At 70.6% G+C, this 110,806-nt stretch carries 110 protein-coding genes and 1 pseudogene (2 of these 111 only partly in view); 78 read left to right on the forward strand and 33 right to left on the reverse strand.

Annotated features, from left to right (window positions below; all coding sequences use genetic code 11):
- Positions 1 to 1,308 carry the 5' portion of an HNH endonuclease signature motif containing protein gene (locus DEA06_RS09210; protein ID WP_116647702.1) on the reverse strand. The gene continues 117 nt to the left of window position 1, outside the view, so the window shows 1,308 of its 1,425 coding nt (coding positions 1–1,308); the start codon lies at positions 1,306 to 1,308; the stop codon falls past the left edge of the window.
- 393 nt (positions 1,309 to 1,701) lie between these two features.
- Between DEA06_RS09210 and DEA06_RS09215 the strand changes: the two genes are divergently transcribed.
- The 4 genes from DEA06_RS09215 (at position 1,702) to DEA06_RS09230 (ending at position 5,544) form a co-directional block, all read left to right on the forward strand.
- Positions 1,702 to 3,084 carry a potassium transporter TrkG gene (locus tag DEA06_RS09215; RefSeq protein ID WP_346427031.1) on the forward strand — a complete coding sequence of 461 codons (1,383 nt, stop codon included), beginning with the start codon at positions 1,702 to 1,704 and terminating at the stop codon, positions 3,082 to 3,084.
- Positions 3,077 to 3,775 carry a TrkA family potassium uptake protein gene (locus tag DEA06_RS09220; RefSeq protein WP_205781251.1) on the forward strand — a complete coding sequence of 233 codons (699 nt, stop codon included), beginning with the start codon at positions 3,077 to 3,079 and terminating at the stop codon, positions 3,773 to 3,775. Before DEA06_RS09215 ends, DEA06_RS09220 begins: the two co-directional genes overlap by 8 nt.
- Positions 3,776 to 3,838: 63 nt before the next feature.
- Entirely contained in the window at positions 3,839 to 4,192 is a 354-nt protein-coding gene (locus tag DEA06_RS09225; RefSeq protein ID WP_116647704.1) for a helix-turn-helix transcriptional regulator, read from the forward strand.
- Positions 4,189 to 5,544: a hypothetical protein gene (locus DEA06_RS09230; RefSeq protein ID WP_116647705.1), complete on the forward strand. Its 1,356-nt coding sequence runs from the start codon at positions 4,189 to 4,191 to the stop codon at positions 5,542 to 5,544. Before DEA06_RS09225 ends, DEA06_RS09230 begins: the two co-directional genes overlap by 4 nt.
- Positions 5,545 to 5,614: 70 nt before the next feature.
- Here DEA06_RS09230 and DEA06_RS16820 read toward each other — a convergent pair whose 3' ends face one another.
- Entirely contained in the window at positions 5,615 to 5,884 is a 270-nt protein-coding gene (locus DEA06_RS16820; protein ID WP_240606889.1) for a hypothetical protein, read from the reverse strand.
- A gap of 68 nt (positions 5,885 to 5,952) precedes the next feature.
- On the opposite strand from DEA06_RS16820, the gene DEA06_RS16550 reads away from it, so the two are divergent.
- Positions 5,953 to 6,162, forward strand: a complete 210-nt coding sequence (locus DEA06_RS16550; RefSeq protein WP_165817958.1) for a hypothetical protein — start codon at positions 5,953 to 5,955, stop codon at positions 6,160 to 6,162.
- A 32-nt stretch (positions 6,163 to 6,194) separates the two neighbouring features.
- Here DEA06_RS16550 and DEA06_RS09240 read toward each other — a convergent pair whose 3' ends face one another.
- Positions 6,195 to 6,515, reverse strand: a complete 321-nt coding sequence (locus DEA06_RS09240) for a hypothetical protein (RefSeq protein WP_116647936.1) — start codon at positions 6,513 to 6,515, stop codon at positions 6,195 to 6,197.
- A 157-nt stretch (positions 6,516 to 6,672) separates the two neighbouring features.
- Here DEA06_RS09240 and DEA06_RS09245 point away from each other — a divergent pair, with 157 nt between their 5' ends.
- Both DEA06_RS09245 and DEA06_RS09250 read left to right on the forward strand, forming a co-directional pair.
- The gene (locus DEA06_RS09245) at positions 6,673 to 7,614 is read left to right on the forward strand and encodes a DMT family transporter (RefSeq protein ID WP_116647937.1); all 942 of its coding nucleotides are present in this window, start codon (positions 6,673 to 6,675) and stop codon (positions 7,612 to 7,614) included.
- 9 nt (positions 7,615 to 7,623) lie between these two features.
- Entirely contained in the window at positions 7,624 to 8,067 is a 444-nt protein-coding gene (locus DEA06_RS09250) for a GNAT family N-acetyltransferase (RefSeq protein WP_240606890.1), read from the forward strand.
- Between the two features lie 5 nt (positions 8,068 to 8,072).
- Here the strand turns inward: DEA06_RS09250 and DEA06_RS09255 are convergent, their stop codons facing one another.
- From DEA06_RS09255 to DEA06_RS09265, 3 genes are all read right to left on the reverse strand, one after another.
- Positions 8,073 to 8,294, reverse strand: coding sequence for a hypothetical protein (locus DEA06_RS09255; RefSeq protein WP_116647706.1), 222 nt, complete (start codon positions 8,292 to 8,294; stop codon positions 8,073 to 8,075).
- 101 nt (positions 8,295 to 8,395) lie between these two features.
- On the reverse strand, positions 8,396 to 9,370 hold the full coding sequence (locus tag DEA06_RS09260; RefSeq protein ID WP_116647707.1) for a DNA-3-methyladenine glycosylase 2 family protein: 975 nt from the start codon (positions 9,368 to 9,370) through the stop codon (positions 8,396 to 8,398).
- A 9-nt stretch (positions 9,371 to 9,379) separates the two neighbouring features.
- Positions 9,380 to 9,946, reverse strand: a complete 567-nt coding sequence (locus tag DEA06_RS09265) for a TetR/AcrR family transcriptional regulator (RefSeq protein WP_116647708.1) — start codon at positions 9,944 to 9,946, stop codon at positions 9,380 to 9,382.
- Between the two features lie 53 nt (positions 9,947 to 9,999).
- Between DEA06_RS09265 and DEA06_RS09270 the strand changes: the two genes are divergently transcribed.
- Positions 10,000 to 10,719, forward strand: coding sequence for an MBL fold metallo-hydrolase (locus DEA06_RS09270; RefSeq protein ID WP_116647709.1), 720 nt, complete (start codon positions 10,000 to 10,002; stop codon positions 10,717 to 10,719).
- A 37-nt stretch (positions 10,720 to 10,756) separates the two neighbouring features.
- On the opposite strand, the gene DEA06_RS09275 is transcribed toward DEA06_RS09270, so the two are convergent.
- Positions 10,757 to 11,476, reverse strand: a complete 720-nt coding sequence (locus DEA06_RS09275; RefSeq protein ID WP_116647710.1) for a winged helix-turn-helix domain-containing protein — start codon at positions 11,474 to 11,476, stop codon at positions 10,757 to 10,759.
- 476 nt (positions 11,477 to 11,952) lie between these two features.
- Between DEA06_RS09275 and DEA06_RS09280 the strand changes: the two genes are divergently transcribed.
- The 10 genes from DEA06_RS09280 (at position 11,953) to DEA06_RS09325 (ending at position 21,504) form a co-directional block, all read left to right on the forward strand.
- A complete protein-coding gene (locus DEA06_RS09280; RefSeq protein WP_116647711.1) occupies positions 11,953 to 12,963 on the forward strand; it encodes a LacI family DNA-binding transcriptional regulator in 1,011 nt (336 codons plus the stop codon).
- 116 nt (positions 12,964 to 13,079) lie between these two features.
- Positions 13,080 to 14,393 (forward strand): extracellular solute-binding protein, encoded by a 1,314-nt coding sequence (locus tag DEA06_RS09285; protein ID WP_116647712.1) that lies wholly within the window; start codon positions 13,080 to 13,082, stop codon positions 14,391 to 14,393.
- Between the two features lie 115 nt (positions 14,394 to 14,508).
- Positions 14,509 to 15,483, forward strand: a complete 975-nt coding sequence (locus DEA06_RS09290) for a sugar ABC transporter permease (RefSeq protein WP_116647713.1) — start codon at positions 14,509 to 14,511, stop codon at positions 15,481 to 15,483.
- A complete protein-coding gene (locus DEA06_RS09295) occupies positions 15,483 to 16,397 on the forward strand; it encodes a carbohydrate ABC transporter permease (protein ID WP_116647714.1) in 915 nt (304 codons plus the stop codon). Before DEA06_RS09290 ends, DEA06_RS09295 begins: the two co-directional genes overlap by 1 nt.
- The gene (yicI, locus tag DEA06_RS09300) at positions 16,397 to 18,628 is read left to right on the forward strand and encodes an alpha-xylosidase (RefSeq protein ID WP_116647715.1); all 2,232 of its coding nucleotides are present in this window, start codon (positions 16,397 to 16,399) and stop codon (positions 18,626 to 18,628) included. Before DEA06_RS09295 ends, yicI begins: the two co-directional genes overlap by 1 nt.
- On the forward strand, positions 18,625 to 20,055 hold the full coding sequence (locus tag DEA06_RS09305; RefSeq protein WP_116647716.1) for a GH1 family beta-glucosidase: 1,431 nt from the start codon (positions 18,625 to 18,627) through the stop codon (positions 20,053 to 20,055). The genes yicI and DEA06_RS09305 overlap by 4 nt, the downstream gene beginning before the upstream one ends.
- Before the next feature lie 48 nt (positions 20,056 to 20,103).
- Positions 20,104 to 20,403 carry a GNAT family N-acetyltransferase gene (locus tag DEA06_RS09310; protein ID WP_116647717.1) on the forward strand — a complete coding sequence of 100 codons (300 nt, stop codon included), beginning with the start codon at positions 20,104 to 20,106 and terminating at the stop codon, positions 20,401 to 20,403.
- 32 nt (positions 20,404 to 20,435) lie between these two features.
- Positions 20,436 to 20,846, forward strand: coding sequence for a DUF1622 domain-containing protein (locus DEA06_RS09315; protein WP_116647718.1), 411 nt, complete (start codon positions 20,436 to 20,438; stop codon positions 20,844 to 20,846).
- A 78-nt stretch (positions 20,847 to 20,924) separates the two neighbouring features.
- Positions 20,925 to 21,161 carry a hypothetical protein gene (locus DEA06_RS09320; RefSeq protein WP_240606891.1) on the forward strand — a complete coding sequence of 79 codons (237 nt, stop codon included), beginning with the start codon at positions 20,925 to 20,927 and terminating at the stop codon, positions 21,159 to 21,161.
- A 1-nt stretch (position 21,162) separates the two neighbouring features.
- Positions 21,163 to 21,504 (forward strand): hypothetical protein, encoded by a 342-nt coding sequence (locus DEA06_RS09325; RefSeq protein ID WP_116647720.1) that lies wholly within the window; start codon positions 21,163 to 21,165, stop codon positions 21,502 to 21,504.
- Between the two features lie 78 nt (positions 21,505 to 21,582).
- On the opposite strand, the gene DEA06_RS09330 is transcribed toward DEA06_RS09325, so the two are convergent.
- Positions 21,583 to 22,113 (reverse strand): hypothetical protein, encoded by a 531-nt coding sequence (locus DEA06_RS09330; protein WP_116647721.1) that lies wholly within the window; start codon positions 22,111 to 22,113, stop codon positions 21,583 to 21,585.
- Positions 22,114 to 22,182: 69 nt separating this feature from the next.
- On the opposite strand from DEA06_RS09330, the gene DEA06_RS09335 reads away from it, so the two are divergent.
- The 5 genes from DEA06_RS09335 (at position 22,183) to DEA06_RS09355 (ending at position 28,584) form a co-directional block, all read left to right on the forward strand.
- A complete protein-coding gene (locus DEA06_RS09335) occupies positions 22,183 to 22,497 on the forward strand; it encodes a DUF2277 domain-containing protein (RefSeq protein ID WP_116647722.1) in 315 nt (104 codons plus the stop codon).
- Between the two features lie 118 nt (positions 22,498 to 22,615).
- Complete coding sequence (locus DEA06_RS09340; protein ID WP_116647723.1) at positions 22,616 to 23,770, forward strand: exonuclease SbcCD subunit D; 1,155 nt, start codon at positions 22,616 to 22,618, stop codon at positions 23,768 to 23,770.
- Positions 23,767 to 26,814: an SMC family ATPase gene (locus DEA06_RS09345; RefSeq protein ID WP_116647724.1), complete on the forward strand. Its 3,048-nt coding sequence runs from the start codon at positions 23,767 to 23,769 to the stop codon at positions 26,812 to 26,814. Before DEA06_RS09340 ends, DEA06_RS09345 begins: the two co-directional genes overlap by 4 nt.
- A gap of 22 nt (positions 26,815 to 26,836) precedes the next feature.
- Complete coding sequence (locus DEA06_RS09350; RefSeq protein WP_116647725.1) at positions 26,837 to 27,019, forward strand: hypothetical protein; 183 nt, start codon at positions 26,837 to 26,839, stop codon at positions 27,017 to 27,019.
- A gap of 59 nt (positions 27,020 to 27,078) precedes the next feature.
- Entirely contained in the window at positions 27,079 to 28,584 is a 1,506-nt protein-coding gene (locus DEA06_RS09355) for an MFS transporter (RefSeq protein ID WP_116647726.1), read from the forward strand.
- Here DEA06_RS09355 and DEA06_RS09360 read toward each other — a convergent pair.
- The 3 genes from DEA06_RS09360 to DEA06_RS09365 are packed head-to-tail and all read right to left on the reverse strand — an operon-like array spanning position 28,572 to position 29,474.
- The gene (locus tag DEA06_RS09360; RefSeq protein ID WP_116647727.1) at positions 28,572 to 29,129 is read right to left on the reverse strand and encodes a nucleoside phosphorylase; all 558 of its coding nucleotides are present in this window, start codon (positions 29,127 to 29,129) and stop codon (positions 28,572 to 28,574) included. The two genes, DEA06_RS09355 and DEA06_RS09360, sit on opposite strands and share 13 nt — an antisense overlap.
- A gap of 12 nt (positions 29,130 to 29,141) precedes the next feature.
- Entirely contained in the window at positions 29,142 to 29,273 is a 132-nt protein-coding gene (locus DEA06_RS16910; protein ID WP_259460095.1) for a hypothetical protein, read from the reverse strand.
- A gap of 6 nt (positions 29,274 to 29,279) precedes the next feature.
- Positions 29,280 to 29,474: a hypothetical protein gene (locus tag DEA06_RS09365; protein WP_116647728.1), complete on the reverse strand. Its 195-nt coding sequence runs from the start codon at positions 29,472 to 29,474 to the stop codon at positions 29,280 to 29,282.
- Between the two features lie 87 nt (positions 29,475 to 29,561).
- On the opposite strand from DEA06_RS09365, the gene DEA06_RS09370 reads away from it, so the two are divergent.
- The gene (locus tag DEA06_RS09370; protein WP_116647729.1) at positions 29,562 to 30,056 is read left to right on the forward strand and encodes a DUF427 domain-containing protein; all 495 of its coding nucleotides are present in this window, start codon (positions 29,562 to 29,564) and stop codon (positions 30,054 to 30,056) included.
- A gap of 19 nt (positions 30,057 to 30,075) precedes the next feature.
- Here DEA06_RS09370 and DEA06_RS09375 read toward each other — a convergent pair whose 3' ends face one another.
- Positions 30,076 to 30,708 (reverse strand): LysE family translocator, encoded by a 633-nt coding sequence (locus DEA06_RS09375; protein ID WP_116647730.1) that lies wholly within the window; start codon positions 30,706 to 30,708, stop codon positions 30,076 to 30,078.
- Between the two features lie 46 nt (positions 30,709 to 30,754).
- Positions 30,755 to 32,809, reverse strand: a complete 2,055-nt coding sequence (locus DEA06_RS09380; RefSeq protein WP_116647731.1) for an NAD(+) synthase — start codon at positions 32,807 to 32,809, stop codon at positions 30,755 to 30,757.
- A 98-nt stretch (positions 32,810 to 32,907) separates the two neighbouring features.
- Here DEA06_RS09380 and DEA06_RS09385 point away from each other — a divergent pair, with 98 nt between their 5' ends.
- Positions 32,908 to 36,450, forward strand: a complete 3,543-nt coding sequence (locus DEA06_RS09385) for a bifunctional RecB family nuclease/DEAD/DEAH box helicase (RefSeq protein ID WP_116647732.1) — start codon at positions 32,908 to 32,910, stop codon at positions 36,448 to 36,450.
- 37 nt (positions 36,451 to 36,487) lie between these two features.
- On the opposite strand, the gene upp is transcribed toward DEA06_RS09385, so the two are convergent.
- Positions 36,488 to 37,120 (reverse strand): uracil phosphoribosyltransferase, encoded by a 633-nt coding sequence (upp, locus tag DEA06_RS09390; RefSeq protein WP_116647733.1) that lies wholly within the window; start codon positions 37,118 to 37,120, stop codon positions 36,488 to 36,490.
- Between the two features lie 42 nt (positions 37,121 to 37,162).
- Between upp and tadA the strand changes: the two genes are divergently transcribed.
- Positions 37,163 to 37,627, forward strand: coding sequence for a tRNA adenosine(34) deaminase TadA (gene tadA, locus DEA06_RS09395; RefSeq protein ID WP_240606892.1), 465 nt, complete (start codon positions 37,163 to 37,165; stop codon positions 37,625 to 37,627).
- A 13-nt stretch (positions 37,628 to 37,640) separates the two neighbouring features.
- On the opposite strand, the gene DEA06_RS09400 is transcribed toward tadA, so the two are convergent.
- From DEA06_RS09400 to DEA06_RS09410, 3 genes are read right to left on the reverse strand one after another with little or no spacing between them, the layout of a single operon-like run.
- Positions 37,641 to 38,573 carry an LLM class F420-dependent oxidoreductase gene (locus DEA06_RS09400; RefSeq protein ID WP_116647734.1) on the reverse strand — a complete coding sequence of 311 codons (933 nt, stop codon included), beginning with the start codon at positions 38,571 to 38,573 and terminating at the stop codon, positions 37,641 to 37,643.
- A 4-nt stretch (positions 38,574 to 38,577) separates the two neighbouring features.
- Positions 38,578 to 39,513, reverse strand: a complete 936-nt coding sequence (locus DEA06_RS09405) for a cation diffusion facilitator family transporter (protein WP_116647735.1) — start codon at positions 39,511 to 39,513, stop codon at positions 38,578 to 38,580.
- A gap of 22 nt (positions 39,514 to 39,535) precedes the next feature.
- Complete coding sequence (locus DEA06_RS09410) at positions 39,536 to 40,648, reverse strand: alpha/beta hydrolase (protein WP_116647736.1); 1,113 nt, start codon at positions 40,646 to 40,648, stop codon at positions 39,536 to 39,538.
- A gap of 134 nt (positions 40,649 to 40,782) precedes the next feature.
- Here DEA06_RS09410 and proC point away from each other — a divergent pair, with 134 nt between their 5' ends.
- Positions 40,783 to 41,628, forward strand: coding sequence for a pyrroline-5-carboxylate reductase (gene proC / locus DEA06_RS09415; protein ID WP_116647737.1), 846 nt, complete (start codon positions 40,783 to 40,785; stop codon positions 41,626 to 41,628).
- Positions 41,629 to 41,631: 3 nt separating this feature from the next.
- Here the strand turns inward: proC and DEA06_RS09420 are convergent, their stop codons facing one another.
- Positions 41,632 to 42,303 (reverse strand): TrkA family potassium uptake protein, encoded by a 672-nt coding sequence (locus DEA06_RS09420; protein WP_116647738.1) that lies wholly within the window; start codon positions 42,301 to 42,303, stop codon positions 41,632 to 41,634.
- A complete protein-coding gene (locus tag DEA06_RS09425) occupies positions 42,296 to 43,738 on the reverse strand; it encodes a potassium transporter TrkG (RefSeq protein ID WP_116647739.1) in 1,443 nt (480 codons plus the stop codon). Before DEA06_RS09425 ends, DEA06_RS09420 begins: the two co-directional genes overlap by 8 nt.
- 67 nt (positions 43,739 to 43,805) lie before the next feature.
- Between DEA06_RS09425 and DEA06_RS09430 the strand changes: the two genes are divergently transcribed.
- The 6 genes from DEA06_RS09430 (at position 43,806) to DEA06_RS09455 (ending at position 45,680) form a co-directional block, all read left to right on the forward strand.
- Positions 43,806 to 44,198 carry a metalloregulator ArsR/SmtB family transcription factor gene (locus tag DEA06_RS09430; protein ID WP_116647740.1) on the forward strand — a complete coding sequence of 131 codons (393 nt, stop codon included), beginning with the start codon at positions 43,806 to 43,808 and terminating at the stop codon, positions 44,196 to 44,198.
- 122 nt (positions 44,199 to 44,320) lie between these two features.
- Positions 44,321 to 44,512, forward strand: a complete 192-nt coding sequence (locus DEA06_RS09435; protein ID WP_116647741.1) for a helix-turn-helix domain-containing protein — start codon at positions 44,321 to 44,323, stop codon at positions 44,510 to 44,512.
- 83 nt (positions 44,513 to 44,595) lie between these two features.
- Positions 44,596 to 44,694, forward strand: coding sequence for an AURKAIP1/COX24 domain-containing protein (locus DEA06_RS09440; RefSeq protein ID WP_003792170.1), 99 nt, complete (start codon positions 44,596 to 44,598; stop codon positions 44,692 to 44,694).
- A 76-nt stretch (positions 44,695 to 44,770) separates the two neighbouring features.
- Entirely contained in the window at positions 44,771 to 45,064 is a 294-nt protein-coding gene (locus DEA06_RS09445; protein WP_116647742.1) for a rhodanese-like domain-containing protein, read from the forward strand.
- 38 nt (positions 45,065 to 45,102) lie between these two features.
- Positions 45,103 to 45,381 (forward strand): glutaredoxin family protein, encoded by a 279-nt coding sequence (locus tag DEA06_RS09450; RefSeq protein ID WP_116647743.1) that lies wholly within the window; start codon positions 45,103 to 45,105, stop codon positions 45,379 to 45,381.
- Positions 45,378 to 45,680 carry a Dabb family protein gene (locus DEA06_RS09455; protein WP_116647744.1) on the forward strand — a complete coding sequence of 101 codons (303 nt, stop codon included), beginning with the start codon at positions 45,378 to 45,380 and terminating at the stop codon, positions 45,678 to 45,680. The genes DEA06_RS09450 and DEA06_RS09455 overlap by 4 nt, the downstream gene beginning before the upstream one ends.
- Here the strand turns inward: DEA06_RS09455 and DEA06_RS09460 are convergent.
- Positions 45,668 to 46,858, reverse strand: a complete 1,191-nt coding sequence (locus DEA06_RS09460; protein ID WP_116647745.1) for a mechanosensitive ion channel family protein — start codon at positions 46,856 to 46,858, stop codon at positions 45,668 to 45,670. The genes DEA06_RS09455 and DEA06_RS09460 overlap by 13 nt on opposite strands.
- Before the next feature lie 159 nt (positions 46,859 to 47,017).
- On the opposite strand from DEA06_RS09460, the gene DEA06_RS09465 reads away from it, so the two are divergent.
- Positions 47,018 to 47,422, forward strand: a complete 405-nt coding sequence (locus tag DEA06_RS09465; protein WP_116647746.1) for a Rho termination factor N-terminal domain-containing protein — start codon at positions 47,018 to 47,020, stop codon at positions 47,420 to 47,422.
- Positions 47,419 to 48,171, forward strand: a complete 753-nt coding sequence (locus DEA06_RS09470; protein ID WP_116647747.1) for an AAA family ATPase — start codon at positions 47,419 to 47,421, stop codon at positions 48,169 to 48,171. The genes DEA06_RS09465 and DEA06_RS09470 overlap by 4 nt, the downstream gene beginning before the upstream one ends.
- Positions 48,172 to 48,238: 67 nt before the next feature.
- Here DEA06_RS09470 and aspS read toward each other — a convergent pair whose 3' ends face one another.
- Entirely contained in the window at positions 48,239 to 49,582 is a 1,344-nt protein-coding gene (aspS, locus tag DEA06_RS09475; protein ID WP_116647748.1) for an aspartate--tRNA(Asn) ligase, read from the reverse strand.
- A gap of 128 nt (positions 49,583 to 49,710) precedes the next feature.
- Between aspS and DEA06_RS09480 the strand changes: the two are divergent.
- The 7 genes and pseudogenes from DEA06_RS09480 to ccsB form a co-directional block, all read left to right on the forward strand.
- A pseudogene (locus DEA06_RS09480) lies at positions 49,711 to 50,163 on the forward strand (DUF6264 family protein); the annotation flags it as partial.
- A gap of 123 nt (positions 50,164 to 50,286) precedes the next feature.
- A complete protein-coding gene (locus DEA06_RS09485; protein WP_116647750.1) occupies positions 50,287 to 50,982 on the forward strand; it encodes a DedA family protein in 696 nt (231 codons plus the stop codon).
- A 71-nt stretch (positions 50,983 to 51,053) separates the two neighbouring features.
- Positions 51,054 to 51,698 (forward strand): histidine phosphatase family protein, encoded by a 645-nt coding sequence (locus DEA06_RS09490; protein WP_116647751.1) that lies wholly within the window; start codon positions 51,054 to 51,056, stop codon positions 51,696 to 51,698.
- Entirely contained in the window at positions 51,698 to 52,288 is a 591-nt protein-coding gene (locus tag DEA06_RS09495; RefSeq protein WP_116647752.1) for a TlpA disulfide reductase family protein, read from the forward strand. Before DEA06_RS09490 ends, DEA06_RS09495 begins: the two co-directional genes overlap by 1 nt.
- Positions 52,285 to 53,037 (forward strand): cytochrome c biogenesis protein CcdA, encoded by a 753-nt coding sequence (locus DEA06_RS09500; RefSeq protein ID WP_116647753.1) that lies wholly within the window; start codon positions 52,285 to 52,287, stop codon positions 53,035 to 53,037. The genes DEA06_RS09495 and DEA06_RS09500 overlap by 4 nt, the downstream gene beginning before the upstream one ends.
- Positions 53,018 to 54,754 carry a cytochrome c biogenesis protein ResB gene (locus tag DEA06_RS09505; protein ID WP_116647754.1) on the forward strand — a complete coding sequence of 579 codons (1,737 nt, stop codon included), beginning with the start codon at positions 53,018 to 53,020 and terminating at the stop codon, positions 54,752 to 54,754. The genes DEA06_RS09500 and DEA06_RS09505 overlap by 20 nt, the downstream gene beginning before the upstream one ends.
- Complete coding sequence (gene ccsB, locus DEA06_RS09510) at positions 54,751 to 55,788, forward strand: c-type cytochrome biogenesis protein CcsB (protein ID WP_116647755.1); 1,038 nt, start codon at positions 54,751 to 54,753, stop codon at positions 55,786 to 55,788. The genes DEA06_RS09505 and ccsB overlap by 4 nt, the downstream gene beginning before the upstream one ends.
- Positions 55,789 to 55,871: 83 nt before the next feature.
- Here the strand turns inward: ccsB and DEA06_RS09515 are convergent, their stop codons facing one another.
- The 3 genes from DEA06_RS09515 to DEA06_RS09525 all read right to left on the reverse strand — a co-directional run bounded on the left by DEA06_RS09515 (position 55,872) and on the right by DEA06_RS09525 (position 61,668).
- Positions 55,872 to 56,774, reverse strand: a complete 903-nt coding sequence (locus DEA06_RS09515; protein WP_165817961.1) for a DUF559 domain-containing protein — start codon at positions 56,772 to 56,774, stop codon at positions 55,872 to 55,874.
- Between the two features lie 158 nt (positions 56,775 to 56,932).
- Positions 56,933 to 58,900: a YhgE/Pip family protein gene (locus tag DEA06_RS09520; protein WP_116647757.1), complete on the reverse strand. Its 1,968-nt coding sequence runs from the start codon at positions 58,898 to 58,900 to the stop codon at positions 56,933 to 56,935.
- The gene (locus DEA06_RS09525; protein ID WP_116647758.1) at positions 58,897 to 61,668 is read right to left on the reverse strand and encodes an MMPL family transporter; all 2,772 of its coding nucleotides are present in this window, start codon (positions 61,666 to 61,668) and stop codon (positions 58,897 to 58,899) included. The genes DEA06_RS09520 and DEA06_RS09525 overlap by 4 nt, the downstream gene beginning before the upstream one ends.
- A gap of 117 nt (positions 61,669 to 61,785) precedes the next feature.
- On the opposite strand from DEA06_RS09525, the gene DEA06_RS09530 reads away from it, so the two are divergent.
- Positions 61,786 to 62,424, forward strand: coding sequence for a TetR family transcriptional regulator (locus DEA06_RS09530; protein ID WP_116647759.1), 639 nt, complete (start codon positions 61,786 to 61,788; stop codon positions 62,422 to 62,424).
- Here DEA06_RS09530 and DEA06_RS09535 read toward each other — a convergent pair.
- Positions 62,405 to 63,400 (reverse strand): o-succinylbenzoate synthase, encoded by a 996-nt coding sequence (locus DEA06_RS09535; protein ID WP_116647760.1) that lies wholly within the window; start codon positions 63,398 to 63,400, stop codon positions 62,405 to 62,407. The genes DEA06_RS09530 and DEA06_RS09535 overlap by 20 nt on opposite strands.
- Positions 63,401 to 63,433: 33 nt before the next feature.
- Between DEA06_RS09535 and DEA06_RS09540 the strand changes: the two genes are divergently transcribed.
- Positions 63,434 to 64,234 carry an LLM class F420-dependent oxidoreductase gene (locus DEA06_RS09540; protein WP_116647761.1) on the forward strand — a complete coding sequence of 267 codons (801 nt, stop codon included), beginning with the start codon at positions 63,434 to 63,436 and terminating at the stop codon, positions 64,232 to 64,234.
- A gap of 9 nt (positions 64,235 to 64,243) precedes the next feature.
- Here the strand turns inward: DEA06_RS09540 and DEA06_RS09545 are convergent, their stop codons facing one another.
- Positions 64,244 to 64,858: a Fic family protein gene (locus tag DEA06_RS09545; RefSeq protein ID WP_116647762.1), complete on the reverse strand. Its 615-nt coding sequence runs from the start codon at positions 64,856 to 64,858 to the stop codon at positions 64,244 to 64,246.
- 168 nt (positions 64,859 to 65,026) lie between these two features.
- Between DEA06_RS09545 and DEA06_RS09550 the strand changes: the two genes are divergently transcribed.
- The 3 genes from DEA06_RS09550 (at position 65,027) to DEA06_RS09560 (ending at position 68,192) form a co-directional block, all read left to right on the forward strand.
- On the forward strand, positions 65,027 to 65,929 hold the full coding sequence (locus DEA06_RS09550) for a 1,4-dihydroxy-2-naphthoyl-CoA synthase (RefSeq protein WP_116647763.1): 903 nt from the start codon (positions 65,027 to 65,029) through the stop codon (positions 65,927 to 65,929).
- A gap of 64 nt (positions 65,930 to 65,993) precedes the next feature.
- Positions 65,994 to 67,142: an AMP-binding protein gene (locus DEA06_RS09555; RefSeq protein WP_116647764.1), complete on the forward strand. Its 1,149-nt coding sequence runs from the start codon at positions 65,994 to 65,996 to the stop codon at positions 67,140 to 67,142.
- A 78-nt stretch (positions 67,143 to 67,220) separates the two neighbouring features.
- Positions 67,221 to 68,192: a 1,4-dihydroxy-2-naphthoate polyprenyltransferase gene (locus tag DEA06_RS09560; RefSeq protein ID WP_116647765.1), complete on the forward strand. Its 972-nt coding sequence runs from the start codon at positions 67,221 to 67,223 to the stop codon at positions 68,190 to 68,192.
- A 38-nt stretch (positions 68,193 to 68,230) separates the two neighbouring features.
- Here the strand turns inward: DEA06_RS09560 and DEA06_RS09565 are convergent, their stop codons facing one another.
- Positions 68,231 to 68,524, reverse strand: a complete 294-nt coding sequence (locus tag DEA06_RS09565; protein ID WP_116647766.1) for a DUF4229 domain-containing protein — start codon at positions 68,522 to 68,524, stop codon at positions 68,231 to 68,233.
- 64 nt (positions 68,525 to 68,588) lie between these two features.
- Here DEA06_RS09565 and DEA06_RS09570 point away from each other — a divergent pair, with 64 nt between their 5' ends.
- From DEA06_RS09570 to DEA06_RS09595, 6 genes are all read left to right on the forward strand, one after another.
- Positions 68,589 to 69,008 (forward strand): PLD nuclease N-terminal domain-containing protein, encoded by a 420-nt coding sequence (locus DEA06_RS09570; RefSeq protein ID WP_116647767.1) that lies wholly within the window; start codon positions 68,589 to 68,591, stop codon positions 69,006 to 69,008.
- Between the two features lies 1 nt (position 69,009).
- Positions 69,010 to 70,782 (forward strand): 2-succinyl-5-enolpyruvyl-6-hydroxy-3-cyclohexene-1-carboxylic-acid synthase, encoded by a 1,773-nt coding sequence (gene menD, locus DEA06_RS09575; protein WP_116647768.1) that lies wholly within the window; start codon positions 69,010 to 69,012, stop codon positions 70,780 to 70,782.
- A 112-nt stretch (positions 70,783 to 70,894) separates the two neighbouring features.
- Positions 70,895 to 71,932 (forward strand): hypothetical protein, encoded by a 1,038-nt coding sequence (locus DEA06_RS09580; protein WP_133241738.1) that lies wholly within the window; start codon positions 70,895 to 70,897, stop codon positions 71,930 to 71,932.
- A complete protein-coding gene (locus tag DEA06_RS09585) occupies positions 71,929 to 72,675 on the forward strand; it encodes an ABC transporter ATP-binding protein (RefSeq protein ID WP_116647770.1) in 747 nt (248 codons plus the stop codon). Before DEA06_RS09580 ends, DEA06_RS09585 begins: the two co-directional genes overlap by 4 nt.
- Complete coding sequence (locus tag DEA06_RS09590; protein WP_116647771.1) at positions 72,672 to 73,925, forward strand: ABC transporter permease; 1,254 nt, start codon at positions 72,672 to 72,674, stop codon at positions 73,923 to 73,925. The genes DEA06_RS09585 and DEA06_RS09590 overlap by 4 nt, the downstream gene beginning before the upstream one ends.
- A gap of 58 nt (positions 73,926 to 73,983) precedes the next feature.
- Positions 73,984 to 74,838: a PPK2 family polyphosphate kinase gene (locus DEA06_RS09595; protein ID WP_116647772.1), complete on the forward strand. Its 855-nt coding sequence runs from the start codon at positions 73,984 to 73,986 to the stop codon at positions 74,836 to 74,838.
- Between the two features lie 9 nt (positions 74,839 to 74,847).
- On the opposite strand, the gene DEA06_RS09600 is transcribed toward DEA06_RS09595, so the two are convergent.
- The gene (locus DEA06_RS09600) at positions 74,848 to 76,131 is read right to left on the reverse strand and encodes an isochorismate synthase (protein ID WP_116647773.1); all 1,284 of its coding nucleotides are present in this window, start codon (positions 76,129 to 76,131) and stop codon (positions 74,848 to 74,850) included.
- Positions 76,132 to 76,233: 102 nt separating this feature from the next.
- Between DEA06_RS09600 and DEA06_RS09605 the strand changes: the two genes are divergently transcribed.
- From DEA06_RS09605 to DEA06_RS09630, 6 genes are all read left to right on the forward strand, one after another.
- Positions 76,234 to 76,797: a DUF402 domain-containing protein gene (locus DEA06_RS09605; protein ID WP_116647774.1), complete on the forward strand. Its 564-nt coding sequence runs from the start codon at positions 76,234 to 76,236 to the stop codon at positions 76,795 to 76,797.
- Between the two features lie 22 nt (positions 76,798 to 76,819).
- Entirely contained in the window at positions 76,820 to 77,536 is a 717-nt protein-coding gene (locus DEA06_RS09610; protein ID WP_116647775.1) for a class I SAM-dependent methyltransferase, read from the forward strand.
- A 33-nt stretch (positions 77,537 to 77,569) separates the two neighbouring features.
- Positions 77,570 to 78,634 carry a polyprenyl synthetase family protein gene (locus tag DEA06_RS09615; protein WP_116647776.1) on the forward strand — a complete coding sequence of 355 codons (1,065 nt, stop codon included), beginning with the start codon at positions 77,570 to 77,572 and terminating at the stop codon, positions 78,632 to 78,634.
- 60 nt (positions 78,635 to 78,694) lie between these two features.
- Positions 78,695 to 80,068, forward strand: coding sequence for an FAD-dependent oxidoreductase (locus tag DEA06_RS09620; RefSeq protein ID WP_116647777.1), 1,374 nt, complete (start codon positions 78,695 to 78,697; stop codon positions 80,066 to 80,068).
- Positions 80,069 to 80,270: 202 nt separating this feature from the next.
- A complete protein-coding gene (locus DEA06_RS09625) occupies positions 80,271 to 81,098 on the forward strand; it encodes a DUF559 domain-containing protein (protein ID WP_116647778.1) in 828 nt (275 codons plus the stop codon).
- 127 nt (positions 81,099 to 81,225) lie between these two features.
- The gene (locus tag DEA06_RS09630; protein ID WP_116647779.1) at positions 81,226 to 82,203 is read left to right on the forward strand and encodes an alpha/beta hydrolase; all 978 of its coding nucleotides are present in this window, start codon (positions 81,226 to 81,228) and stop codon (positions 82,201 to 82,203) included.
- Between the two features lie 10 nt (positions 82,204 to 82,213).
- Here DEA06_RS09630 and DEA06_RS09635 read toward each other — a convergent pair whose 3' ends face one another.
- Complete coding sequence (locus tag DEA06_RS09635) at positions 82,214 to 82,849, reverse strand: NAD(P)-binding domain-containing protein (protein WP_116647780.1); 636 nt, start codon at positions 82,847 to 82,849, stop codon at positions 82,214 to 82,216.
- Between the two features lie 342 nt (positions 82,850 to 83,191).
- Between DEA06_RS09635 and DEA06_RS09640 the strand changes: the two genes are divergently transcribed.
- The 4 genes from DEA06_RS09640 to DEA06_RS09655 are packed head-to-tail and all read left to right on the forward strand — an operon-like array spanning position 83,192 to position 86,035.
- Positions 83,192 to 83,989, forward strand: a complete 798-nt coding sequence (locus DEA06_RS09640) for a sulfite exporter TauE/SafE family protein (protein WP_116647940.1) — start codon at positions 83,192 to 83,194, stop codon at positions 83,987 to 83,989.
- A 56-nt stretch (positions 83,990 to 84,045) separates the two neighbouring features.
- Positions 84,046 to 84,495 carry a MaoC family dehydratase N-terminal domain-containing protein gene (locus DEA06_RS09645; protein ID WP_116647781.1) on the forward strand — a complete coding sequence of 150 codons (450 nt, stop codon included), beginning with the start codon at positions 84,046 to 84,048 and terminating at the stop codon, positions 84,493 to 84,495.
- The gene (locus tag DEA06_RS09650) at positions 84,492 to 84,896 is read left to right on the forward strand and encodes a MaoC/PaaZ C-terminal domain-containing protein (protein WP_116647782.1); all 405 of its coding nucleotides are present in this window, start codon (positions 84,492 to 84,494) and stop codon (positions 84,894 to 84,896) included. The genes DEA06_RS09645 and DEA06_RS09650 overlap by 4 nt, the downstream gene beginning before the upstream one ends.
- Before the next feature lie 2 nt (positions 84,897 to 84,898).
- Complete coding sequence (locus DEA06_RS09655) at positions 84,899 to 86,035, forward strand: UDP-N-acetylmuramate dehydrogenase (protein ID WP_116647783.1); 1,137 nt, start codon at positions 84,899 to 84,901, stop codon at positions 86,033 to 86,035.
- Positions 86,036 to 86,113: 78 nt separating this feature from the next.
- On the opposite strand, the gene DEA06_RS09660 is transcribed toward DEA06_RS09655, so the two are convergent.
- Entirely contained in the window at positions 86,114 to 87,331 is a 1,218-nt protein-coding gene (locus tag DEA06_RS09660; RefSeq protein ID WP_116647784.1) for a pyridoxal phosphate-dependent aminotransferase, read from the reverse strand.
- A gap of 147 nt (positions 87,332 to 87,478) precedes the next feature.
- Between DEA06_RS09660 and glsA the strand changes: the two genes are divergently transcribed.
- The 4 genes from glsA to DEA06_RS09680 all read left to right on the forward strand — a co-directional run bounded on the left by glsA (position 87,479) and on the right by DEA06_RS09680 (position 91,291).
- Positions 87,479 to 88,417 carry a glutaminase A gene (gene glsA, locus DEA06_RS09665; RefSeq protein ID WP_116647785.1) on the forward strand — a complete coding sequence of 313 codons (939 nt, stop codon included), beginning with the start codon at positions 87,479 to 87,481 and terminating at the stop codon, positions 88,415 to 88,417.
- 77 nt (positions 88,418 to 88,494) lie between these two features.
- A complete protein-coding gene (locus DEA06_RS09670) occupies positions 88,495 to 89,514 on the forward strand; it encodes a hypothetical protein (RefSeq protein ID WP_133241739.1) in 1,020 nt (339 codons plus the stop codon).
- A 50-nt stretch (positions 89,515 to 89,564) separates the two neighbouring features.
- Entirely contained in the window at positions 89,565 to 90,143 is a 579-nt protein-coding gene (locus DEA06_RS09675) for a WHG domain-containing protein (protein WP_116647787.1), read from the forward strand.
- Positions 90,140 to 91,291 carry a GDSL-type esterase/lipase family protein gene (locus DEA06_RS09680; RefSeq protein WP_116647788.1) on the forward strand — a complete coding sequence of 384 codons (1,152 nt, stop codon included), beginning with the start codon at positions 90,140 to 90,142 and terminating at the stop codon, positions 91,289 to 91,291. Before DEA06_RS09675 ends, DEA06_RS09680 begins: the two co-directional genes overlap by 4 nt.
- A 71-nt stretch (positions 91,292 to 91,362) precedes the next feature.
- Here DEA06_RS09680 and aceB read toward each other — a convergent pair whose 3' ends face one another.
- Positions 91,363 to 92,994 (reverse strand): malate synthase A, encoded by a 1,632-nt coding sequence (gene aceB / locus DEA06_RS09685; protein WP_116647789.1) that lies wholly within the window; start codon positions 92,992 to 92,994, stop codon positions 91,363 to 91,365.
- 87 nt (positions 92,995 to 93,081) lie between these two features.
- Entirely contained in the window at positions 93,082 to 94,398 is a 1,317-nt protein-coding gene (gene aceA / locus DEA06_RS09690) for an isocitrate lyase (RefSeq protein WP_116647790.1), read from the reverse strand.
- Between the two features lie 138 nt (positions 94,399 to 94,536).
- Between aceA and DEA06_RS09695 the strand changes: the two genes are divergently transcribed.
- The 6 genes from DEA06_RS09695 (at position 94,537) to DEA06_RS09720 (ending at position 102,400) form a co-directional block, all read left to right on the forward strand.
- Complete coding sequence (locus DEA06_RS09695) at positions 94,537 to 96,015, forward strand: XRE family transcriptional regulator (RefSeq protein ID WP_116647791.1); 1,479 nt, start codon at positions 94,537 to 94,539, stop codon at positions 96,013 to 96,015.
- Positions 96,016 to 96,229: 214 nt separating this feature from the next.
- Positions 96,230 to 97,492 carry an extracellular solute-binding protein gene (locus tag DEA06_RS09700; RefSeq protein WP_116647941.1) on the forward strand — a complete coding sequence of 421 codons (1,263 nt, stop codon included), beginning with the start codon at positions 96,230 to 96,232 and terminating at the stop codon, positions 97,490 to 97,492.
- Positions 97,493 to 97,496: 4 nt separating this feature from the next.
- Positions 97,497 to 98,438: a sugar ABC transporter permease gene (locus tag DEA06_RS09705; RefSeq protein WP_116647792.1), complete on the forward strand. Its 942-nt coding sequence runs from the start codon at positions 97,497 to 97,499 to the stop codon at positions 98,436 to 98,438.
- Positions 98,439 to 98,451: 13 nt separating this feature from the next.
- On the forward strand, positions 98,452 to 99,348 hold the full coding sequence (locus DEA06_RS09710) for a carbohydrate ABC transporter permease (RefSeq protein ID WP_116647793.1): 897 nt from the start codon (positions 98,452 to 98,454) through the stop codon (positions 99,346 to 99,348).
- Positions 99,349 to 99,377: 29 nt separating this feature from the next.
- Complete coding sequence (locus tag DEA06_RS09715; RefSeq protein WP_116647942.1) at positions 99,378 to 101,261, forward strand: glycoside hydrolase family 3 N-terminal domain-containing protein; 1,884 nt, start codon at positions 99,378 to 99,380, stop codon at positions 101,259 to 101,261.
- Positions 101,261 to 102,400, forward strand: coding sequence for a LacI family DNA-binding transcriptional regulator (locus DEA06_RS09720; protein ID WP_116647794.1), 1,140 nt, complete (start codon positions 101,261 to 101,263; stop codon positions 102,398 to 102,400). Before DEA06_RS09715 ends, DEA06_RS09720 begins: the two co-directional genes overlap by 1 nt.
- 79 nt (positions 102,401 to 102,479) lie before the next feature.
- Here the strand turns inward: DEA06_RS09720 and DEA06_RS09725 are convergent, their stop codons facing one another.
- The gene (locus tag DEA06_RS09725; RefSeq protein ID WP_116647795.1) at positions 102,480 to 104,018 is read right to left on the reverse strand and encodes a PucR family transcriptional regulator; all 1,539 of its coding nucleotides are present in this window, start codon (positions 104,016 to 104,018) and stop codon (positions 102,480 to 102,482) included.
- A gap of 134 nt (positions 104,019 to 104,152) precedes the next feature.
- Between DEA06_RS09725 and gabT the strand changes: the two genes are divergently transcribed.
- The 5 genes from gabT to DEA06_RS09750 all read left to right on the forward strand — a co-directional run.
- Positions 104,153 to 105,505, forward strand: a complete 1,353-nt coding sequence (gene gabT, locus DEA06_RS09730; protein ID WP_116647796.1) for a 4-aminobutyrate--2-oxoglutarate transaminase — start codon at positions 104,153 to 104,155, stop codon at positions 105,503 to 105,505.
- A gap of 111 nt (positions 105,506 to 105,616) precedes the next feature.
- The gene (locus DEA06_RS09735; RefSeq protein WP_116647797.1) at positions 105,617 to 107,020 is read left to right on the forward strand and encodes an NAD(P)/FAD-dependent oxidoreductase; all 1,404 of its coding nucleotides are present in this window, start codon (positions 105,617 to 105,619) and stop codon (positions 107,018 to 107,020) included.
- Positions 107,017 to 107,904, forward strand: coding sequence for a universal stress protein (locus DEA06_RS09740; protein WP_116647798.1), 888 nt, complete (start codon positions 107,017 to 107,019; stop codon positions 107,902 to 107,904). The genes DEA06_RS09735 and DEA06_RS09740 overlap by 4 nt, the downstream gene beginning before the upstream one ends.
- Positions 107,901 to 109,484 (forward strand): APC family permease, encoded by a 1,584-nt coding sequence (locus DEA06_RS09745; protein ID WP_116647799.1) that lies wholly within the window; start codon positions 107,901 to 107,903, stop codon positions 109,482 to 109,484. Before DEA06_RS09740 ends, DEA06_RS09745 begins: the two co-directional genes overlap by 4 nt.
- Positions 109,481 to 110,806, forward strand: partial view of an NAD-dependent succinate-semialdehyde dehydrogenase gene (locus tag DEA06_RS09750; protein WP_116647800.1) — the 5' portion only. The gene runs 36 nt beyond the window's last position; the window shows 1,326 of its 1,362 coding nt (coding positions 1–1,326); it begins with the start codon at positions 109,481 to 109,483; its stop codon lies off the right edge, out of view. The genes DEA06_RS09745 and DEA06_RS09750 overlap by 4 nt, the downstream gene beginning before the upstream one ends.

Genomic DNA, 110,806 nt, shown 5'->3' on the forward strand with positions numbered 1-110,806 from the left:
GCGCACCATCCGGATCTCCCACCCGGCGGTCTCGATCGTCCGATGATGGTGCCAACACAGCAGGACGCCGTTGTCGGTATGGGTCGGGCCGCCCTGCGCGGCAGGTCGCACGTGATGCACCTCGCACCACGCGGCGGGAACGTGGCATCCGGGAATGATGCACTCCCCGTCTCGCACTCCGATGGCGCGCCGCGTGTGAGCGGGGAAGATGCGCTGCGGCGACCCGAGCTCGACGATGCGCCCGTCGGGTGCGATCACGAGGCGTTGCACCGCTCCGGCGCACCCGATGTGGCGGGCGACGGAGATCGGCACGGCGCCGGCGTCGCGCGCTCCCGAGACGAAGGCGACGCCGTCGTCGCGGGCGAGCTGTTCTTCTGACGCGGTCACGACGAGAGTCGGGGCGGCGCCGCCCAGGAGCGGCGCGTCTTTCGCTCCCGCGGCGACGTGAAGCACCCCCGACAGAGCGTCGTGGCGCCGCTGGGCCTGCGTGCGCGGGTCGATCAACGGGTCGTCGCTGTCGAACTCCGCGTCGTCGGGGACGAAGGTCGGGCCGGCCGTCACGCGAGGGTTGAGGTAGGCGCCGATCATGCGCTGGAGCTGCGCGGCGACCTCGGGCAAGAGGTCGCCCCGCATCGGAACGATCCCGTCGCGCTCGCGGCCGATCGAGAGGGATCGACGACGTTCTGCGCGATCGCGGTCGGGCAGGGCGCCGTCGGGGTCGAGGTGGAGCGCCCAGACCTTGGCCATGATCGAGACCTCGTCGGCAGAGACTGCCGGTGATGCGATCGTGCCCGCCGCCGCGTCGACGAGGGCCTGCTCGGCGGCATCGATCTCGTCTGCGGCGACACCGCGATCACGAAGCGGGATGAGCGCGTCGGCGATCGCGGCTGCTGCGTCGGTGCCGATCTCACCCGAGAGCACAGCGGCGCGCACATGGTCGAGAGGCGCCGGCAGGCCCTCGCCCGTCAGCGACGTTCGGCGGCGCAGGGGAGGCGCGGCCTTCAGGCGTCGTCGTGCCGTTGCGCTCGAAACGAGCGTCACTCTCTCGATCAATTCGGACGCCGACCTGCATCCGCGAACCCGGGAGAGGATCTCGTCACCGCGTTCAGGCCGCGATCGGTGGCCGATCTCGCCCGCGATATCGATCCGCAGCGCATCGATGAGTCGTCCGAGAGATTCGGCATCGGCGGCCAGGTCGAGCAGGCGGTCGTCGTCGGCCCCACGGATGCCGTCGCCCTCGAGCATCGGCGCGAGCGCGATGCGGAGCGCATCGAGGGCCTCGCCGATCTCGGTTCGCCGGTGTGTCATGCATACATTCTGGCGGGGGCCTCCGACATCGTCAGGCCCAGATCAGAGGCACAATCACTCCTGTGGAAAACGCGGCGCACGGGCGGTCTGGGGAGGAGAGGAAGACACGTCGCCGGGAACAAGTAAGGGCCGGTCGGAGAGGCTTCCGACCGGCCCTTGTCCCTTGCACCAAGAGTGTCCTGCAATCACATGTTCGGTAGCTGCCACAGCAAAACAACTACCGTTCCTGAACTCTATAACGGAGAGGTAACGGAAGGGAAGGGCTGCCGTTATGTTTCTGTGATTATTTCGAGATGATGCTCGTGACGTCGGGTTGCGGGCGCCACGGTGCGCGCCAGGTGCGTGATGCGTCGGTCGCAGAGGGTCAGACGTGAGATCGTTGGCTGTGCGTGGATGGCAATGGCCGAAGGGGTCGCGGTAGCGCGGATGGCGGTCACTCGATTTTCCACGGCGCTGTCCCGGATCCGGCCCGGTCAGGCGATCACCATCGCGTTCGGCGCGGTTCTCGCCGTCGGAACGGCGCTTCTTCTGATGCCGATCTCGGTGCAGGGGCGCGGGGCGACCTTCATCGAGGCGCTCTTCACCGCCACCAGCGCGCTGTGCGTCACCGGACACATCATCGTGGATACGCCGCTTTTCTGGTCGCCGTTCGGGCAGGTCGTGATCCTCGCCCTCATCCAGATCGGTGGCTTCGGGGTGATGTCGCTCGCGACTCTTCTGGGGCTCCTCGTCGCGCGGCGGCTCGGGCTGCGAACACGGCTCACCGCCGTCAGCGAGACGCATACCGTCGCTGTCGGCGACGTTCGCCGCGTGCTCAGCGGTGTTGCGCTCATCACCCTCACCACCGAGGTCGTCGTCGCGCTCGTACTGACGCTGCGGTTCTGGGGCGGCTACGGCGAAGAGCCGGGGCGGGCGATCTGGCTGGGCGTCTTCCACGCCGTGTCGTCGTTCAACAACGCCGGGTTCGCACTCTTCAGCGACAACCTCATGGGGTTCGTAGCTGATCCGTGGATCTGTCTGCCGATCTGCGCCGCGGTCATCCTGGGCGGGCTCGGCTTCCCGGTCATCATGGAGCTGCGCAAGCGGCTGGTCATGCCGCGAAAGTGGACGCTGAACACCATCACCGTCGTCATCGGCACGCTCGTGCTCCTGGTGGCCGGAGCCATCGCCCTGACGGCGCTGGAATGGGCGAACCCCGCCACTCTCGGTGCACTCGACCCGGCAGGCCGCGTGCTCGCCGGTTTCACAGCATCCGTCATGCCGCGAACCGCCGGATTCAATTCGATCGACGTCTCGCAGATGCGCGACGAGAGCTGGTTCGTCACCGACATCCTCATGTTCATCGGCGGGGGGCCGGCGGGAACGGCGGGAGGGCTGAAGATCACCACGTTCGCGGTGCTGTTCTTCATCGTGATCGCCGAACTGCGCGGCGACACCGCCGTCAACATGTTCGGCAAACGCCTCCCGCGCTCCACCCACCGCGAGGCGTTGACCGTCGCGCTCCTGTCTCTCGCCCTCGTGGTCGCGTCGACCCTCGCGATCATGCTGATGAGCCCCTACGGATTCGATCGCGTCGTGTTCGAGGTCATCTCGGCCTTCGCGACGGTGGGCCTGTCGACCGGGATCACCGCGAGTCTTCCGCCCGCCGCGCAGCTCATCCTCATCGTGCTGATGTTCATCGGCAGGCTCGGGCCTGTTCTGCTGGGCTCGGCCTTGGCACTGTCCATTCAGAAGCGTCAGTACGAACTCCCGAAGGAGCGTCCGATCATTGGATAAGTCGACCCACCTCTTCACGCGACGCCGCGGGCGCCCCGGCTCTGCGTCCTCCGTGGTCGTGATCGGCCTCGGACGCTTCGGCGGTGCCCTGGCCACTGAATTGGCGCGGTCCGGCACCGAGGTGCTGGGCATCGACGCCGACGAAGACATCGTGCAGTCGCTCAATGGCGTGCTGACCCACGTCGTCCGCGCCGACTCCACGCGGCAGGTGGCGCTCGACCAGCTCGGTGTCGCCGACTTCGATCGAGTCGTGGTCGGTATCGGCTCCGACATCGAGGCGAGCATCCTCACCGCGTCGCTCCTCAAGCGCATGGGAGTCCGCTCCATCTGGGCGAAGGCCATCAGCGAGCAGCACGGCCTCATTCTGGAACAGCTGGGTATCGAGCACGTCATCTTCCCCGAGGCCGACATGGGCCGTCGCGTGGCGCACCTGGTGCGCGGCTCGATGCTCGACTACGTCGAGTTCGACAACGACCTCGTCGTCGCCAAGACGATCGCCCCGCAGGAGATGGTCGGGCAGACCCTCGAGCAGTCCGCCGTCCGTCGGCGCCACGGCATCACCGTCGTCAAGATCAAGTCGTCGGATGGGCAGTGGCATGCCGCGGGTGCGTCGTCGCTCGTGTCTGAGGGTGACACCCTCATCGTGATCGGGCCCGTGGAGCGCACCGAGCGTTTCGCGTCGCTCGTCTGAGCCGTCTCATCCCGCCGAAGCCTCGGATGGCAATACTCCTCCCCATGGAGTATGGTCGCTGGCATGAGCGCACCCCTGACCCCGCCGGTCTTCTGGATCCTCACCTCGTTGGCGTCTCAGCGGCGCCACGGCTACGACATTCTTCGTGCGACCGAGGAAGCGTCGGGCGGTGACGTCTCCCTGCGGGTCACGTCGTTGTACGCCGCGCTGGAGCGCATGGAACGCGAAGGTCTGATCGTCGTCGACGGCGAGGAGGTCGTCAACGGGCGCACTCGGCGATATTTCCGAATCTCGCCGACCGGCTCTTCGCGACTCGACGCGGAAGTCACGCGCATGGAGAGCGCGGCGAGAGCGGCGCGAGCGAGCATGGCGACACGCGCGCCGGCCTGGGGTGCCTCGATGGTGATGCCCACATGACCCCGTCGACGGAAGATCGATACCGGAGCCTGCTGCGCTGGTACCCGAAAGCCTGGCGGGCAGAGAACGAAGACGTCGTGGTGGGAACGCTGCTCGATGTGGCCGATAGCCGTGGGGGCGACCGACCGTCTGCGCGCGAACGAGGGTCGGTGATCGCGCACGGTCTCGGCACGCGTATGGACGTCCGTTCCGCGCTCGGCGCCGCGCTGGCCGGGCTCCTCCTCGCGGCGGTCGCCGGCGGCCTCGCGGTCTGGGGCACGGAGCCCCTCACGGAGTCGGGTCTGTCGTGGCTTCTCCCACTCCTCACCGTGGCCGCGATCCCCCTCCTCGCCGCGTTCGGGTTGATCGCGATCGTGCGTCAGCGCGGGCTGGTCTCTCCGCCCCGCGCGATCATCGCCCTCGGCCTGGCGTTCGTCGCGTTCTCGCTCGCGTTCGTCGCGTACATCGCGTGGAGTCTCGCGTTCGACTTCGCCGACGCGGGAGAGCCCACCACGGGTCTCGCGGCCGTCTTCGTGCCGATCTTCACCGCTGCCTGGCTGGCCGGTGCGGCGGCCGTCGCCGCGCTCTTCGGCGCGATCCTCGCACGGGCCGGGATGCGGCCGGGGGTCGCTCTTCTCGTCGCCGCGGCCTGCGGCGTGGTCACCGCGCCTGCCCTGGGGGTGTCCCTCGTCTCGCCCACGGTCCCGACGATCGCGGCAGCAGGAGTCGCGATCGCGTCTCTCGCTCTCCTCCGTCCCCGACGTGGCGCCGCTCGTGCGCGACAGGCGACGTCACCGGTGCCCGTGAGGACTCTCCGACTCGCCCGAGGTCTCGCGGTCATCAGCCTCGCGGGAAGCCTTCTCGGCATCGCCTACGCGGTGACCGGTGCGTCGTGGTCGCCCGGCGCGGCCGATGGCACGGAGGCGATGGGCCACGGAATCACGATCTCGGTCTTGTCGGGCATCCCCCTGCTCGCCGCGTTCGTCGTGATCGCCTCCGCGCGTCGGGGCAACGCTCCGGCCACCTGGGGCCCGCTGGCGCTGCTCGCAGCCTCGCTCTGCGCGATCGCCGCGGCCTATGTGCACGCGCCGTCGTGGAACGCGATGGCGCCGGCGCTCGCCGTGTCGGCCGCGCTCGGAGGGGCCGCGGTCGCGTGGTGGCTCGCCGCCCGCCTGCGCGGCCCTCTGGCCGCACGGATCGTCACCGCCGCGCTGCTCGGACTCGGGTACGCCTCGTTCCTCGGCACGATACTCGCGCCGGCGTTGGCGTTCTTCGTGCCGATCGCGGCGTTCGTCTCCGCGATCTGGGTGACGCGCACAGCGGCGCCGCGCCTCTCCGCGCCCGGTGCCGCCGAAGGCCCGATCCAAGCCTGACCCGCTGCCGCGCAGCTCCGGCAGCGGCGCGACGGGTGGCTCGAGGAGCCAGAGGTGGCGGATGGCGACGTCAGGAGCTTCCCGACTCCAGCAGTTCGCGGGCGCGGGCCAGGCCCGCGGCGAGTGTCGACGACGCGGTCTGCGCCACGATGGGCTCGACCAGCCGCAGCATGCCCGCCGGGCTGGCCTCGATCGTCGCCGTCACGCGGCACCCGTCTTCATGCTCGGCGAAGCTGAATCGAAGCGAGGTCGGCATCGTGCCGGACGTGCTCGTCGCGGCCATGGTCTGCGGCGGATGGAACGCCGTCACACGCCAGTCGAAGGTGAGGGGCCGACCCATCACGTTCATCCGCGTGCGGATGGGCGCTCCCCACCGTCACGGGTGGTGGTGTCAGCAGCTCCTCGGAGATGACCGAGGCATCCCACCGCGCCCGGTTCGCGGGGTCGGTGAGGAAGGCGAAGACCTCGCCGCGCTCGCGACCGATGTCGATGTGCTCGGTGATGGTGAACATGCGCCCCTCCCGTGATCTCAGCCTGGCAGAGATCGATACGGGCGGGGTCACCGCGTCGCAGGCCGGCCCAGCATCGGCGCGCGGCGGGTACCGCCGGTCGTCGTGATGCGTGCCGCGGGGATCGCGACCCGACCGCTCTCAGTCGGCCGTCGGCCCGTCGATGATCTCGCGCATGGTCTGCAGCGAGATGGCCTCGGGCTGTCCGTCGGTCAGCTCGTGGATCTCGGTGGCGAGCCCGAGCTGCTCGAGCAGCGTGATCGTCTTCTCCAGGCGCGGCACGACGTCGATGTGGTCGGGGCCGAACAGCTCCGCGACGAACACCGGCTCTGCGACGGCGATCGCGCGGCGCAGCTCGACGGTCGAACGGCCCGTGGTGCGGTAGAGCGCCGTGAGGGCCTCGCCCGGCAGGTCGGGCGTGCCGACGACGGAGACGGACAGGGCGGTCGAGGGCTCGTTCACCCGTCCATCCCACCACGCGCGGCGGGTCGCGATGCACAGACGCCTCGCCGCAGGAGTGGGGCGCGCGCCGGGTTCGATGGCGACGAAGGCCACGGGGGCACGAGTGGCCACCTCCGTCGACGCGGTCGGCATCGCCCGCATCCGGCACACTCGGACGATGTCATCCCCACGCCCCGCATCGTCCGCGACCCTCGCGCGGGGCCTGGGGTGGGGGATGCTGGGTGTGACCGCCTTCTCGTTCACGGTGCCGCTCACGCACATCGCCGTCGAGGCGCTGCCGCCCGTATTCGTCGGTGCGGGGCGAGCGGTGGTTGCAGCGGTCCTCGCCGTCATCGCCTTGGTCGTCACACGGCAGCGTCGGCCCTCGGCCCGGCAAGGGGCCCGGCTCGCCGTGGTCGCGGCGGGCGTGGTCGTCGGCTTCCCGATGCTGACCTCCCTCGCGCTGACCTCGGCATCGGCCAGCCACGGCGCGGTCGTCATCGCCGTGCTGCCGGCGGCGACCGCCGTCGCCGCGGTCGTGCGCGGACGCGAGCGCCCCTCCCGATCGTTCTGGATCGCGGCGGCTCTGGGCGCGGTCGCCGCCATCGCGTTCGCGGCGCTCAACGGAGGGGCGTTCGCTCCTCTGCAGGGATCCGACCTGCTGCTGCTCGCCGCGGTGGTCGCCGCGGCGATCGGATACGCCGAGGGAGGGATGCTGGCGCGCGAGCTCGGATCGTGGCAGACCGTGTCGTGGGCGCTGGTGCTCGCCTCCCCGCTCATGATCGTGCTCACGGCGGGATCGGCGTGGGCCGCCGCGCCCGTCTCCGCGCCGCCGGAGGCGTGGCTGTCGCTCGCCTACCTGTCGGTGGTGAGCATGTTCCTCGGTTTCTTCGCCTGGTACCGCGGGCTCGCGATCGGTCCGATGGCGCAGGTCAGTCAGGTGCAGCTCGTGCAGCCCGTGCTCACCCTGGCGTGGGCGGCGCTCATTCTGCACGAGCACATCACGGCGCTCACCGTGATCGGCGGGCTGGCGGTGATCGCGTGCGCCGGCATCGCCGTGCGCACCCGCGCGCGTCCGTCGGGCGGGCGTCGCGACGAACGCCGCCCCGCCGCAGGGTAGCGTCGGAGCGTGACCGTCGACTACCTCCTCGCGCCCGTCGCCGAGATGGATCCGCTGGCCCTCTACCGCGTGCTGTGGCTGCGCGTCGGCGTCTTCGTCGTCGAGCAGGAGGCGGCCTATCCCGAGATCGACGGGCGCGACATCGAGCCCGGTGCGGAAGTGATGTGGGCCGAGGCGGACGGCGATGTCGTCTCGACGCTGCGGGTGCTCTCCGAGCCCGACGCGATGCGCATCGGTCGGGTCGCGACGGCGGCGGCGGCGCGAGGACGAGGCGTCGCGGCCGAGCTCATGCGGCGCGCGGTCGCGCGATGCGAGGAGCGGGCACCGGGCCTGCCGATCGTGCTCGACGCGCAGGCACAGCTCGAGGGGTGGTATGCCCGCTTCGGCTTCGCGGTCGCGGGCGAGCCGTTCTCCGAGGACGGCATCCCGCACCTCCCGATGCGTCGGGGCTAGCGTCGCTACAGCTCGATGCCGTTGCTCTCGTCGTTGACACCGGAGTTGCGGCCGCGCCAGGACTCGTAGGCGATGAGCCAGCCGATGGAGACGACGGCTGCGAGCACGAGACCGAGCCAGACGTTGCCGAAGACCATGCCGAACAGCACGCCGAGCGCGAGCACCAGCACCGTTCCGAGAAGCCAGTTCGTGCGGCCGCGGGGCCATCCGGTGCGGGGTTCGCTCATGCGCCCAGCTTAGAGCGAAGGGCGGCATCCGTTTCACCGGCTGCGGCACAAACGGCGGGTCTCACCGGCGGCGGCCCGGTGCGTTCAGGATCGAGCGGGGGTCACCGGTCGCGGTGGTCTTCGGGGTGCAGGCGCGGGCCGCGTCGGGGCTCGATCACGCCGCTCGCGTAGATGAGCCGGATCACGCGCTGACGGTGACCCGCCCACGGGGCGAGCAGCTCCAGCATCCCGTCATCATCGACCCGTGAGCCGGTGAGGGCGTATCCGACGTGATGGGCGAGGTGGTAGTCGCCGACGCTGACCGCATCGGGGTCACCGAATGCTCGGATGCGTGTCTCCGCCGAGGTCCACGGTCCGACCCCGCGCAGACTCGTCAGGACGCGCTCGCGGTCGTCGGCATCGAAGGCGGATGCTGCGGCGCGCGCGATCGCGTCGCCGCGGCGCGCGGCCTCGACGATCGTGCGGGCCTGCGGAGGTTCGAGGCCTGCGCGGTGCCAGGCCCACGACGGCACATGGCGCCAGCCTTCGACCGTCGGCGGCACGAACATGGGCTTCGGCGTGGGTCCTGGCGCGCGCTCGCCGTACCAAGTGACGATCCGACGCCACGCGGCGAAGGCCTGCATGCCGGTCACCTTCTGCTCGATGATCGCGCTGACGAGGGCGTCGAAGACGAGGTCGGTGCGCCCGATGCGCAGATCGGGATTGCGCCGATGAGCCTCGGCGACCAGCGGGTGCGAGCCGGGATCGAAGCCGGACGGCTCATCGTGCGCGCCGCAGAGCGCGGGAAGCTGGTCGAGGGCCCAGTCGGCGCCGGGCCCCCAGGCGGCGGCGCGCACGACACCGTCGGGTGCACCCCGGAGAGCCAGGGTGGCGGGGCCGTCGGGCGTGCGGCTCGTGCGCCAGATCACCGGGCCCGCGGTCGTCATCGTCGGGTCGCCGGCCCCGTGACGCTGGGGCAGTACGGCCCGGGCGAGATCGAGCGGGTGCGATGGGCGGTACTCGGTCTCGCGGGGCCGAGGATGCGTCGGTCGCCCGTCGCGGGCGCTCGACCGTGCGCGCACCCCGGTCGACCTCATGCCGACACCCTACGTCTGGTCGGCGACATCGCGGCCGGCAGTCAACGCCGCCACGATCGTGGTCACCCCGAAGTCCCATGCCTCGTCGACGTCGCCGCCGAGGTTGAACCCGCCGTTCAGCTCCATCGAGATGAAGCCGGTGGCCCAGGCGGTGAGCGTGCGCGCCGCCTCGAGCGCCCGTTGGGTGCCCGCGAGTCGCGATGAGAGGAGCAGGATGGGCTCGCTGGCGGCGGCGCCGAACTGCGGCCGCGCCACGGGCACGCCCGCACCGGGTGACATGACGAGCCGGAACGCCGCGGGGCGCTCCGTTGCGAACTCGCGCAGGATGTCGACCAGCCGTCTGGCGTCACCCTCGGGACCTGCCTCGAGGCGCAGGGTCAGCTCGACCAGAGCCGCCTCGGCGACGAGCTGCAGCAGATCGTCGCGGCTGGCGACCCTCTTGTAGAGGGAGGGCGCGCGCACGCCCACGCGATGCGCCACCGCCTGCATCGTGACTCCGGCGAGGCCGTCCTCCTCGAGCAGGGCGCTCGCCGCGCGCACGATCGCGTCGAGCGAGGTTCGTTCGGGAGTGGGCACACCTCGAGTATAGCTATTGACGATAGCCATGATGGCTATGTAGCGTAGCCATCATGGAACTCGAACCGGGCCTGCATCGCATCGGCAACGACATCGTCGCCGCCTACCTCGTCGTCACCCCTGCGGGGGTGACGGTCATCGACGCCGGTCTCGCCGGCCATTGGCGTGACCTGCTGTCGGAGCTGGCATCGATCGGGCGCAGCCTCGGCGACGTGAAGGGCCTCATCCTCACCCATGGCGACTCCGACCACGTGGGCTTCGCCGAGCGCCTGCGGCGGGAGCGCGGCGTTCCGGTGTACATCCACCCCGATGACGCCGGGCGGGCGAAGGGCGGGGACAAGCCGGCGAACGCGAAGCAGTCGATGAAGCTCGGCGCCACCGCCGGATTCGCGCTGTACTCGCTGCGCAAGGGCGGGCTCCGCACGACATGGTTGACCGAGACTCTCGACGTCCGCGACGGCGACACCCTCGACCTTCCCGGCGCCCCGCGGATCATCGGGCTCCCCGGGCACTCTGCCGGCAGCATCGCCGTCCACGTCCCCGACCTCGACGCCGTCTTCGTCGGCGACGCGCTCACGACCCGCCACGTGCTCACGGGTCGTGTCGGTGCTCAGCCGGCGCCGTTCACCGACGAGCCCGATCGGGCGATCGCGTCGCTCCGCGCGCTGCTTCCGACGCGGGCAACGTGGGTCCTTCCCGGGCACGGCGCTCCGTGGCGCGGCGGCATCGAAGCCGCGGTCGCGTCGGTCGAGAAGGCGGCCGCCGCACGCTGAGGCCTGCGCCGCAGCATCCGACGGAGAAGGGCGTTACTCAGAAGCGGTCGGGCGAAGGCGTGCCGTGGCCGTAGCGGATCGCGACGTCGGCGTGACGGTCGAAGCGGTAGCCGACCCCTCGGACAGTGCGGACGATGTCTTCGTAGGCGCCGAGCTTCGCCCGGAGGCGCCGCACGTGCACGTCGATCGTGCGCTCGCCGGGGGCCTCGTCGTCGGTCGAGCCCTCCCAGAGCGACGAGACCAGCTCGGTGCGCTCGATGGTGCGACCCTCGCGCAGCACCAGGTACTGCAAGAGCTCGAACTCCTTGAACGTGAACGCGGCCGATTCGCCGTCGATGAGCACGCGCTTGCGCGAGATGTCGACCACGACGCCGCCGGGTGCGCGATCCTCGTCGGCGGGGTCGTCCTTCGTGCGGGCGATCGCCGACGGCTCGTGCAGTGCCAGGCGCACGACATCGACGTCGCGGCCGCCGGCACCCACGGGGGCGAGGGCGACGGTCGCATACGTCTCGGCGGCGGGGGCCAGCTCGTTCAGGGTGCGGCGCAGTGCGTCGACGAGTACACCCAGGCTGACGCCCGCGCTCGCGGCGGTCGCCTCGTCGAGGCCGACGTAGAGGGCGAAGCCGCGCGGAGTCGTTCCGGCGGGGAGGGCGGCACGCGGTGCGGGAGCGGCGGGGGCGGATGCTTCGTCGCCGGTCACCGCGCGGAGGTGACGGGTCTGAGCGGCCGGGCGTTCGAGGAGAGCGGTGTTCGACATGAGAAATGGAGGTCCTTGCGTGGGAACCCGGGCTGAGCCTCGCGGGTTCGGAATGTGTGCGGGACGGCCGTGCGGGCCGGTGGCAAGACGGTCGGATACGCGTGATCGACGCGAGACCGATGTCTCGGTGGACGAGCGCTCGGGGATCAGATGTCGAGCGGCGTCCTGGCGGGGGTCACCGAGTCAGCGACACATTCGACAGCACATCGCAACGCGGTCGGCCATCATGCCGACGGTTCCGTTCGCCTCCACGGCGGACAGAGTGCGTGCGTTGAGAGTCATGCTGGCGATTATCGCTGAGGCGGCCGATCCGCGTCAACTTCATGGCGCCAGTCGGAGGAGGCTCATTTGTTGTCAATTGCTGCAAATGGCTTGCGTGTGGTGGAATCTGGGTCTACATTTCATGTCGAAGCGCTTCGCGGAAACGCTTCGACGGCAGATTCTCCGGAGCACGACGGTCAGACGATGGGGTCCGAATGGTGAAGATCAACGAGGTTGCGAAGGCCGCCGGCGTGTCGATCAGCACCGTTTCGTACGCGCTGAGCGGCAAGCGCCCGGTCTCGCGATCCACCAGGGAACGCATAGAGCGGGCGGTCGACGAGCTGGGCTACAGCCCGAATGCGGGCGCTCGGATGCTGGCCGGACGCCGCACGCAGATCTTCGCCCTCACCGAGCCGCTGCGCACCGACACGCATGCGCCCACCCACATGTCGTTCGTGCTCGCCACCGCGATCGCCGCGCGGCGCAACGACTACGACATCCTGCTGCTGACCGACGAGCAGGCGCGCGACGGGATGAGCCGGGTCGCAGCATCCGGCCTCGTCGACGCGATCCTCGTGCTCGACGTCGCACCCGACGACGACCGGGTGCCGCTGGCGCGCGCCATCGCGACACCCACGATCTTCATCGGCGTGCCCGACGACAGCGACGGGCTGGTGTGCGTCGACCTCGATTTCGAAGCCGCCGCGCGGATGGCGGTCGACCGGGTGGCCGATGCCGGTCACCGGCGGATCGGACTCGTCGGCCAGACCGACATCGCCTACGTGAAGTCGAACTTCCCGCCGCGCGTGCGTTCGGCAGCCCGCGCGCGTGCCGCCGAGCGCGGAATGCACTTCGACTTCCGCTCGTCGGGCGCCGTCATGCCCGACCTCGTAGAGGTCGTCCGCGCAGCGCTGGAACTGGTCGACCAGGGGGCGACGGCTCTCCTGCTGCACACCACGGCCGAGGCCCACGACGCCGTGCTCGCTGCCGTCGCCGAGCGGGGGATGTCGGTGCCCGGCGACCTCTCGGTGATCGCGATCGGCGCCTCGTTCGACACCGCGGTCTCGCCTACTCCCGTCGACACCATCCCGCTCGTCCCGCAGGAGTCGTGCGATCTCGCTGTCGACCTGGCCGTGCGCTCCCTCGGGGCCGAACGGCCCACCCCCGATCTCTACCTGGTCCCGCCCACCTACGTGTCGCGGGGCACGGTCGCCACGCTCGTCTGATCCCGCACCACCACAACTGCATAACCACGTCGTTTATCGAAGCGCTTCGACAGGCTTCGGCAATCACCACGAACCCTGTCCCGAAGACCAGGGTCATCACGAAAGGAGTGCCGACGATGGCACGCATGACGAAGATCACGACGCGCCGCGCAGCCGCGGCCGTCGCCACCGCCGCAGCGGCCGCCCTGACCCTGTCCGCCTGCGCCGGCGGATCGGGCGGAGAGTCCAGCGGCGACAACACGCTGACCCTCTGGCATTACGAGAGCCAGACGAGCGCCATGGGCATCGCCTGGGCCGAGGCGATCAAGGTGTTCGAAGAGGAGACCGGCGCGACGGTCGAGTTCGAGGAGAAGAGCTTCGAGCAGGTCCGCTCGACCGCGAGCCAGGTGCTCAACTCCGATGAGGCGCCCGACCTCATGGAGTTCAACAAGGGGAATGCGACGGCGGGGCTCCTGGCCAGCCAGGGCCTGCTCACCGACATCACCCCGGCCGTCGAGGAGTACGGGTGGGGCGACAAGCTCGCCCCCGCCCTGCAGACGACCGCGCGCTACAACGAAGACGGCGTCATGGGCTCGGGCGCGTGGTACGGCATCCCCAACTACGGCGAGTTCGTCACCGTCTACTACAACAAGGACATGTTCGCCGCGGCCGGGCTCGAGATCCCGACCACGTACGAGGAGTTCACCGACGTGCTCGACGCGTTCGTCGCGCAGGGCGTCACGCCGCTGGCGGAGGCCGGTCTGGAGTACCCGATCGGTCAGCTCTGGTACCAGCTCGCACTGAGCCAGGCCGACCGCCAGTTCGTCAACGACTACCAGCTCTACGAGAACCCCGTCGACTGGAACGGTGACGAGATCACCTACGCCACAGAGACGCTCAAGGAGTACGCCGACAAGGGGTACTTCTCGACCGATGTCACCGGTGTGAAGGCCGAGGATGCCGGTGTGTCGTTCATCAACGGCACCTCGCCGATCTTCGTCTCGGGCAGCTGGTGGTACGGCCGCTTCGTCGACGAGGTCGCGGACTTCGACTTCGGGCTCTTCCCGTTCCCCGGCAGCGAGATGACCTTGGGATCGTCGGGCAACCTGTGGGTGGTGCCCGAGCGCGCGCAGGACAAGGAGCTGGCCTACACGTTCATCGACATCACGATGCGACCGGAGATCCAGGCGCTTCTCGGCAACAACGGCGGCCTCCCCGTCGCCGCCGACGAGGCCGACATCGCCGATCCGAAGAGCCTCGAGCTGATCCAGGCGTTCAACGCCGTCAACGAGAACGACGGGCTGGCCTTCTACCCCGACTGGCCGACGCCCACGTTCTACGACGTGCTCGTCTCGCAGACGCAGGAACTGATCAACGGCACGAAGACGCCGGCCCAGGTGCAGGAGGACCTCGGCGCCGAGTACGACTCGTACGTCGACGACTTCCGTTGACATCTCGGGGCCCTGCCGCACCCTGGCAGGGCCCCTCCGAACCGCCGCCCCGCGGCACGCCCGTCCGAGCGCGCTCGGCGAGGCGAAGCATCCGATCACCCTCGAGGAGGCGGCGATGACCGCTGTTCCCTTCGTCCGCGCGCCGCGGGCGAAACTCCCCCCTGAAGAACCGCTGATCCCGCAGCGAGGTCGCGGCGCAAGCGCCGCCTACTGGTTGTACCTCGTCCCGGGCCTGGTGCTGGTCACGCTGATCATCGTCGTGCCACTGGTCTGGAACGTCTATCTCAGCTTCACCGAATGGCGCGGCATCAAGCCGCCCGAGTTCATCGGCCTGGACAACTGGGTCGAGCTGATGGGCGATGCGACGTTCTGGACGTCGTTCCTCAACAGCATCTGGATGATCATCGCGATGGTGATCGTGCCGACGCTGATCGGGCTCGTCCTCGCGGCGCTGCTCTTCGACGTGATCGGACGCAAGTTCGGCGGGCGGTTCGCGAGCTTCCTACGGGCGACCTACTATCTGCCGCAGATCCTCCCGGTCGCCGTCGCCGGCATCGTCATCGGATGGATCCTGCGACCGCAGGACGGTGCGCTCAACCGCATCCTCGAGAGCATCGGCCTCGGCTCCCTCGCCCACAACTGGCTGGGCTCGCCCGACACGGCGCTCATCAGCATCATGGTGGTGCTCGTCTGGATCCAGATCGGCTACCCGGTCGTCATCTTCATGGCGGCCCTTCAGCGCGTCGACCCCGAGCTCTACGAAGCGGCTGAACTCGACGGTGCGAACTGGTTCCAGCGGTTCCGCGCGATCACGGTGAGCATCATCCGCCCCGAGATCTACGTCGTCGCCCTCACCAGCACGATCGCCGCGCTCAAGGTCTTCGGTCCCGTCTACATCCTGACCCGCGGCGGCCCCGGCACCTCGACGATCGTGCCGGCCTACTACGCCTACAGCGAGTTCTTCCAGTCGCAGCAGGTCGGCTACGGCGCGACGATCGCGACGGCGCTCACCCTCGTCGTCACCATCGTCGCGGTGCTGTTCATCCGCAGCCAGAACGCCGCGGAACGAAAAGAAAGGGCGGGTCTGTGATGGTCGCCACCATGGCCGTGACCACGGCGAAGCCGGGCGCGAAGACCGGCGCGAAGCCCCCTCGTCGGGGCACGTCCCGCGGCGGCATGACCAGGCGTCGGGGCGTCGACTGGCTGATGCTCGCGTTCGTGATCGTCGCGGCGATCGTCATCGTCGCGCCGTTCTACCTGATCTTGGTCAACTCGTTCAAGTCGCCCACCGACTACTCCAACGGCGGCCCGCTGGCGCTGCCGACGGAGTTCTACTTCGACGGCATCGCGGCCTTCTGGGAGCGCGTGAACTTCCCCGAGAAGGTGTGGAACTCGATCTTCATCTCGGGCGTCGTCGCCGTGCTCGCGGTGCTGCTCTCGGTACTCAACGCCTTCGCGATCGGGATCGGGCGCGTCAAGGGCCGCTCATGGATCGTGCTGCTGTTCCTGCTCGCGAACCTGCTGCCGCAGGAGGCGCTGCTGTACCCGCTCTACTACATGTTCAAGGCCGTCGGCCTCTACAACAACATCTGGTCGGTGATCATCGTCTTCACCGTGATCCAGGCGGCGTTCGGCACCTACCTGCTCGCATCGGTCTACGGCACGTTCCCCAAGGAGGTGCTCGAGGCCGCGGCGATCGACGGCGCGAGCCGGTGGAAGATCCTGTGGCGTGTCATCTTCCCGATCAGTCGCCCGACCCTGTCGGTGCTGCTCATCTTCTTCTTCATCTGGACGTGGAACGAGTTCCTGATCCCGCTGACGTTCCTCGTCTCGAACGAGAACCAGACCGTTCCGGTGGCCATCAGCGTGCTGCAGGGCGACCGGCTCATGGACGTCACCACCACGAGCGCGTCGGCCCTGCTCGGGCTCATCCCCACCCTTCTCTTCTTCCTCATCTTCCAGCGCACCCTCACGCGCGGCATCACCGCAGGAGCAGTCAAGTAATGAAGTTCACCGATGGTTTCTGGCAGCTGCGACCCGGCGTCGCCGCGCTCTACGGCCAGGAGGCCTACGACATCTGGGAGACGGCCGACACCCCCGACGGACCCGGGCTCGTCGTCACGGCCCCCACCAAGGTCATCGCCGGACGCGGCGACACGCTCAACCGGGCGACTCTGACCGTCGCGCTCTCCTCGCCCGCCGAGGGTGTCGTGCGCGTGCGGATCGCGCACCACGTCGGCGGTGCGGCTCCTCTCTCGTTCGACCTGCCCGGGGAGTCGTCCGCCGGCGAGACCGTGGTCGACGCCACCGGCGGGGAGCTGCGCACCGGATCGCTCGTCGCGCGCGTCGAGCAGGGGGCCCCGTGGTCGCTCTCGTTCTCGTCGAACGGGCGTCGGCTGACCGGCAGTGGCGCGAAGGCGCTGGGGTACATGACCCTCGCCGACGACGCGCAGGTCGACCCGGGCATCGTCGGCAACGCCCGCGCGGGCACGCCCGTCGGGCGCCCCCGCACGTTCGTGCACGAGCAGCTCGACCTCGGCGTCGGCGAGCTCGTCTACGGTCTCGGCGAGCGGTTCGGCCCCCTCGTCAAGAACGGTCAGACGGTCGACATCTGGAACGCCGACGGCGGCACGTCGAGCGAGCAGGCCTACAAGAACGTGCCGTTCTACCTCTCGAGCCGCGGCTATGGCGTGCTCGTGAACGACCCCGGTCATGTCTCGTTCGAGATCGGCTCGGAGGCGGTGGAGCGCGTGCAGTTCTCGGTGCCCGGCGAGGTGCTGGAGTACTTCGTGATCGACGGTCCGACCCCGAAGGACGTGCTCGGGCGGTACACCGCTCTCACCGGACGGCCTCCGGTCGTGCCCGCGTGGTCGTACGGGCTGTGGCTCTCGACGAGCTTCACGACCGACTACGACGAAGCGACGGTCACCTCGTTCATCGATGAGATGGCCCGTCGCGAGCTGCCCGTGTCGGTCTTCCACTTCGACTGCTTCTGGATGCGCGAGTTCAACTGGTGCGACTTCGAGTGGGATCCGCGGGTCTTCCCCGATCCCGACGGGATGCTGCAACGCCTCCACGAGCGGGACCTCCGGGTGTCGGTGTGGATCAACCCCTACATCGGGCAGCGCTCGCCGCTGTTCGCCGAGGCCGCCTCGCAGGGTTTCCTCGTGCGTCGCGCAGACGGTTCGGTGTGGCAGTGGGACCTCTGGCAGGCGGGGATGGGGCTGGTCGACTTCACCAACCCCGACGCGACGCGCTGGTACCAGGACAAGCTGCGCGACCTCATCGCGCAGGGCGTCGACTGCTTCAAGACCGACTTCGGCGAGCGCATCCCGCTCGATGTGGAGTACTTCGACGGCAGTGCACCCGACCGCATGCACAACCTCTACACGCATCTGTACAACAAGGCCGTCTACGACGTGCTGGTCCAGTCCCGCGGTCAGGGTGAGGCGGTGCTGTTCGCACGGTCGGCCACGGCCGGCGGGCAGACCATGCCCGTGCACTGGGGAGGAGATTCGACCTCGACCTTCCCGTCGATGGCGGAGACCCTGCGCGGCGGTCTCTCGCTCGCTCTGAGCGGCTTCGCGCACTGGAGCCATGACATCGGCGGCTTCGAGGGCACCCCCGACGCGACGGTGTTCAAGCGGTGGACCGCCTTCGGGATGCTGGGCACCCACAGTCGGTTCCACGGCTCGCAGTCGTACCGTGTGCCGTGGCAGTTCGACGACGAGGCCGTGGAGGTCACCCGCATCTTCACGCGGTTGAAGATGCGGCTGATGCCCTACCTCTTCCAGCAGGGGTTGGATGCGGCGGCCACCGGGGTTCCGGTGATGCGGCCCATGGTGCTGGAGTTCCCCGAAGACCCCGCGGCGGCCTATCTCGACCGGCAGTACATGCTGGGCGCCGACCTGCTCGTCGCGCCCGTCTTCTCGGAATCCGGCGAGGTGGAGTTCTACCTTCCTGCGGGGGAGTGGACGTCTCTGCTCACGGGGGAGACCGTCCATGGGGGAGGATGGCGTCGCGAGACGCACGGCTTCGACAGCATCCCGCTGTACGTGCGCCCCGGCGGGGTCATCCCGTGGGGGGCGCGCTCCGACAGGCCGGACTACGACTATCTCGACGGGCTCACCCTCCGGGTGTTCCCCGGCGGCGAGGGTGAGGCAGAAGTGATGGTGACCACTCCCGACGGGAGAAGCGAGACGTTCCACGCCGACCGCGGGGACGTGACGCGATGAGGGCGGGCAGCGACGACTACCGCGACAGCGGGCTCGTCTTCCCCGAGGGGTTCACCTTCGGATCGGCGACCGCGTCGTACCAGGTGGAGGGCGCAGCCCAGGAGGACGGGCGTCTGCCGTCGATCTGGGACACGTTCAGCATGACGCCCGGGCGGGTGTGGAACGGCGACACCGGCGACGTGGCCTGCGACCACTACCACCGCTGGGAGTCCGACCTCGATCTGATGAAGGATCTCGGCCTCGACGCCTACCGGTTCTCGATCGCATGGCCCCGGATCGTGCCCGCCGGTACGGGCGCGGTGAACCAGGCGGGTATCGATTTCTATTCGCGGCTCGTCGACGGACTGCTCGAGCGCGGAATCCGTCCCGTCGCGACGCTGTACCACTGGGATCTGCCGCAGCCGCTCGAGGACGCCGGCGGATGGCCGGTGCGAGCCACGGCCGACGCCTTCGAGCGGTACGCCGAGATCATGGGCGCGGCGCTGGGCGATCGCATCCACACCTGGACGACCCTGAACGAGCCGTGGTGCTCGGCCTACCTTGGCTACGGTCAGGGCGGGCACGCCCCCGGGCGCGCCGAACCCGCCGCCGCGCTCGCCGCCGTGCACCACCTGAATCTTGCCCACGGGCGGGCGGTGCAGGCGCTGCGCGCCACCTCGACGGGCGATCCCGAGTACTCCGTGACCCTCAACTTCCACGTCGCTCGCGGTCGCGGTCCGCAGGCCGCGGAGGCGGTGCGCCGCGTCGAGGCGCTCGCGAACCGCGCGTTCACGGGGCCGATGCTGCGCGGGGAGTACCCCGCCGACCTGCTGGAGGACACCGCATCCGTCACCGACTGGTCGTTCGTGCAGGACGGCGACCTGGAGGCGATCCATCAGCCGATCGACGTGCTCGGGGTCAACTACTACTCGACCGTGACGGCGCAGCTGTGGGACGGCGTCTCGCCGCGTCAGATGAACGACGGGCACAAGGCCGTCGCCGGCGGCACCGCGTGGCCCGGCAGCGATGGTGTGCTCGAATTCCTCGAGCAGCCCGGCCCGTACACGGCGATGGGGTGGAACATCGCCCCCGAGGGACTTGAGGAGCTGTTGCTGTCGCTGCGCGAGCAGTTTCCCGACCAGGCGCTCATGGTGACCGAGAACGGCGCCGCATTCGACGATGAGGTCGCCGACGACGGCTCCGTTCCCGACCCCGAGCGACTCGACTACCTGCGTCGCCACTTCACGGCCGCGCACCGGGCCATGCAGCAGGGTGTAGACCTGCGCGGGTACTTCGTCTGGTCGCTGCTCGACAACTTCGAGTGGGGCTACGGGTACGCCAAGCGGTTCGGCATCGTGCGGGTCGACTTCGACACCCTCGAGCGCACCGTCAAGCAGAGCGGTGAATGGTACGCACGACTGGCGAAGACAGGCACCATTCCGGAGTAGGTCGTCGCCCCAGCATCCGCTCGTTCCGGTCGGGCGTAGCCTGGAGGGATGGCTGATCTGCGATTCACCGATGAGAAAGACGCCTCGCGGTACACACTGCACAACGGCGACGACCTCGTCTCGGTGCTCGACTATCGTGACGACGGGCGCACGGTCGCGATGACCCGTGCCTACACGATCCCCACCTTCCGCGGGCACGGTTACGCCGGCGAGCTCGTCGAGCGTGCGGTCGCCGAGCTCGAGCGCGACGGCTCGCGTCAGGTGAGCCCGGTGTGCTGGTACGTGAGCGACTGGTTCGGCGCCCACCCCGAGCGCGCCGGCATCCTCGAAACCCGCGCCGGAGTGTAGACGGGCCGTCGCCCTACACTGGCGACGTGCACATGGAGGATGCCTTCACCGCCGTCGCGGTCGGATTCGAGTCGATCGGCGCGCTCGCCATGACGGCGGGCTTCGTGGTCGCGGTGGTGCTCGGCATCCGTTCCCTCCGCCGCGGCGAGGGCGGGTCGCGGGCCTTCACCGTGCTGCGCACGACTCTCGGCGGGGCGATCCTCCTCGGTCTCGAGGTGCTCGTGGCTGCCGACCTCATCCGCACCATCACGTCGAAGCCGTCGGTCGAGGACGCCCTCATCCTGGGCCTCATCGTGCTCATCCGCACCGTGCTGTCGATGTCGATCCAGATCGAGATCGACGGGGTGCTGCCGTGGCGGCGCGCCCTCCTCACCAGCGGCGGGCAGGTGGTCGCCGGTGCAGTAGCCCGTGACCGGGCCGCCGGCAGGGCCGCCGACGACTGACCCCCCGCACCCGGGGCGTCAAGCCCCCTCGCCTCCGGCGCCGCTGCGGCCAGAGTGGAACAAACGAGAGGAGCGGTGATGAGCGATCAGAACCTGCCCGAGGGTGTCATCAACGCGAACCCGCCCGGCGGCTACGAGAGCGGCGATGTCGCCGACGGCGAGACGGCGGAGCAGAACCGGGATGCTGCGGGCTCGCCCGGGCTCTCGGAGTCGGGGTTGTCCCCGCAGGGCGGCGATGAGCCGTCCGACCCCATCGAGTCCCCCGACGCCAGCCAAGGCGCCGACCCCGATCTCGCCGCCGACGAGGAGAGCTGACATGTCCGAGCACCACGACACCGACCGCAACGAGGGCGTCGCCGCGAACGCCGACCAGGTTCCCGGTGCGGGCGCCTCGGCGTCCGACTCCTACGGCGGAGCGGTCTCCGACGACCCGACTCCCGTGACCGAGCCCGGCACGCAGAACGAGCCCGTGCAGGACATGCACGACACGACCGACGAGGACAAGATCATCGGCATCGTCGCCCAGACCCGCCAGGACGTCGGCGGCAAGGGCGAGCGTCGCATCGCCGAGGTGCTGCGCCAGCGCTTCCGCGAGACCGGCGTCGACGTCGCCGACGACCGCATCGCCGCCCTGGTCGCCGAGGTCGCCAGGGGCTGACGCGGTCTCCCCGCGAAGTCTCGCGGCGTTCCCTTCGTCTCGACGGGGTTTGCCCGGCGCTTGCGCCGGCCGGTGCGGCTAGCGGGTCGATGCTCGCCATACTGCGGCTGCGGCAGTGATGCGCGTCGCACGGAGCCCGCGCAGACCCCCTCGCGCAGAGAGGACGGCGAGAGAGTCTGCGAGGAGGTCGTCCCACACGGCTCCAGCAAGAGCTCCGATGTCGCGCCAGCCTCGTGACTGCCGGTGGCTCGTCTCGGCGATGACGATCGAGGCGACTCGCGTGCGCTGGTCGGGTGTGAAGTGCGCGCGCGCAAGTCGGCGCATGAGTTGCTCGGCGAGGTAGCCGGACCGAAAGCAGCGCGGCGCGGTCTCGAGGTAGCTGAGAGCCACCTCGATCGCTTCTGGGTCGCCGACTCGAACCTGTTCCGGCAACTGTTCCACTGGCGTGAAGAACGCCTCGAGCGCCTGCACGAACCAGCCGAGGACGATCTCGTACTCTCGCGTTCGCAGCGAGGGATCCACCCAATCGCGGCGCCACTGGGCCCGCACGTTGTCGCTCGCCTCAGCCACAGCATCCGCTCGTGCACGCAGTTCCGGATCGACCCCCATGAGCACAACGTACTGTTTCGCCGTTCCCGGGTCTGGAAGCGGGCGAGGGGCGGGCGTATCGTGTGGCGCATGTGCCGCAACACCGTTCCGCTCCACAACTTCGAGCCCGCTGCGACCGACGCGGAATGCCATGACGCCGCGCTCCAGTTCGTCCGCAAGATCGCCGGGACCACCAAGCCGTCCCGCGCCAACCAGGCGGTGTTCGACGAGGCCGTCGAGCAGATCGCTCACGCCACCCGTCATCTCATCGACGGTCTCGTCACCACCGCCGCGCCGAAGACCCGCGAGCACGAGGCGGCCAAACGCCAGGCGCGTTCGGCCGAACGCTACGAGGCCATCCGCGTGTACCAGCAGGAGAAGCGGGCCGCCCGCGCCGCATCCTGATCCCTTCGTCGGGGGAGGAGGCGCCGGGCGGGCGACTTCCGGCCGCCTCCCGGCCTCGCGTGGGTGCTGCGCGGGGAGTCTGAACGCCCGTGTCGGTGGCGGCACGTACCGTGTCGGTATGCGCATCCTGCACACGTCCGACTGGCACATCGGCCGGTCGTTCCACGGCCACAGCACGCTCGACGCGCTGCGTGGCGTGCTCGACGTGCTCGTCGCCCAGGTGAGCGAGCACGGCGTCGATGTCGTGGTGCTCGCCGGCGATGTCTTCGACTCCGCGGCACCGGCGGCGGCGTGCTACTCGCTCCTCAGCGACACCCTCGTTCAGCTCTCCGACGCGGGCGCCCGGGTGATCGTCACGAGCGGCAACCACGACTCCGCCGCTCGCCTCGGGTTCCAGTCGGCGCTCCTCCGGTCGGGCATCAGCGTGCTCACCGATCCTGCCGCCATCGGCACCCCCGTCACCATCGACGACGCCGACGGCCCCGTGCACTTCTACGGCATCCCCTACCTCGAACCGGCGATCGTGCGCCATCGGTGGGAGGGCGTCGAGCTGCGAAACCAGGCCCAGACCCTCGGTCACGTCATGGGTATCGTGCGCGACGACCACGCTGAGCGCGGCGGTCGGTCGGTCGTCATCTCCCACTGCTTCACCGCGGGCGTCGAAGCGACGCCGGGGGTCGAACGCGAGATCCGTCAGGGTGGTCTCGACGTCGTGCCACTGTCGGTCTTCGACGGCCCCGACTACGTCGCACTCGGACACATCCACGGCCGCCAGACCCTCTCCGACCGCGTGCGCTACGCCGGAGCGCCCCTGCACTACAGCTTCGGCGAGGGCGACAAGCCCCGCGGGTCGTGGCTCGTCGACCTGGATGCTGCGGGCCTGGCATCCGTCGTGTGGCTCGGCCTGCCGGTGCCGCGCCCTCTCGTGACGCTCCGCGGCACGCTCGACGAGCTGCTCGGCGACCCCCGGTTCGCCGAGCACGAGCAGTCGTGGGTGTGCGCGCAGTACACCGATCGCACGCCGCAGCTCGACCCGATGCGCCGCCTGCAGCAGCGGTTCACCCATTGCGCGACGGTCGTGCACGCGCCCATCGGCGCGGTCGCCGACGACGCGCGAGACTACGCCGGGCGCGTCCGGGCGGCGCGTGACGACGTCGAACTGGTCGACGCCTTCCTCGCCCACGTCCGCGCCGGCGAGGGTGCCTCCGCCGACGAAGTGGCGCTCATGAGAGAGGTCGTCGACGCCCGCACCCTGACCGAGGCGACGGCGTGAAGCTCCACCGGCTCGAGCTGGCCGGGTTCGGTCCGTTCCTCGCGCGCCAGAGCGTCGACTTCGACGCGTTCGCCGACGACGGCATCTTCCTGATCGCCGGTCGCACCGGAGCCGGCAAGTCGAGCGTGCTCGACGGGGTGTGCTTCGCCCTCTATGGCAGCGTGCCGCGATACGAGTCGGGCGAGAAGAGACTGCGCAGCGATCATTGCGGCCCCGAAGACCCCACCGAGGTCGCGCTCGAGTTCACCGCCGAGGGCAGCCGATGGCGGGTCACCCGCTCGCCGGAGTACGAACGCCCGAAGAAGAACGGCGGCGGATTCACCACGCAGGCACCCCAGGCGCTTCTGGAGGAGTTCTCCTCGGGCTCATGGACCGGCGTCGCCGCCCGACCTCGCGACGTCGCCGCGCGGCTCGACGAGATCCTCGGACTCACGCAGCAGCAGTTCCTGCAGGTCATCCTGCTCGCGCAGAACCGCTTCGCACGGTTCCTGCTCGCGCGAAACGACGAGCGGCAGGCGCTCCTGCGCACCCTGTTCGCCACGCGCACCTACGAAGACTACGAACGCGACCTCGAGAGCCGTCGCAAAGAGGCGGAGCGCGCCGTGGCCGCCGAAGGCGACACCGCCCGCGTGCTGATCGACGAGGGCGAGCTCCTCGCGCGGGAGTCCGACCTCGACCGCGCGGCGCACGGCACGACAGACGGCGCAGAGCCGACGGATGCTGCCACGCCACCCGACAGCGACGCCGCGGCCCGGCCCCTCGCCGACCGGGTCGCGGCGCTCGTGCGCGCTGTCGAGCGCGCCGAGTATCGCGTCGACACGCTCACCCGCGCGCGCGACGCTGCCGACGCCGAACTCGCGGCAGCGACCGAGCGCGAACGGGCGGCGGCGGCGTTGCGGGCGGCACAGGAGCAGCGCCTCACCGCACGGGCCGCCCTCGACGCACTCGACGCGCGTGCCGCCCGGGTGGCCGAGCAGCGCGCCGAGCTGGCGCTCGCGAACGCGGCCGAAGCACTCCGCTCGCCGATCGAGAGCGTGGAGCGTGCCGAAGTATCGGCGCAGCGAGCCGCCGACGCCGAACGCGACGCGCTCGCGCGGTGCTCGGCGCTGGGCGAGGCGTCGCTGACGAACGCCTCCCTCCGCGACCGCGAAGACGAATTGGCCGCGACCATCGCGGCGAGTGACGCCGCCCTCGCGGCCGAGGGGGAGCGCGCCGCGCTCGACGTGTCGCTCCGCGAGGCGCGTGACAGCGAGCAGGCGATGCTGCGCGAGATGACCGAGCTCGACGACCGCCGCCGCCCCGTCCCCGTCCTCCTGGCGCAGCTGTCCGAGCGCCTCACCGCCGTGGCGGGTGCCGCCCGGGGTGCCGAGTCGGCGCGGGCGATCCTCGTCGACACCGAACGCAGGCGTGCCGCCGCACACGAGGCCGTCGCGCTCGAGGCGACCGTTCGCGCGGCCGAACGCGAGGCGCTCGAGCGCGCAACGGCCGTGACGACGACGGCCGCGCGCCTGACGGCGCTGCTCCAGCGCCGGCTCGACGGCGCGGCGGGCGAGCTCGCCGCCACCCTCGTCGAGGGTGAGCCCTGCCCCGTCTGCGGCGCCGTCGATCACCCGCACCCCGCGCCCGGGTCGGACGACCCCGTCGGCGACGATGAGATCGCCGCCGCCGAGGCCGAGAAAGACGCCGCTATCGACGCCGACCGGGTAGCGGCCATCGCGTGGCGTGCGGCCCGCGACGCCCATGCCCTCGTCGCGGCTCGGGCAGGGGGCGACGACGTCGCCACGCTCGACACAGCCGTCGAATCGGCGACGGTCGCGCTCGCCCGCGCCGAGGCCGACGTAGCCGAGGCGGGGGCGCTGACCGCCGAGCATGCGGAGCTCTCGGCGCTCGCCGAGGCGGCCGCGCTCGAGCACGCGAGACTGACCGACGCGCTGACCGAGGTGCGCCAGCGGGTCGCCCTCGACGAGCAGCGCGCGACGGCCGCCGCCACGATCGTCGAGGCCACCCGCGGCGAGTTCGCCACGGTAGCCGAGCGCCGAGCCGACGCGATCGGTCGACGTGACGCGGTGCGCGCCCTCGCCGAGGCCGGGGCAGAGCTCGCGCTGCGGACGCAGGTTCTCGCCGATGCTCGCGCCGACCGCGACGCCCGTCTCGCCGCGTCCACGTTCGACGGTCCGTCCGCCGTCGAGGCCGCGCTTCGCGACCCCGCCGTGCGGGCGCGGCTCGACGATGCCGTGCGCGAGCATGAGAGCGCCGCCCGCGCGGCGAAGGAGCGCCTGCTCGAACTCGAACTCGCCCTCGTCGACGCCCCCGACGAACTCGTCGACCTCGACGGGCCGGCGAGGGCCGTCGCCGACGCGCGCGACGCCTTCACGTCGGCGATCTCCGTGTTGACGGCCGCGACGGGGGTCGCCGAACGCCTCCGCGATCTCACCCAGCGCGCCGATGCCGCCGCCGAGGGCATCGCCGCCCTCGCCGACCGGCACGCGGTGATCGCCCGACTGGCCAACACGGTCGCCGGGCGCGCGCCCAACACGCACCGCATGACGCTCGAGACGTTCGTCCTGGCCGCCGAGCTCGAAGAGATCGTCGGCGCGGCCAACCTGCGCCTCGCCGAGATGTCGTCGGGGAGATACCGCCTGCAGCATTCCGACGCTCTCGCGGCCCGCGGCGCAGCATCCGGTCTCGGTCTCGAGATCATGGATGCCTTCACCGGCCAGGCGCGTCCGCCCCAGTCGCTCTCGGGCGGCGAGTCGTTCCTCGCGTCCCTCGCGCTCGCCCTCGGCCTCGCCGAGATCGTCACGGCGCGCGCCGGCGGCCTGCGGCTCGACACGCTCTTCATCGACGAGGGCTTCGGGTCGCTCGACGACGACACCCTCGACCTCGCGATGCGCACGCTCGACGAACTGCGCCAGGGCGGCCGTACGGTCGGAGTGATCAGTCACGTCGCGTCGATGAAGGAGCAGGTTCCCGCTCAGCTGCTCGTCGAGGCGACGCCGCAGGGGCCGAGCGTGATCCGGCAGCAGTCCACCGTCGTCGTCTGAGACGCACGGGTAGGCTGGGGGTATGAACAAGTCGACGATCTGGTCCATCCTCGGAGTCATCGTCGCGATCGTCATCGCGTGGTTCCTCGTGAACATCCTGTTCTCGGTGCTCGCGTTCGTCTTCAAGCTGCTCATCGTCGCGGTGGTCGCCGCTGTCGTGTACTTCGCACTGCGGGCGCTCTTCGCCCGCGACCGCGAGGTCTGATTTCCACGGAGTGAGCAAGAGGGCCGCTCGTGTGCGATCCGTGGCTACTCTGAAGGGTGATGTCTGACGCGCCCTCCACCCAGAACCGGAAGGGCGCACACCCTCCCACCCAAGACATCCAGCTGAGCCCGAGCCATCGGTGGCGGGCCTACTGGATCGCCGTGTCGGTCGCCGCCCTCACGATCCTCGACCTCAGCAAGGTCAACGTCGCTCTTCCTTCGATCGAGTCGGCGCTGGGCGCGGGGCCGACCGAGCTGCAGCTCATCGTCTCGGGCTACATCCTCACTTTCGGTCTCGTGCTCGTGCCCGCCGGGCGTCTCGGCGACCAGCGATCACGCCGAGCGCTCTTCCTTATCGGCCTCTCGCTCTTCCTGGTCACCAGCCTCGCCTGCGCGATCGCCCCCACGGGGCCCATCCTGCTCGTGTCGCGCCTGGCGCAGGGCATCGCCGCGGGAATCCAGATGCCGCAGGTGCTCGGTCTCATCCAGCAGCTGTTCCAGGGCAAGGAGCGAGGCCGCGCGTTCGGACTCTTCGGGGCAACCATCGGCATCGCGACCGCGTTCGGCCCGACCCTCGGCGGTTTGATGATCGCCCTCGGCGGCGACACCGACGGGTGGCGGCTCATCTTCTGGATCAACGTGCCCCTCACGCTCATCGTGATCGTGCTCGCGGCCTTCTTCTTGCCGAGCACGCGCACGAAGTCTCACCGCAAGGTGCAGCTCGACCCCGTCGGCGTGCTGCTCTTCGGGCTGTCGGTCGCCGGTCTCATGCTGCCGTTCCTGCTCACGACGGGCTCGCCCGACGACAACCCCGCGCGGTGGTGGCTCATCGTCGGCGGAGCCGTGTTCGTCGCGGCCTTCATCGCGTGGGAGCGACGCTATGCCGCGCGCGGGCGCGTGCCGCTCATTCCGTTCGAGGTCTTCGCGCACGCTTCGTACCGCAACGGCGTGCTCATCTCGACGACGTATTTCGCCGCGCTCCCGGCGACGTTCATCCTCACGACGCTGTTCCTGCAGAGCGGGCTCGGTCTCGAGCCGGTGTTCGCCGGCATGGTGACGATCGGTTTCGCCATCGCCTCGGCCATCTCGTCGTGGATCGGCGGCAACCTGGTCACCCGTCTCGGGCGACCTCTCGTGGTCTGGGGCGTCGCGGGGCTGCTCGTGAGCATCGTGGGCATGGTCTCCGCCGCGATCTTCCTCCCGCCGGAATGGGCACTTCTCGGAATGGGATCGATCCTGGCCGTCGGCGGGTTCGCGGGAGGGCTGGTCATCTCTCCGAACCAGACGCTCATGCTCGCCGACATCCCCGTCGCGCAGGGCGGGCTCGCCGGTTCCGTCGGTCAGCTCAGTCAGCGCATCGGAACGGCCATCGGCACGGCCGTCGCGCTCGCGCTGTTCTACTCGACGGTCTACGCCGAGCAGGGCACGCGCACGACCCTCGACGTCTACCACGACGCGTACCTCTACGGCATGATCTCGGTCGCGATCTTCCTGGCGCTCTCGCTCATCGTCGGCGTCGTCGACCTCGCGGGCCGACGTCACCGCGGCGAGCCTCAGACCCCGTAGAACTCGCGGATGCTGGCGCGCAGCCACTCGCTGCAGACCAGCGCGGCGTCGTCCCACTCCTCGGTTGCGCCGTCCTGCGCCCGGTCGCTGACCGCACGCAGGATGCGGATCGGCACGTCGAACTGCTGGGCGACCCAGACGAGGGCGTAGGACTCCATGTCGACCATGCGGGCGCCGAGGGAGCGGATCGCGACGACCGCGTCGGCATCGTCGATGAAGTGGTCGCCGGTGGCGATGACGATGCCGTCTGCGGCCAGGTCGACCCGCTCGGGCAGCCAGACGTGGTGTCCGATGACGCCGTCCAGCCCCTTCACGTCGTGCTGGAGGGCTCCGCCGATCTCGTGCACGCCCGATTCGAGGTCGGGGTCGATCGCGCCGGCGGTACCGACGACGACGATCTCGTCGTAGCTGTTCGTTGCGAGTGCGCGGGTGAGGGCGTACGCGGCCGGGACCTTTCCGACGCCGGTGAGCAGCCGGTCGAAACCGGGCAGTTCAGGCTCGAAGGCGACGAGCTCGGACGGGTGGGCGGCAACGAGAAGCTTCACCCGCTCATTCTCTCAGCCGCCGTTGACGATGCCGATGATCCCCGAGATGAGGAAGTAGGCGCCGACGCCCGCCACGGCGATCCAGATGCCGATGCGGGTCGGCGACGGCTTCTTCGGGTCGTTGTCGGAGTTCAGGGGCAGCATCCGGTATTACGACCTCACCATGTCGACGATGGAGACGATGACGGCGAGGGTGCCGCCGATCGCAGCGATGGCGGCGACGAACGGGCCACCGCCGGCGAAGAAGGCGACGACGCCGAGGGCGACGAGCGCGAGCCCGACGACGATGCCGATGATCTGGTACGCGAGGTACCGGCCACGGCCGAGTCGTTGTTCGTCTTCCACGCTTGCAGGTTACCGGGTTGCCCCCGCGATCCCCCTTTCTGCAGGGTGGGGGTTGCTGCCGAGGCGGCGTTTCGCCAGGCTTCGGGGATGACAATCCCACGTCCGGATGACATCCGCCCCGGCCAGGAATCGGTCTGGGACTATCCTCGCCCGCCGCGGCTCGAGCACGTCGACGTGCGGGTGCAGATCGATTTCGGCGGTGAACGCATCGTCGACACCGACGACGTCGTGCGCGTGCTCGAGACGAGCCATCCCCCCGTCTACTACCTGCCGATCGCGGCGTTCGGCGAGGCGCTCGTGCCGACCGACGGTGCCTCGTTCTGCGAGTTCAAGGGAGCCGCGCGCTACTTCGACGTGCACGGCGGGGGTGAGCGCGCCGACCACGCCGCGTGGAACTACCCGAGGCCGATGCCCGGGTACGAGGATCTCGACGACCGCGTCGCGGTATACGCCGCACCCATGGACCGATGCATCGTCGACGGGGAGGTCGTCGTGCCTCAGCCCGGCGGGTTCTACGGCGGCTGGGTGACGTCGGCTCTCGCGGGTCCGTTCAAGGGCATCCCCGGCTCGCACGGCTGGTAGCGCCCGCGAGGGCTCGAGGTCAGCTCTTCGCGCCCGCGAGGGCGAGAGTGCCGCCGAGCCCGATCATCATCACCCCGCCGGTTCCCGACAGGGTGGCGATGCGGCGCGGCGACCGCGCGAACCACGCGCGGGCGGTGCCGGCGGCGAGGGCCCAGACGCTGTCGCACGCCAGAGCGAGCACCTGGAACGTGAGCCCGAGAACGAGCAGCTGCGCCCAGACGGCCGGTGCGGTGGGATCGACGAACTGCGGCAGAACGGCGACGAAGAAGGCGATCGTCTTGGGGTTCGTGAGGCCGACGATGAAGCCCTGTCGCAGCAGAGTCGACGCCGATCGTGGCCCGCCGGTCGCCCCCTGCACGTGCGCGTTCCGGTGACGGATCGACTGGACGCCGAGCCACACGAGGTAGATGGCCCCCACGATCTTGATGACCGTGAACGCGACGACCGAGGATGCGACGATCGCGCCGACCCCGAACGCCACCGCGAGCACCGCCGGCACGGTGCCGAGGGCGTTTCCCACGACGCTGAGCACGCCGGCCCGGCGACCGAGCGCGATCGATCGTCCGACCACGAAGAGCACGCTGGGGCCCGGGATCACGATGATCACGACCGATGCGACGAGGAAGGCCAGGAGGTTCTCGAGCGGCGGCATGAACGAACGGTACCGCGTCCGCCGCGATCGGGGACGTCGGTGGAGCTCAGCCGAAGTGGTCGGGGAGAGCGGCGTGCAGCTCGTCGAGCCAGACACGCGCATTGCCGTCCGACGGCGCACGCCAGTCGCCGCGGGGCGACAGCGAACCGGCGGGTGAGACCTTCGGCCCGTTGGGGATCGCCGAACGCTTGAACTGCGCGAATCCGAAGTAGCGCTGCAGGAACACCTCGAGCCAGCGCGCGACGGTCGCCAGGTCGTACGCGGGCCGATCGTCGACCGGAAATCCCGGAGGCCAGGCGCCGGCGTCGGGGTCCGACCATGCGCGCTCCGCGAGGAAGGCGATCTTCGACGGGCGCAGGCCGTAGCGCAGCACGTGGAACAGCGTGAAGTCGTGGAGGTTGTAGGGCCCGATGCGGTCTTCGGTCGACTGGATGCGGCCGTCCTGCCCGGCGGGCACGAGCTCCGGGCTGATCTCGGTGTCGAGGACGGCCTGCAGCACTCCCGCGGTCGATGCATCCATCTCCCCGGACGAGACGACCCAGCGGATCACGTGCTGGATGAGCGTCTTGGGGATACCGGGGTTCACCGCGTAGTGGCTCATCTGGTCGCCGACACCGTAGGTCGCCCAGCCCAGCGCGAGCTCGGACAGATCGGAGGTGCCGACCACGATGCCCCCGCGCTGGTTCGCGAGGCGGAAGAGGTAGTCGGTGCGCAGACCCGCCTGCACGTTCTCGAACGTGACGTCGTGCACGGGCTGGCCGTCGGCGAAAGGGTGGCCGATGCGGGCGAGCATTTCGGATGCGGCGGGCCTGATGTCGATCGTCTCGATCGAGGCGCCGACGGCCTCGGCCAGGGCGATGGCATTGGCCTTCGTGCCCTCGCTGGTCGCGAATCCGGGGAGCGTGTAGGCGAGGATGTCGCTGCGCGGGCGGCCCATGCGATCCATCGCCCGGGCGATCACGAGCAACGCGTGCGTGGAGTCGAGACCGCCGCTGACCCCGATCACCGGCTTGGGCTGACCGATCGCCCGCAGGCGCTGCTCGAGGCCCGACACCTGGATGTTGAAGGCCTCGTAGCAGTCCTGCGCCAGGCGTGCGGGGTCGTCGGGCACGAACGGGAAGCGGTCGAGAGCGCGTTTCAGGCCGACGTCGGTCGCCGGAGGGCTCAGCTCGAAGCGCACCGTGCGGAAGGCGTCGGAGTGCGCGCGACGGTTGTCGTCGAACGTGCCTTGGCGCGCGCGATCCTGGCGGAGGCGGTCGAGGTCGACATCCGCGACGCTCGAGCGGGGCCCGTCGGGAAAGCGCTCGGTCTCGACGAGCAGCTGCCCGCCCTCGTAGATCATCGTCTGGCCGTCCCACGACAGGTCGTTCGACGACTCGCCCATGCCGGCGGCGGCATACGCGTACGCGGCGAGGCAGCGCAGCGATTGCGACTGGGCCAGGATCTTGCGATCGTCGGCCCGCGCGATGGTGATGGGACTGCCCGAGAGGTTCAGCAGCACGGTCGCGCCGGCGAGGGCCGCGGTCGACGAGGGCGGCACCGGAACCCACATGTCCTCGCAGACCTCCGCGTGGATCACGAGCCCGGGGATGTCGGTGGCCTCGAAGAGCAGGTCGGGTCCGAAGGGCACGTCGAATCCGGCGACGCGGATGGTGTCGCCGACGCGGTCGTCGCCGGGCGCGTACCAGCGTCGTTCGTAGAACTCGCGGTACGTCGGCAGGTACGACTTCGGTGCGACGCCCAGGAGAGCGCCGCGGTGGATCACGACGGCGCAGTTGTACAGGCGGTTTCCGTGGCGCAGGGGTGCTCCGACGACGAGCACGGGGAGGAGATCGACGGATGCGGCGACCAGGCGCGCGATCGCGGCCTCGACGGCGTCGAGCACGGGGTCCTGCAGGACGAGGTCGTCGATCGCGTACCCGGTGAGGCACAGCTCGGGGAAGACGGCGACGGCGACGGCGTCGGCGTCGGCCCGATGGGCCGCCGCCATTACGGTCTCGGCGTTCGTCGCCGGGTCGGCGATCGAGATCGGGATCGTGCAGGCGGCGACGCGCGCGAACCCGTGGCGGTAGGCGCTCGAGAAGGGGAGAGCGGTGCTCATGGCCCCAGTCTCTCAGGTGCAGCCCGATCGCGGACGGGGGCGGCTTCGGGCGCCGTCCTGTCGGTGCCCCCGGCTAGCCTCGACAGCGGAAGGGCGACATGCGATACATCGAGAACACAGGCCGTCTGGTCTGGAGTGCCAGTGACCTCAAGGCGGCGGCCGAGTGCGAGTTCGCGTGGCTGCGCGCCATCGACGCGAAGCTCGGTCGGGTGCCCGCGGTCGAAGACCCCGTAGACGCGACCCTCGAGCGGGCGGGCCGACTGGGCACCGCGCACGAGCTGCGCGTCCTCGACGACTACCGCGCGCGCTACGGCGATCGCGTGGTCGAGATCGCCGAGACCCGCTCGTCGAACGCCGAAGGGATGGCCGCGGCGGTCGCCGCGACGAACGCCGCCCTCGCCTCCGACGCCGCGGTGATCTACCAGGCCGCGTTCGCGACCGACGAATTCGTGGGGTTCGCCGACTTCCTCGTCCGCGACGACGCAGAGGCGGCGCCGCGCTGGATCGTGCAGGACACGAAGCTCGCTCGCCGCGCTCGGGTGACGGCCCTCATGCAGCTCGCCGCATACGTCGACCAGCTCGACCGGCTCGGTGTCGCTCGCGCCGACACGGTCGAACTGCTGCTCGGCGACGCGACGACGAGCGTGCACCGGGTCGACGACATCCTCCCCGTGTTCGACCTGCGCCGGGCACGTCTGAGGGCGCTGATCGCCGATCGCGACCTGTCCAGCGGCCCCGCCGGTGCGCCGATCGCCTGGGGCGACGGGCGCGGCGCGCTCGAGGTCGTCGCCTGCGGGCGATGCGCCACCTGCGAGCAGGAGGTCATCGCCTCCCGCGACCTGCTGCTCGTCGCGGGTATGCGGCCGCTGCAGCGAGAGCGCCTGCGTGCGGCGGGCATCGGAACCATCGACGCCCTGGCCGCCGCATCCGAGGTTCCTGCCGGAATGAACCCGGAGGTGTTCGCGATGCTGCGCACGCAGGCCCGGCTGCAGCTCGTCAGTCCGGCCGGCGTGCCGTCAGCCGAGCCATCGGCCGACGCCGATCCGCACCCCGTCCCGCTCTACGAGGTGGTGCTCCCACCCGCCCTCGCCACACTCCCGCGGCCCGACCGCGGCGACATGTTCTTCGACTTCGAGGGCGACCCCCTCTACACGGAGGGCGACGCGACATGGGGTGATAAGACACAGTGGGGCATCGACTACCTCTTCGGGTGGGTCGACCTCGGCGACACGTACTCCTCGATCTGGGCGCACAGCTTCGCCGATGAGAAGCAGGCGCTCGAACGCTTCCTCGATATCGTCGCGCTGCGCCGTCGGCAGCACCCCGACATGCACATCTACCACTACGCCCCCTACGAGCCCACCCACCTGCTCGCCATGGCCGCGCGCTATGGGGTGCGCGAGGGCGATGTCGACCGGTTGCTGCGCGACGGCGTGTTCGTCGACCTCTACCCGGTCGTGCGCCGGGCTCTGCGGGTGGGTTCGCGGTCGTATTCGATCAAGAAGCTCGAGCCGCTCTACATGGGCGACGAGGTGCGCACGAGCGACGTGCAGCGCGGCGACGATTCGATCGTGCGCTACGTCGAGGCGCGGGCGCTGGCCGCCGACGGCGACGCGGCCGCGTCCGAGGCGGTGCTCGCCGACCTCGCCGACTACAACCGCTACGACTGCGTCTCGACCCGGCGCCTGCGCGATTGGCTCGTCGACCGGGCGCGCGAGGCGGGGCTTCGCCCGGCCGGCAACCCCGAGCCCGAAGAGGTCGGCTACGAGCCGTCGCCGCGGGCCACGGCGCTGCAGCGGCTGTCGCTGGGTGCCGACGCGGTCGACGGTCAGGCGCTGCGCCTCGCCGCAGCGGCCATCGACTACTACCCGCGCGAGGCGAAGACCTTCTGGGCCGCGCACTTCCTGAGGCTCCGCGAACCGCTGTCGTTGTGGAACGACGATCGCGACGTGGTCATCGTCGACACCGCACGGTCGCGCGTGATCGACGACTGGCACTTCCCCGAGTCCGGCCGCGGCAATGAACGCCGCCTCGTCGAGGTGCGCGGCGAGCTCGCCCCGGGCACCCGACTCAGCGCGGGCGGCTCTCCCTTCGCCGTCTACGAGCTCCCCGCCCCGTTCCCGATGGAGGAGCGCCCCCGCTGGATCCACGGCGCCCGGAGCGTCCGGGTGGTCGACGTGCTCGACGACGGCGCGATCATCGAAGAGACCGCCGTCGACGGCAACACCTGGGAGCGCCTTCCGCTGGCGCTGACGCCCGACTCGCCGCCGCGTGCCGGCAACCAGCAGTCGGCGATCGACGCGTGGGCCGACGCCCTGATCGAGGCCGCGCCGAAGCTCCCTGCCGACCCCGCGACCGACATCCTGCGCAGGCGACCCCCGCGCACCCGGTCGGGGGCGCTCGCCCCGCAGGGGGGCGATGACGTCGACGCGATCGTGCGCAGCATCCTCGACCTCGACCGCAGCTACCTGGCCGTGCAGGGCCCCCCGGGAACGGGAAAGACCTATGTCGGCTCGCACGCGATCGCACGACTCGTGCGTGAGCACGGCTACAAGGTGGGCGTCGTCGCTCAGTCGCACGCGGTGGTCGAGAACATGCTCGATCGCGTGGTCGCAGCCGGTGTGCCGCCGCAGCGGGTGGGCAAGGCGCCGAAAGATCCGAACGCGGGCGGGCTGAGTTTCACGCCCATCCCCAAGAACGGCGTGGCCGCCTTCGCCGCCGAGAACGCCGCCGCGGGCTTCGTCGTGGGGGGCACGGCGTGGGACTTCAGCCACGAGGGCCGCATCCCGCGCGGGAGCCTCGATCTGCTCGTGATCGACGAGGCGGGGCAGTTCTCGCTCGCCTCGACGATCGCCGTCTCGCTCGCCTCCCCGAGGCTGCTGCTGCTCGGCGACCCGCAGCAGCTGCCGCAGGTCAGCCAGGGCGCGCACCCCGAGCCCGTCGACACCTCCGCGCTCGGATGGGTGATGGACGGCGCCGAGGTCGTGCCGCCCGAGGTCGGGTACTTCCTCTCGCGCACGTGGCGCATGCATCCGGCGGTGGCCGATCCCGTCTCGAGTCTGTCGTACGAGGGCCGGCTGGCCGCGCACCCGCTCACCGCGCTGCGCTCGCTCGACGGGGTGGCCCCCGGGCTCCACGTCGTACCGGTGCACCACGCCGGCAACGCCACCCGCTCGCCGGAAGAGGCGCAGGCGGTCGTCGGGATCGTCGCGGGCCTCGTCGGCCGGGCGTGGACCTCGAGCGAGATCGATGCCGCCGGGGCACCGGTGACGCGCGACCCCCGGCCGTTGGCCGCCGCCGACGTCATCGTCGTCACCCCCTACAACGCCCAGCAGGTGCTGGTCGAGGAGGCCCTCGCAGCGGCCGGCTTCGCGGAGGTGCGTGTCGGCACGGTCGACCGGTTCCAGGGGCAGGAGGCCGTGGTCGCGATCGTGTCGCTCGCGGCGTCTTCGGGGCGCGAGGCGCCGCGCGGTCTGGAGTTCCTGCTGCTGCGTAACCGGCTGAACGTGGGCCTCTCCCGGGCGATGCAGGCGGCCTACCTCATCTACTCGCCGGGCGTGCTCGACGACCTGCCTCGCACGCCGGAGGGCGTCGCGCGACTCAGCGGCTTCGCCCGCCTGGTGCGGGCCGTGCCGGCGTGACGAGCTCGGCCGGGGGAGCCGAGCGGATGCGCCCGGGTCAGACCGTGCCGTAGAGGCGGTCGCCGGCGTCGCCGAGACCGGGCACGATGTAGCCCTTCTCGTTCAGGCGCTCGTCGAGGGCGCCCAGCACGAGGGTCACGTCGCGGCCGGCGATCTGCTTCTCGATCGCGGCGACCCCCTCGGGAGCGCCGAGCAGGCAGATCGCGGTGACGTCCTGCGCGCCGCGCGCGAAGAGGAACTCGATCGCCGCGCCCAGCGAGCCGCCGGTGGCGAGCATCGGGTCGAGCACGAAGCACTGGCGGTCGCTGAGATCGTCGGGGAGGCGCTCGGCGTACGTGGACGGCTCGAGGGTCTCCTCGTTGCGCACCATGCCGAGGAAGCCGACCTCTGCCGTCGGCAGCAGCTTCACCATTCCCTCGAGCATGCCGAGACCGGCCCGGAGGATCGGCACGACGAGCGGCCGGGGCTCGCTGATGCGCACGCCCGTGGTCGTGGTGACCGGGGTCTGGATCTCGTAGGGCTCGACGCGCACACCGCGGGTCGCCTCGTAGGCGAGCAGGGTGACGAGCTCTTCCGTCAGCTGACGGAAGACCGGCGACGGGGTGCGCTTGTCGCGCAGCACCGTGAGCTTGTGGGTGATGAGGGGGTGGTCCGCGACGTGCACACGCATAGGGTGAATCTACCCGTCCCGCGCCCCGATCACGGAGTCCGCATGAACCCCGCGTCCGCAGACCTCGCCGCGATGCGCCGCGCTCTCTTGCTGGCACAGGCCGCGGGGGCCGGCGGAGACGTCCCGGTCGGGGCGGTGGTGACGGATGCTGCGGGCACCGTCATCGGCGAAGGACGCAACCTCCGCGAGGTCGATCACGACCCCACCGCGCACGCCGAGGTGGTTGCGATGCGGCGTGCCGCCGCATCCCGGGGCTCGTGGAACCTCGCCGGCTGCACGCTCACCGTCACCCTCGAGCCGTGCGTCATGTGCGCGGGCGCGATGCTGCAGGCCCACGTGTCGCGGCTGGTCTTCGGGGCCTGGGACGACAAGGCGGGCGCGTCGGGTTCGGTGTACGACGTGGTGCGCGATCGACGGCTGCCGTCGCGGGCCGAGGTCGTCGCGGGCGTGCTCGGTGACGAAGCATCCGCTCTGCTGCGCGAGTTCTTCGCCGCCCGGCGCGGCTGATCGCGCGCCGTCGTCAGCGCGGCAGGTGGGGGAGCACCTCGGAGCCGAGGAACTCCACCTGCTCGAGGTCGCGGATGTCGAGCAGCTGGAGGTACACGCGCTCCGCGCCGAGGGCGCGCAGACGCTCGACTTTCGCCATGATCTCGTCGCGGCCGCCGACGACGCCGCCGGGCGCGTCGCGGAACCCCTCGAGCGGACGCCCGAGGTTCGCGGCGCGCCGCTCGAGGTCGGCCTCGGTCGCCCCCGCGAGCGTCGGCATGGCGACCGAGAGCTTCAGCGTCTCGGGGTCGCGGCCGATGCTCTCGCACGCGGCACGGACGCCGGCGAACTTCTCGGCGACGACGTCCTCCGCGACGAATCCGATGTTGAACTCGGTCGCGAAGCGGGCGGCGATCGCCGGGGTGCGGGTCGGGCCGCCGCCGCCCACGATCACGGGGACACGCGACTGCACCGGCTTGGGCAGGGCGGGGGAGTCCTCGACCGTGTAGTGCCGCCCGGAGAAGTCGAAACGCTCGCCGACAGGGGTCTGCCACAGGCCGGTGATGATCTCGAGCTGCTCTTCGAGGATGCCGAACCGCTTCGCGGGGAACGGGATGCCGTAGGCGTGGTGCTCTCGTTCGAACCAGCCCGTGCCGAGGCCGAACTCGACGCGCCCGCCCGACATGCGGTCGACCTGTGCGACCTGCACCGCGAGCACGCCCGGGATGCGGTGGGTGGCCGACGAGACGAGCGTTCCGAGGCGGATCGTGCTCGTCTCGCGAGCGAGTCCGGCCAGCGTCGTCCAGGCGTCCGTGCCGCCGGGGCCGGGGTCGCCGGGGGCCATCCGCAGGTAGTGGTCGGAGCGGAAATAGGCGTCGAAGCCCAGGCGCTCGGCCGCGAGGGCGAAGGCGAGCTGGTCGTCGTAGTCGAAGCCCTCCTGGGGCTCGGTGAAGAGGCAATACTCCATCGCCTCAGTCTGGCAGTCGCGACGCCGGTGTCCGGTCGAGATCGGGCTCGAGGTAGATCACGCGGGCGACGGGCACGGCGCTGCGGATGCGGCTCTCCACCGCATCGATGGCGGCCGCGACCTCCGGGAGGCCCCGGTCGTCGGCGACGGCGATCTTGGCGGCGACGAGCAGCTCGTCGGGGCCGAGGTAGAGCGTCTTGATGTGGATGAGGCGGGAGACCTCGGGGCCGTCGATGATCGCCGCGACGATGCGGTCGTAGTCGCCCTCGGTCGCGCCCTCTCCGACCAGGAGGCTCTTCGTCTCGATGCCGAGCACGATGGCCACGACGATCAGCAGTGTGCCGATCATCAGCGTGCCGATGGCATCGAAGACGGAGTTGCCGGTGATCACGGTCAGCCCGACGCCGAGCATCGCGAAGACGAGGCCGATGAGGGCGGCGACGTCTTCGAGCAGCACCACCGGGAGTTCGGGGGCCTTCGCGCGGCGGACGAACGAGACCCACGACTGCCCCTTCTCGCGGGAGTGGTTGCTCTCTCTGACGGCGGTGCGCAGCGAGAACGACTCCAGGCCGATGGCGATGAGCAGCACCAAGATCGGGATCCAGACGTTCTCCAGCTCGTGCGGGTTCGTGAGCTTCTCCACGCCCTCGTAGATCGAGAAGAGCCCGCCGACCGAGAACAGGATGATCGCCACGACGAACGCGTAGACATACCTTTCGCGACCGTGCCCGAAGGGATGCTCGCGATCGGCCGCGCGGCGCGCGCGCTTGCCGCCGAGGAGCAGGAGCAGCTGATTGCCCGAGTCGGCGACGGAGTGGATGCCCTCGGCGAGCATCGACGCCGACCCGGAGAAGATCCACGCGGTGAACTTCGCGAGCGCGATTCCGAGGTTCGCCGCGAACGCGGCGATGATGGCGCGGTTGCCGCCGGAGGCGCTCATGTCATCGGTGCTCTCGGTGCGGTCAGTCGGCGGAACGGATGATGATGGTTTCGGTCGGCGGCGCGGGGTCGAACGGGGTTCCGATATAGCCGATCCCCGCGAGGAGCGCCTGGCGGAACTGCGCAGGACGCTCGAGGTGCGGCGTGTGGCCGACCCCCTCCAGCACGATCTGGGTGACCGCGCCGCCGCCCGCCGCGTACGCCTCCAGCACGTCGCGCGTCTGCGACACCATCGGCTGCGCGGGTGCGGTGTCTTCGCCGGGCCAGTCGGCGACGATGCCCAGCGCGCCCAGGTGGTTCACGTCGGAGAACGAGGTGTCGGAGATCACCGCGTCGACACTGCCGCGCACCCACAGCACGGGGGGCTTGTCGGCGAGGTCGACGATCGGCGACACGTCGAAGTATCGGGGCGCGACGGTGTTGAGCACGCCGAGGGGTCCTGCGGCGTAGCCCGGCCAGTTGACGCTGGGCACGCCCTCGCCGGGGTAGTTGCCCACCGCGGTAGAGGTGGAGAGCATGCTCTGCACCCAGAGGTCCTCGTGATCCGAGGAGTAGTTGGATGCGACGTAGCTCGCGCGGAAGACGCTCCGGGGCGAGGTGGTCGCATCATCGCTCGCGTCGCCGTCCGTCAGGCGCCGCACGAAGTCGGGGTTCGCGGCGGCCCCGCCGCATCCGGCGTCGTCGTCGGTCAGCCGCGAGCCGTCGCGCCGCGTACCGCCGAAGCCGTACGGCGAGACCGGGGCCTCGAGGGTGAGAGAGAGGGCAGGGTGATCCAGCGCGTACTGCAGCACGACGGCACCCCCCAGCCCCCAGCCGACGAGGTGGGCGGTGTCGATGCCGACGGCCTGGAGAGTGGCGAAGAGATCGTCGCTGAAGTCGCGGACGCCGCGTGTGGCATCGATCGGCATGTGCTCCGTGCCGCCGAATCCACGGAGGTCGACCGCGATCGCACGCAGCTCGGCGGGGAGGTCCTGCATGATCTCCTGCCAGAACAGCGACGACGAGACGGTGTCGTGGATGAACACCACGGTGCGCTCGGCGGGGGTCCCGGTGTCGTCGTGCTCCCGCTCGAGGATGTTCACCGAAAGGCGGGCCGTCTCGATCGATCGAGAGACGATGCCGTCGAACAGGTTCATGCGGTCTTCTCCGTTCTCGCGGGAATACACCCTCGAAGGCCGATGATAGACCTCGCGGCTCTCCGCCCGCCGAGTGCGCACCGCTCGCCGGGGGCCGCCGGGAGAACCCGCGGGGCCCTCCGTAGGATGACGGCATGACGACCCCAGACTCGCCCTCGCTTCCGCCCGTCGCGTTCCTGGGAGCGGGGTCGATGGGCGGGGCCGTCCTGCGAGGACTCGTCGCCTCCGGCATCGCGCCGCGACTGCTCGCGACGAACCGCTCGGCGTCGAAGGCCGCCGACCTCGCCGACCTCGCCGGCGTCGAGAGCATCGCGCTGGAGCAGCGGCCCGACGGCAACGCGGTGGCCGCCGCATCCGCCGACATCCTGCTCATAGGCGTGAAACCGGCGATGGTGCCCGACCTGCTGCGCGAGATCGCCCCGCACGTGCGTCCGGGCGCGGTCGTGGTGAGTCTCGCCGCCGGGGTGACCCTCGCGACGTTCGCCGAGATCCTCGGGGCGGATGCTGCGGTGTTCCGCTCGATGCCGAATACGCCCGCGCTCGTGGGCGAGGCGGTCACCGGGCTCGCCGCGGGGGCGGCGACCACGCCGGAGCAGGCAGCTCTCGTGCGGGCGCTGTTCGAGACCGTCGGCGTCGTCGTCGAGGTGCCCGAAGACCGCATCGACGCCCTGTCGACGATCTCGGGCTCGGGCCCCGCTTACGTCTTCCTGCTCGTGGAGGAGCTCACGAAGGCCGCGCGCGAGAAGGGCTTCGACGACGACCAGGCGCGTCTCCTGGCCGAACAGACGTTCATCGGCGCCGCGGCGCTGCTGGCAGCATCCGATGTCGACCCGGCGGAACTGCGCCGACGCGTCACGAGCCCGAAGGGCACCACCGAGCGCGCGATCGCCGTGCTGCAGGAGGGCCGCCTCGCCGAGCTCTTCGGCCGTGCCACCGACGCCGCCCTCGCCCGCGCGAAAGAGCTCGCCGCGGGGTCGTAGGCCTCAGCGGTCGAGTGCGGCGAAGCGTTCGATGTCGGAGTTCGTGCCCGAGACGATGATGAGGTCGTGGTTCGTGACGACCGTGTTCGCCTCGGCATAGCGGAAGGCGCGGCCGGGGCTTTTCACTCCGACGACGGTGACGTTGTACTTCGAGCGCACGCCCGACTCGTTCAAGCCGATGCCGCGGATGAGCTTCGGCGGATACATCTTGGCGAGCACGAAGTCGTCGTCGAAGCGGATGAAGTCGAGCATCCGACCGCTCACGAGGTGCGCGACGCGCTCGCCGGCCTCGCGCTCGGGGTAGATGACGTGGTTCGCACCGACGCGGGCGAGGATCTTGCCGTGCGACTGCGAGACGGCTTTCGCCCAGATCTGCGGCACCTTGAGGTCGACGAGATTGGCGGTGATGAGCACGGATGCTTCGATCAGCGACCCCACGGCGACGACCGCGACCTGGAAGTCCTGCGCGCCGATCTGCTTCAGCGCGTCGATGTTGCGAGCGTCGGCCTGCACCGTGTGGGTGACTCGCTCCGACCACTTCTGCACGAGCTCGAGGTTGCCGTCGATGGCCAGCACTTCGCGCTCGAGCCGGTCGAGTTCTCCGGCGCAGGCGGCTCCGAAGCGCCCGAGACCGATCACGAGGACGGGGGCGTCGCCCCTGAAGCGATCAACCAACGATGGGCCTTTCGACGGGTCGTGAGTACAACTGCGACCGGGAGCTCGCGGCGACCGCCGCGGCGAGTGTCACTGTACCAATGCGCCCCATGAACATCGTCACGGCCAGCACGTACACCGCGGGATCCGGCAGCTCGGCTGTCAGGCCCGTCGACAGTCCGACCGTCGCGAAGCCCGAGATCACGTCGAAGAGCACTTTCTCGATCGGTGCCTGAGTGATCTGGCCGATCGTGATCGTCGACAGGGCGACGATCGTGGCGCCCCACGCGACGACCGACAGCGCGACCCGCTGCACGTCGCTGGGGATGCGGCGACCGAACGCCTCGACCGACTGGCGGCCCTTCGCCTCGGAGAACACCGCCAGGGCGAGGACGGCGAGCGTGGTGACCTTGATGCCCCCGGCGGTGGAAGCCGATCCTCCGCCGACGAACATGAGCATGGATCCGACGACGAGGGTCGAGCCGTGCAGGTCGCCGATGTCGATGATCGAGAAGCCGCCCGAGCGCGTCATCGCGGAGAGGAAGAACGCCTGGAAGGTCGTGTCCCACGCGTCGGAGCGTCCGAAGGTGAGCGGATTGTTGAACTCCAGCAGCAGGATCGCCCCGGCCCCCGCGAAGAACAGGATCACGGTGGTGATGATGGTGAGCTTCGCGTGCAGCGACCAGCGGCGGAAGTGCCACGCGTGCCGCCAGAGCGTGAAGATCACGGGGAAGCCGATCGAGCCGAGGAAGACGCCCGCCATGAGCACGGTGAGGAGGAAGTAGTCGTCACCGAAGGGCACCAGACCGTTGGCGTTCGGGACGAACCCGGTGTTCGTGAAAGCCATCGCCGCGTAGTACGGCGCTTCCCAGAGGGCGCTGATGGGGTCGATTCCCGCCATGATCAGCGAGGGGTACAGCAGGACGGTGAGACCCGCCTCGATGACGAGCGTGGAGAGGGCGACGGTGGCGAGCAGCTGGCCGACTTCGCCCAGCCGCACCGTCTGCCCCTCGTTGATCGGGCCGCCGTGCGCGCGCAGCGGATTGCTGTCGCCGGCGGCGATGAGCTTCGCGCGCAGCCCGAGCCGTTTGGAGATGACCAGGCCGAGGATCGAGGCGAGGGTCAACACGCCGAGCGCGCCCACGTTCACCCCGATGTAGGTGATGACGTGCCCGAACGGGGACCAGTGCGAGTACATGTCGACGGTCGACAGGCCGGTGACGCAGATGGTGGACACCGCGGTGAACAGCGCGTCGGCGAGCGGTGTCCGTTGGCCGTCGGCGGCGGCGGCGGGCAGCGAGAAGAGCGCGGTGAACAGCAGGATCAGCGTCACGAACACCAACACGGCGAACCGGGCCGGAGACGCCGTCGTCAGGTCGCGCAGGGTGTCGAACCGACGCCGGAGCGATCGCCCGAGATCGCGCTGGGCGCGGGGCCTCGCCGGCGATGCCGCCATGCGCCGCCCCCTTCGATCCCGACCGGGAATCATGGTATCCCGGTCGGGGCGCGGCTAACCTAAACCCATGGCGGACATCTTCGACGTGATCGCGGACGGCACCCGTCGCGACATCCTCCAGTTGCTGCTCGACCGTTCCACGCGCGGCGACAACGGCACGAGCGTCTCGCAGATCGTCCACGAGCTGGGTGTGAGCCAGCCCACCGTCTCCAAGCACCTCAAGGTGCTGCGCGACGCCGAGCTGGTGTCGGTGCGCGAAGAGGGCCAGCACCGCTACTACAGCCTCGCCACCGCCCCGCTCGACGAGGTCGACGACTGGCTGGTGCCGTTCTTCTCGGTCGACCCGGTCGCCGCCACCCTGCCGGAGCCCGCGGTGCACGCGGCCGAGGCGGTCGGGCGCGCGGCGGCACAGGCGAAGTACGCCGTCGCGAACGCGTTCCGCAAGCTCCCCGGGCGCTGACCCGCGCGTTCTGGGGCGGATGCGCCGCTGTGCGCCCCACGCGTCACAGCGGCCTCTCGGGTTTACACGCGTCGCAGGGGAGCCCTAGAGTGTCTGCAGCGCCACAGGACGAAGGGGAATCCATGGCAGAACTGCCGGATGTGCGTTTCCTCACCGTCGCTGAGGTCGCCGAGGTGATGCGAGTGTCGAAGATGACGGTTTACCGTCTCGTGCACGCGGGCGAGCTGCCCGCGGTGCGTTTCGGACGCAGCTACCGAGTGCCCGAGTCTGCCGTCGTGGATGCCCTGCAACGACCGGTCTCCGACGTCGGCTAGACTGATCCGAGGCATTTTTTCGCATCTGCCTCTACCCGGGCGCCGCAACCGGCACCCAGACCCCTGACGTAGTGAGGTTTTCCGTGGGTTCAGTCATCAAGAAGCGCCGCAAGCGCATGGCGAAGAAGAAGCACCGCAAGCTGCTTCGCAAGACTCGCCACCAGCGCCGCAACAAGAAGTAGCGGCCGCCGCACCGAGCGCCTGCCCTCCGTGGCGGGCGCTTCGTGTATCCGTCGCGCCCCAGATGAGGAGTTCGCCGTGCAATCCATCACCGTTCACCAGCTCCGCGAACGCGAAGGCACGCCGCTGATCGACGTGCGCGAGGTCGACGAATTCGCCGCCGGCCACGTTCCCGGCGCCGTCAACCTGCCCATGTCGACGATCGGCGACCACCTCGACGAGCTGCCCGATGGCCCGTTCGACGTGATCTGTCAGGCCGGCGGACGCTCGGCCCGCGTCGTCGAGGCGCTCACTGCGCGTGGCCACGACGCGACGAACGTCGAGGGCGGCACCGGGGAATGGATCCAGGCGGGCTTCGACGTCGAGAAGTGACGCGGCGACGTCGTGTCGCGGCCCCCTAAGCTGGACACGTGACGACCCTCACACTGATCGGTAAGCCCGATTGCCATCTGTGCGACGTCGCAGATGAGATCGTCGACCTCGTGGTCGGAGATCTTCCCCCGCGCGTCGCCGACGGCATCGTGATCGAGCGCTCGTCGATCCTCGAAGATCCCGCCCTGTACGACCTCTGGTGGGAAAAGGTTCCCGTCGTGCTCGTCGACGGGGAGCTGCACGCGCACTGGCGCCTGTCGGCCGATCGCCTCCGCGCCGCCCTTCTCGCGGCCGACACCGAAGGAGCCCCCTCGTGAGCATCCGGCACATCGTCCTGTGGAAACTGGCCGCCGAAGACGCCGACACGCGCGCGCTGCACGCGGAGCAGATCGCCGAGCACCTCACCGCGCTCATTCCCGTCATCGACGACATCCAGAGCCTCGAGGTCGGACGCAACGTCGCGTACCCCGCGACGAACTGGGACGTCGCGCTCGTGTCGGAGTTCGCCGACACCGATGCGCTCGAGCGTTACCAGGTGCACCCCGCGCACCAGGAAGCCGCGGCTTTCGTGCGCTCGGTCGTCACCGAGCGCGCTGTCGTCGACTACCCCTTCTGAGCGCGCTCCGGGGCGCCGTCTTCGGGGGCGATCACCGGGATCGACTGGGTGAAGTGAGCCGCGCGCTCCTCCGCTTCGACGCTGCCGGTGAACAGACCGGTCGCCTCGGGGGTCTCGTGCTTCACGGCAGGGGCGGCAGCATCCTGCTCGGTCATCATGACCCGCTGCACCGGGAGGGCGTCGGGTGCGACGCTCTGGATCCAGCCCACCATCGCTTCGCGTACGAAGCAGCGCAGGTCGAACAGGGTCGGGGCATCGGCGGCGGTCACCAGAATGCGGATGCGGACGAGCCCGCCCACCGCGTCGGTGACCTGCAGCACCGAGGCCCGGCCGTCCCACAGGTTCGTCTCGCCGAGCACCCAGGCGAGGTGCGTGCGCATGAGACTGGGTGAGACGCGCCAGTCGACGTCGAGCTCGACCGCGCCGAGCAGCTCGCTGCCCTCGCGCGTCCAGTTCTCGAAGGGCTTCGTGGTGAAGTACGTGCACGGAAGCACCAGGCGACGGTCGTCCCAGAGATCGACGACCACGTAGCTCAGGGTGATCTCGCCGATGCGACCCCACTCACCTTCGACCACGACCACGTCGTCGACCCGCAGCGCATCGCTGAAGACGAGCTGCACGCCGGCGAACACGTTCGCCAGCACCGACTGGGCGGCCAGGCCCGCGACGATCGACGCGATACCGGCCGAGGCCAGGATGCTGGCGCCGAAGGCCTGGACGGCGGGGAAGGTGAGCAGCATCGCCGCGATCGCGATGATGGCGATGAGCACGATCGCGAGGCGGCGCACGATGAGGGTCTGGGTGCGGATGCGGCGGGCGACGCGGTTGTCGGGGATGTCGATGCGGTAGCGCCCCAGCGTGACGTCGGTCGCGAACGCGACGAGCCCGCCCAGGAGCCAGGCGGTCGCGCCGATGAGCACGATCGTGAACGCGTGGTCGATCAGCTCTCCCCAGTCGGTGTCGAGGTCGAGGGGGAGTGCGAGGGTCACGCCGACCCACAGCGCGATCACGAGCACGACGACGCGGAAGGGCCTGCGGGCGTGGCGGACGAGGCCGCGCGGCCAGTCCTTCTTCTTCGCCGCGAGCCGGACGCCGAAGGTGACCAGCGACGTGAGGACGACGGCGATGACGAGCGCGACGACGATGGCGATGGCGAACTGCAGCCAGGAATCGATCATTGTTCTCCTCGGGTCGAGGTGCCCACGCTAGCCACCTCACATTTCCGTTGACTGCATCCGGGCGTCCGGTTCGGCAGAAACGCCCTCTCCTGGCTCGTTCGGGGGCGATTGTTCTTAGGGTGGGGAGGCGGGCCGCCCGGCCTTGCACGAGGGAGAACGATGACGCAGACGAAGAAGAAGGCACCGAAGTCCGGCAAGAAGGTCGCCGAGGCCAAGGCGGCGAAGGCCCTGGCGCGGGCGGAGAAGTCGGTGCGCAAGGCACGCAAGGCCGTCAAGCACTCCAGCAAGAAGCTGCGCGCGAAGGCCTCCGAGCTGAGGTCCAAGGCCGAACGGCTGAGCGCCACCCACGCGGAGGCGGCACGAGAGCTCCAGTCGGCGAAGGCTTCGGTCGCCGTCACGGAGCCTGCAGCCGTGCTGGCCGCCCCGCCGCTGCCGACCGCGGAGGCCGCAGCACCCACCCTCATCGAACTGCGCGGCCGCGCCAAGGAGCTCGGCGTCGCCGGATACTCCCGCATGAACAAGGCGGCGCTGATCGAAGCGGTCGAATCCGCCCCGACGCGATGAAGGTCGTCGCCGTCTACAGCACCAAAGGTGGCGTCGGAAAGACCACCGCCGCGGTGAACGTCGCGTGGGAGGCGGCGAAGCTTCATCGGGTGCTGCTCTGGGACCTCGACCCCCAGGGGGCGGCGACGTTTCTCCTGCAGGTGAAGCCGAAGGTCAAGGGCGGGGTCGGGGCCCTCGTCTCGGGCGACAAGAAGACATCAGCGGCGATCCGCTCGACCGATGTCGACCATCTCGACGTGCTGCCGGCCGATGCCAGCTACCGAGACCTCGACCTCGTCTTGGACTCCGCGAAGAAGTCGGAGCGGAGGGTCTCGAAGATTCTCGAGCAGGTGGCGGGCGACTACGACCTCGTGATCCTCGACTGTCCGCCGGGCTCCTCCCTGGTCGCTGAGAACGCGGCGTTCTCGGCCGATGCTGTGGTGGTGCCGCTCGTCCCCTCGCCGTTGTCGATGAGGGCGCTGGATCAGGTCCTGGCTTTCGTCGCAGCATCCGCCTCGACGGCGAAGGTCGTCGCTTTCCTGTCGATGGTGGATCGGCGCAAGACCCTGCACCGCGACGCGATCGCGACCCTGCCCGGTCACGCGGCCGTCATCGACGTCGTGGTGCCCTCGACCGTGGTCGTCGAGCGCATGGGCGCCGAACGCGCACCGCTGGGGCGCTACGCCCCGTCGTCGGAAGCCGCTCGCGCGTACGCGGCGCTCTGGGCCCACCTGCAGTCCTCGCTGAAACCCCGCAAGCGCAAGCGCTGAACCGCGTTCAGTTGCCGCAAGAAGGGGCCCCGCCGAACGGCGAGGCCCCTTGCTGCGGCAACTCAGATCACGGCGCGAGGCGCGTGGGTCCTCGGAACAGGTAGGTGACCTCGCGGATCGAGCTCTCGCCGAGCATCAGCATCAGCACGCGGGCCAGGCCCATACCGAACCCGCCGTGCGGCGGGGCGCCGAAGCGGAAGAAGTCGAGGTAGAAGTCGAGGTGCTCGGGGTCGAGCCCCTTCTCCTTCGCCTGCTCGACGAGCACGTCGACGCGGTGCTCGCGCTGCGCGCCGGTGGTGATCTCCACGCCGTTGAACAGGAGGTCGTAGCTCTTGGTGAGCCCGGTCTCCTCGTCGCGCATGTGGTAGAACGCCCGGATCGCCGGGTGGTAGTCGGTGATGAAGACGAACTGGTGCCCGTAGGTCTCCTGCACGTACGCGGCGATCTGGCGCTCGCCCTCGGGATCGAGGTCGCCGTCGGTGCGGGGCACCTCGTAGCCGCGGCTCTTGACGATCTCGAGCGCCTCGGCGAGGGGGATGCGCGGGAACGGGATCGCCGGCACCTGCACCTCGACGTCGAACAGCTCCTTCACCTCGGCGCCGTGCTTGTCGGCGACCGCCTGGAAGGCGAACTGCAGCAGCTCCTCCTGCATGCGCGCAACGTCTTCGTGCGAATCGATCCAGCTGATCTCGGCGTCGATCGAGGTGAACTCGGTCGCGTGGCGCGAGGTGAAGGAAGGATCGGCGCGGAACGCGGGCGCGATCTCGAAGATCTTGCCGAAGCCGGCGACCTGCGCCATCTGCTTGAAGAACTGCGGGCTCTGCGCGAGGTAGGCGGTCTGGTCGTTGAAGTACTCCAGCGCGAACAGCTCGGCGTTCGACTCCGACGGGCTCGCCATGAGCTTCGGCGTGTGCACCTCGATGTAGTCGCGCTCGATCCAGTACGTGCGCAGCGCGTGCTCGAACGTGGTCTGCACGCGGAAGATGAGGTTGTTGCGGCGCTGGCGCAGGTCGATGAAGCGCCAGTCCATGCGCTTGTCGGCGCTGCTGTCGGCCGCGATCGGCGTCTCGGGGTTGGCGGCGGCGGCGATCTCGAGGGCGCCGACCTTGATCTCCACGCCGCCGAGCTTCACGCGCTCGTCGTGCTTGAGCTCGCCCGTCACGGTGAGGAAGGTGCCGGTCGCCAGCGCCGAGATCGTCTCGGTCAGGGCGAGGGCGGCTTCGCGTGCAGCATCCGCGTCTTCTCCGAGCTCGCGCGTGGCCGGGTTCACGAGCTGCACGGCGCCGGTCTCATCGCGGAGGATGACGAACTGCACCTTCTTCTGATCACGCACCGTCTCGACCCATCCCGACACCGAAACCGGGCCGTCGGGGGCGGACTGGAGCTGCTTGACCAAGACGCGTTCGTTCACGAGAGGTCAGTCTACGTGCGGGCCGGTGTCCGCAATGCCCGCGGGCCAGGGCTTTCTCGACCGCACGCGAGGATCGGCCGACCGGGCGTCGACGGGCAGCGCCGCGGGGCCCGCGGCCGCCGTTCGGCGTCACGCGTGGTCAGCGAGGCCGCCGCGCAGCATCCGACGACCTCGTCCCTACAATGTCGCACGTGACGTTCTCCATGCCCCCGTCGTCGTACCGCACGCTCTCGCCCGAGCGCGTGTCGCGGCGGGCGCCCCGCGTGTGGGACGTCGCCCTGACCGTCGCGCTTCTCGTGCTGCTCACCCTTTTCGCGCTCGCCGCCTCGTACGCGGGATTTCTGCTCGCGATGGCCTCCGACGCCTGCGCGACGGTCTCGTGCGACGTCGAGATGATGAACGTCGGTCTGTGGTTCGGTGTCATCTCGCCGTGGGCGGTGCTGCTCCTCTCGGTCGTCGCCGCCGTCGTGCTGCTGGTGAGGCAGCGTCTCGCGTTCTGGGTGCCGCTGGCGGGTGCGGCCCTGATGGTCGCGCTGTGGTTCGTCGCTGCGGCGATCGTGGGCTCCGCCGTTCGTCAGTGAGCGGATGCTTCGGGGTGACCCGATCGCGCACGGGGGCCCGCACCCAGGATTCCCCGATCCGGCCCGCTTAGGCTGGGCGAGGCGCCCGGTCGGGCAGCCGATCACCGAGCGCGAAGGCACCCGATGACCGACACCACTGTTCTTGTGACCGCTGCCGCGCAATCCGGGGGCGATGGTTCATGGCTGTCCGCCCTCGCCGACTGGACCGTCTCGCTCATGGAGATCATCGGTCCGGCGGGAGCCGGTGCGGCGATCGCCCTCGAGAACCTCTTCCCCCCGCTTCCGAGTGAAGTCGTGCTGCCCATGGCCGGTCTCACCGCCAGCCGCGGATCGTTCACCCTCGCCGAAGCTCTCATCTGGACGACCCTCGGCTCGGTCGTCGGGGCGTTCGTGCTCTACGGCATCGGAGCGTGGCTCGGAGCCGCGCGCCTGCGCCGGATCGCCGAGTGGATGCCGTTGATGAAGGGCGACGATGTCGACCGCACGGTCGCGTGGTTCCAGAAGCACGGCTGGGCGGCGGTGTTCTTCGGCCGGATGATCCCGATCTTCCGCAGCCTCATCTCCATCCCGGCCGGCGTCTCGCGCATGCCGCTGTGGAAGTTCGGCCTTCTCACGGCCGCGGGAAGCGCCGTCTGGAACACCATCTTCGTCATGGCCGGATTCCTCCTCGGAGAGAACTGGCATGTCATCGAGCAGTACGCCGACATCCTCCAGTACGTCGTCATCGCCGCCGCCGTCGCGGCCGTGGTCTGGTTCCTCGTCGTGCGCGTGCGCACGATCGTGCGCGATCGCCGCGAGCGCCAGCTCGACGGGGTCTGAGACCGTTCGGCGTCGAGCGATCTGTGCCGCCCTCAGCGGGCTCGCAGAACCCGCCGCCGTAGACTGGGCGGGTGCCTGCCGACCGTCTCCACCTCGTCCGTCATGGCGAGGTGCACAATCCGCGTCGCGTGCTCTACGGCCGTCTCCCCGGTTTCGGGTTGAGCGTCGACGGGCGTCGCATGGCGCGTCAGGCCGCCGAATACGTCCACGGGCTCGAGCGGCCGATCGGTGCGCTCGTCGTCTCGCCCCTCCAGCGCACTCGGGAGTCGGCCGAGCCGTTCGAGGAGACCTTCGGCGTCGACCCCTACATCGACGAGCGCGTCATCGAGCCGACCAACGTCTTCGAGGGGCGACGGATGCGGCGCGCCCTCGCCAATCCGCTGAACTGGCGGCACCTCACCCGCCCCGCCGTACCGAGCTGGGGAGAACCCTACGACCGGGTCGCCGGGCGGATGCTGCAGGCCATGGACGATGCGTGGAACCGCACCGACCGCGGTGACGTCGTCGTCGTCTCGCACCAGCTCCCCATCTGGGTCACGCACCTTGCCGTCGCGGGACTCCCGATGAAGCACGATCCCCGCAACCGCCGGTGCGCGCTCTCGAGCGTCACCACCTTCGAGCGACGCGGTGACCCCGCGACCGGACAGCGCTGGGTCGAGGTCGCTTACGCCGAGCCGGCGACCACCGCCGGCGCCATCGATGTCGGAGCCGTGTGATGCGCCGTCTTCTCGCGGCCGCCGCGGCCGCCGCCCTCGTCGTGGGCCTCGCGGCCTGCACCAACGACCCCCTCGCCTCGCAGTACCGGGAGGGTGACAACAAGGGGTTCATCGCCGGAGACTTCCGCGTCGACGAGATCCCCGCCGCCGAGCGCGGCGAGCCGGTCGACTTCGCCGGTACGACCGAGCACGGCGACGAGGTGACCAGTGCCGACTACGCCGGCGACGTGCTCGTCGTCAACTTCTGGTACGCGGCCTGCGGCCCCTGCATCGTCGAGGCGCCGCGGCTGGAGGCGGCCTACACGTCGTTCGAGGGTCAGGACGTGTCGTTCCTCGGCGTGAACACCTACGACCAGGCCGAGACGGCCGCCTCGTTCGCCCGCGACAACAACGTGTCGTACCCGAGCGTCATCGACGTGAACTCCGGATCGGTCAAGCTCGCCTTCGCCGACAAGACGCCGATCAACGCGACCCCGACGACACTCGTGCTCGACAAGCAGGGGCGCGTGGCCGCCCGCATCATCGGCGAGCTGGAGGAGTCGTCCATCCTCGAGACCCTCGTGCGCGACGCGCTGGCGGAGACCACGTGAATCCGGGCGCGATCGTCTTCGACGGCGCCCTCTGGCTCGCGGTCCCCATCGCCCTGGCCGCGGGCCTCGTCTCGTTCCTCTCCCCGTGCGTGCTGCCGCTCGTCCCGGGCTACCTCGGCTTCATCGGCGGCACCGTCGCACCCCGTCGGGGCGCAGCATCCGCATCTCCCGGGAGGGGGCGCCTCGTCGGAGGCGTGCTGCTGTTCATCGCCGGGTTCACGCTCGTCTTCATGACAGTGAACGTGCTGGGCGGCACGGTCGGTCGCTTCTTCCTGCAATACGCCGACGTGATCACGCGCATCATGGGCGTCGTCGTCATCCTCATGGGGCTCGTCTTCATCGGTCTGTTCGGGCTCGCCCAGCGCACCATGCGCCTGCAGGCCAAGAGCAGTGTCGGTCTCGTCGGTGCGCCGCTCCTGGGCATCGCGCTCGGCATCGGGTGGACCCCGTGCATCGGCCCGACCCTGGCCGCGATCTTCTCGGTGTCGTACAACCTCGGCGACCCGTGGCGAGCGGCGCTGCTGGGCCTGGCGTATTCACTGGGTCTCGGCATCCCGTTCCTCCTGCTCGCCCTCGGCTTCGGCTGGGCGACGAGGTCGACATCGTTCCTGCGGAAGCACATCCGCGCCGTCAACATCGTCGGCGGTCTCTTCCTGATCGCGCTCGGCCTGCTCATGGTCACGGGCGTCTGGGGTTCTCTCATGTCGCAGCTGCAGGGGGTGATGGGAAGTGTCCCGCTCCCGCTCTGATTCGTCCGTTCCCGACGACGGGCGCGACGACGGATCCGGTTCCGCCGATCCGCTGCGTCCGTCCGACCACGCCGACGGCGACGCGATCACCTCGCCCTCGCTCGGATTCGTCGGGTGGCTGCGGTGGGGGTGGCGTCAGCTCACGAGCATGCGCACCGCGCTGGTGCTCCTGCTCCTTCTCGCGATCGCCGCGGTGCCCGGGTCGATCGTCCCCCAGCGCAGCGCCGACCCGAACGGCGTCACGCAGTACTTCGCCGACAACCCCGACCTCGCACCGATCCTCGACAACCTGAGCCTGTTCGACGTCTACACCTCGCCCTGGTTCTCGGCGATCTACCTGCTGCTGTTCATCTCACTCGTCGGCTGCGTGCTGCCGCGCACCAAGCACCACTGGAAGGCGCTGCGCACCCGGCCGCCGCGCACTCCCGCGCGTCTTGCCCGCCTCGACGACTACCGCGAGACGCGTGTCGAGCTGCGCGACGGCGAGGACGCCGCATCCGTCGCCTCCGCCGCCGTCGAGGCGGCGCAGGAGCAGCTGCGAAAGAGCGGCTACCGCGTCGAACGGTACGACGCGCGTGGAGCGCTGTCGGTGTCGGCCGAGCGGGGCTACCTCCGCGAGACGGGCAACCTGGTCTTCCACGCGGCGCTCGTCGGCGTGCTCATCGCGGTCGGGGTCGGCGGCGGGTTCACCTACACCGGGCAGCGCGTCATCGTGCAGGGCACGACCTTCACCAACACGCTGCTCGACTACTCCTCGTTCAACCCCGGTCGTTTCGTCAATGCCGACAATCTCGTTCCGTACTCGATGACGCTCGACCGGTTCGACATCTCGTACGTGCCCTTCGGGCAGCAGGGGGCCGGGCAGGCCGGTGACTTCGTGGCGCACATGACCACCCGTCTCGCGGGCGAGGAGCCGAAGGAGGGCGAGGTGCGCGTCAACCACCCTCTCGATGTCGCCGGCGATCGCGTGTACCTGCTCGGCAACGGATACGCCCCCACGATCACGATCCGCGACGCGGAGGGGACCGCGATCTACACCGACTCGGTGCCGTTTCTTCCCCAGGACAGCAATATGACCTCGCTCGGCGTCGTCAAGGTGCCCGACGGTTTCCCCGAGCAGCTCGGACTCATCGGCTTCTTCTACCCGACGCAGGCCCCGCTCGAGTCGGGCGCGTTCACCTCGGCCTACCCGTCGCTGGCCAACCCGGTGCTGACCCTCAACGTCTACAGCGGTGACCTCGGTATCGACGGGGGGACACCTCGCTCGGTGTACACGCTCGACGTCAACGACATGGAGCAGCTCACCGGCGGAGACACCGGCGTCGACTCCATCGAACTCGCCCCCGGCGAGACGCAGGACCTCCCGAACGGTCTCGGCACCATCACCTTCGAAGATGCCTCGCCGGAGGGAGCGGCGAACCTCGACCAGTCGGTGAAGAGGTTCGTATCGCTGTCGATCCACCGCGACATCGCCGCCCCCTGGGTGCTCGGCTTCGCGCTCCTCGCGCTGGCGGGTCTGCTCGCCGCGCTGTTCGTTCCCCGGCGCCGCATGTGGGTCAAGGTCACCCCCGACGGTGACGCCGTCCGCATCGAGTACGCAGGCCTCGCCCGCGGCGAGGACCCCACCCTGGCCGAAGCCGTCTCCGCTCTCGAGGCCCGTCACTCCCTCGCCTTCGAAGCCCGCCGCCACACCCCCGGAAGTAGAATCACCCCATGACCGGAACCGAAGACGCGCTCTCGTTCGACGCGGTCTCGCTGCTGCTCGTCTGGACGTCGATCGCGATCTACGTGCTCGCGTTCATCGCGTACGCCGTCGACCTCGCGCGCCGCTCCGACCTCGCCGTGAAGGCACAGGATGCCGCGGAGGCACGCGAACTCGTCGCCGCGGGCGGTGGGTCGGTCTCTGGCTCGGCCGCCGGCTCCCGGCAGGGTGCCGAGCTGCCTGCCAAGCCCCGGTTCGTCTGGGCGCGCATCGGTACGACGCTGACGGTGCTCGCGTTCCTGTTCCACTTCGCCGGTACGGTGCTGCGCGGCCTCGCCGCCGAGCGCGTGCCGTGGTCGAACATGTACGAGTTCGCCCTGACCGGCACGCTCATCATCGTGTCGGTCTACCTCGTGACACTGTTCCGCTACGACCTGCGCTTCCTCGGGTCGTTCATCACCGGCATGACCGTGGTGCTCCTCGGCGGCACCCTCCTCAGCTTCTACGTCGAGGTCACCCCTCTGGCCGACCCGCTGAAGTCGGTCTGGCTCGTGGTGCACGTCTTCGTCGCCGCCTTCGCCACGGGGCTTTTCGCGCTCGCCTTCGGGCTCTCGGTGCTCCAGCTGCTGCAGGCCCGCCGAGAGGCTCGCGTCGCAGCATCCGCCGAGCTCGTGGCAACCGAGGGCACCGCGGCCCCGAAGCGGATCGGACTGCCGTTCCTGCGGACGATCCCCACCGCCGACGCGCTGGAGTCGCTCGCGTACCGCTTCGCGATCGTCGGGTTCATCTTCTGGACCTTCACCCTCATCGCCGGGTCGATCTGGGCCAACGACGCGTGGGGTCGCTACTGGGGCTTCGACACGAAGGAAGTCTGGACCTTCGTGATCTGGGTGCTCTACGCCGGATACATCCACGCCCGCGCGACGCGCGGTTGGCGCGGAACGCGCTCGGCATGGCTGTCGATCATCGGGTTCACCGCGGTGCTGTTCAACTTCACCATCGTGAACATGTTCTTCAAGGGCCTGCACGTCTACTCCGGCCTGTCGTAAACACCGCGGCTCGCTCGCTCTCTCTTTCTGAGAGTCCACAACACCCGGACGCATGAGGTCGGTCGCCCGGGTGTTGTGGACTCTCAGTTAGCCCGTGACCATCCGCGCGAGCGTAGCGCGCGTTCGACGCGGGCGACGAAGGAGGGGGGATCGGCGAGGTGGTGCGCGAGCACCCGCACGATGATCCACCCCTCGGCCTCGATGTCCGCCCAGCGATCGGCGTCGCGGGCGAACTGCGCGTGCTCGGCGTGCTGGCGTCCGTCGTACTCGACGCACACGCGGTAGCGCCGATACGCGATGTCGAGTCGTGCGATGAATCGACCGTCCGCCGAGCGCAGGTCTTGGTTCAGCTCCGGCTCGGGGAGCCCGGCGCGCGAGAGCACGAGGCGGGTTCGCGTCTCGGGCCGCGATTCCGAGCCGGTGCGCATCTCCGACAGGGCCCGAGCGAGGTCGCGTGCTCCTCTCCTTCGCAGGCGCACGACGGCTGCTGCGAGATCTTCGGCCGAGGCCGAGCCCGCCGTCAGGATGCCGTCTGCCGCGGCGACGAGGTCGTCGAGGGTGAGGATGCTGCCGAGCTGGGCCCATGTCTCGGCGACCGAGGGCACCGGCAAGCCCTGGGCGAGAGTGAGCATCTCGGCGGTGAGGTCGGTGCGATGGCCGATCACTCCCGTCGTCCGCGGCGCCCGCGCGGGCGGGCAGGCGGCCACGTGCAGCGGCCCCATCTCGGCGGAGCGGGGGAGCAGCATCTGCCAGAGCGCGGCGGCGGTGCTGTGGCTGAAGAATTGCAGGCCATCGAGCCGTGGCAGGAACAGCCGGCACCGGTCGAGGACGGAGTCGCGGAGCGCATCGGCCGGCGCGCGCACGCCGTGGAACGGCGCGAACAGATCCGCGGCGTCGAGCCGGTCGCGAGCCACGCCCGCGGCCCTCGCCGCGTTGGTTCGGAAGGAGGCGCCCTGCAACGAGGGCGGGAGCTCGGCGCGTTTCATCCGCCCAGGGTGCGCGCCTCCCCGCATCCGATCCTGCGCCCGCGGAGACCTGTGCACAGTTCGCTCCGTCGGGCGCCCTGGGGAGGAACGCCGAAAGTCCAAGACACCCGGGCCGCCCGTGGGCGGCGTCCGGGTGTCTTGGACTCTCGAGGCCGGCGCTAGGCGGGCGACGCCGCCAGGAGGGCGCGGGTCGAGACCGAGCGGCGACGGGCGACCGCGAGGGTCGTCGCGATGAAGGCGAGTACCGCCCAGATCGCCAGGCCCGCGATCGCGGCGCCGAGGTTGCCGCTCGAGGTGAGCGCGTCGACGGCGCCCTGGTACGCCGGCGCCGTGGGCAGGAGGCCCGCGACCGACTTCAGCACCCCCGGGACGGTCGAGACGATCCCGGTCGCGACGGCGATCACGCCGATGAGCGCCGCGATCCAGCGCCCGGCCCCGCCGAACACCGCGATGAGCGCCTGGTTCACCGCGGCGAACGCGATACCGGTGAGCACCGACACCACCGCGAACAGCGACCACTGGCCCCCGTCATACGAGGCGGCCAGCTGCACGACGCCCGCGACGAGCAGACCCTGCACGGCGCCGATGATCGCGGCCGGGAGCAGCGCCCGGCCGGCGAGGAGGGCCGACGGGCGGCGCGAGCTGATCGTGCGCGCGGTCACGGCGCGGAGCGCGACGAACGTGCCGAGCCCACCGAACCAGAGCGCGACGCTCGCCAGCAGCGGGACCGCGGTCGAGCCGAACAGGTTCGAGCCGATGCCCTCCGCGGCCACCGGGTCTGCCACGACCGAGGCGAGATCCTTCGCCTGTGTCTCGGTGTAGGTCGGGACCTGCTCCACGGCGGTGGTCAACCCGTTGGCGAGGTCGTCGGTGCCGGTGGCGAGCTGCGCAACGCCGTCGGCGAGGGTCTGAGACCCGGTCGCCAGTTCCCCAGCGCCGTCCGACACCTGCGTCGCCCCCGTGGAGAGCCCTCGCGCACCGGTGGCCGACTGGGCGGTCCCGGCGGCGAGCTGGTTGAGGCCGGATTGCAGCGTGCGCGTCTGCGTGGCCGCTTCGCTCAGCCCGGCCGACGACTGCGACGTCAGCTGCGCGATCCCGTCGGCGGTCGGGGCGGTGTAGCCCGCGGCGTAGCCGGCGCTGGTCGCCGCCTCCACCGCACTCTGGGCCGCCCCGCCGACCTGCGCGCAGAGGGCGGGATCGAGGGTTCCCGTCGCGCACTGCTGAGCCAGGGCGCCGAGGGTGGCCGCCAGCTGCGCCGTCTGCGTGGCGGTGGTCTGGGCGTAGCCGTTCGCGGAGGCGGCGGCGCCCACGAGCTGCTGGTTGTTCACGCCGGCCGCCGCCGCATCGAGCCCGGCGGCGAGCTGCCCGGCGCCGTCGGCGGATTGCCCGATGCCGCCCGCGATCTGGTCGAGGCCCCCGGCGAGCTGGGTCGCCCCCGAGGCCAGCTGCCCGGCCCCGTCGCCCAGCGCGGTCGCACCGGACGGCAGCTGGGCGGCCCCGTCGGCGGCCTGCTGAGCGCCGTCTGCGAGCTGGTGCGCGCCGTCGGCCGCGGTGCCCAGCTGGTCGCCGAGGGTGGTGAATCCGAGGAAGACGTTCTGCAGGTAGGTCTCGCTCAGCATGGTGCCGGTGAGGGATGCGGCGGCCTGGGTCACCTGCGCCGAGATGGCGTCGTCGACCACGAGGCTGTCGGGCGGCGTGCTCACGCTGATCGTCGCCTGCTCGGGAGTCGAGCCGGGCGCCGTCGACGTCGCGGCGGCCGAGAAGTTCGAGGGGATCGTCACGACGGCGGCGTAGGTGCCGTCGGCGAGCCCGTCCGCCGCATCCTGCTCGTTCGTGATCGTCCAGTCGAAGTTGCTCTCCACCTCGTCGGAACCGTCGACGAGACCGGCGGTGAGCTGGCGTCCGAGCGGTACGAGCTGTCCGTCGATCGTGACGGCCTGATCGTCGTTCACGATGGCGGCCGTCACCGAATCGAGGCGTTCGGCGGGGTTGTACAGCGCAGCCACGAGGATGCCGCCGATCACGGCGGGCAGGAGCAGCGCCCCGATGATCGTGAGCCAGGTGATCGGGCGGCGGGAGTTCGCGCGCTCGATCGCCCGCCCCGGAAGAGACGTGGAAGTGGTCATGCGTTCACCTCGGGAAGTTCGGCGGAACGGGAGGAGTGGCTCTCGACGCGCACGGTCTGCGCGTCGCGCCAGCCGGCGTCGTCGAGCACCCCGCGGGCGGCGTGGGGATCGGCCGCCGAGATCGCGAGGGTCCACGTGCCCTCGGCCGCGGCGTCGCGGAGCATCGCCGCGGCCTGATCGCGCAGGGCCCCGTGGGAGAGGGCGTCGAGCCCCTGGAGGGCGACGAGCCCCGGGCTCCCCGCGAGGACGCCTCGGAGTTCGGCGAGCGGGTCGGCCGCGTCGTCGAGGAGGGCGACGGCCACGTGCCCGCGCACCCACGCGGCCCGGCCGGGGAGCAGATGCCCCGCGACGCGCAGTCGCCCCGACGTGGTCGACACGCGACCTGCGATCGCGAGCAGCGCCACCCGCGACGCGCGGACGTCGGAGGAGGTCAGCACGATCGCGCCACCCGGTTCGACCGTGGCGGTGAACCCGGCGAAGACGTCGACGCCGCGAGCCTCGAGTCCGGCGCCGTCGGCGGCGATGACCGCGGTCGACCCCGGCGCGGGCCAGTCGCGCAGCGCCAGTTCGCGTTCGACGGCTTCGCCTTCGACGTCGAACGACGGCAGGAGCCGGTCGAGCCACCGGGGGATCCACCACGCCCGGGCGCCCAGAAGCGTCATGAGCGCGGGGATGAGGGTCATGCGCACGAGGAACGCGTCGACGGCGATGCCGACGGCCAGGCCCAGCGCGATCGGTTTGATCGACGAGTCGCCCTCGGGCACGAACGCGGCGAAGACGGCGAACATGATGAGCGCGGCCGCGGTGACCACGCGGGCGGTGGCCGAAAAGCCCGTGCGCACCGCCTCGATGGCGGTCGCCCGCGCGTCGGCAGCGGCGCCGCCCCGGGCGCGGGCGTGCACGTAGTCCTCCCGCATCCGCGTGACGAGGAACACCTGGTAGTCCATCGCGAGTCCGAACAGCACGCCCATCAGCACGATCGGCATGAAGCTGATCACCGGTCCCACGCGGGTCACGTGCAGGAGGTCGGCGAACCACCCCCACTCGAACACGGCGGCGACCACGCCGAAGGCAGCCGCCACCGACAGGAGGTAGCCGAGAGCGGCGGTCAGCGGCACCGCGATCGAGCGGAAGACGATCATCAGCAGGATGAACGACAGACCGACGACGAAGATCGCGAACGGCACGAGGGCGCCGGAGAGTCGGTCGGAGATGTCGATCGCCACCGCCGTGTAGCCGGTCACCTTGAGGTCGATCCCGTACTCGTCGAGCAGCCTGTCGTGCTGGGCGCGCAGCTCGCGCACGAGGTCAGCGGTTGCCGGGTCGTCGGGGGCCGTGGACGGCACGATCTGCACGATGCCGGTGTCGGCCGTCTCGTTCGGGGTGGCCAGCGCGATCCGCTCGACGCCGGGCAGGTCGTCGATCTCACCCGCGATGTCGTTCATCAGCGTGACGGGATCGTTCGAGGTGACGATGGTGCCCGTCATCACGAGCGGGCCGTTGACGCCGGGGCCGAAATACTCGGCGGCGAGGTCGTAGTTCTGCCGCGCCTGGTTCGACTCGGGCAGCATGCCCGCGTTCGGCAGCGCGAGGGCGAGGCTCGACGCGGGGATCGCGAGCACGCCGAGCACGGCGACCACCGAGACGGTCGCGGCGATCGGATGCTTCGACACGACCCGCACCCACGCGTTGATCCGCTTCGGGGCGTGCGTCGCCGCATCCGCCCCCTTCTTCTGCCGCCGCGGGCGCCCCACGATCCGACCCTTGACGAGGCCGAGCATCGCGGGGGTCAGGGTGACGGCGACGAGCACGGCGATCGCCACGGCGACGGATGCGGCGATGCCCATCGTCGTGAGGAACGGGATACCCGCGAACGACAGGCCGATGAGGGCGATCAGCACCGTCACCCCGGCGAAGACGACGGCCGAACCGGCGGTGCCGGTCGCGCGGGCGGCGGATTCCTCGGGGTCGACGCCCTCGCGCACCTGATCCTGATGTCGCGCCGCGATGAACAGCGCGTAGTCGATGCCGACCGCAAGGCCCAGCATGAGCGCCAGGAGCGGGGTCGTCGACGAGATCGACGCGAAGGCGGTCGCGACGAAGATGAGCGCCATCGAGAGCCCGACGCCGATCACCGCGGTCAGGAGGGGGAGGCCGGCGACGACGAACGAGCGGAACGTGACGATGAGCACGAGCAGGGCGATGATGAGCCCGACCGCCTCGGTGATCGTCACCCCGGGGATCGAGGTGCCGAAGAGGTCGCCGCCGAGGGCGACCTGCGAGCCCTCGGGGAGCTCGGCGCCGAGGGAGTTCGACACGTCGGTGAGCGAGGCCTTCGCCTCGGGCGAGACGTCGCCGGACTGCCCGTTGAACTGCAAGCGGATGATGGCGGCGTCGCCGTCGTCGCTGACCAGGCCCGACACGGTCTGGTCGAACGGGTCGGTCACGGCCAGCACGCCGTCGACCGCGCGCAGCTCGTCGATCGTGGTGGCGATGTCGGTCGAGTACGGCGCTTCGTCGACCCGGTCGCCGGGAGCCGCGACGACGATGATCTGGGCGCTCGTCCCGCTCACCTGAGGGAACGTGCGCGAGAGCTGCTGCAGTCCCTCCTGCGACTCGGTGCCGGGGATCGAGAACGAGTTGTCGGTGCCCTGGCTGAACAGTGCCGCGCCGCCGCCGGCGGCTACCAGGACGATGATCCAGGCCAGCAGTACGCGAACGCCGTGCCGGTACGACCAGCGTCCGAGCGAGTACAGCAGTGTGGACACGGAGGCTCCGTTTCGATCAAGGAAGTTCGATACGTCACTGTATCCAATACACAGATGTATCGTAGAGCGCGATCGGCCGGCCGAGGCTGAGCGATCCGTGTGAACCGGAGGACCATCATGACCGACACCGAGGGCGCCGTTCCGCGCCGACGCGAGAACACCCGCCAGCGCCTGCTCGACGCCGCGGCACAGGTCTTCGCCGAGGTGGGTCTCGACGCGGCCTCGGTCGAGGCGGTCTGCGAGGCCGCCGGCTACACGCGCGGCGCGTTCTACTCGAACTTCGAGAGCAAGGAGCAGCTCTTCCTCGAGCTGTGTGCGCGCGCGGCTGCCCACCAGATCGCGGCCGTCCGCGCGAAGGTCGCCGACCTCGAGACGGTCGGGTTCGCGGGCGCACCCGCCGATTCGCTGACCCTCGTGCAGCAGGTGCTGGAGGCGTCGGGAGCAGACCGGACCGCGGTGCTGCTCATGGGCGAGACCCGCATCCGGGCGCTCCGCGATCCGATCGTCGCGGCGGCCTACCGCTCGCAGGAGGCGCAGCTGCGCACCGAGGTCGCGCAGATCATCACCGACATCGCTCGCGCGCAGCACATCTCACTGCGTCTTGCGCCCGCCCACGCGTCGGATCTCTTCATGACGGCCTGGTCGGCCGCCGCCGAAGACGCCGTCATGGACGACGCGGATCAGGCCGGTATCACCCGGCGCATCGGCGAGGCGCTCGCGATCGTCGCCGACCTCGTCATCGATCGCTCGCGCTGAGGACCGCATGGCAGCGGGCGAGCCGCTCGCGCCACCATCCGTCGCGCTCCGGCGAGACCCGCAGCGCGTCGAGGCGCTCCGCTGACGGCGACACGCGCCCGACCTGCAGCACACCGCCGCGCGGTGAGAGCGCGGGATCGCACACGTCGCTCGTGAACAGGGCCGAGGTGCCGAGCCCGCAGTCATAGTCGTGGTCGGGGAGGGCGGCGGCCAGCGCGGTTCCCATCGAGAGCCCGACCGACGTGTCGAGGGCGCTCGAGACGACGGCGGGGAGCCCCGCTTGCGCGACGATCTCGAGCGCGCGGTGCACGCCGCCGAGCGGCTGCGCCTTCACGATCAGGATGTCGGCGGCCCCCGCCCGGGCCACCCGCAGCGGGTCGTCGGCCTTTCGTACACTCTCGTCGGCGGCGATCGGAATGCCCATGTACTTCACGCGCCCGCGCAGCTCGGCCAGCTCGTCGATGCTCGCGCACGGCTGCTCGGCGTACTCCAGGTCGAACTCGGCCAGCGCGTGGATCGCGTGCTCGGCCTCGTCGACGTTCCACGCACCGTTGGCGTCGACCCGGATGCGCCCCTCGGCGCCGAGGGCCGCGCGCACCGCGGCGACCCGGGCGACGTCGTCGGCGAGCGTCTGTCCGGGCTCGGCGACCTTGACCTTCGCCGTCCGGCAGCCGTCGAACCGCGCGAGCACCCCCGCGACGGCGTCGGCGGCGACGGCGGGCACCGTCGCGTTGACCCGCACCTCGCCGCGGCGTGCGGGCGCAGCATCCGCCCAGCCGAAGTCGACGGCGCCGGCGAGCCACACGGATGCTTCGGCATCGCCGTACTCGGTGAACGGCGAGAACTCGCTCCACCCGTTCGGGCCCTCGATGAGCATCGCCTCGCGGACGTCGATGCCGCGGAACCGTGTGGCCAGGGGTAGCGCCACGACGCGCGCGGTCGTGAGGAGTTCGTCGAGAGACGGCAGTGTGCTCATCTCCTCATCATGACGCCGGAATAGGCTGACGGCATGCTTCTCGACACTCCCGTTCGTCTCGGCGTGCAGATCGAACCCCAGCACGCGACCTACCCCCAGATCCGTGAGGCCGCCGCGCGCCTGGAAGACCTCGGTGTCGACATCCTGTTCAACTGGGACCACTTCTTCCCGCTGCACGGCGACCCGGACGGCCCCCACTTCGAGTCGTGGACCATGCTGGCCGCGTGGGCGGAGCAGACGGAGCGCGTCGAGTTCGGCGCGCTGGTCAACTGCAACAGCTACCGCAACGCCGACCTGCAGGCAGACATGGCCCGCACGATCGACCACATCAGCGCCCGTGGCGGCGACGCCGGCCGGTTCATCTTCGGCACCGGTTCGGGGTGGTTCGAGCGCGACTACGACGAGTACGGGTACGAGTTCGGCACCGCCGGATCGCGCCTGACGGCGCTCGGGCAGGATCTCGACCGCGTCGTCTCGCGCTGGGGGAAGCTCAACCCGCCGCCCACGCGCCGGATCCCGATCATGATCGGCGGAGCGGGCGAGCAGAAGACGCTGCGCTTCGTCGCCCGGCACGCCGACATCTGGCACAGCTTCGTACCGGCCGAGGCTCTCGCGCACAAGATCTCCGTCATCGAGAACTGGGCCGAGACCGAGGGACGCGACATCTCGGGCCTCATCGTCTCGAACGAGCTGAAGAACCGCGGCGAGAGCGACGCCGACGCCCTCTTCGATGCGGGCACACGGCTGTTCACGCTCGGATGGGCCCCGGGGTCGCCCGACTACGACGTCGTGACGCGGTGGCTGCGCTGGCGCGACGGCAAGAACGCCGTCTGAGCGACGGACTCAGTCGTTCGCCAACATCCGGGGGAGATAGCCGAGGGCGTCGAGCCGACGGATCAATCGGGGCGCGAGGGGGCCGCGAGAGAGGGAGAGGCGGTAGAAGCGCGGTCCTTCTTCAGCCTGCTGCAGGAGTGACCGCTCCCGCAGACTGCGGATGAATCGAGAGCGACGTGCAGGGGAGCCGGGAACGATGGGCTCCAGGTCGCCCGCTTTGATGACTCCGGTCGTCAGGGCGATGCGCAGGGCGGCGCTTTCGTCCGGGTCGACCAGCCCGTCGCGCTGCAGCATCTGCTCGTGCAGCGGCTTCGAGGCGTTCGCGAAGTCCAACAGGGTCGTGATCTCCGGGTGCACGGTCACCCAGGAGGGCGGGACGTGCGCGGAGTTCGTGATCGCGACCTCTTGCTCGCGGTAGGAGCCGGGAGTGGGGTCTCCTTCACGGATGAGCCCGTCGACGACTCGGCGATGGATCTCGCGGATGAGGTTGTGCGTCAACGGAGCTTCCGGGTCGAGCTGATCGATGAATCGAGCCGTCTCGGCGATGTTCCTGATCTCGCGGAGTTGGTCGGCGCCGGACGTCGTCGTGGTCTCGAGCTGTTGGACATCGGCTCTCTTGTTCATCGCAGCGACGAAACTACGTGCACTCACACTAGAGATTGGGCTGATTTTTCGCATGCACCTGTGAGTGTCGATCGTTAATTAATTGCGAAGCGGAGTGGGAAGTATTTGCGCTGACGCGGAAGAGATTGTTGCCCATCTGCCGACCGTGGCGAGCCGTAGGCTGGACAGGTGAGCGTTTCCGATCTGTTCGACCCCGCGGTGTGGCAGCCGACCGCCGCCGACGAGCGCTACACCGACATCACGGCTCACACGAGCCTCGACGGGCGCATCGCGCGCATCGCGTTCGACCGGCCGGAGGTGCGCAACGCCTTCCGCCCCCACACGGTCGACGAGCTGCACCATGCGCTCGACGTCGCGCGGCAGGACCCCCGCATCGGCGTGGTGCTGCTCACCGGCAACGGGCCGAGCGCGAAGGACGGCGGCTGGGCGTTCTGCTCGGGCGGCGATCAGCGCATCCGCGGTCGCGACGGCTACACCTACGCCACCGACGATGCGACAGCGCCCGACCCGGCTCGCAGCGGGCGGCTGCACATCCTCGAGGTGCAGCGGCTGATCCGCTTCATGCCCAAGGTCGTCATCGCGGTCGTCCCGGGGTGGGCGGCCGGCGGCGGGCACTCGCTCAACGTGGTGTGCGACCTGTCGATCGCGAGCCGCGAGCACGGTCGCTTCAAGCAGACGGATGCCGACGTCGGATCGTTCGACGCCGGGTACGGCTCGGCCTACTTCGCCCGGCAGATCGGGCAGAAGCTCGCGCGCGAGGTGTTCTTCCTCGCCGAGGAGTACTCCGCCGACCGCGCGTACGAGATGGGGGCGGTCAACCGCGTCGTGCCGCACGCCGAGCTCGAGGTCGAAGCGATCGCGATGGCTCGCACGATCCTCACGAAGAGCCCGACCGCGATCCGCATGCTGAAGTTCGCCTTCAACGCGGTCGACGACGGCCTGGTCGGGCAGCAGGTCTTCGCCGGCGAGGCCACGCGTCTGGCCTACGGCACCGATGAGGCGGTGGAGGGGCGTGATGCGTTCCTCGAGAAGCGCGATCCCGACTGGTCGGACTACCCCTACCACTACTGAGGTGCCGCGAACCGGGCCTTCCGGCGTAGGCGAAGCCCCGGTGTGCGGCATCTGACGAGGAGACATGCGGCTCGAAGCGATCAACGGTGACGAACCCCGGGAGGTTCTGCGGGCGGTCCGGGGCGCGGTGCTCGGAGCCGGGCCCGCGATCTCTCTCGGGGCGGCGGATGCGGCGCTCCCGGGCGAGGTGCCGGCGGGCACGGCGGTCGTCGTCACCACCTCCGGGTCGGCGGGCGTGCCGAAGTCGGTGGCGCTCAGCCGCAGCGCCCTCACCGCCAGCGCGCTGGCGACCGCGGCGCGCCTGGGGGAGGGCGCATGGCTGCTCGCCCTGCCGGCCGGCTACGTGGCGGGACTGCAGGTGCTCGTGCGCTCCCTCGTGTCGGGGCGCGAACCCGCGATCCTCGCCGGGCGCTTCTCGCCCGAGGCTTTCGCCGCGGCGGCCCGCTCGATGGCGTCGAGCGTCGGGGGAGTGCGCGTGCCCACCTACACCTCGCTCGTACCGGCCCAGGTGCAGCGACTGCTCGACGCGGCCGACCACGATCCCGATGTGCTCGGGGCGGTGCGCTCGTTCGAGCACATCCTCGTCGGCGGCCAGGCGCTGCCGCCAGCCGTGCGCGAGCGGGCGGAGGGCATGGGGGTGCGGCTGGCCCGCACCTACGGCTCGACCGAGACCAGCGGCGGCTGCGTGTACGACGGGGTCGCCCTCGACGGCGTAGCGCTGCGGGTCGAGGGCGGCGAGGTGCAGGTGTCGGGCCCGACGCTCGCCGACGGCTATCTCGGCGATCCCGAGAGGACGGATGCGGCGTTCCTGCGCGACCCCGATGGCACCCGCTGGTATCGCACGGGCGACGCCGGACGCATCGACGACGGCGTGCTGAGCATCCACGGCCGGATCGACAACGTGCTCGTCTCGGGTGGCGTCAACATCTCGCTCGACCGCGTCGAGCGGGCGGTGCGCAGCATCCGGGGCCTCGAGTCGGCCGTCGTCGTCGCGGTTCCCGACCAGAGGTGGGGCGAAGCATCCGTCATCGTCGCGGCCCGCGACGCCGACACCGACGGCGTGCTGCGACGCGCGCGCGACGTCGTCGAGGCGGAGGTCGGCCGCCCCGCCCGTCCGTCGAGGGTGTGCTTCGTCGACGAGATCCCGATGCTCCCCTCGGGAAAGCCCGACCGCGCGGCGGCTCGACGACTCGCGCTGGCCTCGGCCACGTAGCGTCCGTCGCGTGCCGTCGGAACCCGCGGCTCGCGGCGAGACGGCCGCCGCCTCCTCGCCGCCGTAGGATCTCTCCTCATGGCAGGCAAGACGCGAAAGACCCGAACGAGCACCGCCAAGCGACAGCAGCCGCGCGGGAACCCGCGCAAGGCACAGGGTGCGCCGCCGCCGCCCCCGAAGGCGACGGCCCGCGACTGGATCGGCGCGGCACGCCTGCGCACGCTGCCCCTGGCGATCACCCCGGTGCTCATCGGAACCGGTGCCGCCCGGCTCGTCGACAACCAGTTCCACTGGGTCATCGCCCTCACCTGCCTCGCGGTGGCGGTCTTCCTGCAGATCGGCGTGAACTTCGCCAACGACTACAGCGACGGCATCCGCGGCACCGACGACGTCCGCGTCGGCCCCGCCCGCCTCACGGCTTCGCGCCGCGCGAAGCCGCGCACCGTGCTCATCGTGGCGCTGGTGTTCTTCGCCCTGGCCGGACTCGCGGGCATCGCTCTGGTGATCCGCAGCCAGCAGTGGTGGCTGCTCCTGGTGGGGGCCGCCTGCATCGCCGCGGCCTGGTTCTACACCGGTGGCAAGCGGCCCTACGGCTACGCCGGTCTCGGTGAGCTGTTCGTCTTCGTGTTCTTCGGGCTCGTCGCCACCGTCGGCACCACGTGGGTGCAGGTGCTGTCGATCCCGCAGGAGGCCTGGTTCGGAGCGGTCGCGGCGGGGTTCCTCGCCGTCGCGGTGCTGCTGGCCAACAACCTGCGCGACATCGATCAGGACAAGGTGGCGGGCAAGAAGACCCTCAGCGTCCGCATCGGCAGGCGGGCCACACAGGCACTGTTCACCGCACTGGTACTGCTGCCCTTCGCGATCGCGGTGTTCCTCGCGCCGTTCTACCCCGGCGCGTGGCTGACCCTCATGGCGCTCCTGGCGGCGCTCCCGGCGATCCTCATCGTCTGGACCTACCGGGCCCCGCGCGAACTGGTCACCGCCCTCGCGCTGACGTCGCTCACGTCGGTCGCGTACGGCGCCTTCCTCTTCTGGGCCTTCATCGGCTGACGAGGCGTCCGCGATCGGGCGGATGCGGCGGGCCGCCGTCAGGCGTCGGAGTCGCGGCGCGCCTCGTCGGCGGCGTCTTCGCTGTCGGCGTCGACCTGCGCACCGCGGGCCTTGGCGCGCGCGGCGCGGCGCTCGGCGAGGCCCCCCGAGACGGACTCGAGCGGGCGACGCAGGAACAGCAGCGACAGGCTGAGACCGATCAGCGCCGCGAAGATCGCGGCGAGCCAGTACAGCCCGTTCTGGAAGGCCGGGAACAGCATCAGCACCGAGAACGGCACGAGGAACGCGAGCAACCGCAGCACGGTGTAGAGGAAAGCGGAGCGGACGCGCATCGGGCCATTCTAGATCCGCCCCGGCGCAAGGCCGACGTTCAGGCGGCGCACCTAGGATGGGGGGATGACAAGGGTGCTGCTCATCGGGGCGCTCGTGGCGACCGCATTCTGGGTGTACACGATCGTCGACTGCGCCCTCCAGCCTCCGCAGCGACACCGCGGCGTGAGCAAGGGTGTCTGGATCGTCATCACCATCCTCGTCCCCGTTCTCGGCGGCGTTCTCTGGTTCGCCGTGGGCCGCGGGCGGGCCTCCTCGTCGCGCACGCACCGTGCACCCGACGACGATCCCGAGTTCCTCGGCAGCATCGGCACGATCAGCGACCAGGACGAACGCATCCGCCGACTCGAAGAAGAACTCGCGATGCTCGATTCCGAGGCCGACGACCCCCAGGCACCGCCGGCCGCGCCCGGCAGCATCCCTCCCGCTGAGAAGCCGACCGACGACGGCGACGACTCGCGCGGTCAGCGCGGCGCCGTCGGCTGACGTGGACGCACCCGTGCACGGGGCGGCCTCGCCCGCGACGGATGCCGCCGCCGCTCTCCTCGGCGCGCTGATCACCCGTGGCGTGGAGCACGTGGTGCTCAGCCCGGGCTCGCGCTCGCAGGCGCTCGCCCTCGTGGCCGCCGACCTCGAACGAGCGGGTCTTCTTCGGCTCCACGTGCGGATCGACGAACGCGTCGCCGGGTTCACCGCCCTGGGCATCGCGCGTGAGACCGGAATGCCCGCCGCGGTCATCTGCACCTCGGGCACGGCCGTGGCGAACCTCCTCCCGGCGGTGCTCGAAGCGCACCACTCCGGCGTGCCGCTTCTGCTCCTCACCGCCGACCGGCCGCCGGAGCTCCGCGGCATCGGCGCCAACCAGACGACGCGGCAGCCCGGCATGTTCGCGCAGGCGGTGCGTCTCGAGCTCGACGTCGCCGTGCCCGACGAGACCGACGCCGACGGCACCGGCGAGGGCACGCGGATGCTGCGCGACGTCGCCGCGGAGGCGCTCGCCGCCGCCCTCGGCGACGGCCGGCCCGCCGGCCCCGTGCACCTGAACCTGCCCTACCGCGAGCCCCTCGGGGGCCCCGTGCCCGCGTGGATCGCCGCGCCGACCCCGCCCGTTCCCGACGCCGTGGACGAGACGCCCGACACCTTCGGCGCGCTGTACCAGGGCGGGGGCGGCATCGGAGACGCGGATGCTTCGCCCGCGCAAGAGGCGCCGCTGGTGCTCGCCCGCGGGCCGCGCACCGTCGTCGTCGCGGGAGCCGATGCGGGTCCGGCGGCGGAGGACCTCGCGCACCTGGGAGGCTGGCCGCTCATCGCCGAGATCGTCAGCGGTGCCCGGTTCGGCCGGTACCTCGTGCACGGGTACCGCGGGCTCCTCCGCGATCCCGACCTGGGAGGCGCGATCGAGCGGGTGGTGGTGTTCGGTCACCCGACGCTCAGTCGCGAGGTGACGCAGCTGCTCTCCCGCACCGACGTCGAGGTCGTCGCCCTACGCGGGCCCGGTGAGCCCCTCAACCTCAACGGCGCGACGGTCACGGTCGACGCCGTGGGCGTCGATGCCGGCGCCGCGGATCGCGAGTGGCTCGGACTGTGGATGCGCGCTTCCCGCGACGCATCCGTCGATCTCTCCCCGGCCGCCCCCGACGCCGATGCGCTCGCCTCCACCGTGCCGAGCGAACGGCGCGGCGCCCTCGCCTCGGAGGTCGCGGCGCTGCGCGCTCCCCTCGACCGGGAGGCTCTCGTCGATGCGGTGTGGCGGGCGACCTGGCCCCACGACCGCGTGATGTTCGGCTCGTCGCGGCTCGTGCGGGTCGCCGACGCGGTGCTCGGCGGCAAGAAGGTGCCGGTGCATTCGAATCGCGGGCTTGCGGGGATCGACGGCACGATCGCGACGGCGACGGGGATCGCGGTGGCCAGCCAGACGGACGGGCGACCCGGGGTCACGCGCGTGCTCCTGGGTGATCTGGCGTTGCTCCACGACGTCGGTGCGCTGCTCCTCCCTGCCGGCGAGACGGAGCCGCGGGTGCAGGTCGTCGTCGGCAACGACGGCGGGGGCACGATCTTCGACGGGCTCGAGGTGGCCGGGGTCGCGGGTGCCGAGGCGATGCAGCGCGTGCTGTACACGCCGCAGTCGGTGCGTCTCGAGCATCTCGCCCGTGCATACGGGTGGGAGTACCACCGGGTGACGACCCGCTCCGCGCTCGACCAGCTGCTCACCGCGCCGGCCGGCGGGCGGCAACTGATCGAGGTTCCGCTCGCGCGCTGACGAGGCGCTCGAACACTCCGCGTTCTCGTGTTGCGCAGTACTCTCCATTACGCGGTAGCATCGACTGCGCGTTAGGTAGCGTGCAAGAAGCGACCGGTCCGAGGGGGACGACATGGGTGTTGCCAGGCGATGGGTGTTTCCCATCCTCCGAATCGTGCTGATCGCGGTCATCGCGATCGCCCTCGCGAAGCTCGCGTTCTTCCCCGACCGCGCTGTCGAAGCAGATCCCGCCCTCCCGACCGGTGCCGTCATCGAGCCGACGATCCCCGTCGCGGTCGGCACGATCACGAATGACGTCGTGCTCGACGCGACGGTGTCGGCCGATCCCGCCGTCGCGGTGAAGTCGACGGCGGAGGGCACCGTCAACCGGATCTATTCCGAGGTCGGGGCCACCGTGAACGCCGAGCAGGCGATCTTCGACGTCAAGGTCGAGATCGTCCGCGACCCGTCGAAGTCGGTCGACGCCGAGGGCAACCCCCTGCCGCCGATCTACCGGTACGTCGAGGTGACCGCCCCGACGTCGGGGACGCTCAGCTCCCTCGACGTCATCGCCGGGCAGGCCGTGTCGATCGGCCAGGCCGCAGGGCAGATCGCCCCGCCCACCTCCTCCGTGACGGGCTCGCTGCAGCCCGCTCAGCAGTACCGGCTGCTGAATCAGCCGACCGAAGCATCCGTCGCCATCACCGGGGGGCCCGCGCCCTTCACCTGCACGGGATTGCGCATCGTCACACCGCTCGCCGGCGCGAACGCCGACGCCTCGACGGCGACGGGCGGTGCGGCCGATCCGGGCAGCGGCACCACGACGACCGTGAGCTGCCCGGTGCCCGAGGGTGTCACGGTCTTCCCCGGCCTCGCCGCCGAGATGACGATCGCGGGAGGCCGCGCCGAGGGCGTGCTCGTGGTGCCGACCACCGCGGTGCGCGGAGCGGCGCAGACCGGGGCGGTGTGGGTGGTCGCCGCCGACGGAAGCGTGGAGGAGCGCGCGGTGGGGCTGGGACTCAGCGATGGCCGCCAAGTCGAGATCACGGGCGGTCTCGCCGACGGCGACGTCGTGCGCGAGTTCGCCCCCGGCGCCGATGCTCTCCTCCCCGGGCCCGACGGGTGCACGACGATGCCCGACGGCTCCACGGTCTGCGGGGACACCCCGTGACACTGCTGCACCTGGAGGCGGTGACCCGCACGGTGCTGCCGCCCGATCAGCCCGCGCTGACGATCCTCAACGGTGTCGACCTGACCGTCGCCGAGAACGACCGCATCTCGATCGTCGGGCGCTCCGGATCGGGCAAGTCGACCCTCCTGAACATCCTCGGGCTGCTCGATCTGCCCACCAGCGGCATCGTCGAGTTCGCCGGGCGCCCGGTGAAGGACTACTCCTCGCGCGAGCGGGATCGCGTGCGCGGCCGCGAGATCGGCTTCGTGTTCCAGCAGTTCAACCTGCTTCCCGGGCGCACCGCCCTCGAGAATGTCATGATGCCGCTCTACTACGCCGAGGGCCGACAGTTCTGGCGACGGCGCGCGCTCGCGGCCGAGATGCTCGACGAGGTCGGGCTCGGCCACCGCCTCGAGAGCCTCCCCGACCGGCTGTCGGGCGGAGAGCAGCAGCGGGTCGCGATCGCGCGCTCCCTCGTGCGCGGGCCGCGCCTGATCCTCGCCGACGAGCCGACGGGCGCCCTCGATCTGGACACCGGGCAGTCGGTCATGGAGCTCATCGACACCGTCGCCGCGCGCACCGAGGCGGCGCTCGTCGTGATCACCCACGACCCGGCCATCGCTGCGCGATCGCGCGATCACTACCGCCTCGAAGCGGGAGTGCTGACCCGGGCCGCCGACGCCTCCGCGTCTGCCGCCTCCGAGTCGCAGCACCTCCTCGCCGCCGCGGAGCAGACGTCGTGAACCGGTTGTTCACCGGCTTCGTCGGCGCGCTCGCCGAGGCCTGGCAGGAGGTGCGCATCCACCGCACCCGTGTCTTGCTGTCGCTCGTGGGAGTCGCGGTGGCGGTCTGCTCGCTGACGACCGTCGTGGCGCTGGGCGGCATCATGCAGCAGGCCACCACCGAGCTCAGCGAGAGGCAGAGCGGACGCCCGGCGAGCGTGTGGCTCAATGCCTATCGCACCGACTCCCAGGCGGTCGACACCGCGACGCTCGATGCCGCCTGGGAGACGGCGACCGCCCGATACGGCATCTCGTACGCCAGTCGCAACACGAGCACGCAGATGCCCGTCGATTCGCCCGCCGGGGTCGTGCAGGTCGGAACCCAGGGGGTCGACCAGCCCTACGGCGAGATGCATCGCGTGCGGATGCTGGAGGGGGAGTGGTTCTCGGCCGAGACCGCCGCGATGCTGGCGCCCCGGGTGATCGTCAACGAGTACTTCTGGAACACGCTCGGTCGTCCCGACCTCGCGCAGCATCCGACCCTCTCGCTCGGCGGCTTCGAGGGTACGGTCGCGGTGATCGTCGGGGTCACGCCGTCGCCCGACTGGGACACGTTCCCGTCGATGTACATGCTCGCCGATCAGCTCGGCGCCTATCAGGCGGCCGACGCCGTCGCCGGTGCGGGCGCTGCCCCCGTCGATCCCTACGCGGGCGCCTCCGTGCAGTACGAGATGTGGTTGCCTCCAGAGAACTGGGAGGAGCTGTCGGATCTCGTGACCCGCGACGTCTCCTCCGACCTCGGGGAGGGGACGAACGTCGACGTGTACCGGCAGGACGCCGCGTACTACGGCAACGACTCGTTCGTGGTGGTGCAGCTCGTGGTGTCGGGGATCGCCGTGCTCGTGCTGCTGCTCGGCGCGCTCGGACTCGTCAACATCGCGCTGGTCACCGTGAAGCAGCGGGTGCGCGAGATCGGCATCCGCCGCAGCTTCGGCGCGACCGCGGGGCGGGTGTTCTTCGCGGTGATGATGGAGAGCGTCGTGGCGACCGTCGTCGCCGGCGTCGTCGGCGTCGCCGCGGCGATCCTCATCGTGCAGAGCCCGTGGGTGCGCGACCTCATCGGCCAGGGGCTGGTCGAGGACTTCCCGCCCTTCCCGGTCGACGCCGCCGTGCTCGGACTCGTCGCCGCCTGCGCGGTGGGCGCTCTCGCCGGGCTCCTTCCGGCGCTGGTGGCCGTGCGGGTGAAGGTGATCGACGCGATCCGTTACTGATGCGCCGTCGAGCGGGCAAGGGATGGCGCCGCGAGGACGGCGGGCGGAAAATGATCCGATGAGCGCACACGGATGGACCACTCCCGCCCGCGAGGCCCTGCGCGTCGGCGCCGGGTTCCGGCTGGCCGACCTCGACCCCCGGGAGACGCCGGGGTACGAGGGGTCGAAGGCGACGGGCTCGGCCGACCTCGCCGACGGCGTGCCGTCGCTCGGTGATCTGCAGGAGCGCCTGTTCGCGCAGAGTGTCGCGGGCACCGCTGCGGGCTCGGTGCTCCTCGTCCTGCAGGGAATGGACACCTCGGGCAAGGGCGGGATCGTCCGCCACGTCGTCGGCGCCGTCGACCCGCAGGGTGTCGAGCTGGCGTCGTTCAAGAAGCCGACCGCCGAGGAGCTGCAGCATGATTTCCTCTGGCGCATCGCGAAGCGTCTCCCCGCGCGCGGCAAGATCGGCGTCTTCGACCGGTCGCACTACGAGGACGTGCTGATCGGGCGTGTGCGCAACCTCGCGCCCGCCGAAGAGATCGAACGGCGTTACGGAGCGATCGAGCGGTTCGAGGCGGATGCGGCGGACCGCGGCATCCGGGTGGTGAAGGCCATGCTGCACATCTCGAAGGACGAGCAGAAGGAGCGCCTGGCCGAGAGGCTGGACCGCCCGGAGAAGCACTGGAAGTACAACCCCGGCGACGTGGACGAGCGCGAGCTCTGGGACGACTACATGGCCGCGTACCAGGTCATGCTCGAGCGCACATCGACCGATGTCGCGCCCTGGTTCGTGGTGCCGGCAGACCGCAAGTGGTTCGCCCGCCTCGCCGTGCAGGGCTTGCTGCTGGCGGCGCTCGACGACATCGATCCGGCGTGGCCGGTGGCCGAGTACGACGTGGAGCGGGAGAAGGTGCGGCTCGCCGCCTCGTGATTCCCGCCCTCAGGCGAGGGCTTCGACGATCGGGCGGAACTTCACGCGCGTCTCGAGCAGCTCCGACTCCGGGTCGCTGCCGGCGACGATCCCCGCCCCCGCGTACGCGGTCAGCGGGATCGCGTCGCGCGAGCCGGCGGGCACGGCGTCGAACTGCGCGCAGCGCAGGGCGATCGCCCACTCGCCGTCGCCCGATCCGTCGACCCAGCCGACGGCGCCCGCGTAACGGCCGCGGTCGAACGGCTCGAGCCGGCGGATCAGCTCCACCGCATCGCGCGTCGGGGTACCGGCGACGGCCGCCGTCGGGTGCAGGGCCTCGAGCAGATCAAGCGATGACGCCGCATCCGACAGCACGCCTTCGACGTCGGTCGCGAGGTGCCAGACGTTCGGCAGTCGCAGCGTGAAGGGCTGCTCGGCGGCCGCGAGCGCGCTCGTGTGCGGGCGGAGCGAGGAGAGCACGCTCTGCACGGCGAACCGGTGCTCGTCCTGATCCTTCGGACTCGTGGCGAGGGCGACGGATGCGGCGGCATCGGCGTCGACGTCGGCCCCCCGCGCCGTGGTGCCGGCCAGCACGCGCGCGGTGACGGTGCCGGCCGAGACGGTGACCAGCGTCTCGGGGCTCGCGCCGATGAGGCCGTCGACGGCGAAGATCCAGCAGTCCGGGTAGCCGGAGGCCAGCGACCGCACCAGTCGGCGCAGGTCGGCGCCGACGGGTGCGGTGCCGACGAGGTCGCGGGCGAGCACGACCTTGTCGACCTCGTGCCGTTCGATGGCGCCCAGGGCGGCTCGCACCGCGTCCTGGTAGGCGTCGGGATCCATCGCGCCGGGGCCGAGCGTGGCCGACCAGTGCGGACCGTAGGGCACGCGGGCGGGGAGCCCGAGCAGTTCGTCGTCGACCACCGAGTCGGCGTGACTGATGCGGGTCACCCAGGAGCGCCCTCCGCGGCGGCCGACCACGATCCACGGCACGGTGAGCGTGCTGGTCTTCGTCGATCGAGGGTCGAAGGCGAAGGAACCCAGCGCGATCAGCCCCGTGCCGGGAAGACCCACGGGGTCGTCGATCTCGGCTGCGGCGGCGATGGCGCGCCACCTCTCGGCGACGAAGCGCGCGGGCGACTCGACGCCGCCCGCCGCGCGGAGCTCGTGAATCGACCCGAACGCCGCGAGGGAGGCGTCGCGCCTGCTCCAGAAGGCCGGGGCGTAGGAGGGGGTGTACGACAGCACGTCTTCGACGGGGTCGATCTCCCGCGTCACCACGCGCAGGCGGGGGAGGGGGAGCGTGTCGTGCGTCACAGCATCCAGCCTACGACCGGGTTCTGCCGCCGGAGCGGCGAACGATCGGCGTCGAGACGACGCGCGGACTGAGCGGTGCGGGTGCCGATCTAGACTTCGGGCATGACGACTCGTCCCGCACCCGGCACCCGTCTCGTCTTCCGCTGGCGCAAGTGGGACGCCTCGACCCACTGGGTGCACGACTGCGTCTACCTGGGATCGGACGAGTTCGGCGACTGGTTCGGGCAGTTCGCCGGATGGCGCAGCCACCGACCGGGGCGCGACGTGGTCGCGAGCACCGACAACGTGACCCTTCTGCCCCCGAGCGGCGAGTGGGTCTTCACCGCGAACGCCCCGGCCCACCGCACGCGGGTGTACATCGATCTCGCCTGGGATGCCCGCTGGGACGCGGGCGTGCCGACCGGCATCGACATGGACCTCGACGTGGTCGAGCAGGCGGATCGCGGCGTCTGGATCGACGACCGCGACGAGTGGGAGGAGCACCGCGTGAAATACGGGTATCCCCTCGACATCGTCGACCGGCTCGAGGCCGTCACGCTCGAGCTGGAGGCGCGCGTGAGCCGTCGCGAGGCGCCCTTCGACGACGCCACGATCGACCGGTGGTTGGGCCGCATGACGCAGCTCCGCGGATCGTTCGACGCCGAGGCACCACAGGCTGACCACTGACCGCGCGGCCTAGACTCGCCGTATGACCCCCGAGCCCAACCGCGCCGATCTCGCGAAGGATCCGGCCCGCGTGAGCGGCATGTTCGACCAGGTCGCCGCGAAGTACGACCGCACGAACACGGTGCTCAGCCTCGGCAACGACCGCTTCTGGCGCGTGGCGACCACCCGCGCCGTGGCGCCGCGGGCAGGACAGCGCATCCTCGATCTCGCCGCCGGCACGGGGGCCTCGAGCGTGGCGCTCGCGCGCAGCGGCGCCGAGGTGGTCGCCGCCGACTTCTCTCCCGGCATGATCGCCGAGGGTGCCCGGCGCTACGCCGACCTTCCGAACCTGTCGTTCGTCGAGGCCAACGCCACCGACCTGCCGTTCGCCGACGACGAGTTCGACACGGTGACCATGTCTTTCGGGCTGCGCAACGTCGATCAGCCCAAGAAGGCGCTCCGCGAACTGCGACGGGTCACCAAGCCCGGCGGCCGCATCGTCGTCTGCGAGTTCTCCACCCCGCCGTCGGCGCTGTTCGGCAGCCTGTACCGCTTCTACAACGGCCGCGTGCTTCCCCGGGTGGCGCGCGTGGTCAGCTCCAACTCCGAGGCTTACGACTACCTCAACGAGTCGATCCGCCACTGGCCCGACCAGCCGACGCTCTCGGCGTGGATGCGCGAGGAAGGGTGGGTCGACGTGGCCTACCGCAATCTGTCGCTGGGCATCGTAGCGCTGCACCGGGGGACCAACCCCTCATGAAGCTCCTCCACCCCCGCACGGTAGGCTGACACGGTGACCCCGAGACCTTCTGCCGCGGGCTCCCGACTCATCGCGGGCAAGCTGGGGCTCGCCGACCGCATCTTCGCGGGCGCGCGCTCCCGCCGGCTGTTGTCGACGGTCGAAGAGGGTCTCGCCCGCGTCGAGACGAGCCTCGCCCACGAGCTGAGCATCGCCGACACCCTCGCCGATGCGACCAGCCGTTACCTGTACGAGGCGGGCGGCAAGCGCATCCGCCCCATGCTCACGATCCTCACCGCCCAGCTCGGCGACGGGATCACCGACGACGTGGTCGAGGCCGCCGTCGCGCTCGAGATGACGCACCTCGGTTCGCTCTACCACGATGACGTCATGGACGGCGCGGACGTACGCCGGGGCGTGCCCAGTGCGCAGACGGTGTGGGGCAACAACATCGCCATCCTCACCGGTGACCTCCTCTTTTCCCGCGCGAGCCAGATCATGGCCAGGCAGGGCGAGCGGGCCATCCGCCTGCAGGCCGACACCTTCGAGCGCCTCGTGCTCGGCCAGATGCACGAGACCGTCGGACCCGGCGAGGGCGATGACCCGGTCGCGTTCTACCTCGACGTGCTCGGAGACAAGACCGGCTCGCTCATCGCCACCGCCGCCGAGGCCGGCGTGATCTTCGCCCACGGTCCCGTCGAGCTCGAAGTGGCCATGCGCACCTTCGGTGAGAAGGCCGGTGTCGCCTTCCAGCTGCTCGACGACGTCATCGACCTCTCGGCCGACCCCGACGAGACCGGCAAGGTGCCCGGCACCGATCTGCGCGCCGGCGTGCCGACGATGCCGTATCTCCTGCTCGGCGAGCGCACCGACGCCGCATCGCGCGCGCTCCGCGGCACGATCGACGACGGTGTCTCCCGCATCGCCGAGGGTGCCGATCCCGCGCTCCTCGACGGTCCTCTCGCCCAGCTCCGCGACCACGATGCCACGCGCGACACGCTGCGTCTGGCCCATCAGTGGTCGCAGGACGCCATCGACGCGCTCGCTCCCGTCCCCGACGGAGCCGTGCGGGAGGCGCTGACGCGCTTCGCGCAGGCCGTCGCCGACCGCTCCAGCTGACCCCGCCGGCGGATCCTCAGCCTCGGGGCCGCCGACCCGCACCCAGAACGAGGGATTCCCATGACGAAGCTCAGGCTCGCCATCGTGGGCGCCGGCCCCGCCGGCATCTACGCCGCCGACATCCTCCTGAAGACCGAGCGCGCGTTCGACGTGTCGATCGACCTCTTCGAGCAGCTCCCCGCGCCGTACGGTCTCGTGCGCTACGGAGTCGCCCCCGACCACCCGCGCATCAAGGGCATCATCACGGCGCTGCGCGAGGTGCTCGACAGCGGCGACATCCGCCTGTTCGGCAACGTGCGCTTCGGCGAGGACATCACCCTCGACGATCTGAAGAAGCACTACAACGCCGTCATCTTCTCCACGGGCGCGATCCGCGACACCGCGCTGGAGATCCCCGGCATCGACGCCGAAGGGTCGTACGGGGCCGCCGACTTCGTCAGCTGGTTCGACGGACACCCGGATGTACCCCGCGAATGGCCGCTGGACGCCGCATCCGTCGCCGTCATCGGCAACGGCAACGTGGCGCTCGACATCACGCGCATGCTCGCCAAGCACGCCGACGACCTGCTGCCCACCGAGATCCCCGAGAACGTCTACGAGGGGCTGAAGGCCTCGCCCGTCACCGACGTGCACGTGTTCGGTCGCCGCGGACCCGCGCAGGTGAAGTTCACCCCGCTCGAGCTTCGCGAGCTCGGCGAGCTGCGCGACGTCGACATGGTCGTCTACGACGAGGACTTCGACTACGACGAGGCGTCGAAGGCCGCGATCGCGAGCAACAAGCAGGTCATGGTCATCGACCGTGTGCTGCAGTCGTGGCGCAAGCGCCCGGGCGTGAACAACGCCGGCGGCGAAGCCTCGCGTCGCCTGCACCTGCACTTCTGGGCGAAGCCCGTCGAGCTGAAGACGGATGCCGACGGTCGGGTCTCGTCGTTCGTGTACGAGCGCACGCGGCCGAACGCCGAGGGCGGCGTCGAGGGCACGGGCGAGCTCCGCGAGGTGCCGATCCAGGCGCTGTACCGCGCGGTCGGCTACTTCGGGTCGCCGCTTCCCGGCGTGCCGTTCGACGAGCGCCACGGCGTCATCCCGAACCGGGAGGGCCAGGTGCTGCACCCCGACTCGAACGAGCCCGTCCCCGGCGTCTACGCCACGGGCTGGATCAAACGCGGGCCGGTCGGCCTCATCGGCCACACGAAGTCCGACGCGATGGAGACCGTTCGCCACCTCGTCAACGACGCCGGCCAGTGGTGGCAGCCCGAAGATCCGTCCGAGGACGCGGTCGTCGCCCTCCTCGCCGAGCGAGGCGTGCGGTGGACCGACCTCGACGGCTGGCACCGACTCGACGAGCACGAGATCGCCCTCGGCGCCCCGCACGAGCGCGCCCGCGTCAAGGTCGTCCCCCGCGACGAGATGGTGCGGGTCTCGCGCGGCGAGTAGTCCCGAACGCCGCCGTGCATGCGGGAGGAGATGTGCAATCCGGAGGTCAGCCTGCGCTCCAGGCTCCTCCCGTGTGCACATCACCTCCCGTGTGAACGTGCGGGACTCGCTCTGTCCCTCCCCAACGCGCTCGTTGACGGGAGTTCGCACAAGCGCCGCCCTCGGGAGCGGGCGGCTCGGTCCACCCGTTCACCATGGGGGGATGTCGCGTCCCGAAGAACTCGTCCGCTGGTTGGGGGGAGTTGCGCGCACGTCTCGGCTCATCGACCGGGGCATCCGGCGTCGGGCGATCGGCGAGGCCGTGACATCCGGCGCGCTCCTCCGCGTGCGCAAGGGATGGGTCGCTGTCCCCGAGGCGGACGCCGACCTGATGGCGGCGGCTCGGGCCGGCGTCGTCCTGACCTGCGTCACGCAAGCGCGTCGTATCGGGCTCTGGGTGCTCGGGGACGACGCGCCCCATCTTGCGGCACCCGCCCACGCGGGCCACGTGGGCGTCGCGGGTGCCGTCCTCCATTGGGGACGACCGCTCGTTCCCCGCCATCCCGACAGCCTGACGGACGAGATCGAAAACGTTCTGGCGATCGTCGCCGCGTGCCAGCCGTACGAGGTCGCCCTCGCGATATGGGAGTCTGCCCTCCGGCAGCGGCTCGTCGACGGCCGTGCGCTGGCGCGCCTCGATTTCGGTCCGGAGGCGCGTCGGATCCGCGAGGACGCCGATCCGTTCGCCGATTCCGGACTCGAAACGTTCGTCGTTCCGCGGTTGAGATGGATGCGACTGCCGCTGCGCCGTCAGATCTGGATCGCTGGACGACCGGTCGACCTCCTCATCGGCGACCGACTCGTGCTGCAGATCGATGGCGGCCACCACGTCGGCGCGCAGCGCGAGGCCGACATCGCTCATGACGCCGAACTCGCACTGCTCGGCTATCACGTCATCCGCGTCGGCTACGGCGCGGTCGTCAACGATTGGCCCGCGGTGCAGGCGCGCCTCATGAGGGCCGTAGCCCAGGGGATCCACCTGGCGCCGTGACGCTCGTGCCTACGGGAGGAGATGTGCAATCCGGAGGTCAGCCTGCGCTCCAGGCTCCTCCCGTGTGCACATCACCTCCCGTCTGAACACTCCGCGCACCTCCCGTCCGGCGCTCTAGGCTGGGCGCATGAGCGAGGCCTGGGCGCCCGACATCCTCGGGGCGGGTTTCGAACGGCTGACGCTGCCGCTCGGGGCCGACGACGACGGTGCGGAGCTCGTCGCGACGCTGGTGCGCAGCATCCCGCACCCCTTCGCCCGCCTCGGCGGGGTGCTGCGCGACGTCGACGTGCTCTATGTGCACGGCTGGTCGGACTACTTCTTCCAGACCGAGCTCGCCCGCTTCTGGACCGAGCGCGGCGCGCGCTTCCACGCCCTCGACCTGCGCGGTTACGGACGCAGTCTGCGACCCGGTCAGGTGCCGGGCGACATGCGTTCGCTTGCGGACTACGACGCCGACATCGGTGCGGCGCTCGAGGCGATGGGGTGGGATGCGGCGCGCCGCCGCAGGCTCGTGCTGCTCGGCCATTCGACGGGCGGACTCGTGCTGACCCTCTGGGCCGCGCGGCACCCGGGAGTCGCGGACGCGGTGGTGCTCAACAGTCCCTGGCTCGAGTTCCAGGTCGGTGCCGTGGGCCGGCAGGCGCTCGCTCCGATCGTGAACGCCCGGGCGCGTTTCGACCCGTACGGCTCCCACCCGGTGGTCGACCTGGGCTTCTACACGCGCGCGCAGCGCGAGGTGGGCTCGCTCCCGGACTCCCCGAAGGGGTGGCGTCCGCCGCAGGGCTTCCCGACGCATCCGGCGTGGTTGGCCGCGATCCTCGAGGGCCACCGTCGTGTCGCACTCGGGGTGGACGTCGGAGCGCCCGCCCTGGTGCTGCTGTCGGCGCGATCGATCCTGGCGGCGTCGTGGCATCCCGACATGACGGACGTCGACTCGGTGCTCGTCGTCGACGACATCGCCCGTCGGGCCACGCGCATCGCAGAGACCGTGACGATCGCGCGCATCGACGGAGCCCTGCACGACGTGTTCCTTTCGCGACCCCGGCCGCGCCAGCGCGCCTACGCCGAGCTGGAGAGGTTCGTGCGCAGCGTCGTCGAACGGTGAGGGTGCGCGCTCAGCGTGTGGCGCGGGCCAGGTTCGCCTCGAGCTCCTCGCGGTTCTGCGCGACGACGTAGGCGGGCTGGTCGCGCTCGACGCGCCAGCTCTCGGACAGCGGGCCGATGTTCACGGTGTCGTAGCCGAACTCGTCGTAGATCGAGGCGACGAGATCGGATGCTTCGGAGTGGTCGCTCGCGGTGGCCAGCGCCCTGCGGCCGGGTGTGCCCGCGGCGGAGCCGTCGGTGAGGATCGTGCCGCTCGTGATGTGGTTGAACGCCTTCGCGACCTTCGAGGTGGGGAGGTGCTCCTGCAGCATCTGCGAGGTCGTGGTCTGCTTCTCTTCGAGCGCGGGGATGCGGCCGTCGCGCTCCCAGTAGTAGTTGTTCGTGTCGAGAACGATCTTGCCGGAGAGCGGCTCGACCGGCACCTGGTCGAGCGCCTTGAGGGGCACGGTCACCACGACGACCTCGCCGAACGCGGCTGCTTCTTCTGCCGTGCCGGCGGTGGCGCGATCGCCGAGATCGGAGACGAGGTCCGCCAGGGTCTCGGGGCCTCGGGAGTTCGCGATCTTCACGTCGTAGCCGCGCTCGACGAAGCCGCGTGCCAGGGTCGATCCGATGTGTCCTGCGCCGATGATTCCTACCTGTGTCATCTTCGGGACAACACGGCCCCCGACCTCGTATTCCCGGCCGGCCGTCCCCGACGACGCAGAGCGGTCGTGGACGCATAGCAGTCGTGCCGACGCGGCGTCAATGGTCTCGGAGCGCTCGCTTTCCAGCGCTAACTTCATGAGTGCTCCACCCCCGCGATTCAACGGCTCATCGGTCGGTGTTCGGGTCACCGACCTTCTGGCCGCGCGGGGATGACGACCCCCGGCGGAGAGGCTCTCCCGTCGGGGGTCGTATTCTTCCCAGGCCTCTCGCGTTCTCGGCCGCTGAAGCACGACGGTAGTGTGGACGCGGCCCAGCCCGGGGCCGCGATCGAAGCGAGACGCATGACCTCTTCCCCTGAGCCGCGGCGCGGCACCCGGTTCGTGATGACGTGCATCGGGGTGGGCCTGCTCGCGGGCCTGCTTTCGGGGCTGTTCGGGGTCGGCGGCGGAACGGTCATCGTGCCGCTCCTCGTGCTGATCCTCCGCTTCGATCAGCGCCTCGCCGCGGGCACGTCGCTCGCCGCCATCGTTCCGACCGCGTCGGTGGGAGTGATCTCGTACGCCGTCCACGGTTCGGTGGCCTGGATCCCCGCGATCATCCTCGCGATCGGCGCCGTGATCGGCGCGCAGATCGGCACCTGGCTGCTGCCGAAGGTGTCGCAGACGGCGCTGCGGTGGGCGTTCGTGGCGTTCCTCGTGATCGTCATCGCGAGCCTGTTCTTCATCATCCCCTCGCGCGACGCCGAGCTGGAGCTCACCTGGCTCAGCGGAGCGGGGCTCGCCACGCTCGGTGTGATCACCGGCGTCTTGGCGGGGCTCCTCGGCGTCGGAGGCGGCATCATCGTCGTGCCGGCGCTGATGCTGCTCTTCGGCACGAGCGACCTCATCGCCAAGGGCACGTCGCTGCTCATGATGATCCCCACGGCCATCTCGGGCACCGTCGGCAACCTCCGCCGCAAGAACGTCGACCTGCGCGCCGCCGCCATGATCGGTCTCGCCGCGTGCACGACGACGGCCCTCGGCGCGTGGATCGCGACGCTGGTCGACCCGTTCGTGGGCAACGTGCTGTTCGCGGCGTTCCTGGTCTTCATCTCCGTGCAGATGGCGATGAAGGCGATCCGCGGACGCCACCAGCGCTGACGTCGCGCGCGGTCGGCGGCCGGAGGAGTTCGGATCCGGCTCGGTAGGATGGTGCCGTGCCCGTGAATCCCGATCTGGTCGGCCGTGTCTTCCCGCCGACCCCTCCCTACCTGGTCGGGCGAGAGAAGGTGCGCGAGTTCGCGCGCGCCGTCTTCGCCGTGGCCCCTCAGTACAGCGATCCCGAGGCCGCCCGGGCCCTGGGCTACGCCGACGTCGTCGCGCCCCCGACGTTCGCGATGGTCGTGCAGGACATCACTCTCCAGCAGCTGCTCGCCGAGCCCGAATCGGGCATCGAGCTCTCGCGCCTCGTGCACGCCGAGCAGCGCTTCCGCTACAGCCGTCCGATCGTCGCAGGCGACGAGTTGACCGCGACCCTGACCGTGGGCGGCATCCGCACGCTCGGTGGCAACGCGATGGTCACCAGCGACGCCGAGATCGTCGACGCGGCCGGTGCCCACGTCGTCACAGCCACGAGCGTGCTGCTCGTGGGGGAGGGGGAGGCATGACCGACCTCGCCGTCGGCGACGTGATCGCCGAGCGCTCCGTGCACCTGACCCGCGAATCGCTGGTGCGGTACGCGGGGGCCTCGGGCGACTTCAACCCCATCCACTACCGCGACGACGTCGCCGTGGCCGTCGGGCTCCCGGGCGTGCTCGCCCACGGCATGCTGACCATGGGGATCGCGATCGGCACCGTCGAGGAATGGCTCGGCGACCCGGCGCGCGTCCTCGAGTACGGCGTGCGTTTCACCCGTCCGGTGCTGGTCGACCCCGAGGCGGGCGCCGACGTGCACGTCTCGGCGAAGATCGGCGCGCTCGACGACGACACCGCTCGCATCGATCTCACGGTCACCGCCGCGTCGACCACCGTCCTGGGCAAGGCCCAGGTGCGGGTGCGTCGGGCCTGACCATGCCCGAGACCGAACCCGTCGCGCTCGCCCGTCTGACGACGCTGCGCACGGGCGCCGCGCCCGCCCGCATGTTCGAGGCCGGAACGACCGACGAGCTCGTGACGGAGCTGCGCGAACTCTGGGCAGCGGGCGAGCCGTGGCTCGTGATCGGGGGCGGGTCGAACCTGTTCGTCGGAGATGAGCCGTTCGAGGGCACCGTCGTGCGGGTGCGCACGTCGGGCATCGAACCGCTCCCCGGTTCGCGCCCCGGAACGCTGCGGCTGCGCGTTCAGGCCGGGCACGACTGGGACGCCCTCGTCGCGTACACCGTGGCGCACGGCCTCGCCGGAATCGAGGCCATGTCGGGCATCCCCGGCACCGCCGGTGCCGCGCCCGTGCAGAACGTCGGCGCCTACGGTCAGGAGATCGTGCAGACCCTCGTCGAGGTCGAGCTGATCGACGAGGCCACCGGCGACGTCTCGGTCGTCGCTGCGGCCGACCTCGGACTCGGGTTCCGCACGTCGGTGCTCAAGCACCACTACGGTTCGGTGCCGGAGCGTCCGGCCGTCGTGCTGTCGATCACCCTCGAACTCGCCGTCGTCGGTGCGGGGGAGATTCCGGTGGCGGGCGAGCAGCTGCGCACGGCGCTCGGGCTCGAGCCCGACGCATCCGTCTCGCTCTCGTGGATCCGCGATCACGTGCTGACGACGCGCGCCCGGAAGGGCATGGTTCTCGACGACGCCGATCCCGACACGTGGAGCGCCGGGTCGTTCTTCCAGAATGCGATCGTCTCGGAGGCCTTCGCCCGCACGCTTCCCGCGGAGTGCCCGCGCTGGCCGCTCGCGCCGTACGTCGACCCGGTGACGGTGATCCCCCTCGCCGCCTTCGACGGAGTGGTGCCGCCGCCGGTCACGGTCACGACCGAGGTGAAGGTGAGCGCGGCGTGGCTGATCGAGCACGCCGGGCTGGGTAAGGGGTTCTCGCTGCCACGATCGCGTGCGGGGCTCTCGACGAAGCACACCCTCGCCGTCACCAACCGGGGCGGCGCGAGCGCCGGCGAGATCGCGCAGCTCGCGCGCTTCACGCAGCAGCGCGTGCAGGCCGAGTTCGGCCTGCTGCTGCAGCCCGAACCGGTGCTCGTCGGCGTCGACCTCTAGCGAGGGTCCCGGGCCCGCCGACAGGATCGGCGGTCGTGACGTCGCCGGACGCTCTCGCCGTCGATGTGTCGGCGGATGCTACGCGAACAGGCGCTGGAGGCGGCGGACGCCCTCGAGCAGCTGGGCGTCGCCGAGAGCGTAGGACAGGCGCAGGTAGCCGCTGGGTCCGAAGGCCTCGCCCGGGACGACGGCGACCTCGGCCTCGTCGAGGATGAGGTCGGCGAGCTCGAGGGTCGTGGTGGGGGTCTTGCCCGCCCACTCGCGTCCGAGGAGGCCCGTGACGTCGGGGTACACGTAGAAGGCGCCGAGGGGGTTCGGAACCGTGACGCCGTCGATCTTCGAGAGCTCCTCGACGATGAGCCGGCGGCGACGGTCGAAGGCGAGGCGGAACTCCTCGGCCTCGTCCTGCGGGCCGGTGAGAGCGGCCAGGGCGGCGCGCTGGGCGACGTTGTTGACGTTCGACGACAGGTGCGACTGCAGGTTGGCGGCGAGCTTCATCGCGTCGGCGGGGCCGACCATCCAGCCCACGCGCCACCCGGTCATCGCGTAGGTCTTCGCGACGCCGTTGACGAGGATCGTCTGCGCGGTGAGGGCCGGCACCGCCTCGACGATCGACACCGCGCGAGCGCCGTCGTAGACGAGGTTCTGGTAGATCTCGTCGCTGATGACCCACAGGCCGTGCTCGAGAGCCCATTCGCCGATGGCCGCGGTCTCTTCGGGCGTGTAGACGGCACCGGTGGGGTTCGAGGGAGAGACGAACACGAGCACGGTCGTGCGGTCGGTGCGAGCCGCCTCGAGCTGTTCGACGGTGACCTTGTAGTCCTGGTCGGCGCCGGCGAACACCTCGACGGGAACACCGTCGGCGAGTGCGATGGCCTCGGGGTAGGTGGTCCAGTACGGCGCGGGCAGCAGCACCTCGTCGCCCGGGTTCACCACGGTCTGGAAGGCCTGGTAGACGGCCTGCTTTCCGCCGTTGGTGACGATCACCTGCGAGGGCGAGACCTCCCAGCCCGAGTCGCGCAGGGTCTTCGCCGCGATCGCCTCGCGCAGCACGGGGAGACCGGCCGCGGGGGTGTAACGGTAGTTGGCGGGGTCGGAGAGCGCCTCGGCCGCAGCATCCACGATGAACGACGGGGTCTGGAAGTCGGGCTCGCCCGCGGCGTACGAGATGACGTCGCGGCCTGTGGCCTGCAGTGCCTTCGCCTTGGCGTCGACCTTGAGCGTCGCCGACTCGGCGATCGCGCTCAGCTTGTTCGACAGGGCGGGTGTGCGGGAGGAGGGGGCGCTGGTCGTCACGCCCCGAGCTTATCCGGCGACTCGTGCGGTTACGTAGGCTCAGCCGGTGTTCGACGGGGTGCCGGGCACGTCTCGATCCTCGAGCGTCTGCCCGAGGCGCTCGAGCGGGTGGCCCGCAGCATCCCGAGACCCTGACAGGCTGGGGGGATGAGTCCCGCCGACCCCCGCGCGTACGACCTCGAGGCGCTCCGCGAGCGCGTCCTGCCCGAGACGGGAGGAGCGGTCGACGAGAGCATCCCGCAGCTCGCCGACGCCGACCCCGACCTGTGCGGCATCGCCGTGGTGCTCGACGACGGCACGGTGCGCGCGAGCGCGCAGGCCGATGTCGCGTTCGGCGTGCAGTCGGCGGTGAAGCCCTTCCTCTTCGCGCTCGCGCTGCTCGACACCGACGGTGAGGCGCTCGACCGCATCGGCATCGAGCCGACCGGTGAGGCGTTCGACGCGATCAAGCTCGAGAGTCACACCGGGCGTCCGCCGAACCCGATGGTCAACGCCGGCGCGCTCCTGACGGCGGCCCTGGTCGACGGCGACGATCCCGACGCTCGTACCGAACGGATCGTGCGCGGCCTCTCGGCCTTCGCCGGTCGCGATCTCGAGATCGACGACGAGGTCGCGCGCTCCGAGCACCTGCTGGGCGACCGCAACCACGCCCTGGCGCACCTCATGCGGGCCGAAGGCACTCTCGAGGTCGGAGCCGACGATGCGGTCGCCGTCTACGCCCGGGCCTGCGCGGTGCTGGTCGACGCGCAGACGCTCGCCGTCATGGGCGCAACCCTCGCGCTCGGCGGGGTCAACCCCGTCACGGGCGAGAGGGTCGTCCCGACGCGTGTCGCCCGCGACGTGGTGTCGGTGATGGCCACGTGCGGGGTCTACGACGGCTCGGGGCGGTGGATGCGCGCCGTCGGCGTGCCCGCGAAATCGAGTGTGTCGGGGGCGATCGTGCTGTCGGTGCCCGGGATGCTGGGCGCCGCGGTCGTGAGCCCGCCGCTCGATGAGCAGGGCACCAGCGTGCGGGGCCGCATCGTCAGCGAACGGCTGTCGGCCGACCTCGGGCTGCACGTCTTCGGGTTTCCGGCCGGCGGCTGATCGCCCGGAGCATCGTTATCGCTCTGTTGCGTGGGGGCCCGTGCGGCCCGTTTAGCGTGGAACGAGGGGGTGCGCTGATGCGTCGAGGATCGGTCATCGCGGCGGTCTGTGGCGTCGCGGGGATGCTGCTGCTGAGCGGATGCGGGGGAGCGCCGGGAATCGTGCCCGAGCCGCGGGGCGAGGCGAGCATCGTCGACGAGATGGTCTGCGCCGACCCTCTGGGCGAGGCCGAGGGGTCTGCGACGGCCGGCACCGTGCCCGCCGGATTCGCCCCCGTCGCCGTCTACCGCTGCGGTTCGTTCGCGACGCGCGAGCTCGACGGCGGCGCCGTGTGGTCGGGCACCCTCGTCGAGCGCTTCGAGGGAGACCTCGCACCGCTCCTCTCGGCGCTCGACGCGCCGAGCGACCCGCGCTGGTTCGGCGCGTGCGCGGCGAACATGGTCATCGCGCCGGACCTGTGGGCCGAAGACGCCGCCGGCCGGTTCGTGCGTCTGTCGTACCCGTCGACCGGGTGCAGCCAGCCGAAGCTCGACGCCGTCGACGAGCAGCTCGCAAGGCTCGTCGTCGCCGACGAGGTCTTCACTCCCCTGTCGATCTTCTCGACGCCCGAGGCCGTTGCGGCCGGGTGCGAGACGCGGGCGAGCGTCACGGTGCTGAACGTTCTGACCTCCGACCTCGAGACCCCTCGGGCCGCGCCCGCCGACGAGGGCAGCGGCGAGAGCGTCGCGACGATCCCCTACGACCCTCCGGCCCTCCCCGCCGCGGCGGACGTCGAGGGCATGCGCGTGTGCGTCTACGCCTCCGACACGACGCAGGGCGGCGTGCGCATGATCGGTGACGAGGGGATCTTCGCGGGCGTTCTCCAGCTGGATGCGGCGGATGCGGCGGCCGCGCTCGCCGAGGTCTCGGGTGCCGCGGAGGTGAGCGCCCACTGCCCGGAGGTCGCGTCGCGGTTCGTCGTCGCGCAGCCGCTCGGAGCGCGCAGCGGCGCCGAGGGGTTCACGGTCGAGCTGGACGGCTGCCGCCGGGTGGTCGATCCCGCGTTCCGTACCCTCGCAGCATCCGAAATGCTCATCTCGCTCATGACACCCTCGTGACCGTTACCTACAGGTTGTAGGTTTCAGCCTTAGGGGTGTAGGTTCGACGCATGCCCCGAGCCCACCTCACGACCGCATCGGTGATCGCCGACGCCGCCGCGCTCGCCGACAGCGACGGTCTCGCCGCCGTCACGGTCTCGGCGGTCGCCCGCCGGCTCGGGGTGAAGCCCGCGAGCCTCTACGAACACGTGGCCGGGCTCGGCCCGCTCCTCGACGGAGTGCAGGTTCTGGCGCTCGGCGAGGTGGCAGAGCGCACCGCAGCGGCGGTGGCCGGGCGTTCGGGGCGTGAGGCGCTCCGCGGCCTCGCCGACGCCCACCGCGAGTACGCGATCGCGCGGCCCGGGGCATGGGCGGCGTTGCAGCGACCCGCCTCGCCGGCCGTCGCCGGGTCGCCTGAGGCGGCGCGTGTCGCTGGTCTCCTCCTCGCCGTCGTGCGGGGTTACCGCGTTCCCGACGACGACCTCGTCCACGCCGCGCGGCTGGTCGGAGCGACCGTCAACGGCTTTCTCGCCCTCACCCGTGCCGAGGCGTTCGCGCACCGCCCCGACTCCGAGGACGCCTCGTGGACGGCGGCCGTCGACGCCCTCGACCGCGCCCTCGATTCGTGGCCCGAAGGAAGCGACTCATGATCTCCACACCGTTCACCCCCGACCTCGTTCGCGGGGCGGCCGAACTCGAGACCGTCGCGCGGGGTGTGACCCCGCACCGTCTGCCGGCGTGGGTGGGGCGGCAGTTCCCCGACCCGCAGCTGCGCTCCATGGAGGCCCAGCCCTCCGGGGTGTGCCTGACGTTCGAGACCGCGGCGACGGTGATCGAACTCGTCACCCATCCGTCGCGCGTCGCCTACCGGGGCTTCGATCGGCCCCGGGGGCGCATCGACGTCGTCGTCGACGGTGTGCTGCGGCGGCGCGACGAACTGGCCGGGGGCGACAGCGTCGAGGTCGACCTGCAGACCGGCGGCTCGACAGCGCGCCCGGGCGGGACGCACACGACGCGGGTCGACGACCTGGGAGAGGGATCGAAGGTCGTCGAGATCTGGCTGCCCCACAACGAGGCGCTCGACCTCGTCGACCTGCGCACCGACGCGCCGATCGCGCCGCTCACCGACCGTCGGAGACGGTGGGTGCACCACGGCAGTTCGATCAGCCAGGGCTCCAACGCCGTCGCACCGACCGAGATCTGGCCTGTGGCCGCGGCCCGGGCTGCGGGCGGCATCGAGCTGCGCAACCTCGGCCTCGGGGGCAGCGCTCAGGTGGATCCTTTCCTCGCGCGGGTGATCCGTGATGCTCCGGCGGACCTGATCAGCGTGAAGCTCGGCATCAACGTCGTGAACCTCGACGGATTCCGCCTGCGCACCTTCGTGCCGGCCGTGCACGGATTCCTCGACACGATCCGCGACGGCCACCCCGACACGCCCCTTCTCGTGGTCTCGCCGATCTTCTGCGGCATCCACGAGTCCACTCCCGGCCCCGGTGCGTTTGATCCGACGAGCTTCACGACGGGCCGGGTGCGGTTCGTCGCCACCGGCTCCCCCGCCGACGTCGCGCGGGGGAGTCTGACGCTCGAGGTGATCCGCGACGCCCTGCGCGCAGTCGTCGAGACACGCTCCGACGACCCGCACCTGCACTACCTCGACGGGCTCGATCTCTACGGCGCGGCCGACGCGGAGGCTCTGCCGCTCCCCGATGCGCTGCACCCCGACGCCGAGGCGCATTCCCTCATCGCGCGGCGCTTCGTCGAGCGCGCCTTCGGCCGCGGCGCTCCGTTCGCCCGCTGAAAGCCCGAAACACCCGGAGCGCGCGGGCGCAGCATCCGGGTGTCTCGGACTCTCAAGCGATGCCGGGCCCGCTAGAGGTACTTCGTGTAGGCCGGCACCGTCAGGAACGCGGGGAACTCCTCGCGCAGCGCGACCTCCCGGAAGAGCGCGGCCGCGTCGTCGAAACGATCGCCGGGCGTGCGTGCCGCTTCGGCGAGCTCCTCGGCGATGAGCGACTCGACGTAGTCCCGCGTGATCGGGGTGCCGTCGTCGGTGGTGCGGTCCTGGTGGATCCACTGCCACACCTGCGAGCGCGAGATCTCGGCGGTCGCCGCATCCTCCATGAGGTTGTCGATCGCGACGGCTCCCTGACCGCGCAGCCACGCCTCGAGGTAGCGGATGGCCACGGCGACGTTGCCGCGCACCCCGGCCGCCGTGATCGGCAGTCCGATGTGCACATCGAGCAGGCGCTTCGCCGTCGCCTCCTCGCGCGCACGGTCGACCGTCGCCGGGGCGCTTCGCCGACCGACCTGGTTCGGTCGGTCGCCGAGCACCGCGTCGAACTCGGCGCGCGCCACCGGGATGAGGTCGGGGTGCGCGACCCACGTGCCGTCGAAGCCGTCGCCGGCCTCGCGCTTCTTGTCGGCCGCCACCTTCTCGAACGCGCGAGCGGTCACCTCGGGGTCGCGGCGATTCGGGATGAAAGCGCTCATGCCGCCGATCGCGTAGGCTCCGCGGCGGTGGCAGGTCGTCACGAGCAGCTCGGTGTAGGCCCTCATGAACGGCACGGTCATCGTCACGTCGCTGCGGTCGGGCAGCACGAACCGGGCTCCGCGGCCCCGGTAGTTCTTGATGATCGAGAAGATGTAGTCCCAGCGGCCCGCGTTGAGTCCCGCGCAGTGGTCGCGGAGGGCGTAGAGGATCTCCTCCATCTCGAATGCCGCCGGCAGCGTCTCGATCAGCACGGTCGCGCGGATCGTGCCGTGCGCGATGCCGAGCGCGCGCTCGCTGAACGAGAAGACGTCGTCCCACAGCCGCGCCTCCTGTGCCGACTCGAGCTTGGCGAGGTAGAAGTACGGACCCCGGCCCGCGTCGATGAGCGCCTGCGCGTTGTGGAAGACGTACAGCCCGAAGTCGACGAGCGAGCCGGATGCGGCGAGCTCGCGCCCCTCGCGGTCGGTGAACCGCAGGTGCTTCTCGGGCAGATGCCAGCCGCGCGGGCGCATGACGATCGTCGGCGTACGCTCGGCCGTCACCGCGTAGTGCTTGCCCTCCGCGCTGGTGAACTGCAGCTGCCCGCGGATCGCGTCGCGGAGCGTCAGCTGCCCCTCGATGACGTTCTTCCAGGTCGGCGAGGTCGCGTCCTCCTGGTCGGCGAGCCAGACCCGGGCGCCGGAGTTCAGCGCGTTGATCGCCATCTTCGGGTCGGTCGGTCCGGTGATCTCCACCCGGCGGTCTTCGAGACCCGGACCCGCACCCGCCACCCGCCACGTCGTGTCGGCCCGGATGTAGGCGGTGTCGTCGCGGAAGCTCGGGTCGTGCCCGATGCCGATCTGGAAGTGGCGGCGGAGGCGGTCGGCGAGCCGGTCGAGGCGCCGGCCGCCGAATCGCGCGTGCAGAGCCGAGACGAAGGCGATCGCCTCGGGCGTGAGGATCTCGTCATAGCGGTCTCCGAGGGTGCCGGCGATCTCGAGGGTGGGTGGGGGTTCGGTGAGCAGGGTCATGATCGTGTCCTGTCTGTGAGGTGAGAGTCCGAGACACCCGGGAGCGGGCGATGCGTCGTCCGGGTGTCGCGGACTCTCGATGGATGTTCAGTGGAACTGGGATGCTTCGGTGGATCCCGCCAGCGCGAGGGTGGCGCTGTCGGGGTTGAGCGCGGTCGAGACGGCGTCGAAGTAGCCCGTGCCGACCTCGCGCTGGTGCTTGGTCGCGGTGTAGCCGCGCGCTTCGGAGGCGAACTCCGCCTCCTGCAGTTCGACGTACGCGCTCATGGCGCGCTCGGCGTATCCCTTGGCGAGGTCGAACATCGCGTGGTTCACGGCGTGGAACCCGGCCAGGGTGATGAACTGGAACTTGTAGCCGAGGTCGGCGAGCTCGGCCTGGAACGAGGCGATCTGCGCGTCGTCGAGGTGGCGTTTCCAGTTGAAGCTCGGCGAGCAGTTGTAGGCGAGGAGCTTGCCCGGGAATCGTTCGTGGATCGCCGCGGCGAACGCGCGGGCCAGCTCGATGTCGGGTTCGCCGGTCTCGACCCAGAGCAGATCGGCGTAGGGGGCGAAGGCGAGCCCCCGGCTGATGACGGAGTCGAGACCGGGCTGCACGCGGTAGAAGCCCTCGCTGGTGCGCTCGCCGGTGGTGAACTCCCGGTCGCGCTCGTCGACGTCGCTGGTGAGCAGGTCGGCGGCCAGGGCGTCGGTGCGGGCGATGATGACCGTCGGCACGCCCGCGACGTCCGCAGCCAGGCGCGCGGCGTTGAGGGTGCGGATGTGCTGTCGCGTGGGCACCAGCACCTTGCCGCCGAGGTGCCCGCACTTCTTCTCACTCGCGAGCTGGTCCTCCCAGTGGATGCCGGCGGCCCCGGCCTCGATGAGCGACTGCGCGAGCTCGTAGGCGTTGAGCGGTCCGCCGAAGCCCGCCTCGGCGTCGGCGACGATGGGGGCGAGCCAATCGGCGGTGGTCGTGCCCTCGGCGTGCTCGATCTGGTCCTGCCGGATCAGGGCGTTGTTGATGCGCCGCACGACCGCGGGCACGGAGTTAGCCGGGTACAGGCTCTGGTCGGGGTAGGTCTGCCCCGAAAGGTTGCCGTCCGCGGCGACCTGCCATCCCGAGAGGTAGATGGCCTTCAGGCCCGCCCGCACCTGTTGCACGGCCTGGCCGCCGGTGTAGGCGCCGAGGGCGCGGACGTACTGCTCGGTGTGCAGGAGGTTCCAGAGGTTCTCCGCGCCGCGCCGGGCAAGGGTGTTCTCCTCCCGCACGCTTCCTCGGATGCGCACGACGTCGTCGGCGGAGTAGGTGCGTTCGACGCCGTCCCAGCGGGGATCGGTGTCCCACAGCTCGCGCAGTTCGGCAGCGGTCTGGGTCTGGTCGCCGGGGCGGAGGGGCGCCTTGCCGGGCGTGGCCTGGATCGTCATCGTAGTCTCCTCGGGATGGGGCGGATGCTGCGATGCATCGCCGGTTCTTCCCCCACCATCCGTGAAGAGTGAGGGGTCCTGCGGAGGAAAGTCAGCAGAAGAATCTCGAGAATTCTGTTTTCGTGACAGAATCCCGGGATGAACGACGTCGTTCGTCTCCCCGCAGCATCCGATCCTTCCGACGATGGAGGAGTGGACGCACTCACCATCGGTCGCCGTATCCGTCAGCTCCGCTCCGAGCGGGGGATGACCCTCGACGAGCTCGCTGCCGCGGTCGGTCGCGCGCCGAGCCAGCTGTCGGTCATCGAGAACGGGCGGCGCGAGCCCAAGCTCACCCTGCTGCAGTCGATCGCCCGCGCGCTCGGCACCTCACTCGACGCGATCCTCGCGTCGGAGACCCTCGATGAGCGCTCGACGCTCGAGATCGCCGTGGAGCGGGCGATGCGCGGGCAGACCTTCACCGCGCTCGGCATCGAGCCGTTCCGGGTGGGCAAGACCGTGCCCGACGAGGTGCTGCGGGCGATGCTCGCGCTGCAGGGTGAGATCGACCGTCTGCGCGACGAGCGCGCGGCGACCCCCGAGGAGGCGCGGCGGGCCAACGTGGCGCTGCGCCGCCTGATGCGCACGCAGGACAACTACTTCCCCGAGCTCGAGCGGCGGGCCGAGGAGATCCTCGACGCCGTCGACCACCCCGGTGGTCCTCTGACGCAGCGCACGGCGAACGACATCGCCGGGCACCTCGGTTTCACGCTGCACTACGTGCCCGATCTGCCGCAGACCACCCGCAGCGTCGCCGATATCGCCCACGGACGCCTGTACCTCTCGAGCCGCCTCACGGCGAAGGGCGATCCGCGCACCGCCGTGCTGCAGGCGCTGTCGAGTCGCATCCTCGGGCACAGCGAGCCCACGAGCTACGCGGAGTTCCTGCGCCAGCGCGTCGAGACGAACTACCTCACCGGAGCGCTGCTGGTTCCGCAGTCCCACGCCGTGCCGTTCCTGCGCGACGCGAAACAGGCCCGCGCCATCAGCATCGAGGATCTCCGCGACGCCTACTCGGTGTCGTACGAGACGGCGGCGCACCGCTTCACCAACCTCGCCACGACGCACCTCGGCATACCCGTGCACTTCCTGAAGGTGCACGAGTCGGGCACGATCACGAAGGCCTACGAGAACGACGACGTGAACTTCCCCACCGACCGGCTGGGGGCCATCGAGGGGCAGATGTGCTGCCGTCGCTGGACGAGCCGCGTGGTCTTCGACGTCGACGACAGATTCAACCCGTACTACCAGTACACCGACACGGGCAACGGCACGTACTGGTGCACGGCCCGGGTCGAAGCATCCAGCGAGGGGGAGCACTCGGTGAGCGTGGGGGTGCGGTTCGACGACACGAAATGGTTCCTCGGGCGCGACACGCCCAACCGCGGGGTGTCGAAGCACTCGGTCGACGTGTGCTGCCGTCGTGCTCCCGCCGAGTTGGAGGCCGCGTGGCGGGAGAATTCCTGGCCCACCGTGCGGACGCCCCGGACGCTGCTCGCGACCCTGCCGACCGGGGCCTTCCCGGGGGTCGACGCGACCGACGTGTACGAGTTCCTCGAGGCCCACGCCCCGCGGTGAACGCCCGCCGCCGGTCTGGGGCGTACTTCTCAGCTCGGGGCACGAGATTCCGCGCCCCGAACGGTAAAACGCACCCCGAAGCGCTGTCGCGCCGCCGCCGGTTGCGTTCGTCGCCGCCGCGACCTACTCTGTTGAACGCGCTGTTTAAGCGCATAAACGATTCGAAGACGAAGCACGGGCCCCACCGGGGCGCGCACGTTCGAGGAGGAACATGATGAAACACCCACGACTGAGCGCGGTCGCCCTCATCGCCGCCGCAGCCCTCGCCCTCACCGGGTGCGGTCGCAGCGCCGACGAAGCCGCCGGCCCCGCCGAAGCATCCACCATCGGTGATGCCGAAGCCACCGGCACGATCACGATGTGGGCCATGGGTGCCGAGGGCGAGGCCCTGCCCGGCTTCGTCTCCGAGTTCGAAGAGGCGAACCCCGGCGTCGACGTCGAGGTCACCGCCATCCCCTGGGACGCCGCCTACAGCAAGTTCCAGACGGCGATCGCCGGCGGCAACACCCCCGACATCGCGATGGTCGGGTCGACGTGGATGGCCGACTTCGAGAGCGCGTTCCAGACGGTTCCGACCGATCTCGACACCGCCGGCGTCTTCCCGGGAGCGGTCGACTCGACGATGATCGGCGACCGGGCCACCGGCATGCCCTGGTACGTCGACACCCGCGTGCTCTACTACCGCACCGACATCGCCGCCCAGGCCGGCTGGACCACGGCCCCCACGTCGTGGGACGAGCTGAAGCAGATGGCCTCCGACATGCAGGCCAAGGGCGGCGCCGAGTACGGCCTCCGCTTCCCCGCCGGCAACGACTCGTTCCAGGGAACCCTCTGGATGCCGTGGTCCAACGGTGTCGAGCTCGAGAACGGCTCGGAGTGGACGCTCGACAGCCCCGAGGCCGTTCAGGCGTACGAGTACTACCAGAGCTACTTCACCGACGGTGTCTCGAACCCGGCCGCAGACCGTTCGGCGGGTGCGCAGGAAGCCGACTTCATCTCCGGCGCGACCCCGATGCTCATCGACGGCCCCTTCCTGATCGGTCAGCTCGAGCAGCTCGGCGGCGAGGGCTTCTCCGAGAAGTTCAGCACCGCGGTCCTTCCCACCCGGGAGTCTTCGACGTCGTTCAGTGGCGGTGCGAACCTCGCCGTGTTCGACAACTCCGACAACGCCGCGAGTGCCTGGAAGCTCGCGCAGTGGCTGTCTCAGCCCGAGACGCAGGTCAAGTGGTACGAGGCGACCGGCGATCTCCCGGCGGTGCAGGCAGCCTGGGACGACGACGCCCTCGGTGGGTCGGCGACCCTCGCGGCTTTCGGCACGCAGCTGGAGACGGCGAAGTCGGTTCCGGCGACCACCACGTGGGTGCAGGTCGCAGCGGCCGGTGACGCGATGCTCGAGAAGATCCGCCTGGGCCAGCTGAGCCCGGCCGACGGTGTCGCCGAGCTCCAGGCCACCGCCGACTCCCTCGGACTGGACTGACGTCATGACGCAGGCACTCGCGGGTGCGACCGGGCTCCGGTCGGGTCGCACCCCGGTGCGCGGCGGCGTGAGCCGTCGGCGCCGTCAGGGATGGATCGCGTGGGGCTTCGCCCTGCCCTTCGTCATCGTCTTCGCGCTGTTCATGGTCGTGCCGATCGTCGGATCGTTCGCGATGTCGTTCACCGACTTCCGCGCCGCCGACATCCGTTCGCCCTTCTCCGTGAACTTCGTCGGGCTCGAGCAGTACGCGGCCGTGCTCGGCGACCCGGTGTTCCTGACCTCCCTCACCGTCACCGGCACCTTCGTGATCGTCGGCATCCCCGTCACGATGGCGCTGGCGCTCGCCCTCGCACTCGCGCTGAACTCCGGCCGAGGCCGGGTCGTCTCGGTGCTGCGCGTCGGTTTCTACGCCCCCGTCGTGACGAGCATCGTCGCCGTCTCGGTGGTCTGGCGCTACATCCTTCAGCCCGAGGGCCTGCTCAACGCCGCCCTCGCGGTGGTCGGCATCCAGGGTCCCGACTGGCTCAACGACACCACGTGGGCACTCCCGTCGCTGATCGCGATGGCAGTGTGGCGCAACGTCGGAACCCTCATGGTGATCTTCCTCGCCGGCCTCCAGGCGATCCCCGTCGACGTGAAGGAGGCCGCCCTGATGGACGGCGCCTCCGCATGGCGGCGTCTGACCTCCATCACCCTGCCGCTGCTGCGTCCGACGCTGCTGCTGGGCGCGGTGCTCATCTCCGTCGGGTTCCTGCAGTTCTTCGAAGAAGCGTTCGTGATGACGCAGGGCGGCCCGCTCAACTCCACCCTCTCGGTGGCCTACTACACGTTCAAGCAGTTCGGCTTCGGAGAATACGGCGCCGCGTCCGCGGCCAGCTACATCCTGTTCCTGGCCATCGCGCTGCTGAGCCTCGTGCAGTTCCGCCTGCTGCGCTCGAAGGACTGACGAGGAGATCGACATGGCTCTCACCACTGCGGCGGCGCCCGCCGCACTCACCCCCGAAGAACGCGCTCGTCCGCCCCGCCGTCCCCAGCGGCGCGGGATGTCGGGTCGCGTGCTCACCTACACCGTGCTCGTCGTCGGCCTGCTGGTCTGGTTGGTGCCGTTCGCCTGGATGCTGCTGGGGTCGGTCAAGACGCAACGCGAGATCCTGCAGCGCCCGCCCACCTGGTGGCCGCAGGAGTTCACCTGGGACAACTTCACCGCCTGGTTCGGCGAGCTCAACTTCGGACAGTTCTTCGGCAACAGCGTGCTGGTGGCGCTGTTCACCGTGCTCGGCAACCTGGTGTTCTGCTCGATGGTCGGCTACGCGCTGGCCAAGATGGACTTCCCCGGGAAGAGGGCGCTGTTCCTCGTCGTCATGCTGACTCTCATGGTGCCGGGTGTCGTCACCTTCGTGCCGCTGTTCGTCATGGTGTCCTCGCTCGGACTGGTCAACAGCTACGCCGCGCTCATCCTGCCGTTCGTCACCACCCCGCTGGGCGTCTTCCTCATGAGGCAGTTCATGCTCGGAATCCCCGATTCTCTCCTCGAGGCCGCGCGCATCGACGGGGCGGGGGAGTTGCGCGTGTTCGCCCGCATCGTGATGCCGCTGTGCGGGCCGCCGCTGGCGACCCTCGGCATCCTCACGTTCCTGGCGTCGTGGAACAACTTCCTGTGGCCGCTGGTCGCCGCGCAGAGCGAGGGCATGTACACCCTGCCCGTTGCGCTGTCGCTGTACTCGACCGGGCAGAACGCGACCGATTACGGGCTTCTCCTGGCCGGCTCCGTGCTGGTGATCGCCCCGATCATCGTGCTGTTCGTTTTCCTCCAGCGCTACTTCATCCAGGGCATCGCCTCGACGGGCCTGAAATGACCACTCCCGATCCGGTCGGAAAGGACCCGATGACTCCCGCCTCCTTCCTCCACGCCCCCGACGGCACGCGCTTCCGCGATCTCAACGGCAACGGCGTGATGGACCCGTACGAAGACCCCCGCCTGAGCGCCGAGGAGCGCACCTCCGACCTCCTCGGGCGACTCAGTCTCGCGGAGAAGTGCGGTCTGCTCTTCCAGACCGTCATCGAGGTCGGTGACGAGGGCGAGCTGCTCGAGACACCGGGTCGTATCTCGAAGTCGGCGACCACCGAGGTCGTCGTCGGCAAGAATATGACCCACTTCAACGTGCACGCCATCCGCACCGCGCGGCAGGCGGCCGAGTGGAACAACCGGCTGCAGGCGCTCGCCGAGACGACCCCGCACGGCGTCCCCGTGACGATCAGCACCGATCCGCGGCACGCGTTCGTCGAGAACACCGGCGTCGCCTTCTCGGCGGGCCCGTTCTCGCAGTGGCCCGAAGGGCTGGGGCTGGCCGCTCTCGACGACGTCGAGACCGTTCGCGAGTTCGCCGAGATCGCCCGCCGCGAGTACCGGGCCGTCGGCATCCGCGCGGCTCTCCACCCGCAGATCGACCTGGCCACCGAGCCGCGCTGGGGTCGGCAGGCGCAGACGTTCGGACAGGATGCTGCGCGGGTGTCGGAGTTCACCGCGGCCTACCTCGCCGGCTTCCAGGGTGACCGCCTCGGTTCCGACAGCGTGGCGTGCACCACCAAGCACTTCCCCGGCGGCGGGCCCCAGCTGGACGGCGAGGACGCGCACTTCCCGTACGGCCGCGAGCAGGTCTACCCCGGCGGCATGTTCGACTACCACCTCGAGCCGTTCCGCGAGGCGATCCGCCGCGGCACCGCGGCGATGATGCCCTACTACGGCATGCCCGTGGGGCTCGAGCGCGGCGGCGTCGCGATCGAGGAGGTCGGCTTCGGGTACAACCGCCAGATCATCACCGGTCTCCTGCGCGAAGAGCTGGGCTACGACGGTGTCGTGGTCACCGACTGGGAGCTCGTCAACGACAACCACGTCGGCGACCAGGTGCTGCCGGCGCGTGCGTGGGGGGTCGAGCAGTTGTCGGCGCCCGAGCGCATGGAGAAGATCCTCGACGCCGGAGCCGACCAGTTCGGCGGCGAGGAGTGCGTCGAGATGCTCGTCGACCTCGTGCGCGCGGGGCGTGTCACCGAGGCGCGCGTCGATGCGTCGGCGCGCCGCATCCTGCTGGTGAAGTTCCAGCTCGGGCTCTTCGACGACCCGTACGTCGACGTCGACGAGGCCGAGCGCATCGTCGGCAACCCCGAGTTCCGCGCGCGCGGCGAGGAGGCCCAGTCGCGATCGCTGACGATCCTCGTCAACGATGCGCGCGAAGGCGAGCCGATCCTGCCGCTTCGGCCGGTCTCGACCGTGTACGTCGAGGGGTTCCGCGACGACGACGTGGCCGAGCTCGGCCGTGTCGTCGCCGATCCGGCCGACGCCGATGTGGCGCTCGTGCGGATCGCCGCGCCCTCCGAGTCTCGCGACGACCTCTTCCTCGAGGCGTGGTTCCACCAGGGGTCGCTCGACTTCGCGCCCGGGCTCGTCTACCGGCTGCGGCGAATCGCGGCCGCGTGCCCGCTCGTGCTCGTCGTCACCCTCGACCGCCCGGCGATCCTCACGCCGTTCGTGGGCCACGCTGCCGCGCTCGTCGCCGACTACGGCAGCTCGTCGGCCGCGGTGATCGACGCGCTGACGGGCCGTGTGCCACCGCGCGGACGCCTGCCGATCGAGATCCCCCGATCGATGGATGCCGTGCGCCACTCCCGCGAGGATGTACCGTCGGACACCGGTGACCCTGTCTTCCCCGTCCACTTCGGGCTGGATCTGACGGTGTCGCGCGTCGTCGACCTGAAGGAGAACGCCCGCTGATGAGCGATGGGGAGGCGAGCCGCCGGCCGACGGTGTACGACGTGGCCGAGGCGGCTCAGGTCTCCATCGCCTCGGTCTCGTTCGCCTTCCGTCGCCCCGACAAGCTCAGCGACGGAACACGCCAGCGCGTTCTGGATGCCGCCCGCAGGTTGGGCTACGCCCCGAGTGCGGCGGCGCGCGGGCTCGCGCGCGGGCGCACCGGGACGCTCGGCCTCCACGCGTTCGACCTGTTGCTGGAGCGCGCCGACCCGCTCTCCGAGACGAGACCGCTGGTGGGGCTGCAGAGTCCTCGCCTCGACACCGACCGCGTGATCGAGTGGGGCGAGACCGACGACGACGTGCTCGCCGACCCTCGGGCCTTCCCGCTCTACGTCGACGAGGTGCAGCGCGGTTTCGAGCTCGAATGCTGGTCGCTCGGGCGCCCGGTGATGCTCAGCAGCGGCTCGAGCAGCGACGTCTCGGTCGCCGACACCGCCGGGCGCGTTGACGGCCTGGCGATCTTCCCCTCGCCCCAGACGGCGCCCACCCTCGCCCGGTACGCCCCGACGATCCCGATCGTTCTCTTCAGCGTCGCCCCCGCCGACGATCCGCACCACCGGGTGCGCGTCGACAACGCCCGGGGGATGAGCGACATCGTCGACCACCTCGTCGACGTGCACGGTGTCGACGACGTGGCGTTCGTGGGGCGCCCCGAGGCCTCCGACACCGTCGAGCGCTTCGCGGGCCTCATCGCGGCCGCGCAGGCCCGCGGCATCCGTCCCCGTCTCGACCCGGTCGACGCGACGGTGCGCGGCGACGACGAGCTCGTGCCGCACCTGCGCGCGCTGATCGAGCGGGGCCGGATGCCGCGCGCCCTGGTGTGCGCGACCGACCAGCACGCCTTCGCCACGATGGACGCACTCGCCGCGGAGGGCCTGCGCGTGCCCGACGACGTCATCGTGACCGGCTTCGACGGCACGCTCGCCGCCCGTCTCGCCGACCCGCCGTTGACGACCGTGCGTCAACCCATGGAAGCCATGGGTCGCGCCGCCGCACGCATCCTGGCGGGAACGGCCGGCGCCGCTCCCGCCGACGGTCGCCCGTTCGATGTCGTCTTCGCCCCGCGTCTCGTCGTGCGCGGGTCTTGCGGCTGCCCGTAGCCCCCCGCTGAAAGTCCACGACACCCGGAACGCGCGAGGGTGTCGTCCGGGTGTTGTGGACTCTCGACGGGTACCGGCGTCAGCGCTGCGCGACCTGCAGCGCCGCCCACAGCTCGGCGCGGGCCGGGAACGCGGTGAGGTCGACGCCGAGGGTGCGCTCGACCAGCCCGATGCGCGCGCGCACCGTGTGGCGGTGCACCCCCAGGGCGGTCGCGGTCGCATCCAGTCTCGCGTCGTTCTCGAGCCACGCGCGGGCGGTGGCGACCAGCTCCGTGCCGTGCGAGCGGTCGTGGTCGACGAGGGGTGCGAGAGCGGATGCGGCGACCAGGCGGGCGACGTCGGTATCGAGCGCACCGAGGATGCCGGATGCGGCGACATCGCCGAACGTCGACACACCGGCCCCGCCGCGCCGCAGCGCCGACCACGCCTCGTCGTGCCCCTGCGCGAAGCCCGCGTACGACACGGCGCTGGACAGACCGACGCGTGCGCCGAAGCGGTCGGCGAGCCCGTCGGCGAGGCTTTCGGCCGACTCGGCCATCGCGAAGACGAGCCCGTGCGGACCGCGGCCGAATAGCACCGTTCCCGGCGCTTCGGCCGCGCGTCCTTCGAGCCACTCGGCGGCGGCGTCGGCGGCCGCCGACGCGGCGTCGGCGATCCCGACGACGACGGGGGTCGAGGGCAGCCCGCCCCACAGCTCCCGACCGAAGCGCCGCGCGAGCACGACGTCGCCGGCGAGCAGCGCGTGGACCACCCCTCCGCGCAGCAGCGCCCGCGCTCGGGCGACCCCGTCGTTCTGCTCGAGCGCGAGACCCGCGAGGGCGATGACGGAGGTCACGACGGCGCGCCCCTCGGCATCGAGCGCTCCGCCGGCGATCGCGATGACGCCGCGGAGGTGCCCGCCGCGGCCGAGGGTCTGCAGCGAGAAGGGTGTGCCACCGATCTGCAGCGACGACCCCGCGCGTGCTCCGCGTCGCAGCACCGCCCCGACCTCCGACTCGAGTGCGCGGCGCGTCTCGGCGTCGAGGGCGTCGGCCGGGTGCTCGCGGCGCAGCGACCCCGACGGGTCGAAGAGCCCGACCCAGGCGTCGAGCTGGCGGGCGAGCTCCGCCAGCGTCGCCGAGAGGCCGTCGGGGCGGAGGGCGGCCAACGACACCGCGCGCTGCGCCGCGAGCGCCCAGCTGCGGCGGGCGAAGTCGCCGGCGGCGATGGTCTCGGCGTTCGCGCGCGCCACGGCGATGAACGGCGTGCGGTAGGGCACCTCGAACAGCGGCATCCCCTCACGGCGACAGGCGGCGAGGAGGAGCGGGGGGATCCCGTCGCGCACGACCTCGGTGCCGAAACCGAGCGCGGCCACGCCCCGATCGCGCAGGCGCCGGACGTACCCGTCGTACAGGGCCGCGTCATCGGGGGCGGCGACGAACTGGGTGCCCGTGGTCAGCAGCACGAGCCCCTCCGAGAGGAACGGCGTCGGATCGAGCAGGTCGGTGCTGTGCACCCACTGCACGGGGCGGTCGAGGGCGTCGGGCCCGAGATCGTCCGCTGCCGTCGCGAGGGTCAGTCGCAGGTCGGTCCGCGCCAGGAGGGCGCGCAGCGTCGGCCGGTCGATCGCTCGGTCCACGGGGTCCTCCTCGACGGTGCTGATCCACAAGCGCCTGTTGCACCGTGCCGTTTCGACAGCGCGTACACAACGACGCTGACGAATGTACACGGAGGCGATTCAGCGGTGCGCGGCCCGGTCCGTAGCATCCGACCATGAGCCTCACCGATCACGCCCCCCTCGTCGGCGGCCCGTCGCTTCCGCAGGAGCGCCGGCTCGTCACCCCCATCCCCGGACCCGCCTCGCAAGAGCTGCTGGCCCGCAAGGCCGCGGCCGTGGCATCCGGGGTCGGCCACACGGTGCCGATCCACGCCGTGGCAGCCGGAGGCGGCGTGGTGGTCGACGCCGACGGCAACTCGCTCATCGATCTGGGGTCGGGCATCGCGGTCACCACGGTCGGCAACGCGCACCCCGCGGTCGTCGCGGCCGTGCAGGCGCAGGTCGCGCAGTTCACCCACACCTGCTTCATGATCTCGCCCTACGAGTCGTACGTGGCCGTCGCCGAGGCGCTGAACCGCCTCACCCCCGGCGACCACGAGAAGAAGAGCGCCCTGTTCAACTCCGGTGCGGAGGCCGTCGAGAACGCGGTGAAGATCGCCCGCAAGGCCACCGGGCGACAGGCCGTCGTCGCCTTCGATCACGCCTACCACGGGCGCACGAACCTCACGATGGCGCTGACGGCGAAGAGCATGCCCTACAAGAGCGGCTTCGGCCCCTTCGCCTCCGAGGTGTACCGCGCCCCGATGTCGTACCCGTTCCGCGACGGACTGAGCGGGGCGGATGCGGCGGCCAAGGCCATCTCGCTCATCGAGAAGCAGATCGGCGCCGACAACCTCGCTGCCGTCCTCATCGAGCCGATCCAGGGCGAGGGGGGCTTCATCGTGCCCGCTGACGGGTTCCTCCCGGCCATCGTCGACTGGTGCCGCGCGAACGGCGTCGTCTTCATCGCCGACGAGGTGCAGTCCGGCTTCGCCCGCACCGGCGCGATGTTCGCCAGCGACCTGTTCGGCATCGTGCCCGACCTGGTCACCACCGCGAAGGGCATTGCCGGCGGTCTGCCGCTGGCCGCGGTGACGGGGCGCGCCGAGCTGATGGACGCCGCCCACGCCGGGGGCCTCGGCGGCACCTACGGCGGCAACCCGATCGCCTGCGCCGCCGCGCTCGCCGCCATCCAGGCGTTCGAGGACGAAGACCTCTCGGCCCGGGCGCGCGAGGTGGGCGAGGTGCTCGTCGGGCGTCTGCGCAGCATCCAGTCGTCCGATCCCCGTGTCGGCGACGTGCGCGGGCGCGGGGCCATGATCGCCGCGGAGTTCGTCGACCCGAACACCGGCGAGCCCGACGCGGCGCTCGCCGGGGCGGTGGCGAAGGCGTGCATCGCCGAGGGCGTGATCGTGCTCACCTGCGGCACGTACGGCAACGTGATCCGCTTCCTCCCGCCCCTGTCGATCCCCGACCACCTGCTCGACGAGGGCCTCGACGTCGTCGCGGCCGCCCTCGCCGCCGCATAGCAGGACCAATGTCCCGCTGCCCGTAAGGAATGCGGCGAATCCTTGCAGGAATCGGGACATGCCCGGGGCAGCGCCCCGACCGACACCGTTCAGCGAAGAAAGGCACAGCCCATGACCGAGATCACCAGAGACGTCGTCATCGTCGGCGCGGGGGCCGCGGGGCTCACCGCCGCGAACGAGCTGCGCAAGGCCGGGCTGTCGGTCGCCGTGCTCGAGGCGCGCGACCGCGTCGGCGGGCGGCTGTGGACCGACGTCATCGACGGCGCGATGCTCGAGCTCGGCGGGCAGTGGGTCTCGCCCGATCAGGACGCCCTCATCGAGACCGTCGCCGACCTCGGGCTCGAGACCTTCAGCCGGTACCGCGAGGGGGAGAGCGTCTACGTCGGCCCCGACGGTGTGGCGCACCGCTTCACCGGAGAGATGTTCCCGGTCAGCGCCGACACCGAGCGCACCATCGCCGAGATCACCGAGCGCCTCGACGCGATGGTCGCCCAGATCGACCCGGATCGGCCGTGGGCGCACGAGAAGGCGGCGGAGTGGGACGCCGTGTCGTGGGACGCGTGGCTGCGCGCGCAGACCGACGACGACGAGGCGGTGCGCAACCTCGCGTTCGCGACCGGATCGGCCATGCTGACCAAGCCGACGCACTCCTTCTCGCTGCTGGCGTCGCTGCTCATGGCGGCCTCTGCCGGGTCGTACTCCCACCTCGTCGATGCCGACTTCATCCTCGACAAGCGGGTCGTCGGCGGGCTCCAGCAGGTGCCGCTCCTCCTCGCGGAGCGCCTGGGCGACGACGTCTTCCTCGGGCAGCCGGTTCGCTCCCTCGAGTGGGACGCTTCGACGAGCTCAGCGACCGGGGGAGGCGTCATCGCCATCGCCGACGGTATGACCGTGCGGGCCCGCCACGCGATCCTCGCGCTCGCGCCGGTGCTCTACCCGCGCATCTCGTTCGTGCCGCCGCTTCCGCGGCTGCAGCACCAGATGCACCAGCACATCTCGATGGGGTTCGTCATCAAGGTGCACGCGGTGTACGAGACCCCGTTCTGGCGCGACAAGGGCCTGTCGGGCACCGCGTTCAGCCCCTACGAGCTCTCGCACGAGGCCTACGACAACAGCAACCACGGCGACGAGCGCGGCACGCTCGTCGGCTTCGTCTCGGATCGCACCGCCGATGACCTGTTCCGCCTGTCGGCCGAGGAGCGCAAGGAGCGCATCCTCGAATCCCTCTCGCACTACTACGGCGAAGAGGCCAAGAACCCGGTCGTCTACTACGAGAGCGACTGGGGCACCGAGGAGTGGACCCGCGGGGCCTACGCCGCGAGCTTCGACATCGGCGGACTCGCCCGCTACGGCCGATACCTGCGCGAGCCGGTCGGTCCGATCCATTTCGCGTGCAGCGACATCGCCGGTCCCGGTTACCAGCACGTCGACGGGGCGATCCGCATGGGGCGGCACGCCGCATCCGAGATCCTGACCTCGCGCTCCGACGCCGCCGAGAGCGAGCCGGGCGCATGAGCGCGCCGATCGTCGTCGGCTACACCGCCACCGACGCCGGGGACGACGCCCTCGCCCTCGGGGCCCGCCTCGCCCGTGCCTCGGGTGCGCCCCTCGAGGTCGTGCTCGTCCTGCCCGACGAGTCGCGCAACGCCATCGTGCCGCCCGACGCCGGGTACGTCCGGCACCTCCGCGAGCAGGCGGAGACGTGGTTGGCGGGGGCGGTCGAGAAGATCGCGGATGCCGCGCGCCACCGCACGCACCTGAGGTACGCCGAGTCGTTCGCCGAGGGCCTCATCACCGCAGCCGACGAGCTCGGTGCCCGGTGCATCGTCGTGGGGGCGGCCAACGGGGGGATCCGGGGCCGACACCGGCTCGGAAGCGTCGCGAGCGAGCTGTTGCACTCCTCCGACGTGCCGGTGGCGCTGGCCCCGGAGGGGTCGCGGCTGCTCGATCCGGCGACCGCGCTCACCCGCGTCACCACGTTCGTCGGCACCCGGCCGGGCGCCGACGTGCTGCTGGAGGAGAGCGTCTCGCTCGCGACGGCGGCATCCGTCCCGCTGAGGCTCATCTCGATCGAGACGATCGACCTGCCCGCCGGCCTCGACACCGCCGCCATCCGCGTCGCCGGCTCCGAGCATGCCGAAGGCGTGCTGGGCCGGGCGCGAGAAGCACTGCCCGAAGGACTCGCCGCCGACGCCGTCGTGGCCCGCGGCGAGAGCATCGAAGACGCCGTCGGCGCCGCGGCCTGGGACCCGGGCGAGATCGCCGTCGTGGGTTCGTCGCGCCTCGCGCAGCCGCGACGGCTGTTCCTCGGATCCACCGCGGCGAAGATGCTGCACGAACTCCCCGTGCCGCTCCTGGTCGTGCCCCGTACCCGCGCCACCGAAGGAGATCGACGATGACCGCTCCAGAAGGCACCCCGCTCGCCCCCACCGCCGGCGCCGAGGCCGGCGGCCTCTCCGGCAAGGGGCTCTCGGCCGGGACGGTGGGCCTCATCGGCGCCATCGTGATCGGCATCTCGTGCATCGCGCCGGCCTACACGCTGACCGCAGCGCTCGGCCCCACGGCCTCGGAGGTCGGCGTGCAGGTGCCCGCGATCATCCTCGTGGGCTTCATCCCGATGCTGCTCGTCGCCTTCGGCTACCGCGAGCTGAACAACCGCATGCCCGACTCGGGCACGTCGTTCACCTGGGCCTCGCGCGCCTTCGGGCCGTGGATCGGCTGGATGGCGGGGTGGGGCCTGATCGCGGCGACGGTGATCGTGCTGTCGAATCTCGCCGGCATCGCGGTCGACTTCCTCTTCCTGCTCATCGCGCAGATCACGAACAACCCGGGCATCGCCGAGATCGCGGCCGACCCGCTCGTCAACGTCATCGTCTGTCTGCTGTTCGTGCTGGGCGCGACCTATGTCTCCTACCGGGACATGCAGACGACGCAGAAGCTGCAGTACGTTCTCGTCGGCTTCCAGGTGCTCGTGCTCGTCGTCTTCGCCATCGCCGCGATCGTGCACGTCGCCTCGGGCAACGCGTTCGACGCCACGCCCGTCGACTGGAGTTGGTTCAACCCGTTCGCGGTGTCGTCGTTCAGCGCGTTCGCCGCCGGGCTCTCGCTGTCGATCTTCATCTTCTGGGGGTGGGACGTCACCCTCACGATGAACGAGGAGACGAAGGATCCCGACAAGACGCCGGGGCGCGCGGCGACCATCACGGTCATCACGATCGTGGTGCTCTACCTGCTCCTGTCGATCTCGCTCATCATGTTCGCGGGTGTCGGCACGGGCGAGCTCGGACTCGGCAACTCCGACATCAGCGACAACGTGTTCTTCCACCTCTCGGGACCGATCATGGGGCCGCTGGCGTTCCTCGTCTCGCTCGCGGTGCTGACGAGCTCGGCGGCGTCGCTCCAGTCGACGTTCGTCTCGCCCGCCCGAACGCTCCTCGCGATGGGGCACTACGGAGCGCTTCCGCCGAAGTTCGCCACGGTCAGCCCGCGGTTCTTCACGCCGGGGTACGCCACGATCGCGGCGGCCATCGTCGCATCCGTCTTCTATGCGGTCATGCGGTTCGTCTCGGTCAGCGTCTTGACCGACACGATCCTGACCCTCGGCATGATGATCTGCTTCTACTACGGCCTGACCGCGTTCGCGTGCGTCTGGTACTTCCGCAAGCAATGGTTCGACTCGGTGCGCAACGTCTTCTTCACGTTCCTCTTCCCGCTCATCGGCGGGGTGATTCTCGCCGTGCTGTTCGTGACGACCCTCATCGACAGCATGGACCCCGAGTACGGCAGTGGCTCGTCGGTCTTCGGCGTCGGGCTCGTGTTCGTGCTCGGCGTGACCATCATCGTGCTCGGGATCGTCATCATGGTGTGGCAGGCGATCCGTCGCCCCGCCTTCTTCCGGGGCGAGACCCTGTCGCTCGACGCCCCGCCGAGCGCTCGTCGCCGGCGCCAGACCGCAGCCAACCGATCGGAGAAGCCATGACCGACTACGCCGTCGTGAACCCCGCCACCGGCGAGACCCTCGCCACCTACGACACCTTCGACGACGCGGCCGTCGACGACGCGGTGCGGCGGGCGGATGCTGCGGCCCGCACCTGGGCCGCCACCGCACCCGCCGAGCGGGCGGAGCTGCTGCGCCGGGCCGCTCAGCTGCACCGCGATCGCGCCGACGATCTCGCCGCGATCATCGTGCGCGAGATGGGCAAGGTGCACGCGGCCGCGCTCGAGGAGGTCGGCTTCGCCGCCGACATCACCGAGTACTACGCCGACCAGATGGATCGGATCACCGCCGACCAGCCGATCGACATCCTCGGTGAGGGCACCGCGGTCATCCGGCGGTCTCCGTTGGGGGCGTTGCTGGGCATCATGCCGTGGAACTTCCCGTACTACCAGGTGGCCCGCTTCGCCGCGCCGAACCTGGCGATCGGCAACACGATCCTGCTCAAGCACGCGCCCCAGTGCCCGGAGTCGGCCCTCGCGATCGAGGCGATCTACCGCGACGCGGGCTTCCCCGACGGCGCCTACGTCGACCTGCGCGTCACGAACGAGCAGGCCGCCGACATCATCGCCGATCCCCGCGTGCACGGTGTCTCGGTCACGGGATCGGAGCGCGCCGGAGCCGCCGTCGCCGAGGTCGCCGGGCGCAACCTCAAGAAGGTCGCGCTCGAGCTCGGCGGATCCGACCCCTTCATCCTGCTGTCCACCGACGACCTGGACGCGGCGGTGGAGGCCGCCGTCGGCGCGCGCCTGGACAACACCGGGCAGTCGTGCAACGGCGCGAAGCGCTTCATCGTGGTCGACGACCTATACGACGCGTTCCTGGAGAAGTTCACCGCCCAGATGAGCGGCGCGAAGGTCGGAGACCCCGACGCCGACGACACCGTGCTCGGTCCGCTGTCGTCGCTGGTGGCCGCCGAACGCCTCGCCGAGCAGGTCGACCGCGCCGTCGCGCAGGGGGCCACGGTGGTGACCGGCGGCACGCGTGACGGGGCGTTCTTCGCACCGACCGTGCTCACCGGGGTCACGCGCGACATGGACGCCTACAGCGAGGAGTTCTTCGGCCCCGTCGGCGCGGTGTACCGCGTCGCCGACGAGGATGCGGCGGTGGAGCTCGCGAACGACACCCCGTTCGGGCTCGGGTCGTACGTCTTCACCACCGACGCCGAGCAGGCCGAGCGCGTGGCCGACCGTCTCGACGCCGGCATGGTCTACGTCAACCTCGTGCTCGCCGATTCGCCCGAGCTGCCCTTCGGCGGCGTGAAGCGCAGCGGCACGTCCCGCGAGCTGGGCCTGCTGGCCGCGGAC

It is taken from the genome of Microbacterium sp. Gd 4-13, from assembly GCF_003095395.1.
Taxonomy (GTDB): Bacteria; Actinomycetota; Actinomycetes; order Actinomycetales; family Microbacteriaceae; genus Microbacterium.

Bases quoted from the DNA above. Each gene is read 5' to 3' on its own strand.
- DEA06_RS09710 (WP_116647793.1), top strand. From the start codon at position 98,452: ATGGCTCTCACCACTGCGGCGGCGCCCGCCGCACTCACCCCCGAAGAA.
- DEA06_RS09740 (WP_116647798.1), top strand. From the start codon at position 107,017: ATGAGCGCGCCGATCGTCGTCGGCTACACCGCCACCGACGCCGGGGAC.
- DEA06_RS09555 (WP_116647764.1), top strand. From the start codon at position 65,994: ATGCGGCTCGAAGCGATCAACGGTGACGAACCCCGGGAGGTTCTGCGG.
- DEA06_RS09435 (WP_116647741.1), top strand. From the start codon at position 44,321: ATGGCAGAACTGCCGGATGTGCGTTTCCTCACCGTCGCTGAGGTCGCC.
- DEA06_RS09625 (WP_116647778.1), top strand. From the start codon at position 80,271: ATGTCGCGTCCCGAAGAACTCGTCCGCTGGTTGGGGGGAGTTGCGCGC.
- DEA06_RS09745 (WP_116647799.1), top strand. From the start codon at position 107,901: ATGACCGCTCCAGAAGGCACCCCGCTCGCCCCCACCGCCGGCGCCGAG.
- DEA06_RS09565 (WP_116647766.1), bottom strand. From the start codon at position 68,524: ATGCGCGTCCGCTCCGCTTTCCTCTACACCGTGCTGCGGTTGCTCGCG.
- DEA06_RS09495 (WP_116647752.1), top strand. From the start codon at position 51,698: ATGCGCCGTCTTCTCGCGGCCGCCGCGGCCGCCGCCCTCGTCGTGGGC.
- DEA06_RS09520 (WP_116647757.1), bottom strand. From the start codon at position 58,900: ATGACCACTTCCACGTCTCTTCCGGGGCGGGCGATCGAGCGCGCGAAC.
- aceB (WP_116647789.1), bottom strand. From the start codon at position 92,994: ATGACCCTGCTCACCGAACCCCCACCCACCCTCGAGATCGCCGGCACC.
- DEA06_RS09230 (WP_116647705.1), top strand. From the start codon at position 4,189: ATGACCCCGTCGACGGAAGATCGATACCGGAGCCTGCTGCGCTGGTAC.
- DEA06_RS09570 (WP_116647767.1), top strand. From the start codon at position 68,589: ATGACAAGGGTGCTGCTCATCGGGGCGCTCGTGGCGACCGCATTCTGG.
- gabT (WP_116647796.1), top strand. From the start codon at position 104,153: ATGAGCCTCACCGATCACGCCCCCCTCGTCGGCGGCCCGTCGCTTCCG.
- DEA06_RS09290 (WP_116647713.1), top strand. From the start codon at position 14,509: ATGACCGCTGTTCCCTTCGTCCGCGCGCCGCGGGCGAAACTCCCCCCT.
- DEA06_RS09430 (WP_116647740.1), top strand. From the start codon at position 43,806: ATGGCGGACATCTTCGACGTGATCGCGGACGGCACCCGTCGCGACATC.
- DEA06_RS09630 (WP_116647779.1), top strand. From the start codon at position 81,226: ATGAGCGAGGCCTGGGCGCCCGACATCCTCGGGGCGGGTTTCGAACGG.
- DEA06_RS09320 (WP_240606891.1), top strand. From the start codon at position 20,925: ATGAGCGATCAGAACCTGCCCGAGGGTGTCATCAACGCGAACCCGCCC.
- DEA06_RS09245 (WP_116647937.1), top strand. From the start codon at position 6,673: ATGTCATCCCCACGCCCCGCATCGTCCGCGACCCTCGCGCGGGGCCTG.
- DEA06_RS09350 (WP_116647725.1), top strand. From the start codon at position 26,837: ATGAACAAGTCGACGATCTGGTCCATCCTCGGAGTCATCGTCGCGATC.
- DEA06_RS09215 (WP_346427031.1), top strand. From the start codon at position 1,702: ATGGCAATGGCCGAAGGGGTCGCGGTAGCGCGGATGGCGGTCACTCGA.
- DEA06_RS09465 (WP_116647746.1), top strand. From the start codon at position 47,018: ATGACGCAGACGAAGAAGAAGGCACCGAAGTCCGGCAAGAAGGTCGCC.
- DEA06_RS09720 (WP_116647794.1), top strand. From the start codon at position 101,261: ATGAGCGATGGGGAGGCGAGCCGCCGGCCGACGGTGTACGACGTGGCC.
- tadA (WP_240606892.1), top strand. From the start codon at position 37,163: ATGAACCCCGCGTCCGCAGACCTCGCCGCGATGCGCCGCGCTCTCTTG.
- DEA06_RS09340 (WP_116647723.1), top strand. From the start codon at position 22,616: ATGCGCATCCTGCACACGTCCGACTGGCACATCGGCCGGTCGTTCCAC.
- DEA06_RS09260 (WP_116647707.1), bottom strand. From the start codon at position 9,370: ATGAGGTCGACCGGGGTGCGCGCACGGTCGAGCGCCCGCGACGGGCGA.
- DEA06_RS09335 (WP_116647722.1), top strand. From the start codon at position 22,183: ATGTGCCGCAACACCGTTCCGCTCCACAACTTCGAGCCCGCTGCGACC.
- DEA06_RS09635 (WP_116647780.1), bottom strand. From the start codon at position 82,849: ATGACACAGGTAGGAATCATCGGCGCAGGACACATCGGATCGACCCTG.
- DEA06_RS09650 (WP_116647782.1), top strand. From the start codon at position 84,492: ATGACCGACCTCGCCGTCGGCGACGTGATCGCCGAGCGCTCCGTGCAC.
- DEA06_RS09370 (WP_116647729.1), top strand. From the start codon at position 29,562: ATGACAATCCCACGTCCGGATGACATCCGCCCCGGCCAGGAATCGGTC.
- ccsB (WP_116647755.1), top strand. From the start codon at position 54,751: ATGACCGGAACCGAAGACGCGCTCTCGTTCGACGCGGTCTCGCTGCTG.
- DEA06_RS09735 (WP_116647797.1), top strand. From the start codon at position 105,617: ATGACCGAGATCACCAGAGACGTCGTCATCGTCGGCGCGGGGGCCGCG.
- upp (WP_116647733.1), bottom strand. From the start codon at position 37,120: ATGCGTGTGCACGTCGCGGACCACCCCCTCATCACCCACAAGCTCACG.
- DEA06_RS09225 (WP_116647704.1), top strand. From the start codon at position 3,839: ATGAGCGCACCCCTGACCCCGCCGGTCTTCTGGATCCTCACCTCGTTG.
- glsA (WP_116647785.1), top strand. From the start codon at position 87,479: ATGAGTCCCGCCGACCCCCGCGCGTACGACCTCGAGGCGCTCCGCGAG.
- DEA06_RS09275 (WP_116647710.1), bottom strand. From the start codon at position 11,476: ATGTCGAACACCGCTCTCCTCGAACGCCCGGCCGCTCAGACCCGTCAC.
- DEA06_RS09715 (WP_116647942.1), top strand. From the start codon at position 99,378: ATGACTCCCGCCTCCTTCCTCCACGCCCCCGACGGCACGCGCTTCCGC.
- DEA06_RS09705 (WP_116647792.1), top strand. From the start codon at position 97,497: ATGACGCAGGCACTCGCGGGTGCGACCGGGCTCCGGTCGGGTCGCACC.
- DEA06_RS09655 (WP_116647783.1), top strand. From the start codon at position 84,899: ATGCCCGAGACCGAACCCGTCGCGCTCGCCCGTCTGACGACGCTGCGC.
- proC (WP_116647737.1), top strand. From the start codon at position 40,783: ATGACGACCCCAGACTCGCCCTCGCTTCCGCCCGTCGCGTTCCTGGGA.
- DEA06_RS09375 (WP_116647730.1), bottom strand. From the start codon at position 30,708: ATGCCGCCGCTCGAGAACCTCCTGGCCTTCCTCGTCGCATCGGTCGTG.
- DEA06_RS09595 (WP_116647772.1), top strand. From the start codon at position 73,984: ATGAGCGCACACGGATGGACCACTCCCGCCCGCGAGGCCCTGCGCGTC.
- DEA06_RS09405 (WP_116647735.1), bottom strand. From the start codon at position 39,513: ATGAGCGCCTCCGGCGGCAACCGCGCCATCATCGCCGCGTTCGCGGCG.
- DEA06_RS16550 (WP_165817958.1), top strand. From the start codon at position 5,953: ATGACCGAGGCATCCCACCGCGCCCGGTTCGCGGGGTCGGTGAGGAAG.
- DEA06_RS09640 (WP_116647940.1), top strand. From the start codon at position 83,192: ATGACCTCTTCCCCTGAGCCGCGGCGCGGCACCCGGTTCGTGATGACG.
- DEA06_RS09470 (WP_116647747.1), top strand. From the start codon at position 47,419: ATGAAGGTCGTCGCCGTCTACAGCACCAAAGGTGGCGTCGGAAAGACC.
- DEA06_RS09675 (WP_116647787.1), top strand. From the start codon at position 89,565: ATGCCCCGAGCCCACCTCACGACCGCATCGGTGATCGCCGACGCCGCC.
- aceA (WP_116647790.1), bottom strand. From the start codon at position 94,398: ATGACGATCCAGGCCACGCCCGGCAAGGCGCCCCTCCGCCCCGGCGAC.
- DEA06_RS09605 (WP_116647774.1), top strand. From the start codon at position 76,234: ATGACGACTCGTCCCGCACCCGGCACCCGTCTCGTCTTCCGCTGGCGC.
- DEA06_RS09560 (WP_116647765.1), top strand. From the start codon at position 67,221: ATGGCAGGCAAGACGCGAAAGACCCGAACGAGCACCGCCAAGCGACAG.
- DEA06_RS09695 (WP_116647791.1), top strand. From the start codon at position 94,537: ATGAACGACGTCGTTCGTCTCCCCGCAGCATCCGATCCTTCCGACGAT.
- DEA06_RS09295 (WP_116647714.1), top strand. From the start codon at position 15,483: ATGGTCGCCACCATGGCCGTGACCACGGCGAAGCCGGGCGCGAAGACC.
- DEA06_RS09540 (WP_116647761.1), top strand. From the start codon at position 63,434: ATGCTTCTCGACACTCCCGTTCGTCTCGGCGTGCAGATCGAACCCCAG.
- DEA06_RS09410 (WP_116647736.1), bottom strand. From the start codon at position 40,648: ATGAACCTGTTCGACGGCATCGTCTCTCGATCGATCGAGACGGCCCGC.
- DEA06_RS09530 (WP_116647759.1), top strand. From the start codon at position 61,786: ATGACCGACACCGAGGGCGCCGTTCCGCGCCGACGCGAGAACACCCGC.
- DEA06_RS09535 (WP_116647760.1), bottom strand. From the start codon at position 63,400: ATGAGCACACTGCCGTCTCTCGACGAACTCCTCACGACCGCGCGCGTC.
- DEA06_RS09270 (WP_116647709.1), top strand. From the start codon at position 10,000: ATGGAACTCGAACCGGGCCTGCATCGCATCGGCAACGACATCGTCGCC.
- DEA06_RS09460 (WP_116647745.1), bottom strand. From the start codon at position 46,858: ATGATCGATTCCTGGCTGCAGTTCGCCATCGCCATCGTCGTCGCGCTC.
- DEA06_RS09325 (WP_116647720.1), top strand. From the start codon at position 21,163: ATGTCCGAGCACCACGACACCGACCGCAACGAGGGCGTCGCCGCGAAC.
- DEA06_RS09700 (WP_116647941.1), top strand. From the start codon at position 96,230: ATGAAACACCCACGACTGAGCGCGGTCGCCCTCATCGCCGCCGCAGCC.
- DEA06_RS09610 (WP_116647775.1), top strand. From the start codon at position 76,820: ATGACCCCCGAGCCCAACCGCGCCGATCTCGCGAAGGATCCGGCCCGC.
- DEA06_RS09280 (WP_116647711.1), top strand. From the start codon at position 11,953: ATGGTGAAGATCAACGAGGTTGCGAAGGCCGCCGGCGTGTCGATCAGC.
- DEA06_RS09515 (WP_165817961.1), bottom strand. From the start codon at position 56,774: ATGAAACGCGCCGAGCTCCCGCCCTCGTTGCAGGGCGCCTCCTTCCGA.
- DEA06_RS09255 (WP_116647706.1), bottom strand. From the start codon at position 8,294: ATGAGCGAACCCCGCACCGGATGGCCCCGCGGCCGCACGAACTGGCTT.
- DEA06_RS16820 (WP_240606889.1), bottom strand. From the start codon at position 5,884: ATGGGTCGGCCCCTCACCTTCGACTGGCGTGTGACGGCGTTCCATCCG.
- yicI (WP_116647715.1), top strand. From the start codon at position 16,397: ATGAAGTTCACCGATGGTTTCTGGCAGCTGCGACCCGGCGTCGCCGCG.
- DEA06_RS09620 (WP_116647777.1), top strand. From the start codon at position 78,695: ATGACGAAGCTCAGGCTCGCCATCGTGGGCGCCGGCCCCGCCGGCATC.
- DEA06_RS09545 (WP_116647762.1), bottom strand. From the start codon at position 64,858: ATGAACAAGAGAGCCGATGTCCAACAGCTCGAGACCACGACGACGTCC.
- DEA06_RS09310 (WP_116647717.1), top strand. From the start codon at position 20,104: ATGGCTGATCTGCGATTCACCGATGAGAAAGACGCCTCGCGGTACACA.
- DEA06_RS09285 (WP_116647712.1), top strand. From the start codon at position 13,080: ATGGCACGCATGACGAAGATCACGACGCGCCGCGCAGCCGCGGCCGTC.
- DEA06_RS09580 (WP_133241738.1), top strand. From the start codon at position 70,895: ATGGGTGTTGCCAGGCGATGGGTGTTTCCCATCCTCCGAATCGTGCTG.
- DEA06_RS09425 (WP_116647739.1), bottom strand. From the start codon at position 43,738: ATGGCGGCATCGCCGGCGAGGCCCCGCGCCCAGCGCGATCTCGGGCGA.
- DEA06_RS16910 (WP_259460095.1), bottom strand. From the start codon at position 29,273: ATGCTGCCCCTGAACTCCGACAACGACCCGAAGAAGCCGTCGCCGACC.
- DEA06_RS09355 (WP_116647726.1), top strand. From the start codon at position 27,079: ATGTCTGACGCGCCCTCCACCCAGAACCGGAAGGGCGCACACCCTCCC.
- DEA06_RS09330 (WP_116647721.1), bottom strand. From the start codon at position 22,113: ATGGGGGTCGATCCGGAACTGCGTGCACGAGCGGATGCTGTGGCTGAG.
- DEA06_RS09380 (WP_116647731.1), bottom strand. From the start codon at position 32,809: ATGAGCACCGCTCTCCCCTTCTCGAGCGCCTACCGCCACGGGTTCGCG.
- DEA06_RS09400 (WP_116647734.1), bottom strand. From the start codon at position 38,573: ATGGAGTATTGCCTCTTCACCGAGCCCCAGGAGGGCTTCGACTACGAC.
- DEA06_RS09315 (WP_116647718.1), top strand. From the start codon at position 20,436: ATGGAGGATGCCTTCACCGCCGTCGCGGTCGGATTCGAGTCGATCGGC.
- DEA06_RS09305 (WP_116647716.1), top strand. From the start codon at position 18,625: ATGAGGGCGGGCAGCGACGACTACCGCGACAGCGGGCTCGTCTTCCCC.
- DEA06_RS09670 (WP_133241739.1), top strand. From the start codon at position 88,495: ATGCGTCGAGGATCGGTCATCGCGGCGGTCTGTGGCGTCGCGGGGATG.
- DEA06_RS09485 (WP_116647750.1), top strand. From the start codon at position 50,287: ATGACCGACACCACTGTTCTTGTGACCGCTGCCGCGCAATCCGGGGGC.
- DEA06_RS09385 (WP_116647732.1), top strand. From the start codon at position 32,908: ATGCGATACATCGAGAACACAGGCCGTCTGGTCTGGAGTGCCAGTGAC.
- DEA06_RS09680 (WP_116647788.1), top strand. From the start codon at position 90,140: ATGATCTCCACACCGTTCACCCCCGACCTCGTTCGCGGGGCGGCCGAA.